General features: G+C 63.0%; 99 protein-coding genes and 1 pseudogene (1 of these 100 only partly in view). 78 read left to right on the top strand and 22 right to left on the bottom strand.

Features of this window, described 5'->3' with window-relative positions; translation table 11 throughout:
• The 37 genes and pseudogenes from tuf to OHD58_RS17285 form a co-directional block, all read left to right on the top strand.
• Positions 1 to 119: pseudogene (tuf, locus tag OHD58_RS17465) on the top strand (elongation factor Tu); the annotation flags it as partial.
• A 66-nt stretch (positions 120 to 185) separates the two neighbouring features.
• The gene (rpsJ, locus tag OHD58_RS17460) at positions 186 to 494 is read left to right on the top strand and encodes a 30S ribosomal protein S10 (RefSeq protein ID WP_007066362.1); all 309 of its coding nucleotides are present in this window, start codon (positions 186 to 188) and stop codon (positions 492 to 494) included.
• 62 nt (positions 495 to 556) lie between these two features.
• Positions 557 to 1,273 (top strand): 50S ribosomal protein L3, encoded by a 717-nt coding sequence (rplC, locus tag OHD58_RS17455; protein WP_263804681.1) that lies wholly within the window; start codon positions 557 to 559, stop codon positions 1,271 to 1,273.
• Positions 1,273 to 1,893, top strand: a complete 621-nt coding sequence (gene rplD / locus OHD58_RS17450) for a 50S ribosomal protein L4 (RefSeq protein WP_263804680.1) — start codon at positions 1,273 to 1,275, stop codon at positions 1,891 to 1,893. The genes rplC and rplD overlap by 1 nt, the downstream gene beginning before the upstream one ends.
• The gene (locus OHD58_RS17445; RefSeq protein ID WP_263804679.1) at positions 1,890 to 2,183 is read left to right on the top strand and encodes a 50S ribosomal protein L23; all 294 of its coding nucleotides are present in this window, start codon (positions 1,890 to 1,892) and stop codon (positions 2,181 to 2,183) included. The genes rplD and OHD58_RS17445 overlap by 4 nt, the downstream gene beginning before the upstream one ends.
• Positions 2,184 to 2,205: 22 nt before the next feature.
• Positions 2,206 to 3,039 (top strand): 50S ribosomal protein L2, encoded by an 834-nt coding sequence (gene rplB / locus OHD58_RS17440; RefSeq protein WP_263804678.1) that lies wholly within the window; start codon positions 2,206 to 2,208, stop codon positions 3,037 to 3,039.
• Between the two features lie 15 nt (positions 3,040 to 3,054).
• A complete protein-coding gene (gene rpsS / locus OHD58_RS17435; protein WP_263804677.1) occupies positions 3,055 to 3,333 on the top strand; it encodes a 30S ribosomal protein S19 in 279 nt (92 codons plus the stop codon).
• Between the two features lie 2 nt (positions 3,334 to 3,335).
• The gene (gene rplV / locus OHD58_RS17430) at positions 3,336 to 3,725 is read left to right on the top strand and encodes a 50S ribosomal protein L22 (protein ID WP_263804676.1); all 390 of its coding nucleotides are present in this window, start codon (positions 3,336 to 3,338) and stop codon (positions 3,723 to 3,725) included.
• Positions 3,725 to 4,447, top strand: a complete 723-nt coding sequence (gene rpsC, locus OHD58_RS17425) for a 30S ribosomal protein S3 (RefSeq protein ID WP_263804675.1) — start codon at positions 3,725 to 3,727, stop codon at positions 4,445 to 4,447. Before rplV ends, rpsC begins: the two co-directional genes overlap by 1 nt.
• A 27-nt stretch (positions 4,448 to 4,474) precedes the next feature.
• Positions 4,475 to 4,888, top strand: coding sequence for a 50S ribosomal protein L16 (gene rplP, locus OHD58_RS17420; protein WP_263804674.1), 414 nt, complete (start codon positions 4,475 to 4,477; stop codon positions 4,886 to 4,888).
• Positions 4,889 to 4,903: 15 nt separating this feature from the next.
• Entirely contained in the window at positions 4,904 to 5,101 is a 198-nt protein-coding gene (gene rpmC, locus OHD58_RS17415) for a 50S ribosomal protein L29 (RefSeq protein WP_263804673.1), read from the top strand.
• A gap of 10 nt (positions 5,102 to 5,111) precedes the next feature.
• The gene (gene rpsQ / locus OHD58_RS17410; protein ID WP_263804672.1) at positions 5,112 to 5,354 is read left to right on the top strand and encodes a 30S ribosomal protein S17; all 243 of its coding nucleotides are present in this window, start codon (positions 5,112 to 5,114) and stop codon (positions 5,352 to 5,354) included.
• A gap of 65 nt (positions 5,355 to 5,419) precedes the next feature.
• Positions 5,420 to 5,788 (top strand): 50S ribosomal protein L14, encoded by a 369-nt coding sequence (gene rplN, locus OHD58_RS17405; RefSeq protein WP_006205457.1) that lies wholly within the window; start codon positions 5,420 to 5,422, stop codon positions 5,786 to 5,788.
• 12 nt (positions 5,789 to 5,800) lie between these two features.
• On the top strand, positions 5,801 to 6,115 hold the full coding sequence (gene rplX, locus OHD58_RS17400) for a 50S ribosomal protein L24 (protein WP_263804671.1): 315 nt from the start codon (positions 5,801 to 5,803) through the stop codon (positions 6,113 to 6,115).
• The gene (rplE, locus tag OHD58_RS17395) at positions 6,108 to 6,665 is read left to right on the top strand and encodes a 50S ribosomal protein L5 (protein ID WP_263804670.1); all 558 of its coding nucleotides are present in this window, start codon (positions 6,108 to 6,110) and stop codon (positions 6,663 to 6,665) included. The genes rplX and rplE overlap by 8 nt, the downstream gene beginning before the upstream one ends.
• A gap of 27 nt (positions 6,666 to 6,692) precedes the next feature.
• The gene (gene rpsN, locus OHD58_RS17390) at positions 6,693 to 6,998 is read left to right on the top strand and encodes a 30S ribosomal protein S14 (RefSeq protein ID WP_263804669.1); all 306 of its coding nucleotides are present in this window, start codon (positions 6,693 to 6,695) and stop codon (positions 6,996 to 6,998) included.
• 12 nt (positions 6,999 to 7,010) lie between these two features.
• A complete protein-coding gene (gene rpsH, locus OHD58_RS17385; protein WP_263804668.1) occupies positions 7,011 to 7,409 on the top strand; it encodes a 30S ribosomal protein S8 in 399 nt (132 codons plus the stop codon).
• A 40-nt stretch (positions 7,410 to 7,449) separates the two neighbouring features.
• A complete protein-coding gene (gene rplF / locus OHD58_RS17380; protein WP_263804667.1) occupies positions 7,450 to 7,983 on the top strand; it encodes a 50S ribosomal protein L6 in 534 nt (177 codons plus the stop codon).
• A gap of 90 nt (positions 7,984 to 8,073) precedes the next feature.
• Positions 8,074 to 8,436 carry a 50S ribosomal protein L18 gene (rplR, locus tag OHD58_RS17375; RefSeq protein WP_263804666.1) on the top strand — a complete coding sequence of 121 codons (363 nt, stop codon included), beginning with the start codon at positions 8,074 to 8,076 and terminating at the stop codon, positions 8,434 to 8,436.
• 76 nt (positions 8,437 to 8,512) lie between these two features.
• Positions 8,513 to 9,079, top strand: a complete 567-nt coding sequence (gene rpsE, locus OHD58_RS17370) for a 30S ribosomal protein S5 (RefSeq protein ID WP_263804665.1) — start codon at positions 8,513 to 8,515, stop codon at positions 9,077 to 9,079.
• A 24-nt stretch (positions 9,080 to 9,103) separates the two neighbouring features.
• The gene (gene rpmD / locus OHD58_RS17365; protein WP_067961904.1) at positions 9,104 to 9,301 is read left to right on the top strand and encodes a 50S ribosomal protein L30; all 198 of its coding nucleotides are present in this window, start codon (positions 9,104 to 9,106) and stop codon (positions 9,299 to 9,301) included.
• A gap of 22 nt (positions 9,302 to 9,323) precedes the next feature.
• Positions 9,324 to 9,797: a 50S ribosomal protein L15 gene (gene rplO, locus OHD58_RS17360; protein WP_263804664.1), complete on the top strand. Its 474-nt coding sequence runs from the start codon at positions 9,324 to 9,326 to the stop codon at positions 9,795 to 9,797.
• Between the two features lie 131 nt (positions 9,798 to 9,928).
• The gene (gene secY, locus OHD58_RS17355; RefSeq protein WP_263804663.1) at positions 9,929 to 11,269 is read left to right on the top strand and encodes a preprotein translocase subunit SecY; all 1,341 of its coding nucleotides are present in this window, start codon (positions 9,929 to 9,931) and stop codon (positions 11,267 to 11,269) included.
• A complete protein-coding gene (locus tag OHD58_RS17350; protein ID WP_263804662.1) occupies positions 11,266 to 11,862 on the top strand; it encodes an adenylate kinase in 597 nt (198 codons plus the stop codon). The genes secY and OHD58_RS17350 overlap by 4 nt, the downstream gene beginning before the upstream one ends.
• Positions 11,863 to 12,045: 183 nt before the next feature.
• Complete coding sequence (gene rpsM / locus OHD58_RS17345; protein WP_149763573.1) at positions 12,046 to 12,414, top strand: 30S ribosomal protein S13; 369 nt, start codon at positions 12,046 to 12,048, stop codon at positions 12,412 to 12,414.
• 144 nt (positions 12,415 to 12,558) lie between these two features.
• Entirely contained in the window at positions 12,559 to 12,948 is a 390-nt protein-coding gene (gene rpsK, locus OHD58_RS17340) for a 30S ribosomal protein S11 (protein ID WP_203278194.1), read from the top strand.
• Between the two features lie 103 nt (positions 12,949 to 13,051).
• Complete coding sequence (locus tag OHD58_RS17335; RefSeq protein WP_263804661.1) at positions 13,052 to 14,062, top strand: DNA-directed RNA polymerase subunit alpha; 1,011 nt, start codon at positions 13,052 to 13,054, stop codon at positions 14,060 to 14,062.
• 104 nt (positions 14,063 to 14,166) lie between these two features.
• On the top strand, positions 14,167 to 14,598 hold the full coding sequence (gene rplQ, locus OHD58_RS17330; protein WP_263804660.1) for a 50S ribosomal protein L17: 432 nt from the start codon (positions 14,167 to 14,169) through the stop codon (positions 14,596 to 14,598).
• Between the two features lie 103 nt (positions 14,599 to 14,701).
• Entirely contained in the window at positions 14,702 to 15,376 is a 675-nt protein-coding gene (locus OHD58_RS17325; protein ID WP_263804659.1) for an ankyrin repeat domain-containing protein, read from the top strand.
• Between the two features lie 81 nt (positions 15,377 to 15,457).
• Positions 15,458 to 16,921, top strand: coding sequence for a DegQ family serine endoprotease (locus tag OHD58_RS17320; RefSeq protein ID WP_263804658.1), 1,464 nt, complete (start codon positions 15,458 to 15,460; stop codon positions 16,919 to 16,921).
• Positions 16,921 to 18,231 carry a replication-associated recombination protein A gene (locus OHD58_RS17315; protein WP_263804657.1) on the top strand — a complete coding sequence of 437 codons (1,311 nt, stop codon included), beginning with the start codon at positions 16,921 to 16,923 and terminating at the stop codon, positions 18,229 to 18,231. The genes OHD58_RS17320 and OHD58_RS17315 overlap by 1 nt, the downstream gene beginning before the upstream one ends.
• Positions 18,232 to 18,247: 16 nt before the next feature.
• Positions 18,248 to 19,183: a DNA/RNA non-specific endonuclease gene (locus tag OHD58_RS17310; RefSeq protein WP_263804656.1), complete on the top strand. Its 936-nt coding sequence runs from the start codon at positions 18,248 to 18,250 to the stop codon at positions 19,181 to 19,183.
• A 233-nt stretch (positions 19,184 to 19,416) separates the two neighbouring features.
• A complete protein-coding gene (locus OHD58_RS17305) occupies positions 19,417 to 20,709 on the top strand; it encodes an NCS2 family permease (RefSeq protein ID WP_263804655.1) in 1,293 nt (430 codons plus the stop codon).
• A gap of 90 nt (positions 20,710 to 20,799) precedes the next feature.
• A complete protein-coding gene (gene crcB, locus OHD58_RS17300) occupies positions 20,800 to 21,177 on the top strand; it encodes a fluoride efflux transporter CrcB (protein ID WP_263804654.1) in 378 nt (125 codons plus the stop codon).
• Between the two features lie 36 nt (positions 21,178 to 21,213).
• Complete coding sequence (locus OHD58_RS17295) at positions 21,214 to 22,200, top strand: RluA family pseudouridine synthase (RefSeq protein WP_263804653.1); 987 nt, start codon at positions 21,214 to 21,216, stop codon at positions 22,198 to 22,200.
• A gap of 122 nt (positions 22,201 to 22,322) precedes the next feature.
• Positions 22,323 to 23,249, top strand: coding sequence for a DMT family transporter (locus OHD58_RS17290; protein WP_263804652.1), 927 nt, complete (start codon positions 22,323 to 22,325; stop codon positions 23,247 to 23,249).
• Between the two features lie 2 nt (positions 23,250 to 23,251).
• Positions 23,252 to 24,061, top strand: coding sequence for an ATP12 family chaperone protein (locus OHD58_RS17285; RefSeq protein WP_263804651.1), 810 nt, complete (start codon positions 23,252 to 23,254; stop codon positions 24,059 to 24,061).
• A 38-nt stretch (positions 24,062 to 24,099) separates the two neighbouring features.
• Here the strand turns inward: OHD58_RS17285 and OHD58_RS17280 are convergent, their stop codons facing one another.
• Both OHD58_RS17280 and OHD58_RS17275 read right to left on the bottom strand, forming a co-directional pair.
• Positions 24,100 to 24,876 carry a YwqG family protein gene (locus OHD58_RS17280; RefSeq protein WP_263804650.1) on the bottom strand — a complete coding sequence of 259 codons (777 nt, stop codon included), beginning with the start codon at positions 24,874 to 24,876 and terminating at the stop codon, positions 24,100 to 24,102.
• A 97-nt stretch (positions 24,877 to 24,973) separates the two neighbouring features.
• Positions 24,974 to 25,168 carry a DUF2735 domain-containing protein gene (locus OHD58_RS17275; RefSeq protein ID WP_263804649.1) on the bottom strand — a complete coding sequence of 65 codons (195 nt, stop codon included), beginning with the start codon at positions 25,166 to 25,168 and terminating at the stop codon, positions 24,974 to 24,976.
• Positions 25,169 to 25,465: 297 nt separating this feature from the next.
• On the opposite strand from OHD58_RS17275, the gene OHD58_RS17270 reads away from it, so the two are divergent.
• A complete protein-coding gene (locus tag OHD58_RS17270) occupies positions 25,466 to 26,506 on the top strand; it encodes a glutamine synthetase beta-grasp domain-containing protein (RefSeq protein ID WP_263804648.1) in 1,041 nt (346 codons plus the stop codon).
• Between the two features lie 60 nt (positions 26,507 to 26,566).
• Here the strand turns inward: OHD58_RS17270 and OHD58_RS17265 are convergent, their stop codons facing one another.
• Complete coding sequence (locus OHD58_RS17265) at positions 26,567 to 27,457, bottom strand: LysR family transcriptional regulator (protein WP_263804647.1); 891 nt, start codon at positions 27,455 to 27,457, stop codon at positions 26,567 to 26,569.
• Between the two features lie 124 nt (positions 27,458 to 27,581).
• Here OHD58_RS17265 and bla point away from each other — a divergent pair, with 124 nt between their 5' ends.
• Positions 27,582 to 28,442 (top strand): subclass B3 metallo-beta-lactamase, encoded by an 861-nt coding sequence (bla, locus tag OHD58_RS17260; RefSeq protein WP_263804646.1) that lies wholly within the window; start codon positions 27,582 to 27,584, stop codon positions 28,440 to 28,442.
• A gap of 103 nt (positions 28,443 to 28,545) precedes the next feature.
• On the opposite strand, the gene glnA is transcribed toward bla, so the two are convergent.
• The gene (gene glnA / locus OHD58_RS17255; protein ID WP_263804645.1) at positions 28,546 to 29,955 is read right to left on the bottom strand and encodes a type I glutamate--ammonia ligase; all 1,410 of its coding nucleotides are present in this window, start codon (positions 29,953 to 29,955) and stop codon (positions 28,546 to 28,548) included.
• Positions 29,956 to 30,005: 50 nt separating this feature from the next.
• Positions 30,006 to 30,344 carry a P-II family nitrogen regulator gene (locus OHD58_RS17250; RefSeq protein ID WP_263804644.1) on the bottom strand — a complete coding sequence of 113 codons (339 nt, stop codon included), beginning with the start codon at positions 30,342 to 30,344 and terminating at the stop codon, positions 30,006 to 30,008.
• Between the two features lie 360 nt (positions 30,345 to 30,704).
• Here OHD58_RS17250 and OHD58_RS17245 point away from each other — a divergent pair, with 360 nt between their 5' ends.
• From OHD58_RS17245 to OHD58_RS17235, 3 genes are all read left to right on the top strand, one after another.
• Positions 30,705 to 32,228 carry an NAD(P)H-hydrate dehydratase gene (locus OHD58_RS17245; RefSeq protein WP_263804707.1) on the top strand — a complete coding sequence of 508 codons (1,524 nt, stop codon included), beginning with the start codon at positions 30,705 to 30,707 and terminating at the stop codon, positions 32,226 to 32,228.
• A gap of 2 nt (positions 32,229 to 32,230) precedes the next feature.
• Positions 32,231 to 34,246, top strand: a complete 2,016-nt coding sequence (locus OHD58_RS17240; RefSeq protein WP_263804643.1) for a hypothetical protein — start codon at positions 32,231 to 32,233, stop codon at positions 34,244 to 34,246.
• A gap of 211 nt (positions 34,247 to 34,457) precedes the next feature.
• Complete coding sequence (locus tag OHD58_RS17235) at positions 34,458 to 36,191, top strand: Na/Pi cotransporter family protein (RefSeq protein WP_263804642.1); 1,734 nt, start codon at positions 34,458 to 34,460, stop codon at positions 36,189 to 36,191.
• Between the two features lie 30 nt (positions 36,192 to 36,221).
• Here OHD58_RS17235 and OHD58_RS17230 read toward each other — a convergent pair whose 3' ends face one another.
• The 4 genes from OHD58_RS17230 to uvrA all read right to left on the bottom strand — a co-directional run bounded on the left by OHD58_RS17230 (position 36,222) and on the right by uvrA (position 41,867).
• Positions 36,222 to 37,025 carry a DUF72 domain-containing protein gene (locus OHD58_RS17230; protein WP_263804641.1) on the bottom strand — a complete coding sequence of 268 codons (804 nt, stop codon included), beginning with the start codon at positions 37,023 to 37,025 and terminating at the stop codon, positions 36,222 to 36,224.
• Positions 37,026 to 37,202: 177 nt separating this feature from the next.
• Positions 37,203 to 37,625, bottom strand: a complete 423-nt coding sequence (locus OHD58_RS17225) for a hypothetical protein (protein WP_263804640.1) — start codon at positions 37,623 to 37,625, stop codon at positions 37,203 to 37,205.
• Positions 37,626 to 38,342: 717 nt separating this feature from the next.
• Complete coding sequence (locus OHD58_RS17220) at positions 38,343 to 38,573, bottom strand: hypothetical protein (RefSeq protein WP_263804639.1); 231 nt, start codon at positions 38,571 to 38,573, stop codon at positions 38,343 to 38,345.
• Positions 38,574 to 38,942: 369 nt separating this feature from the next.
• Positions 38,943 to 41,867: an excinuclease ABC subunit UvrA gene (uvrA, locus tag OHD58_RS17215; RefSeq protein ID WP_263804638.1), complete on the bottom strand. Its 2,925-nt coding sequence runs from the start codon at positions 41,865 to 41,867 to the stop codon at positions 38,943 to 38,945.
• A gap of 785 nt (positions 41,868 to 42,652) precedes the next feature.
• Between uvrA and OHD58_RS17210 the strand changes: the two genes are divergently transcribed.
• From OHD58_RS17210 to OHD58_RS17175, 8 genes are all read left to right on the top strand, one after another.
• Entirely contained in the window at positions 42,653 to 43,945 is a 1,293-nt protein-coding gene (locus OHD58_RS17210; RefSeq protein ID WP_263804637.1) for an ABC transporter substrate-binding protein, read from the top strand.
• A 61-nt stretch (positions 43,946 to 44,006) separates the two neighbouring features.
• A complete protein-coding gene (locus OHD58_RS17205) occupies positions 44,007 to 44,897 on the top strand; it encodes a carbohydrate ABC transporter permease (RefSeq protein WP_263804636.1) in 891 nt (296 codons plus the stop codon).
• The gene (locus OHD58_RS17200; RefSeq protein ID WP_263804635.1) at positions 44,894 to 45,775 is read left to right on the top strand and encodes a carbohydrate ABC transporter permease; all 882 of its coding nucleotides are present in this window, start codon (positions 44,894 to 44,896) and stop codon (positions 45,773 to 45,775) included. The genes OHD58_RS17205 and OHD58_RS17200 overlap by 4 nt, the downstream gene beginning before the upstream one ends.
• Positions 45,772 to 46,647 (top strand): ROK family protein, encoded by an 876-nt coding sequence (locus OHD58_RS17195; protein WP_263804634.1) that lies wholly within the window; start codon positions 45,772 to 45,774, stop codon positions 46,645 to 46,647. Before OHD58_RS17200 ends, OHD58_RS17195 begins: the two co-directional genes overlap by 4 nt.
• Positions 46,644 to 47,390, top strand: a complete 747-nt coding sequence (locus tag OHD58_RS17190) for a GntR family transcriptional regulator (RefSeq protein ID WP_263804633.1) — start codon at positions 46,644 to 46,646, stop codon at positions 47,388 to 47,390. Before OHD58_RS17195 ends, OHD58_RS17190 begins: the two co-directional genes overlap by 4 nt.
• 26 nt (positions 47,391 to 47,416) lie before the next feature.
• Positions 47,417 to 48,211, top strand: coding sequence for a sugar isomerase domain-containing protein (locus OHD58_RS17185; protein ID WP_263804632.1), 795 nt, complete (start codon positions 47,417 to 47,419; stop codon positions 48,209 to 48,211).
• Between the two features lie 231 nt (positions 48,212 to 48,442).
• Positions 48,443 to 48,967 (top strand): single-stranded DNA-binding protein, encoded by a 525-nt coding sequence (gene ssb, locus OHD58_RS17180; RefSeq protein WP_263804631.1) that lies wholly within the window; start codon positions 48,443 to 48,445, stop codon positions 48,965 to 48,967.
• A gap of 62 nt (positions 48,968 to 49,029) precedes the next feature.
• Positions 49,030 to 49,950, top strand: coding sequence for a 5'-methylthioadenosine/S-adenosylhomocysteine nucleosidase (locus tag OHD58_RS17175; RefSeq protein WP_263804630.1), 921 nt, complete (start codon positions 49,030 to 49,032; stop codon positions 49,948 to 49,950).
• 90 nt (positions 49,951 to 50,040) lie between these two features.
• Here the strand turns inward: OHD58_RS17175 and OHD58_RS17170 are convergent, their stop codons facing one another.
• The 4 genes from OHD58_RS17170 to OHD58_RS17155 form a co-directional block, all read right to left on the bottom strand.
• Positions 50,041 to 51,033: a Bug family tripartite tricarboxylate transporter substrate binding protein gene (locus OHD58_RS17170; protein ID WP_263804629.1), complete on the bottom strand. Its 993-nt coding sequence runs from the start codon at positions 51,031 to 51,033 to the stop codon at positions 50,041 to 50,043.
• A gap of 428 nt (positions 51,034 to 51,461) precedes the next feature.
• Positions 51,462 to 51,872 (bottom strand): hypothetical protein, encoded by a 411-nt coding sequence (locus tag OHD58_RS17165; protein ID WP_263804628.1) that lies wholly within the window; start codon positions 51,870 to 51,872, stop codon positions 51,462 to 51,464.
• An 11-nt stretch (positions 51,873 to 51,883) separates the two neighbouring features.
• Entirely contained in the window at positions 51,884 to 52,513 is a 630-nt protein-coding gene (locus tag OHD58_RS17160; protein ID WP_263804627.1) for a MarC family protein, read from the bottom strand.
• 71 nt (positions 52,514 to 52,584) lie between these two features.
• Positions 52,585 to 53,619, bottom strand: a complete 1,035-nt coding sequence (locus OHD58_RS17155) for a CPBP family intramembrane glutamic endopeptidase (RefSeq protein ID WP_263804626.1) — start codon at positions 53,617 to 53,619, stop codon at positions 52,585 to 52,587.
• A 93-nt stretch (positions 53,620 to 53,712) separates the two neighbouring features.
• Here OHD58_RS17155 and gyrA point away from each other — a divergent pair, with 93 nt between their 5' ends.
• Complete coding sequence (gyrA, locus tag OHD58_RS17150; RefSeq protein ID WP_263804625.1) at positions 53,713 to 56,508, top strand: DNA gyrase subunit A; 2,796 nt, start codon at positions 53,713 to 53,715, stop codon at positions 56,506 to 56,508.
• A 56-nt stretch (positions 56,509 to 56,564) separates the two neighbouring features.
• Here the strand turns inward: gyrA and OHD58_RS17145 are convergent, their stop codons facing one another.
• Positions 56,565 to 56,699: a hypothetical protein gene (locus OHD58_RS17145; RefSeq protein WP_263804624.1), complete on the bottom strand. Its 135-nt coding sequence runs from the start codon at positions 56,697 to 56,699 to the stop codon at positions 56,565 to 56,567.
• 198 nt (positions 56,700 to 56,897) lie between these two features.
• On the opposite strand from OHD58_RS17145, the gene coaD reads away from it, so the two are divergent.
• The 8 genes from coaD to OHD58_RS17105 all read left to right on the top strand — a co-directional run bounded on the left by coaD (position 56,898) and on the right by OHD58_RS17105 (position 61,973).
• The gene (gene coaD / locus OHD58_RS17140) at positions 56,898 to 57,395 is read left to right on the top strand and encodes a pantetheine-phosphate adenylyltransferase (RefSeq protein ID WP_263804623.1); all 498 of its coding nucleotides are present in this window, start codon (positions 56,898 to 56,900) and stop codon (positions 57,393 to 57,395) included.
• A gap of 17 nt (positions 57,396 to 57,412) precedes the next feature.
• On the top strand, positions 57,413 to 58,000 hold the full coding sequence (locus OHD58_RS17135) for a peptidylprolyl isomerase (RefSeq protein ID WP_263804622.1): 588 nt from the start codon (positions 57,413 to 57,415) through the stop codon (positions 57,998 to 58,000).
• Between the two features lie 28 nt (positions 58,001 to 58,028).
• Positions 58,029 to 58,547, top strand: coding sequence for a peptidylprolyl isomerase (locus OHD58_RS17130; protein WP_263804621.1), 519 nt, complete (start codon positions 58,029 to 58,031; stop codon positions 58,545 to 58,547).
• Positions 58,548 to 58,559: 12 nt separating this feature from the next.
• A complete protein-coding gene (locus OHD58_RS17125; RefSeq protein ID WP_263804620.1) occupies positions 58,560 to 59,009 on the top strand; it encodes a DMT family transporter in 450 nt (149 codons plus the stop codon).
• On the top strand, positions 59,009 to 60,082 hold the full coding sequence (queA, locus tag OHD58_RS17120) for a tRNA preQ1(34) S-adenosylmethionine ribosyltransferase-isomerase QueA (RefSeq protein ID WP_263804619.1): 1,074 nt from the start codon (positions 59,009 to 59,011) through the stop codon (positions 60,080 to 60,082). The genes OHD58_RS17125 and queA overlap by 1 nt, the downstream gene beginning before the upstream one ends.
• Positions 60,083 to 60,084: 2 nt before the next feature.
• Positions 60,085 to 60,357, top strand: coding sequence for a hypothetical protein (locus tag OHD58_RS17115; protein ID WP_263804618.1), 273 nt, complete (start codon positions 60,085 to 60,087; stop codon positions 60,355 to 60,357).
• Positions 60,347 to 61,477 (top strand): tRNA guanosine(34) transglycosylase Tgt, encoded by a 1,131-nt coding sequence (gene tgt, locus OHD58_RS17110; RefSeq protein ID WP_263804617.1) that lies wholly within the window; start codon positions 60,347 to 60,349, stop codon positions 61,475 to 61,477. Before OHD58_RS17115 ends, tgt begins: the two co-directional genes overlap by 11 nt.
• A 157-nt stretch (positions 61,478 to 61,634) precedes the next feature.
• The gene (locus tag OHD58_RS17105; protein ID WP_263804616.1) at positions 61,635 to 61,973 is read left to right on the top strand and encodes a hypothetical protein; all 339 of its coding nucleotides are present in this window, start codon (positions 61,635 to 61,637) and stop codon (positions 61,971 to 61,973) included.
• A 36-nt stretch (positions 61,974 to 62,009) separates the two neighbouring features.
• Here the strand turns inward: OHD58_RS17105 and OHD58_RS17100 are convergent, their stop codons facing one another.
• On the bottom strand, positions 62,010 to 62,423 hold the full coding sequence (locus tag OHD58_RS17100) for a DUF2177 family protein (RefSeq protein WP_263804615.1): 414 nt from the start codon (positions 62,421 to 62,423) through the stop codon (positions 62,010 to 62,012).
• A 19-nt stretch (positions 62,424 to 62,442) separates the two neighbouring features.
• On the bottom strand, positions 62,443 to 62,856 hold the full coding sequence (locus OHD58_RS17095; protein WP_263804614.1) for a DUF4864 domain-containing protein: 414 nt from the start codon (positions 62,854 to 62,856) through the stop codon (positions 62,443 to 62,445).
• 281 nt (positions 62,857 to 63,137) lie between these two features.
• On the opposite strand from OHD58_RS17095, the gene OHD58_RS17090 reads away from it, so the two are divergent.
• From OHD58_RS17090 to OHD58_RS17055, 8 genes are all read left to right on the top strand, one after another.
• Positions 63,138 to 64,550, top strand: a complete 1,413-nt coding sequence (locus OHD58_RS17090) for a circularly permuted type 2 ATP-grasp protein (protein WP_412177229.1) — start codon at positions 63,138 to 63,140, stop codon at positions 64,548 to 64,550.
• Positions 64,551 to 64,648: 98 nt separating this feature from the next.
• Positions 64,649 to 64,990, top strand: a complete 342-nt coding sequence (locus OHD58_RS17085) for a four helix bundle protein (RefSeq protein WP_412177228.1) — start codon at positions 64,649 to 64,651, stop codon at positions 64,988 to 64,990.
• Positions 64,991 to 65,056: 66 nt separating this feature from the next.
• On the top strand, positions 65,057 to 65,998 hold the full coding sequence (locus tag OHD58_RS17080; RefSeq protein WP_263804612.1) for an alpha-E domain-containing protein: 942 nt from the start codon (positions 65,057 to 65,059) through the stop codon (positions 65,996 to 65,998).
• Positions 65,999 to 66,013: 15 nt separating this feature from the next.
• Positions 66,014 to 66,808, top strand: coding sequence for a transglutaminase family protein (locus tag OHD58_RS17075; protein WP_263804611.1), 795 nt, complete (start codon positions 66,014 to 66,016; stop codon positions 66,806 to 66,808).
• A gap of 33 nt (positions 66,809 to 66,841) precedes the next feature.
• Positions 66,842 to 67,576: a proteasome-type protease gene (locus OHD58_RS17070; protein ID WP_263804610.1), complete on the top strand. Its 735-nt coding sequence runs from the start codon at positions 66,842 to 66,844 to the stop codon at positions 67,574 to 67,576.
• Positions 67,577 to 67,688: 112 nt separating this feature from the next.
• The gene (locus OHD58_RS17065; protein ID WP_263804609.1) at positions 67,689 to 68,720 is read left to right on the top strand and encodes a glycosyltransferase family 2 protein; all 1,032 of its coding nucleotides are present in this window, start codon (positions 67,689 to 67,691) and stop codon (positions 68,718 to 68,720) included.
• Positions 68,713 to 69,411 (top strand): class I SAM-dependent methyltransferase, encoded by a 699-nt coding sequence (locus OHD58_RS17060; RefSeq protein WP_263804608.1) that lies wholly within the window; start codon positions 68,713 to 68,715, stop codon positions 69,409 to 69,411. The genes OHD58_RS17065 and OHD58_RS17060 overlap by 8 nt, the downstream gene beginning before the upstream one ends.
• A complete protein-coding gene (locus OHD58_RS17055; protein WP_263804607.1) occupies positions 69,386 to 71,320 on the top strand; it encodes a GtrA family protein in 1,935 nt (644 codons plus the stop codon). Before OHD58_RS17060 ends, OHD58_RS17055 begins: the two co-directional genes overlap by 26 nt.
• A gap of 86 nt (positions 71,321 to 71,406) precedes the next feature.
• On the opposite strand, the gene rpiB is transcribed toward OHD58_RS17055, so the two are convergent.
• Genes rpiB through OHD58_RS17030 form a run of 5 tightly spaced genes read right to left on the bottom strand, consistent with a single transcriptional unit; the run spans position 71,407 to position 75,476 of the window.
• Complete coding sequence (gene rpiB, locus OHD58_RS17050; RefSeq protein WP_263804606.1) at positions 71,407 to 71,853, bottom strand: ribose 5-phosphate isomerase B; 447 nt, start codon at positions 71,851 to 71,853, stop codon at positions 71,407 to 71,409.
• 31 nt (positions 71,854 to 71,884) lie between these two features.
• Positions 71,885 to 73,159, bottom strand: coding sequence for a TRAP transporter large permease (locus OHD58_RS17045; protein ID WP_263804605.1), 1,275 nt, complete (start codon positions 73,157 to 73,159; stop codon positions 71,885 to 71,887).
• A gap of 10 nt (positions 73,160 to 73,169) precedes the next feature.
• Positions 73,170 to 73,637 (bottom strand): TRAP transporter small permease, encoded by a 468-nt coding sequence (locus OHD58_RS17040; RefSeq protein WP_263804604.1) that lies wholly within the window; start codon positions 73,635 to 73,637, stop codon positions 73,170 to 73,172.
• A gap of 55 nt (positions 73,638 to 73,692) precedes the next feature.
• A complete protein-coding gene (locus OHD58_RS17035) occupies positions 73,693 to 74,688 on the bottom strand; it encodes a TRAP transporter substrate-binding protein (RefSeq protein WP_263804603.1) in 996 nt (331 codons plus the stop codon).
• Positions 74,689 to 74,717: 29 nt separating this feature from the next.
• The gene (locus OHD58_RS17030) at positions 74,718 to 75,476 is read right to left on the bottom strand and encodes a FadR/GntR family transcriptional regulator (RefSeq protein ID WP_412177227.1); all 759 of its coding nucleotides are present in this window, start codon (positions 75,474 to 75,476) and stop codon (positions 74,718 to 74,720) included.
• A gap of 159 nt (positions 75,477 to 75,635) precedes the next feature.
• Here OHD58_RS17030 and OHD58_RS17025 point away from each other — a divergent pair, with 159 nt between their 5' ends.
• The 11 genes from OHD58_RS17025 to glpK all read left to right on the top strand — a co-directional run bounded on the left by OHD58_RS17025 (position 75,636) and on the right by glpK (position 87,942).
• The gene (locus tag OHD58_RS17025) at positions 75,636 to 77,057 is read left to right on the top strand and encodes a pyridoxal phosphate-dependent decarboxylase family protein (RefSeq protein ID WP_263804602.1); all 1,422 of its coding nucleotides are present in this window, start codon (positions 75,636 to 75,638) and stop codon (positions 77,055 to 77,057) included.
• A gap of 225 nt (positions 77,058 to 77,282) precedes the next feature.
• Positions 77,283 to 78,047, top strand: coding sequence for a DeoR/GlpR family DNA-binding transcription regulator (locus tag OHD58_RS17020; protein WP_263804601.1), 765 nt, complete (start codon positions 77,283 to 77,285; stop codon positions 78,045 to 78,047).
• Positions 78,048 to 78,173: 126 nt separating this feature from the next.
• Entirely contained in the window at positions 78,174 to 79,694 is a 1,521-nt protein-coding gene (gene glpD, locus OHD58_RS17015) for a glycerol-3-phosphate dehydrogenase (protein ID WP_263804600.1), read from the top strand.
• A 19-nt stretch (positions 79,695 to 79,713) separates the two neighbouring features.
• Positions 79,714 to 80,796, top strand: coding sequence for an ABC transporter ATP-binding protein (locus tag OHD58_RS17010; RefSeq protein ID WP_263804599.1), 1,083 nt, complete (start codon positions 79,714 to 79,716; stop codon positions 80,794 to 80,796).
• Between the two features lie 11 nt (positions 80,797 to 80,807).
• Positions 80,808 to 81,878: an ABC transporter ATP-binding protein gene (locus OHD58_RS17005; protein ID WP_263804598.1), complete on the top strand. Its 1,071-nt coding sequence runs from the start codon at positions 80,808 to 80,810 to the stop codon at positions 81,876 to 81,878.
• A gap of 2 nt (positions 81,879 to 81,880) precedes the next feature.
• On the top strand, positions 81,881 to 82,747 hold the full coding sequence (locus tag OHD58_RS17000) for a carbohydrate ABC transporter permease (RefSeq protein ID WP_263804597.1): 867 nt from the start codon (positions 81,881 to 81,883) through the stop codon (positions 82,745 to 82,747).
• Position 82,748: 1 nt separating this feature from the next.
• Complete coding sequence (locus OHD58_RS16995) at positions 82,749 to 83,672, top strand: carbohydrate ABC transporter permease (protein WP_263804596.1); 924 nt, start codon at positions 82,749 to 82,751, stop codon at positions 83,670 to 83,672.
• Entirely contained in the window at positions 83,672 to 84,079 is a 408-nt protein-coding gene (locus tag OHD58_RS16990) for a DUF2160 domain-containing protein (RefSeq protein ID WP_263804595.1), read from the top strand. The genes OHD58_RS16995 and OHD58_RS16990 overlap by 1 nt, the downstream gene beginning before the upstream one ends.
• Before the next feature lie 77 nt (positions 84,080 to 84,156).
• Positions 84,157 to 85,881 (top strand): ABC transporter substrate-binding protein, encoded by a 1,725-nt coding sequence (locus tag OHD58_RS16985; RefSeq protein WP_263804594.1) that lies wholly within the window; start codon positions 84,157 to 84,159, stop codon positions 85,879 to 85,881.
• Between the two features lie 76 nt (positions 85,882 to 85,957).
• The gene (locus OHD58_RS16980; protein WP_263804593.1) at positions 85,958 to 86,455 is read left to right on the top strand and encodes a hypothetical protein; all 498 of its coding nucleotides are present in this window, start codon (positions 85,958 to 85,960) and stop codon (positions 86,453 to 86,455) included.
• On the top strand, positions 86,452 to 87,942 hold the full coding sequence (glpK, locus tag OHD58_RS16975) for a glycerol kinase GlpK (RefSeq protein ID WP_263804592.1): 1,491 nt from the start codon (positions 86,452 to 86,454) through the stop codon (positions 87,940 to 87,942). Before OHD58_RS16980 ends, glpK begins: the two co-directional genes overlap by 4 nt.
• A gap of 69 nt (positions 87,943 to 88,011) precedes the next feature.
• On the opposite strand, the gene OHD58_RS16970 is transcribed toward glpK, so the two are convergent.
• Positions 88,012 to 88,491 carry the 3' portion of a BA14K family protein gene (locus OHD58_RS16970; RefSeq protein WP_263804591.1) on the bottom strand. The gene runs 54 nt beyond the window's last position, so only the last 480 of its 534 coding nucleotides appear in the window; the start codon falls outside the window, past its right edge; the stop codon is at positions 88,012 to 88,014.

Raw genomic sequence — 88,491 nt, 5'->3', positions numbered from 1 at the left:
ACATCACGGTCGATGTCGAACTGATCGTGCCGATCGCCATGGAAGAGAAGCTGCGCTTCGCCATCCGTGAAGGCGGCCGTACCGTCGGCGCCGGCATCGTCGCAAGCATCAAAGAGTAATAAGAACCAACCGATCTGTCGCGGGCGCGAAAAAGCCCGCGCCGCGCCAGAACAAGGAAGTGACGCATGAACGGCCAAAATATCCGCATCCGCCTGAAGGCGTTTGACCACCGGGTGCTCGACGCCTCGACGCGCGAAATCGTGTCGACCGCCAAGCGCACCGGCGCCAACGTCCGCGGCCCGATTCCGCTGCCGACCCGGATCGAGAAGTTCACCGTGAACCGCTCGCCGCACATCGACAAGAAGAGCCGCGAGCAGTTCGAAATGCGCACGCACAAGCGTCTGCTCGACATCGTCGATCCGACCCCGCAGACGGTCGATGCTTTGATGAAGCTCGATCTTGCCGCCGGCGTCGACGTCGAAATCAAGCTCTGAGAGCTGGGAACATGAGCCGGGCGGGCCAGTCCCAAACGGCTCCTCTGAAGGAAAACGAACCGATGCGTTCAGGTGTTATCGCAAAGAAGCTGGGGATGACGCGCGTCTACAACGACGCCGGCGAACACGTCCCCGTGACCGTTCTCCAGATGGAGAACTGCCAGGTTGTGGCGCAGCGTACCCAGGAGAAGAATGGCTACACCGCCGTTCAGCTGGGCGTTGGCCTTGCCAAGGTGAAGAATACGTCGAAGGCGCTGCGCGGCCATTTCGCGACTGCCTCCGTCGAGCCGAAAGCCAAGGTCGCGGAGTTCCGCGTGTCGCCCGACAATCTTCTGGATGTCGGCGCCGAGATCACGGTCGAGCACTTCGTTGCCGGCCAGAAGGTGGACGTGACCGGCACGACGATCGGCAAGGGCTTCCAGGGCGTCATCAAGCGTCACCACTTCGGTGGCGGCCGCGCGACCCACGGTAACTCGGTCTCGCACCGCACGCACGGCTCGACCGGCCAGCGCCAGGATCCTGGCAAGGTGTTCAAGGGCAAGAAGATGGCCGGCCACATGGGCGACACCCGCGTCACCACGCAGAACGTCGAAGTGGTCTCGACCGATACCGATCGTGGCCTGATCCTGATCCGCGGTGCGGTTCCAGGTTCGAAGGGCGCCTGGATCCTGGTGCGCGACGCCGCCAAGGTGGCGCTGCCGGACAACGCTCCGAAGCCGGGTGCGATCCGCGCCGCGCAGAAGAATGAAGCCGCTCCGGCAAATGAAGGGGCAGAATAATGGACCTCAAGATTACCACGCTCGCGGGCGAAGACGCCGGCAAGGTGAAGCTCTCCCAGGAGATATTCGGCCTCGACCCGCGCGAAGACATTCTGCAGCGCGTCGTGCGCTGGCAGCTTGCCAAGAAGCAGCAGGGCACGCACAAGGCCAAGGGCCGCGCCGAAATCGCGCGCACCGGCGCCAAGATGTACAAGCAGAAGGGTACGGGCCGCGCCCGTCACCATTCGGCACGCGCTCCGCAGTTCCGCGGCGGCGGCAAGGCCCACGGCCCGGTCGTGCGCAGCCATGAGCACGACCTTCCCAAGAAGGTCCGCGCGCTCGGCCTGAAGCATGCACTGTCAGCCAAGGCCAAGTCGTCCAGCCTGATCATCATCGACGATCTGAAGCTGACGGAAGCCAAGACGAAGGCGCTGATCGCCAATTTCGCGACGCTAGGCCTCTCCAACGCACTGCTGATCGGCGGCGCCGAGCTCGACGTGAATTTCAAGCGGGCCGCCACCAACATCCCGAACATCGACGTGCTGCCGATCCAGGGCATCAACGTCTACGACATTCTGCGCCGCGGCACGCTGGTCCTTTCGAAGGCCGCCGTCGAGGCTCTCGAGGAGCGCTTCAAATGACGGATCTTCGCCACTACGACGTGATCGTCAGCCCGGCCATCACCGAAAAGTCGACCATGGCTTCCGAACAGAACCAGGTCGTGTTCAACGTCGCCAAGAAGGCGACGAAGCCGGAGATCAAGGCTGCCATCGAAGCGCTGTTCGGCGTGAAGGTGACGGCGGTGAACACACTCGTTCGCAAGGGCAAGGTGAAGCGGTTCCGCGGCACCATCGGCCGCCAGGGCGACGTGAAGAAAGCGGTTGTGACGCTGGCCGACGGCCAGTCGATCGACGTCGCTACGGGCCTCTGAGACAGGGCGCGAGGAAAGCACAATGGCACTCAAGAAATACAACCCCGTAACGCCGAGCACGCGCCAACTGGTGCTGGTCGACCGTTCGGCCCTGTACAAGGGCAAGCCGGTCAAGGGCTTGACGGAAGGCCTGACAAAGTCGGGTGGCCGCAACAACTACGGCCGCATCACGGCCCGCTTCATCGGCGGCGGTCACAAGCGCTCCTACCGCATCATCGACTTCAAGCGCCGCAAGTTCGACGTGTCGGCGACCGTGGAGCGCATCGAATACGATCCGAACCGGACCGCCTTCATCGCGTTGCTCAAATATGATGACGGCGAACTGTCCTACATCCTGGCGCCGCAGCGTCTGGCCCCGGGCGACAAGGTGATCGCCGGCGAGAACGTCGACGTGAAGCCGGGCAACGCGATGCCGCTGCAGGCGATGCCGGTCGGCACGATCATCCACAATGTCGAGCTTAAGCCCGGCAAGGGTGGCCAGATCGCCCGTTCGGCTGGCGGATACGCTCAGCTCGTCGGCCGCGACCAGGGCATGGCGATCCTGCGCCTCAATTCGGGTGAGCAGCGCGTCGTCAGCGGTCTCTGCATCGCCACCGTCGGCGCGGTCTCCAACCCGGACCACGGCAACATCAATCTCGGCAAGGCCGGCCGTAAGGTCTGGCTGGGCAAGCGCCCGCACAATCGCGGCGTCACCATGAACCCGGTCGACCACCCGCATGGCGGTGGTGAAGGCCGTACCTCCGGTGGCCGCAATCCGGTTAGCCCCTGGGGCAAGCCGACCAAGGGCAAGAAGACCCGGTCCAACAAGGCGACCGACAAGTTCATCCTGCGCTCGCGCCATCAGCGCAAGAGCTAAGAGAGGTAGTCAGACGTGACCCGTTCAGTTTGGAAAGGCCCGTTCATCGACGGCTTCCTGCTCAAGAAGGCAGACAAGGTTCGTGAAGGTGGGCGTAACGAGGTGATCAAGATGTGGAGCCGCCGCTCCACCATCCTGCCGCAGTTCGTCGGCCTCACCTTCGGTGTGTACAACGGCCAGAAGCATATCCCCGTTTCCGTGAACGAGGACATGGTCGGCCACAAGTTCGGTGAATTCGCTCCGACCCGGACCTATTACGGTCACGGCGCGGACAAGAAGGCGAAGAGGAAGTAACGATGGGCAAGGCCAAAGCTCCGCGCAGGCTTGCTGACAACGAGGCACGGGCGGTTCTCCGCACGATTCGCGTCAGCCCGCAGAAGCTGAACCTGGTTGCCGCGCTCATCCGCGGCAAGAAGGTGGCGACTGCGCTCGCCGACCTGGAATTCTCGCGCAAGCGCATTGCCGGCACCGTCCGCAAGACGCTGGAATCGGCAATCGCCAACGCGGAAAACAATCACGACCTCGACGTCGACGCTCTCGTCGTCGCCGAAGCCTTTGTCGGCAAGTCGATCGTCATGAAGCGCTTCCACGCTCGTGGCCGCGGCCGCGCCAGCCGGATCGAGAAGCCGTTCGCGAACCTGACGATTGTCGTTCGCGAGATCGAAGAGAAAGTGGAGGCTGCATAATGGGCCAGAAAGTCAATCCGATCGGCCTGCGTCTCGGCATCAACCGGACTTGGGATTCGCGTTGGTACGCGAACACCGGCGAGTACGGCAAGCTGCTGCACGAGGACATCAAGATCCGCAAATACCTGCAGAGCGAACTCAAGCAGGCTGCGGTGTCGAAGGTTGTCATCGAGCGTCCGCACAAGAAGTGCCGCGTCACCATCCATGCCGCCCGTCCTGGCCTGATCATCGGCAAGAAGGGCGCCGACATCGAAAAGCTTCGCAAGAAGCTGATGGAGATGACCAAGTCCGAGACGCACCTCAACATCGTCGAAGTGCGCAAGCCGGAAATCGACGCGACCCTGGTTGCCCAGTCGATCGCCCAGCAGCTCGAGCGCCGCGTGGCTTTCCGCCGTGCGATGAAGCGCGCCGTGCAGTCGGCCATGCGTCTCGGCGCCGAGGGCATCCGCATCAATTGCGCGGGCCGTCTCGGCGGCGCCGAAATCGCGCGCATGGAATGGTACCGTGAAGGCCGCGTGCCGCTGCATACGCTGCGTGCCGACGTCGACTACGGCACCGCCGAAGCGCAGACCGCGTACGGCATCTGCGGCGTCAAGGTCTGGGTGTTCAAGGGCGAGATCCTCGAGCACGACCCGATGGCCTCGGAACGCCGCGCCACGGAAGGCGATCACTCGCATGGTGGCGGCGAGCGTGAACGCGGCCGTCGCCGCGAGAACGCCTGAGCGCATTGAAGATTTGGAGTAGACAAGATGCTGCAGCCAAAGCGCACAAAGTTCCGCAAGCAGTTCAAGGGCCGTATCCACGGCGTCGCCAAGGGCGGCACCAACCTGGATTTCGGCGGCTTCGGACTGAAGGCCATGGAACCGAACCGCGTCACCGCGCGTGAGATCGAGGCGGCCCGCCGCGCGATCACCCGCGAGATGAAGCGCGCCGGCCGTGTGTGGATCCGTATTTTCCCGGACGTTCCGGTGACCTCCAAGCCGACCGAAGTCCGCATGGGCAAGGGCAAGGGCGCGGTGGATTTCTGGGCCTGCCGGGTCAAGCCGGGCCGGGTGATGTTCGAGATCGACGGCGTCTCCGAGGAGATAGCGCGTGAAGCGCTGCGCCTGGGCGCCGCCAAGCTCTCGGTCAAGACGCGCTTCATCCAGCGCATCGCAGAATAAGGAAGGTCGAGAGCCATGAAAGCCTCGGACGTACGGACAAAGAGCCCGGACCAGCTGAACGACGAACTGGCCAGCCTGAAGAAGGAGCAGTTCAACCTGCGCTTCCAGAAGGCGACCGGCCAGCTCGAGAAGACCGCTCGCGTGAAGGAGGTCCGCAGGGACATCGCGCGCATCAAGACGATCGCCGCCGAAAAATCGGCCGGCAAGAAGTAAGGACACGAACATGCCAAAGCGCATCCTGCAGGGCACCGTCGTCAGCGACAAGAACGAGAAGACGGTTGTCGTCAAGGTCGAACGGCGCTTCACGCATCCCGTGATGAAGAAGACCGTGCGCATGACGAAGAAGTACAAGGCGCACGACGAGAACAATGCCTGCAAGGTGGGCGATCAGGTGTTTATCCAGGAATCGAAGCCGATCTCCAAGGACAAGCGCTGGATCGTCGTGACCGAAGCGCAGGCACAATAACGAATTTGGATTGACCGGGGAGGGCGCAGCGCCCGTCCCGATAGAAAAGAAGAAGGCGGCCAGTCATGATTCAGATGCAAACAAACCTCGACGTCGCGGATAATTCCGGCGCCCGTCGTGTCATGTGCATCAAGGTGCTGGGCGGTTCGAAGCGGAAATACGCCTCGGTCGGCGACATCATCGTGGTGTCGATCAAGGAAGCCATTCCGCGCGGCCGCGTCAAGAAGGGCGATGTGATGAAGGCGGTCGTGGTTCGCACGGCCAAGGACATCCGCCGCCCGGACGGCAGCGTGATCCGTTTCGACAAGAACGCAGCCGTTCTCGTCGACAACAAGAAAGAGCCTATCGGCACGCGTATCTTTGGACCGGTTCCGCGCGAACTCCGCGCCAAGAACCACATGAAGATCATCTCGCTCGCGCCTGAAGTGCTGTAAGGAGCCGGAAAAATGCAGAAGATCCGTAAAGGCGACAAGGTCGTCGTTCTGGCCGGCAAGGACAAGGGCCGCACGGGCGAAGTGCTCAGCGTCGCGCCGAAGGACGACAAGGCTGTCGTTCGCGGCGTCAACATGATCCGCCGCCACCAGAAGCAATCCCAGTCCCAGGAGGGCGGGATCATTACCAAGGAAGCGCCGATTCACCTGTCGAACATCGCGCTGGCCGACCCCAAGGATGGCAAGCCGACCCGCGTCGGTTTCCAGGTCCAGAAGGACGGCAAGAAAGTGCGCGTTGCGAAGCGCTCGGGAGAAGTCATCAATGGCTAAGGCACAAAACCAGCCTCGCTTGAAGAAGCAGTACAACGAGCAGATCCGCAAGGCGCTACTCGAGCAGTTCAAGTACGAGAACGAGATGCAGGTTCCGCGTCTCGACAAGATCGTCATCAACATGGGTGTCGGCGAAGCCACGGCGGATTCCAAGAAGCCGTCGGTCGCCGCCGAGGACCTGACGATGATCGCCGGCCAGAAGGCTGTCGTGACCAAGGCCCGCAACTCGATCGCCGGCTTCAAGGTTCGCGAGAACATGCCGATCGGCACCAAGGTGACGCTCCGCAAGGAGCGCATGTACGAGTTCCTGGACCGCCTGGTCACGATCGCGCTGCCGCGCGTCCGCGACTTCCGCGGCCTGAACCCGAAGAGCTTCGATGGCCGTGGCAACTTTGCTATGGGCATCAAGGAACACATCGTGTTTCCCGAGATCAACTACGACAAGGTCGACCAGATCTGGGGAATGGACATCATCGTTTGTACGACCGCCAAGACGGACGACGAAGCCCGGGCATTGCTCAAGGCCTTCAACTTCCCCTTCCGGCAGTAACGGCAGCGAGAAAAGGAAAAATCTGAAATGGCCAAGACCAGCTCAGTCGAGAAGAACAACAGGCGCCGCAAGCTCACGGACCAGTACGCTGCCAAGCGTAAGGCCCTGAAGGCGATCGTCATGGACCAGAAGCTGCCGATCGAGGAGCGCTTCCGCGCCCAGCTCAAGCTTGCTGCCCTGCCGCGCAATTCGGCCAAGACCCGCATCCGCAACCGCTGCGAAGTAACCGGCCGTCCGCGCGCCTATTACCGCAAGCTGAAGGTGTCCCGTATCGCGCTTCGCGATCTCGGGAATACGGGTGCGATCCCCGGCCTCGTCAAGTCCAGCTGGTAAGGAGGACGAACAATGTCATTGAGTGATCCTCTCGGCGATATGCTGACCCGCATCCGCAACGCCTATGGCCGCAAGAAGACCAAGGTCTCGACGCCGGCCTCGCGTTTGCGCGCCCGTGTTCTCGACGTGCTGAAGTCGGAAGGCTATATCCGCGACTACAGCCAGACCGACTTCGACAACGGCAAGTCGGAAATCGAGATCGAGCTGAAGTACTACGAAGGCCAGCCGGTGATCCGCGAGATCGCCCGCGTCTCGAAGCCGGGCCGTCGCGTCTATGTTTCGGTCAAGTCGATCCCGTCGGTCGCCAACGGCCTGGGCATCTCGATCCTTTCGACCCCGAAGGGCGTGATGGCCGACCATGAAGCGCGCGAACAGAATGTCGGCGGCGAAATCCTCTGCCAGATCTTCTGATCGGGCCGACTGAAAAAAGAACAGGAACGAGGACAAGAAAATGTCTCGTATTGGCAAGAAACCCGTTCAGCTGCCGCAAGGCGTGACCGCGACCGTCGACGGCCAGACCGTCTCGGCGAAGGGTCCGAAGGGCGAGCTGAAGTTCGTGGTCAACGACGAAGTGCTGGTCAAGATGGAGAATGGCGAGATTGCCGTTCAGCCGAAGGACCAGACAAAGGTGGCGCGCTCCAAGTGGGGCATGTCGCGCACGCAGATCGTCAACATCCTGCAGGGTGTGAAGGACGGCTTCGAGAAGAAGCTCGAGATCACCGGCGTCGGCTATCGCGCCGCCATGCAGGGCAAGAACCTGCAGCTGGCGCTTGGCTTCAGCCACGAGGTCGTCTACCAGACGCCGGAAGGCATCACGATCAGCGTCGGCAAGCCGACCGAGATCACGGTCAGCGGCATCGACAAGCAGCAGGTCGGCCAGGTTGCCGCGGAAATCCGCGAGTACCGTCCGCCGGAGCCTTACAAGGGCAAGGGCGTGCGCTATGCGGGCGAGAAGATCGTCCGCAAGGAAGGCAAGAAGAAGTAAGACCACAACGCCGCGGGGCGCGGTCGCGGGAGGCATTCCAGCCTACCGCATATGGCCGGCCCCGTTTTCTGAAGGCAAGGAACGAATACTATGGCATCCCCGAAAGAGACCACCCAGCGCCGCGCCCAGCGTGTTCGCCGCCAGCTCAAGAAAGTGTCCGGCGATCGTCCGCGCCTGTCGGTGCATCGCTCGTCGAAGCATATCTATGCGCAGATCATCGACGATTCGAACGGCCACACCGTTGCCGCCGCTTCGACCCTCGAGAAGGATCTCAAGGGCTCGCTGAAGACCGGCGCCGATTCCGCCGCCGCCGCCGCCGTCGGCAAGCTGCTTGCCGAGCGCGCCTCGAAGGCCGGCATCAAGAACGTCGTCTTCGATCGCGGCCCGTACATTTACCACGGCCGCGTCAAGGCGCTGGCCGAAGCCGCCCGCGAAGGCGGCCTGAGCTTCTAGCAACCGGTCCGGTGACCCAAAGGGCGCCGGATCATCATCAACCCCGTGCTTCCGGAAAAGAATAAGGAACAGGATAATGGCACAAGAACGTAGGGACGACCGCCGCGGCGGCCGTGACCGTGAAGAGCGCGACAGCGAATTCGTCGACAAGCTCGTCCACATCAACCGCGTCGCCAAGGTCGTCAAGGGCGGCCGGCGGTTCGGTTTTGCCGCACTCGTCGTCGTTGGCGACCAGAAGGGCCGCGTCGGCTTTGGTCACGGCAAGGCGCGCGAAGTGCCGGAGGCGATCCGCAAGGCGACTGAGTCGGCCAAGCGCGATCTGATCTTCGTGCCGCTGCGCTCGGGCCGTACGCTGCATCACGACGTCGAAGGCCGCTGGGGCGCTGGCCGCGTCCTGCTGCGCGCCGCCAAGCCGGGTACCGGCATCATCGCCGGTGGTCCGATGCGCGCTGTCTTCGAGACGCTCGGCATGCACGACGTCGTCGCCAAGTCGATGGGCTCGTCGAACCCGTACAACATGGTTCGCGCCACTTTCGACGCGTTGAAGAGCCAGCTGCATCCGAAGGATGTGGCAGCGCAGCGCGGCATCAAGTACTCGACGCTCCAGGCACGCCGCGGCACCGCCGTCGCTGCCGAAGAATAGTCGCAAGGACCAAGGATTACCGCCATGGCCAAGAAAGCAACCAAGACGATTACCGTCGAGCAGATCGGCAGCCCGATCCGCCGGCCGAAGGAGCAGCGCGCGACGCTGGTCGGTCTCGGCCTCAACAAGATGCATCGCAAGCGCACCCTCGAAGATACGCCTTCGGTGCGCGGCATGATCGCCGCCGTTCAGCACCTCGTCCGCGTCGTGGACGAGGCCTGAGCCAGAGCGCAGGAGAACAGTCATGAAACTCAATGATCTGCGTGACAACGAAGGCGCGACGCATTCCAAGAAGCGCCTCGGCCGCGGCATCGGCTCCGGCTCCGGCAAGACCGCGGGCCGCGGCGTGAAGGGTCAGAAGGCCCGTTCCGGCGTCGCCATCAACGGCTTCGAAGGTGGCCAGATGCCGCTTTACCGGCGTCTGCCGAAGCGCGGCTTCAAGAACATCTTCGCCAAGGACTTCAACACGGTTTCGCTGGCGCGCGTTCAGGCCGCCGTCGATGCCAAGAAGCTCGACGCCAAGGAGACCGTGACGGTCGAATCGCTGATCAAGGCTGGCGTTCTGCGCCGCGCCAAGGACGGCGTGCGCCTGCTCGGCGACGGCGAACTGAAGGCGAAGCTGGCATTCGACATCGCCGGCGCGTCCAAGACCGCGATCGAAAAGGTCGAAAAGGCCGGGGGATCGGTGAAACTGCCGGAACAGGCAGCCGCCGAGTAACGGGTCTTTGATCGGGCGGCGGCGAGGGGATCGCCGCCGCTTGCATCTTTGACGGGCGAAGCCTATCTCGTGGCTTCCTGATACGCGCTTCCCGCCTGGGAGTCCGCAGCGCGATCGAGCGGAGAGTTTGCATGGCATCGGCTGCTGAACAACTTGCTTCCAATCTGAATTTTGCGGCTTTCGCCAAGGCGGAAGACCTCAAGAAACGCATCTGGTTCACGCTCGGCGCCTTGCTCGTCTACCGCCTCGGCACCTACATCCCGCTGCCCGGCATCAATCCGGAGGCGTTTGCGCAGGCATTCACCCAGCAGAGCAGCGGCGTGCTCGGCATGTTCAACATGTTTTCGGGCGGTGCCGTCGAGCGTATGGCGATCTTCGCGCTCGGCATCATGCCTTACATCTCCGCATCCATCATCATGCAGCTGATGACGTCGGTCGTTCCGTCGCTCGAAGCGCTGAAGAAGGAAGGCGAACAGGGCCGCAAGGTCATCAACCAGTATACCCGCTACGGCACCGTGCTCCTGGCGCTGGTGCAGGCCTACGGGATTTCCGCCGGCCTCGAGAGCGGTAATAACATCGTGACCGATCCGGGCTGGTTCTTCCGTACATCGGCGGTGATCACCCTGGTCGGCGGCACCATGTTCCTGATGTGGCTGGGTGAGCAGATCACCGCGCGCGGCATCGGCAACGGTATTTCGCTGATCATCTTCGCCGGCATCGTCGCGGGCCTGCCTTCGGCGCTCAGCGGCACGCTCGAACTCGGCCGCACCGGCGCGCTGTCGACGGGCCTCATTCTGGCGATCATCGTTCTCGCGGTCGTCGTGATCGCGCTGATCGTGTTCTTCGAGCGCGCCCAGCGCCGATTGCTCATCCAGTATCCGAAGCGCCAGGTCGGCAACCGCATGTTCCAGGGCGACACCTCGCACCTGCCGCTGAAGCTCAACACGGCCGGCGTCATTCCGCCGATCTTCGCCTCGTCGCTGCTTCTGCTGCCGGCGACGCTGGCGGGCTTCTCCGACCAGACGACGCTGCCGGGCTGGGCGTCCGGCATCATCGCGGCACTCGGCCACGGCCAGCCGCTCTACATGCTGGCTTATGCCGGCATGATCGTCTTCTTCGCCTTCTTCTACACGGCGATCGTCTTCAACCCGAAAGACACCGCAGACCAGCTGAAGAAGCATTCCGGCTTCATCCCGGGCTACCGTCCCGGCGAGCGCACCGCCGAATACATCGACTACGTGCTGACCCGCATCACGGTGGTCGGCGCGATCTATCTGGTTCTCGTCTGCATGTTGCCCGAATTTCTAATATCGGCGACCGGCGTTCCGTTCTATCTGGGTGGCACATCGCTGCTGATCGTGGTGAGCGTCACGCTCGACACGGTTGCGCAGATCCAGGGTCACCTGATTGCCCACCAGTATGAGGGGCTTATCAAGAAGTCGAAGCTCCGGGGGGGCAAGAGGGGAAGATGAGGCTGATTTTGCTTGGGCCGCCGGGGGCGGGCAAGGGGACGCAAGCACAGAGACTGGTAGAAAAGTACGGCATACCTCAGCTCTCCACTGGCGACATGCTGCGCGCTGCCGTTGCGGCTAAAACCCCGATCGGTCTCAAGGCCAAGGCGGTGATGGATGCCGGCGAGCTCGTCTCGGACGAGATCGTCAATGCGATCGTTGCCGAACGCATCGACCAGAAGGACTGCGCGAAGGGTTTCATCCTGGACGGCTATCCGCGCACGCTGGTGCAGGCCGATTCGGTGGGCAAGATGCTCGATGAGCGTGACCTCGCGCTCGACGTGGTCATCGAACTGGTGGTTGACGACAAGGTGCTGGTCGGCCGCATCGCCAAGCGGGCGGAAGAAACCAGGGCCGCCGGCAAACCGGTGCGCAAGGATGACGATCCCGCGGTGTTTCCGGAGCGCTTGCGCGAGTATTACAAGAAGACGGCGCCGCTGATCGGCTATTATTATGCCAAGGGACTGCTCAAGGGCGTCGACGGCATGGCCGACATGGATACGGTGACTGCCGAAATCGAAGCGCTGCTTGAAAAGAGCAGTCATAGAAAATAGATAAGGCCAGTTGACTGTTTCGGTCCGCTGGACTATAGCGGCCCGTCTCCCATTCAGGCATATGGCTGGCTGGTCCGCGAGGGCATTGCCGCCGCTTTGACAAGAGAACCCCGCAAGGGCCGGCCTCCACCGGACGCGGGTCAACAACAATCACCGGCTAGACCGGTCCACATGGAGAAGAAGATGGCTCGTATAGCCGGCGTCAATATTCCTACCAACAAGCGCGTCATCATCGCGCTGCAGTACATTCACGGCATCGGCGCGAAGTTCGCGTCCGAGATCGTCGAGAAGGTCGGCATCCCGGCAGAGCGCCGCGTCAACCAGCTGACCGACGCCGAAGTCCTGCAGATCCGCGAGACCATCGACCGCGACTATCAGGTCGAAGGCGACCTGCGCCGCGAAGTCTCGATGAACATCAAGCGCCTGATGGACCTCGGCTGCTACCGCGGCCTGCGCCATCGTCGCTCGCTGCCGGTTCGTGGCCAGCGCACGCATACGAATGCGCGCACCCGCAAGGGTCCGGCCAAGGCGATCGCCGGCAAGAAGAAGTAATTTGAGGGAGTAGGGGAGTAAGGGAATAGGCGAGTAGGGACGACGGGTCTGACCCATTCCCATACTCCCTTATTCCCCTACTCCCCTAGTCCTGGTGTAGCCGCTGGCATTACGGCGGTGTAGAGATCAACTGGAAGGACTACCATGGCCAAGGAAGCCGGTCGTGTTCGCCGCCGCGAACGCAAAAACATCTCGTCGGGCGTTGCCCACGTCAACTCGACCTTCAACAACACGATGATCACCATCACCGACGCGCAGGGCAATTCGATCGCCTGGTCGTCGGCCGGTGCACAGGGCTTCAAGGGCTCGCGCAAGTCGACCCCGTTCGCCGCGCAGATGGCCGCCGAAGACGTCGCCAAGAAGGCGCAGGAACACGGCATGCGCATGCTCGAGGTCGAGGTTTGCGGTCCGGGTTCGGGCCGTGAGTCGGCCCTTCGCGCGCTGCAGGCCGCGGGCTTCACCATCACGTCGATCCGCGATGTGACGCCGATCCCGCACAATGGCTGCCGTCCGCGCAAGAAGCGCCGCGTCTAGGACTTAGAAATTCACCACTGCATGGGCGCCACGGCGCTTCTCTGCGGTTTTCCAGATCACCTGTCACGATTGGATAGTGGCAGGGAACCGGAAGGAAGAACGAATGATCCAGAAAAATTGGCAAGAACTGATCAAGCCGAACAAGATCGAGTTTTCTTCGAAGAAGAAGACCCTCACCACGCTCGTCGCTGAGCCGCTGGAGCGGGGTTTCGGCCTGACGCTCGGCAACGCGCTGCGCCGCGTGCTTTTGTCGTCGCTGCGCGGCGCCGCGGTGACCGCGGTGCAGATCGACGGCGTGCTGCATGAATTCTCCTCGATCGCCGGCGTGCGCGAAGACGTCACCGACATCGTGCTCAACATCAAGGAAATCGCCATCAAGATGGAAGGCGACGGCCCCAAGCGCATGGTCGTGCGCAAGCAGGGTCCGGGCGCCGTCACGGCCGGCGACATCCAGACGGTCGGCGACGTCGAGATCCTCAATCCCGACCACGTGATCTGCACGCTCGACGAGGGCGCCGAGATACGTATGGAGTTCACTGTCGACACCGGCAAGGGTTACGTGCCGGCTGACCGCAACCGCGCCGAAGACGCGCCGATCGGCCTGATCCCGGTCGACTCGCTGTATTCGCCGGTCAAGAAGGTCTCCTACAAGGTCGAAAACACCCGCGAGGGCCAGGTTCTCGACTATGACAAGCTGACCATGACGATCGAGACCGACGGTTCGATCTCGGGCGAGGACGCCGTGGCGTTCGCAGCCCGCATCCTGCAGGACCAGCTCGGCCTGTTCGTCAATTTCGACGAGCCGCAGAAGGCCGTGGCCGAAGAGCAGGTCACCGAATTGGCGTTCAACCCGGCGCTGCTCAAGAAGGTCGACGAGCTCGAGCTTTCGGTGCGTTCGGCCAACTGCCTGAAGAACGACAACATCGTCTATATCGGCGACCTGATCCAAAAGACCGAGGCGGAGATGCTGCGCACCCCGAACTTCGGCCGCAAGTCGCTGAACGAGATCAAGGAAGTGCTCGCCGCCATGGGCCTGCATCTCGGCATGGAAGTGCCGGATTGGCCGCCGGAGAACATCGAAGATCTCGCCAAGCGTTACGAAGACCAGTATTGAGCATGTTCTTGACCGAACGCCGGTAAGGAACCGGCGGCCGGCGAGGCAGGCTCCTGAAAGAACCGAGGCGTAAGCCTCAGAACCAGGATTGAAGGAGAAAAGCCATGCGCCATGGATTTACCGGCCGCCGGCTTGGCCGCAGCGTTAGCCACCGCAAGGCTCTTTTTGCGAACCTCTCGGGTTCGCTGATCGAGCACGAGCAGATCGTCACCACCTTGCAGAAGGCGAAGGACCTGCGTCCGATCGTCGAGAAGCTCGTCACGCTGGGCAAGCGCGGCGATCTGCATGCCCGCCGCCAGGCGATCGCGCAGATCCGCAATGAGGCCCTGGTGAAGCGCCTGTTCGACACGATCGCGCCGCGCTATGCCTCGCGCAACGGCGGCTATCTGCGCATCATGAAGGCGGGCTTCCGCCACGGCGACAACGCCGCGATGGCCGTCATCGAGTTCGTCGATCGCGACACCTCGGCCAAGGGTGCCGGTGACCGCGCCCGCCTTGAAGCCGAAGGCGTCAACGAGGAAGCCGAAGCGGCATAAGCGTCGTTTCGTTTTTCTTGAAAGACTTGAAGGGGCCGCAAGGCCCCTTTTGCTTTTCATGCCCGGGCCTTACATCCGCTGGATAAACCGGTTGAAGAGACCCATGAACCGATCGCCGCTGAACTTGTTGCTGTTCCTCGTCCTGGCGATCCTCCTGGTGAGCAGCGCTGGGGCGCAGAACGGAACGGGTGAAACGATGCTTCTTCAAGCCGCCGGTAACGGCGATGCTGCCAAGGTTGGCGAACTTCTGGCTGCCCAGACGCCAATCGACAGCCGTGACGGCGAGGGAAGAACGCCGCTGCTCCTGGCAACTCGCGGAAATCATGTCGAGGTCGCCCGACTGCTGATTGAGGCTGGCGCCGACGTGAATGCCAAGGACAGCATAAGCGATACGCCGTTCCTCTACGCCGGCGCCGAAGGGCGTGACGAGATCCTCAAGCTGATCCTCGCGACCGGCAAGGCCAACCTGAAGGACACCAACCGCTACGGCGGCACCGCGCTGATACCGGCGGCCGACAAGGGGCACCCAAGCACCATCCGCATTCTGCTCGGCACGGACATCGACATCGATCACATCAACAATCTCGGCTGGACGGCCTTGCTCGAAGCTGTGATCCTGGGCAACGGCGGCCCCGTCTATCAGGAAATCGTCGGGCTGCTTGTCGATGCCGGCGCGCAGAACATCGCGGATCGTGACGGGAAGACGCCGCTCGAGCACGCCCGCGAACGCGGCTTTGCCGAAATCGCTGCCCGCATCGAGACAAGTTTGCCGAAGTAGGGATAAGCGGTCCTTTTCCAGCCTTTCATTTTGCACAATCGTCGTGACAATGGTGGCAAGTTGGAAGACAGAGGAATCGCCATGCGCCAGAGGTTCTTTCGCTCGCTTGTGATCGCGGGATTGCTGCTCGCTGCGGCGCCTGTGCAGTCGGCCTCGGCTCAGGACAACGCTGCCAGCGATCTGGGCGCGGCGATCGCTGACCTCATGCGCAGTGGCGAAACCGTCGACCGCCGCGTGCCGTTCGGCCGCGCGGAAATGCAGCTGTCGTTCGCGCCGCTGGTCAAGGAGACGGCGCCGGCGGTCGTCAACGTCTACGCGTCGCAGCAGGTCCGCGCCCGCTCTCCCTTCGCCGGCGATCCGTTCTTCGAGCAGTTCTTCGGCGACCAGATGCCACCCCGGGTGAAGTCGGCGCTCGGCTCCGGCGTGCTTGTCGACCCGAGTGGGCTCGTGGTGACCAACTTCCACGTCATCCGCGACGCCGACGAAGTGAAGGTCGCGACCTCCGACGGCCGCGAATTCGAGAGCAAGCTGCTGCTCAAGGATGAATCGCTCGATCTCGCCGTACTGAAGATCGATGCAAAGGAACCGTTCCCGTCGGTGGCGATCGGCGATTCCGATGCGCTGCAGGTCGGCGACCTCGTGCTGGCGATCGGCAATCCGTTCGGCGTCGGCCAGACAACGACCAGCGGCATCGTCTCTGCACTCGCCCGCTCGCATATCGGCGTCTCCGATTTCGGCTTCTTCATCCAGACGGACGCGGCCATCAATCCCGGCAATTCGGGCGGTGCGCTGGTCACCATGGGCGGCCAGCTGATCGGTATCAATACGGCTATCTACAGCCGTAGCGGCGGTTCGATCGGCATCGGCTTCGCCATTCCGGCAAACATCGTGCGCGCCGTGGTCGAGGCGGCCAAGAACGGCAGCGAATATTTCGAGCGGCCGTTCGTCGGCGCCGGGTTCGAACCGGTGACGGCGCCGATCGCCGAGTCGCTCGGCATGGCGCGTCCCGAGGGCGCGCTGGTTTCTTCCGTCATTCCCGACGGGCCGGCGGCCAAGGCAGGCCTCAAGGCGGGCGACGTGGTGCTTGCCATGAACAAACTGCCGATCGAGCACGTCGATGCGCTTGGTTACCGGCTCGCCACCCAGCAGATCGGCAGTATCGCCGACTTTTCCGTGTTGAGCGGTGGCGCCGAGAAGAGCGTCAAGATCAAGCTGGAGCGGGCGCCGGAGGGCAGCTCCGCCGTTCAGGTTTCGATCGACGGGCGCAGCCCATTCGCCGGCACCAAGGTGGCGGCGCTGTCGCCGCGGCTCGCTCAGCAACTCGGCATGCCGGTCGAGACCACCGGCATTGCGGTCGTCGACATCAAGCCCAACTCGCCGGCGGCGGAATTCGGCTTCCGGCCGCGCGACATCGTGCGTGAGGTGAATGGCGAGGCGATCGATTCGGCGGAGAAGCTGCAGGCAGCGGCAGCGCAACGCACCCGCTGGTGGCGCTTCACCATAGAGCGCGATGGTCGGCTTATGCGCCAGATGCTGCGTTATTGATGGCTGACCTCTTCGCCAAGGACGAGCCGGAAAAGGCACCGCCGGGCAGGCCGCTGGCCGACAGGCTGCGCCCGGCCAGGCTCGACGAGGTCGTCGGCCAGGAGCATCTGACCGGCGATGACGGCGCGCTGACGCGGCTGATCCGCTCCGGTTCGCTCGGCTCGATGATCTTCTGGGGACCGCCGGGCACCGGCAAGACGACGGTGGCACGGCTGCTCGCCGGCGAGACAGCTCTCGCTTTCGAACAGATTTCGGCGGTCTTTTCCGGCGTCGCCGACCTGAAGAAGGTTTTTGAAACGGCCAAGCTGCGCCACGGCAATGGCCGCCAGACCTTGCTCTTCGTCGACGAGATCCACCGCTTCAACCGCGCCCAGCAGGACTCGTTCCTGCCCGTCATGGAGGACGGTACGGTCGTGCTGGTAGGCGCGACGACGGAAAATCCGTCCTTCGAGCTCAACGCGGCGCTTCTGTCGCGCGCGCGTGTGCTGGTGTTCCAATCCCATACCGAAGAGAGCATCGGAAAGCTGCTCGACAAGGCGGAGGCCGAGGAGGGCAGGGCGCTGCCGCTCGACGCCGATGCGCGCGCCATGCTGGTGCGCATGGCCGACGGCGACGGGCGCGCCGCGTTGACGCTCGCCGAAGAGGTGTGGCGCGCAGCCGGCGAGGCCGAAATCTTCGACGAGGCCGGCCTGCAGCGCATCGTGCAGCGCCGCGCGCCGATATACGACAAGGGCCAGGATGGCCACTACAATCTGATCTCGGCGCTGCATAAGGCAGTGCGCGGCTCCGATCCCGACGCGGCGCTCTACTATCTGGCGCGCATGTTCGATGCCGGCGAGGATCCGCTCTATCTTGGCCGGCGGCTGGTGCGCATGGCCGTCGAGGACATCGGCCTGGCCGACCCGCAGGCGCTGGTGATCGCCAATGCGGCCAAGGACGCCTATGACTATCTCGGCTCGCCAGAGGGCGAGCTTGCCTTCGCGCAAGCTTGCGTCTATCTGGCCACCGCGCCGAAATCCAACGCGGTCTACACGGCTTTCAAGGCAGCCATGCAGGCGGCCAAGGAAAACGGTTCGCTGCTGCCTCCCAAACATATCCTCAACGCCCCCACCAAGCTGATGAAGGACGAGGCCTACGGCAAGGGCTATCAATACGACCACGACCAGCCGGACGCCTTTTCCGGCCAGGATTATTTTCCGGAGAAGATGGGTCGCCGGAAATTTTACGATCCGCCGGACCGGGGTTTCGAGCGCGAAATCCGCAAGCGGCTGGACTATTGGGCGAAGCTGCGCGCCGAGCGTGGCGGCTAGGTTCACCGGGGACGAGATGCAATTTCGCAAGGCATTTGGCCCGCTCGTCGACGCAGGGGCGTTCAGGGTCACCGAGGCCCAGTTGCCGGTCGATTCTTATGAAAATCGCGACGGTTACGACCCAGCCTTCATCGACGCCGACAAGCCGTTGCCGCTGCCTGGGGCGGGCAAATGGGCCGACGATCTTGTGCCGCTCCGTGACGATGCGCTTACCACCGGCGCCGACCCGTACGAGCTCAAATACACCCATTTCTCTGTCAAGATGAGCAGGTCGCGAGGCCTGCCGATTTTCAGCGCCTGCAATATCGACGGCAAGCTCGTGAACCGCGATATCAAGCGGACCGACGTTTGGCGCCGCGACCCACGCATCGAAAGTCAGCTCCAAAACCTCCACGAGGGCTACGGCGACGAACGCCAGGGGCTTTTCAGCCGTGGCCATATGACCCGGCGCGAGGATCCCGACTGGGGCGACAAGGCTACGGCTACGCAGGCGGACGCTGATACTTTTCACATCACCAACGTCGCGCCGCAACGGCAAGGTTTTAATGCCGGCATCTGGCTCGACCTCGAAAACTATGTGCTAGAAACCACCGACAGGAACGACTACCGCGTTACAGTCATCACTGGTCCGGTCATTTCCGATGACGATCCGGTTTATTACAACCGCGGGATCCCGATCGCGTTCTGGAAGGTCCTTGCCTTCGTCAACGGCGAGACCGGCGAACTCACCACCCTCGGTTACAAGCGCTCGCAACTGACGTTTCTGCCGAGGCCGACAGGTCGGGCCTTCGTTTTCGGCGATTTTGACGACACACAAATATCGATCGCGTCGCTTGGGACCGAAACGGGGCTCGATCTCGCCGCATATGCGGATTTCGACGTGATGGCCGGAGCCGGCCCCGGTCTCGAGATACGGCTCAACAGCGTTTCCGACCTCTATCTCGTCCGCTAGCAGACAAGTCCGGCGCCTTAAAAACTTGAAACTCCTTCAAGCCAAGCGTGCTTGCGCTCGCCGCGCCAACGCGCGAAGTGGACTCCCAGGGAGGAACGATACGTGGAAGCGTGATTGTCTGGCCACAAGCCCGGCATCTCGCGCACTGTCTTGAGGTGATGCGCTGTTGATAGCGACACCCGGACATCACGCATCGGCAACGCCGCGCGAGAGCGCGGCCACCGGGAGGTATCATGCTCGAGAATTTTTTCCGGCTGACGGAACACAAGACCAGCGTGCGCACCGAGCTGATTGCCGGTGTCACCACGTTCCTGACGATGTCCTACATCATCTTCGTCAACCCCGATATCCTGTCGACCACCGGCATGGATCGCAACGCGGTGTTCGTCGCGACCTGTCTGGCCGCCGCGATCGGCTCGCTGGTCATGGGCCTGGTCGCCAACTGGCCGATCGGCATGGCGCCGGGCATGGGCCTCAACGCCTTCTTCGCCTTCACCGTGGTTGCCGCCATGGGCTTCACCTGGCAACAGGCATTGGGCGCGGTGTTCATCTCGGGCGTCATCTTCTTCATCCTCACGATAACCGGCGTGCGCTCCTGGCTGATCGCTGGCATTCCGCGCTCGCTGAGGGCGGCGATCGCGGCGGGCATCGGCCTCTTTCTCGGCATCATCGCGCTCAAGAATTCCGGTATCGTGGTCGACAATCCGGCCACCCTCATCGGTCTTGGCGACCTCAGACAGCCGGGCGCGCTGCTTGCCATTCTCGGCTTCTTCATCATTGCCGGGCTGGACGCGCTGAAGGTGCGCGGTGCGATCCTGATCGGCATACTGGTCGTCACGCTGCTTTCCATCTTCCTCGGGTTGACCCAGTTCCAGGGCATCGTATCGACGCCGCCAAGCCTGGCGCCGACCTTCCTGCAACTCGACCTGATGGGCGCGCTCAGCGTCGGCATCTTTCACGTCGTCCTGGTCTTCGTCCTGGTCGAGGTGTTCGACGCCACCGGCACGCTGATCGGCGTCGCCAAGCGGGCCGGGCTGATCGAGGAAGGCAAACCGAACAATCTCGGCAAGGCGCTGTTTGCCGACTCCACGGCGATTGCCGCCGGTTCGCTGCTCGGCACGTCGAGCACGACCGCCTATGTCGAGAGCGCGTCGGGCGTACAGGCCGGCGGCCGCACCGGCCTCACCGCGGTGGTGGTCGCCGTGCTTTTCCTGGCGTCGCTGTTCATTTCGCCGCTGGCCGCGTCGGTGCCGCCCTATGCGACGGCACCGGCGCTGCTCTACGTCGCCGGCCTGATGCTGCACGAGCTTGTCGACATCGACTGGACGGACGTGACTGAATCGACGCCGGCGGCACTCACTGCGCTTGCGATGCCGTTCACCTATTCCATCGCCAACGGCCTAGCCTTCGGCTTCATCAGCTACGTCGTGCTGAAGACCGTGACCGGCAAGGCGACGTCGGTTCACTCGGCGACCTGGCTGGTAGCGGCGCTTTTCGTCATCCGTTTCGCCTTTTTCGCGGAATAGCACTCCGAGACGGTTGCACCACGGCGGGCGCTGATGGCGCCCGTTTGTGTCGATTGACGCGGTTGACGAACGGGCCGTAGAACTGCGGCGATGTTCAATCTTATCCTTGTCGCTATTGGCGGCGCCGTCGGCGCTTCGCTTCGCCACCTCGTTAATCTTGCAGCACTGCGCGTGGTCGGCGCCGGCTTTCCCTGGGGCACGTTTGCCATCAACGTCGCCGGCTCGCTCGCGATGGGCGTGTTCATCGAACTTCTGGCGCGCCGCTTCAACGCCTCGAACGAGTTGCGCCTGTTCGTCGCCACCGGCATCCTCGGCGGCTTCACCACATTTTCCGCCTTTTCGCTGGATTTCGCCGTGCTGTGGCAGCGCGGTGAAATCGTGCCGGCCTTCGGTTATGCGCTGGGCAGCGTAATCGTCTCGATCCTCGCGCTGTTTCTGGGATTGTGGCTCGCAAGAAGTTTTTCTTGATGCTATCCCCACCGCTTCGGACTGAAAGGCGCTGAAATGGCAGCAGTGGAACAGATCGCGGTGGAAGCCGGCGAAGCGGGCATGCGGCTCGATCGCTGGTTCAAGACCCATTATCCCGGCCTCGGCTTCGTTCAGCTGCAGAAACTGCTGCGTTCGGGGCAGGTTCGGGTCGATGGCGGGCGCGCCAAGACCGATACGCGTATCGAGCCCGGCCAGCTGATCCGAATTCCGCCGCTCGGCGTCGACAAGAAGGGCGCCGACCAGCTTACAGGCCATTCGATCCGCAACCAGGACGATGCCGACGTGCTGGCCAAGATGCTGCTGCACGAGGACGACAAGGTTTTCGTCTTCAACAAGCCGGCGGGTCTGGCGGTGCAGGGCGGTTCCGGCGTGACACGGCATGTCGACGACATGCTGGAGGCTTGGCGCAACAAGAAGGGCGAGAAGCCGCGGCTGGTGCACCGGCTCGACCGCGATACGTCGGGCGTGCTTGTCGTCGCCCGCACGCGGCTTGCCGCGATGAAGCTCGCCGAGGCGTTCCGTGCCCGTGAGACGAAAAAAACCTACTGGGCGCTGGTGAAGGGCGTGCCGCCGAAACGCGAGGACAAGATCTCGACCTGGTTGGTCAAGGAACCGACCCCGGACGGCGACCGCGTGCGCATCGCCCGGCACGGCGAAAAGGGCGCCGACCACGCGGTTTCCTATTACCGCATCATCGAACAGGCGGCGCAGACCATGACCTGGCTGGAGATGGAACCCTACACCGGCCGCACCCACCAACTGCGCGTACATGCCGCGCATATCGGCTGCCCGATCATCGGCGATCCCAAATATTTCGAGGCGGACACCAACTGGGATTTTCCCGGCGGCATCCAGAACCGGCTGCATCTGCACGCCCGCCGCATTGTAATCCCGCATCCGGACAAGGGCGTCATCGACGTCACCGCGCCGATGCCGCCGCATATGCGGCAGAGCTGGAACCTGATCGGCTTCGACGAGCAGAGCGCCAGCGACGAGAGCTGAGCGAGCCGGGCGTTTCGCTCCATCTCAATCTTTGCGCCCACGACAACCGGGCGTTGGATCATGCTTCCAGCCGGTCGCTGGTGTAACTGGAACACGCTCGACGTGAGCGTGGAGGAATTTGGATGAGCGGCGCCACCCAGACTTTCGACCGCCGCGACGCCGTCGACACGGCAGCGGTCGGCTTCATGATCCTGCTGACCTTTTCCTGGGGCCTGAACGGCGTCGCGGCGAAGCTTGCCAATGAAGGCTACAATCCGATCTTCCTCAACGTGGCGCGCTCGGCGATCGCCGGCGTGCTGGTGTTCCTGTGGTGCCGCTACCGCGGCATCCCGCTGTTCCGGAATGACGGCACGCTGTGGGCTGGCATTGCCGCCGGCATCCTGTTCGGGTCGGAATTCACGCTGATCTTCGTCGGCCTTGAATACACCACGGTGGCGCGCAGCTCGCTACTGGTCAACACCATGCCGTTCTGGATACTGATCGGCGCGCACTTCCTGCTCGGCGAACGTATGTCGGTGCAGAAATTCCTCGGCCTGCTGCTGGCTTTCGGCGGCGTGGTGCTCATCTTTTCCGACAAGCTCAGCATTCCAGGCCCCGATGCGTTGACCGGAGATCTGCTCAGTCTTGGCGCCGGGCTGTTGTGGGCATTGACCACGCTGGTGATCAAAGGGACGAAGCTGCAAACCGCCAGCGCGGAGAAAGTTCTGCTCTATCAGCTCGCCGTCTCGGCGCTGATGGCGATCCCGCTGGTGCCCCTGGCCGGACCGATGCTGCGGGAGGTGGCGCCGCTCGCGACCGGCGCCTTGCTGTTCCAGGCGATCTACGTTGTTGCCTTCACCTACATCCTTTGGTTCTGGCTGATGCGGCGCTACCCGGCGGCGGGATTGTCGAGCTTCACCTTTCTGACGCCCGCTTTCAGCGTTATATGCGGCTGGCTGCTGCTCGATGAGCCCCTGACCTGGAAGATCTTCCTGGCGCTCGGGCTGATCGGGGCGGGGCTGATCATCGTCAACCGGCCGGTACGCAAGCAGGTGCCGGCAGCGGAGTAGCCATGCGCGATATCCTCAACGACCTCGAAGCGGGGAAATACCTTTCCGATCCCGACCCGGTGCGCCGCGCGCAGATCCAGATGAAGACGCCGCTGCCGAAGCGTTTCTACAAGGACGTTTCGGTCGCCGCGCTGATCGATGGCGAGGGTTTCGCCGTGCATCTCGACGGCAAGCCGGTACGCACGCCGGCAATGGTCATCCTCACGTTGCCGACTGAAAATGCAGCACAGCTGGTCGCCGGCGAATTCGCCGGGCAGGGCGAAAACATCGACCCGGTGTCGATGCCGGTGACGCGTCTCGTCAACACGGCGATCGACGGTGTCGCGCAGGATCCGCAGGCCGTTCTGGAAGACATCCTGCGCTTCTCATCGACGGACCTGCTCTGCTATCGCGCCGATGCGCCCGAAAATCTCGTCGCGAGGCAGGTGGAGGCCTGGGACCCGGTGATCGACTGGGCGCGCGCGACACTCGGCGCGCGTTTCGTGCTCGCCGAGGGCGTGATGCACGTCGAACAGCCGCGCGAGGCGATTGGCGCCATCGGCATCCATCTGAAGATGCGCGACGAGCCGCTGCGGCTGGCGGCACTGCACCTGATGACGTCGCTGACGGGATCGGCACTGCTGGCGCTGGCGGTCGACGCGGGCGAACTGGATGTCGAGCAGGCTTGGACCGCGGCGCATGTCGATGAGGACTGGAACATCGAGCATTGGGGCGAGGATTCCGAGGCCGTCCACCGCCGCAGGATGCGCAAGGCGGATATGCTGGCGGCGGCACGGTTGATCGAGGCGCTGAACAGAACTCTACTTGAGTGAGCGTACTCAACTCAGAGTTCAATCACCGGGACGGCATGTCAATGGCACTGGAGCACGAGCCAGCATTGCGAGAAATCGCGGCGCTGCAGCGCATCCTCTTTGATCCAGAAATAGATCATGCCGCTGTCGCCCCACATAAGGTCGAGTTCTTCAATGCTGGGCACCTGGGCCAAAAGCCGCCATTTGTGCGCATTGGCTGTGGCTTGTATTCCTTCGGGTGATTGGTAAGCCTCCGGTGTGCCGGCCTGTAGTCCCGACGAAGCCATTTCGCATTCGGCCTCCATGCTGTTTTGGATCACACTGGGATGACCGCCAACCTGGCCGTCGATGTTCCGCGAATCTTCGTGGATTTCATTCAGTTCGAAACGATCTTCCGCCGTTAGCGACAACTGGTCCAGCCGAGGCGACCATGCGTCCGGAAGTGTCACGATCTGTTCGAACGTTAATCCCAAACGTCTGAATGTATGGCTGCCAGAGGGAGCCACCATGGGCAAGGTCGCATCGATATCCTCAATGTATACGACGGCCGAGCAACCATGATCCTCGGGCTGAAACCCCCAAGGTTGTGTTTCGGTGTCGTAGAAAAACAACAGACATCCTGCTTTTGGCAGATCGAGCCCAGGGTCCAGTTTGGCAAATGTCGCAAGATCCAGCTTTAGCAGGAAATCCAGCGGCCGGCCGCCGTAGGTTGGCCACGTGAAGCCGTTGGGGGCCAAGGGCTGGCCTCCCACATGGGACGCAGCAGAAAAAGGTTCGTCCTGAGTGACGAACCTTATCGCGGGCCATCTTAAACTGTCGGGCAAGCTAACGGACATGTTACCAGACTAGGCGGAGCGAACTCTCCAGACAATATCGACGTCCTTCAGCAGGCCGCATGACCGCTTCGAACGCGAACGGCCTTAGCCGATCCACCTACTGCTTGATGCTGGTTTCTTCCTCGATCGCCGCCTGGTGATACCATGCATCGCCGCTGACGATCTTCTGCGAACGCAACGCCGCCACCTCTGCCGCGAATTTGGCCTGCCTGCTCAAATTATTGGCAGCGGCGCGCTTTGCTGTGGGGAACGTCAGGATCTGGGCCGACTGGCGATGCTGGGTCGTATCCATCGTCGGTTTCCTTCCAAACCGGAGCCTTTCCGATTCATGTATAACGCAAGATAGTTGCTGCAAGTGATTTGAGCAATATGCTTATTTTAGCATCATGATTTGACTATTTATTGTGCAGAGGCGTCGCCTGATTGGTGGAATGGCAGAACTTTGCATCGGCCGCGCGAATCCTTGTTCCGAAGTGTCAAACTGCCGGCCGACTGGCACGCTGATTGCTTGTCATCGTTCGGCAGATCGGCCGCTTGTGGTCGAACGCATCGGAACCCATTGCGTTCCACTCATCGATGAGAGGTTAGAATGACGAAATACAAACTCGAGTATATCTGGCTGGACGGATACACTCCTGTTCCCAATTTGCGCGGCAAGACGCAGGTCAAGGAGTTCGCCGAATTCCCGACGCTGGAGCAACTGCCGCTGTGGGGCTTCGATGGATCCTCGACGATGCAGGCCGAGGGCCGTTCGTCGGACTGCGTGCTGAAGCCCGTCGCGCTCTATCCCGATCCGGCCCGCACCAACGGCGTGCTTGTCATGTGCGAAGTGATGATGCCGGACGGCGTCACGCCGCATGAATCCAACAGCCGCGCCACCATTCTCGACGACGAGGGCGCTTGGTTCGGTTTCGAGCAGGAATATTTCTTCTACAAGGATGGCCGCCCGCTCGGCTTTCCCGAATCCGGCTATCCGGCGCCGCAGGGCCCTTACTACACCGGCGTCGGCTACAAGAACGTCGGCGACGTTGCCCGCAAGATCGTCGAGGAGCATCTCGACCTTTGCCTGGCAGCCGGCATCAACCATGAGGGCATCAACGCCGAGGTTGCCAAGGGCCAGTGGGAGTTCCAGATCTTCGGCAAGGGCTCGAAGCGGGCCGCCGACCAGATCTGGATGGCGCGCTACCTGCTGCTGCGGCTGACCGAAAAGTACGGCATCGACATCGAGTTCCACTGCAAGCCGCTCGGCGACACCGACTGGAACGGCTCGGGCATGCACGCCAATTTCTCGACCGCCTATATGCGCGAAGTCGGCGGCAAGGAATACTTCGAGGCGCTGATGGCGGCGTTCGAGAAGAACCGCGCCGACCACATCGCCGTCTACGGCCCGGACAACCACATGCGCTTGACCGGCAAGCACGAGACGCAGTCGATCCACACCTTCTCCTACGGCGTGGCCGACCGCGGCGCGTCGATCCGCGTGCCGCACTCCTTCGTCAACAACGGCTACAGGGGATACCTGGAAGACCGCCGCCCGAACTCGCAGGGCGACCCTTACCAGATCGCCTCGCAGATCCTGAAGTCGATCTCGGAAGTGCCGCTCGGCGCCGAGAACAAGGCAGCCGCGTAAGCGCGCACGGCACCGATCGTGAACTGAAAACCCCGGCTCGACGCCGGGGTTTTCTTTTGGCTAGCCGGAGGGATTTGCCGCCGCCACCTGTTGCAGGAGCCAGGACCTGAACGCGTCCATGGCGCCTGTGGTGCTCTTGGTCTGCAGCTTTGTCAGCCAGTAACTCCCCGTTGAGATCGAGGTGGCGAAAGGCTGGACGATCGCGCCTGTCGCAAGCAGCCGCGCAAACATGAGGGGCGGTGCGAGTGCGATGCCGACGCCCTGGACGGCGGCTTCCATCATCGTGAGCGAGGAATCGAAGACCATTCCACGCAATGGCGACGGCGGGCTCTTCAGGCCGGCGGCGGCAAACCAGCCGGACCATTCGTCGCTTCGATAGGACCGAAGCAGCGTTTGCCGGGCAACGTCCTCGGGCAAAGAAATCCCCGCCGCGATTTCGGGCGTGCAAAGCACCGAGAGCGGCGCTCCGAACAGTTCCATTGCATCCAGCCCGTGCCAGGCGCCGGACCCAAAGCGGATTGCATAATCGAGCCCCTCGGCGGCGATGTCGACGCGATTGTTGTTGGTCGAGAGCCTGAGGTCGACGAACGGCGCCTCGTTCTTGAAGGTTTCGAGGCGCGGCAGAAGCCAGCCCACGGCAAAGGTCCCGACGGCGCCGAGCGTCAGCACTTCGCGGACGTGGCCGTCCTCGAAACGGTCGAGCACGTCACCGATACGGTCGAAGGAATCACGCACCACCGGCAGCAGCGCCTGGCCTTCCTCCGTGACCATCAGGCCGCGAGGCAGGCGTCGGAACAGCGAAACGTTCAGCATTTCCTCGAGATGTTTCACCTGGTGGCTTACTGCCGCCTGTGTCACGCAGAGTTCGATCGCCGCGCGGGTGAAGCTGAGATGCCGGGCAGATGCCTCGAAAGCCCGCAGCGCATTGAGCGGAAGTCGAGGCCTGTCCATGATGCACCCTAAATTTTCTAATGTCCCGCTTGAGATATCATCGTTTGTAGCTGTGGGGCAGGGCGATTACCAGTCGTCGCCGCCCCCAAGGCAAAATTGACGACTATCGAGGAGACTGAAAGACATGAGAAAAATCTTGGCATTCGCTGCCCGCCTGTGCGCTACGGCCATCGCGATGTCGGCGTCCGCCGCCAGGGCGCAACAGCCCGCCGCGTGGGCTGAGCCGACTGAACCGTTCGAGATCGTGGACGGCATCTACTATGTCGGGACCAAGGGGCTGGCGTCGTACCTGATCGTGTCGGGCGACAAGGGGATCCTCCTCGACGGCACGCTGAAGGAAAATGTCGAACCCATCGAGCAGAACATCCAGTCGCTGGGGTTCAGGCTCGAGGATGTGGAGATCATCATCAATAGCCACGCCCATTTCGACCACGCGGCGGGAATTGCACAACTGAAAGCCGATACGGGCGCGCAGGTGATGGCCATGGCAGAGGAGCGCTCCGCGCTGGAGAAAGGCAGGCACGAGGGTGACAACAAGTACGGCGCGACCAGGTTTCCGGCGGTCAAGGTGGATCGGGCGCTGAAGGACGGCGACATCGTCTCGGTTGGCAATGTCGAGCTTACGGCGATGCATACGCCGGGCCATACCAAGGGCTGCACCACCTGGGCCACGAGCGTCAGGCATGGAGAAGCCACGCTGAAGGTGGTGTTTCCCTGCAGCCTTACCGTTGCCGGAAACAGACTGGTCGGCAACAAGGGCCATCCCGCGATCGTCGAGGACTACAGGAAGAGCTTCGACCGGCTCCAGTCCACGAAAGCGGACATCGTGCTGCCGGCCCATCCCGAGTTTGTCGATCTTTTCGGCCGGAAGGCAAAACGCGACGCGGGCGCCGACGATGCCTTCGTCGACCCGGCAATGCTGCGGAAGCTGGTCGAGACGTCGCGCGCGGCGTTTGAAAAGGAACTCAAGGCTGCAAAGAAGTGACCCTTTGGCGCGCGCAAGGATTGCGCGAGCAGATGAAAATGAAAGGCCCCGGCGTCTTGCGCCGGGGTCTTTATTTTGCGGGTTCGGTGCGCGTGATGCGCGCTTAGACCGAATAGTACATGTCGTATTCGACGGGGTGCGGGGTCATTTCGAAACGCATGACCTCGGCCATCTTCAGCTCGATGTAGCTGTCGATCTGGTCGTCGTCGAAGACACCGCCGGCCTTCAGGAAGCCGCGGTCCTTGTCGAGGCTTTGCAGGGCTTCGCGCAAGCTGCCGCAGACAGTCGGGATCTTCTTCAGCTCCTTCGGCGGCAGGTCATAGAGATCCTTGTCCATCGGCTGGCCGGGGTGGATCTTGTTCTTGATCCCGTCGAGGCCGGCCATCAGCATGGCCGCGAAAGCGAGATAGGGATTGGCGCCCGGATCGGGGAAGCGCACCTCGACGCGCTTCGATTTCGGCGACGAGCCGAACGGAATGCGGCAGGAGGCCGAACGGTTGCGCGCCGAATAGGCGAGCAGCACCGGCGCCTCATAGCCTGGCACCAGCCGCTTGTAGGAGTTGGTCAGCGGGTTGGTGAAGGCGTTGATCGCCTTGGCGTGCTTGATGATGCCGCCGATGTAGAACAGGCAGCTTTCCGACAGGCCGGCATATTCATTGCCGGCAAAGGTCGGCTTGCCGCCCTTCCAGATCGACTGGTGCACATGCATGCCCGAGCCGTTGTCGCCGAACACCGGCTTCGGCATGAAGGTCGCCGTCTTGCCGTAGGCGTTGGCGACCTGGTGCACGACGTACTTGTAGATCAGCATCTTGTCGGCGTTGCGGACCAGCGTGTCGAACTTGATGCCGAGCTCGTGCTGGGCGGCCGCCACCTCATGGTGATGCTTCTCGACGCGCACGCCCATCTCGGTGAGCACGGTCAGCATCTCGGAACGCATGTCCTGCGCCGAATCGATCGGCGGCACCGGGAAGTAGCCGCCCTTGATACGCGGGCGGTGACCCATGTTGCCGGTCTCGTAATCGGTGTCGTCGTTGGACGGCAGCTCGGTCGAGTCCAGCTTGAACCCGGTGTTGTAGGGGTCGGCCTTGTACTTGACGTCGTCGAAGACGAAGAACTCGGCTTCTGGGCCGACATAGATGGTGTCGCCGATGCCTTCGGCCTTCATGTAGGCTTCGGCCTTCTTGGCGGTGCCGCGCGGATCGCGGTTGTAGGCTTCGCCGGAGACCGGATCGAGGATGTCGCACAGGATGACCATGGTCGACTGGGCGAAGAACGGGTCCATGTGGGCCGTCTCGGTGTCGGGCATCAGCACCATGTCGCTTTCGTTGATGGCCTTCCAGCCGGCGATCGAGGAGCCGTCGAACATGACGCCGTCGGCGAACATGTCTTCCTCGACCTCGACGACGTCCATCGTCACGTGCTGCAGCTTGCCCTTCGGATCGGTGAAGCGCAGGTCGACGAATTTCACGTCGTTGTCCTTGATCTGCTTCATGATGTCTTTGGCTGTCGTCATTGTGCGTTTCCCTGTGTGATGACGTTTGGAAAGAACCCGGTTGTCGCGGGTCAGATGGCGTCGATGCCGGTTTCGCCCGTGCGGATGCGCACGACTTCCTCGATGTTGGAGACAAAAATCTTGCCGTCGCCGATGCGGCCCGTCTGCGCCGCCTTGCGGATGGCATCGATGGCGCCTTCGACGGATTCATCGCCGAGCACCAGTTCGATCTTCACCTTGGGCAGGAAGTCGACCACATATTCGGCGCCGCGATAAAGCTCGGTGTGACCCTTCTGGCGGCCGAACCCCTTGGCTTCGGTGACGGTGATGCCTTGCAGCCCGGCTTCCTGGAGGGCTTCCTTCACCTCATCGAGCTTGAACGGTTTGATGATCGCTTCGATCTTTTTCATTCAAAAATGGCCTCCTCTGGACAAAAACGAGGTGCGAAGACCCCGTTTCGCTCTTCATCTAGCACGAAGTGTGCCAATCACATGCATTCGCAGCAATTTTGCACGGAAACGGTTTGGCCGGCGGAAGTTTGTTTTCCGGTCGCGTTTTGGCGTCGTTGGCGGCCTTTCCTTGTGTTTTCTCAATTCATATGCATGAGCATGGGTTCCGGCGCTTTGGCTAATTTTTGTGCATGCTGACCGAAATATGGGCAAATGACGACGGCTGCGCCCACGCGTGGGGCAAGATGTATTTCTCCGGCCGGCTGCCGATTCCGACATTCGCGCGAATGTGCTACCGCAAGATGAAAGCAGGCGGCTGTCATCATGCATCGACTTCTGACACCGAACGAAATGGCCGAGGCTGACGGGCTGACCATCGAGAGCGGCCGCTTCAGCGGCTATGCTTTGATGCAACGGGCCGGCGGGGCCGTGGCCGCCGTGATCCTGGAACGCTTTCCCACCGCCAGCCATGTCGACGTGCTGTGCGGTCCCGGCAACAATGGCGGCGACGGCTATGTGATCGCATCCCTACTCGGGCAATCGGGTGTCGACGTGCGGTTGTGGAGGTCGCAAGCGCCGAAGGCTGGCACCGACGCCGCGCTGGCCGCCGACGCCTGCACCTTGCCTGCGCGACAGCTTGGCGAATTTCATGCCGAACCGGGCACGCTGGTCGTCGATGCACTATTCGGAGCCGGCCTGTCGAAACCGCTGGAGGGCGACTATGCCCGCGTCGTCGAAGATGTTGCCGACGCCGGGGTGCCGGTGGTTGCGGTCGATCTGCCGTCGGGCGTTTCGGGCGAGAGCGGTACGGTACTGGGGGCCGCGATAAAGGCCGATGTCACGGTCACCTTCTTCCGCAAGAAGCCGGGGCACCTGCTTTATCCCGGACGCGCCTTCTGCGGCGAAACGATCGTCGCCGATATCGGCATCGCCGCGGACGTGCTCGAAACGATCGGCCCTTCCTGCTTCGAAGACGCTCCGGATCTTTGGATCGGAGAATTTCCGGTGCCGGATTTGGACTCGCACAAATATTTACGCGGCCATGTCGGCGTCTTTTCGGGTGGTCCGGCCTCGACCGGTGCGGCGCGGCTTTCCGCGATGGCTGCGGCGCGGGCGGGGGCAGGGGCGGTTACGGTGCTTTCGCCGGCCAATGCGCTGGCGGTGAACGCCATGCATCTCACCTCGACCATCCTGCGCAAGACCGACAGTCTCGAAGACGTCCAGGAATTCCTTGCCGAACGCAAACCGCGCTCGCTGGTGTTCGGTCCCGGCCTCGGCACGCACAACAAGGTCGGCGACTTCGGCCTGCAGATGATCGCCGGCGCGGCCGGCATCGTGAAGGGCATTGTCTGCGACGCCGACGCGATCACGGTCTTTTCGCGCATCGCGGAGGAATTTTTCGCCGCGGCACGGATCGACTGCGCGCCGGCAATCGTCATCACTCCGCATGAGGGCGAGTTCGCCCGGCTGTTTCCGGATCTCACGGCCGGCGAAATCCCGTCGAAAGTGGAGAGGGCACGTGCGGCGGCGAAACGGGCCAATGCGACGATCGTCTACAAGGGACCCGACACGGTGATCGCCGCGCCGGACGGGCGTGCGGCGATCAACGGCAACGGCACGCCCCTGCTGGCGACTGCCGGCTCCGGCGATATCCTGTCGGGAATCATCGCCGCGCTGCTTGCCCAGAAGATGCCGGCGTTCGAGGCAGCGAGTGCCGCGGTCTGGCTGCATGCCGAAGCGGCACGCCGCTTCGGACCCGGACTGATCGCCGAAGACCTGCCGCTTGCGTTGTTGCCCGTGCTGCGCGATCTTTTCGGAAGAAAGAACCGGGCAGGGGTTTTTTAGGCATGGCTCGCCGGTTTGGCGCTGTTTTCGGCATCCTGATCTGTCTGCTGACAGGGATCGCTGCGGCGCGCGTGGAAGGCGGAAGCCCCGTTATTCATGTCGACGATCCCGCCGTCCTCGCCGTGCTGGAAAAGCGCGGCTACGGATTCCAGGGCCTGTTCGGCGATGGCGGCGACGGCAACCTGAAGAGCCTCTACGAGAAAGCCCCGGCCTATCGCGCGATCGTCGATACGATCGACGCGGACATTGCAGCGCTGCGCGCCGAGATGAAGGCGGGAGGACGGCCGCTGCACGAGGTGACCGCCGACAATGTCGGCCGCGTCATGGACATGCGCTGGCTGAAGACCGAAGCCGCCCGGCTGCGGTTGGTCGGCGTCGTCAACCGGCTCGACCGCCGTGATTTCGCGGCGTTGCGCGGCGAAACCGGCTGCGGCGAGGTGCGCTTCATCTACCGGCTCGCCTACGACTTCAAGCGCGGCAAGCGGCGGCTCGCTTCGCGCATGCCGTTCAATTTCAACGCCGTCTATTCGGCGGCGACGGACGCCGACGGCGGCTGCACCGGTGTCGCCGGGCTGTGGTCGCCGCAGGTCGATGAAAGCGTCGACGCCGGCTGGCTCGCCGGCGGGCCTGCCGACCCGTCCGATCTGACCTTCAAGCAGCTAGAACTCAATGCCCAGGTGGTGCGCTTTCCGTCCGGCCAGGAAACGCAGTTCGGCGGCCAGGCGGCCTATCTGATGCGCATCTTCGGCATCGATGGCGGCACCGTCACCGAAAGGCCGCTCGAAAACACGCCCGATGCGGCCAAGCTTGTCGCAAATGCCGGACTGAAGAAACAACTGGCGGACTATGTCGCCGGCAACCTCGCAGCGATCGATCGCGGCGTCTACGAGATCCCGGATGCGTTCCTGGCGCGCAAGGTGATCTCCTTCTCCACCTTCGGCAGCGTCAGGCAAGCCAATCATCCGTTCACGCCGCTGTTCAAGCCCGAGGATTTCGCCGGGCTGGATTTTTCCGCGGCGCAACTTGTCCGCTCGCCGGAAGCGTTGATCGAACGGCTGGACAACGGCGCCTGCCAGGGCTGCCACCAGTCCGGTTCGACCGCCGGTTTCCATTTCATCGGCCTCGACGACACGTCGACCTCGCCGCTCAACCGCATCGAGGTCGGCATCTCTCCGCATCTGGCCGCCGAGATCTCGCGTCGCCAGGCCTATGTGCGCGCGGTGGCGTCGGACAGCGAGCCGAACCGTTTCCGGCCGCTGTCGTCGGCGCCGCCGGCAAGCTGGGAGGGCGAGGTCGCCTATCGGCCGGCCGGCGCCGGCATGCCGTGTTTCATGCCGGACGACGCTAAGCACTTCGGCGAAAACTGGCAATGCGGCGGCGGCACTGTCTGCACGCCGCTGGCGACGGCCACCGGCGTGCGCATGAAGCTCGCGCAATGCTTGCTGCCCAAGGATTCGGACGCGATGTTTTCCGGCCATCCCTGCCTCAGCGGCGAGATCGCCTCCAACGCGGCTGAACCGTACAACGATCGTTACAAAATCACCGGCCAGTTCGCGGCGTTTTCGCCGGCCATCAGCCGCACCGGCTACACCTGCCGCCCGCCCAAGATCGGCGTGCCCGCCGGCCTTGCCTACCGCGGCTGCGACGAGAAGGACCGCAGCTTCGCCAACTTCAAGGCCGGCAAGCCGATGCCGCGCGAAATCTGCGGCCTTGTCGGTGGCAAGAAGTTCGACATCTGCGTCGCCACCAACAATTTCGACCAGTGCCTCGGCGGCGCCGTCAACCGCGGCAACCGCCCCGCCTGCTCGGCCGAGCATTTCTGCCGCGAGGATTTTATGTGCCAGTCGCTACCGCCGGATACGCCGGGCATCGCCAAGGTCAAGGGCATCGGTTTCTGTTCTCCGACCTATTTCATCTTCCAGATGCGCATCGACAACCACACGACTCCATGGCCGGCTCCGGTACGCGCCACGATGGGCGCCGGATTGGACGCGGCGATGGACGCCACCTCGGAGTAGCCCGTCCGTCTTGGAAGACACGTCCCGACATCGTCATTAACCCGTTACACGACCGCCATACGGTTCGGCGTGCAGGCCACTGCCGCGCGGCCGGGGATCGCGCGTGGGACGTTCAGGGACAGATGCCACTCTGACCGGCTTTCCGCCGGACGGCGAAGCATTGCCCGGATCACCTGCATCTTCGTTGCCGATCCTCGTGGAGCGCATCGTTATGGACATCGATATTTTCAAGGACATCATCGTGCCGGTGATCGGCGGGCTGGGCATCTTCATGCTCGGCCTGGAATTCATGGCCAACGGCATTCAGGCGCTGTCGGTCAATTCGATGCGCAATTTCCTTGCCCGTGCGGCAGGCACGCCGATCAAGGGTGTCCTGGCCGGTACGCTGATCACCGGCGTCATCCAGTCGAGCACGGCGATGACGGTGATGGTCGTCGGCCTTGTCAACGCAGGCGTCGTCGGCTTGCGGCCCGCCATCAGCGTCATCATGGGCGCCAACATCGGCACCACGCTGGGTAACGGCCTGATCGCATTGCCGCTCGGGCCGCTCGGACTGATCTTCGCCGGCATCTTCGCGCTGGTCTACTGCTTCGCCAAGAACGAGAAGCTGCGCAACATCGCGCTGGCTTGCATGGGGTTTGCGCTGATCTTCTACGGCCTCAACCTGATGACCGGCGGCCTCAAGCCGCTGCGCAACATGCCCGAGGTGATGGACCTGCTGCAGACCTTGCAGGCCGACTCCTACGGCAACCTGTTGAAGTGCGTGCTGATCGCCGCCGGCGTTACCGCAATGATCCACTCGTCGTCGGCCACCATCGGCATTGTCATGGGCCTAGGTGCTGCCGGCGTCGTCGACTGGACCACGGCTGTGGCCTTCTCCCTGGGCGCCGATCTCGGCACCACCATCACCTCGTGGATGGCGTCCCTCAACCTGTCGAAGAATGCCAAGCGCGCCGCCTATGCGCACATCTCCTTCAACATCATCGGCGTCTGCATCACCGTGCCGCTGTTCTTCGTTTCGATCACGGTCCTGCAGTGGGCGATGCAGGCCTTCGGCCTGGGCGATCCAAGCGTCCCGGTTATCGTCGACGGCAAGGAAACCTTCCCGCTGGTGCCGGTCGCGGTGGGCCTCTACTCCACGGTGTTCAATATCTTCAACACCGCGCTGCTGTTCCCCTTCGTCGGCGTGTTCGAGCGGGTGCTGTCGCGCATCGGCCACACCCAGGCCGAAGACATCGAGGATTATTCGACGCCGAAGTTCCTCGACCGCGGGCTCGCCAATGACTTCGCCAAGGCGGTTCCGGTGGTGCAGCAGGAGACCGCCCGCCATCTGGAAGCCGGCGCCAAGTTTCTCGACATTGCGCGCGGGGCCAAGTCGGCGCCCTCCGACCCCGGCGAACATTATCTCGCCACCGATATTCTCAGCCGCGACATCCGCTCCTATACCGCATCGCTGATGAAGGAGGACCTGCCCTACGAGCAGCTCGACCTTATCGCCAGCCTGATCGAGGAGGCGGACTTCACCGCAGCACTGACGGAATCGATGCATCAGGTCGCGCGCCGCGTGAAGCGGGAGAAGTTCGGCAGCCAGGCGCAGGTCATCGTCGATGCCGCGCTCAACAGGCTCGACGCCTCGCTGCGCGACATCCTGCCGGACTATGGCGTCGCCGATCCGAAGATGCCGGCCGGCCATGTCAGCCGCCCGGAGGTCGAGGAGCTTCGCGCCCGCACGCTGGCTCTCGGGCCGAACGCCGGTGCGGCCGAACGCGGCACCATCCTGGCGCTGCTCGGCTCGGTCGAGCGCGCCGAGATCCTGATCCGCCGCATCGATGCCGAGCGCGGCTCGGTCAACCGGCAGTCGGTCGTGGCGCGCGTGGCGGCACGCCGGGAAAGCCGCGAGCAGCCGGTGGAGACCGGCGGCTTGAACCCGGTTCCGGCCGAGTGAGGCGTCGTCACCGTCGCCTGGGCAGGGCTTCTACACCCGCTCCATGAAGGCCATGGCGCCGTGCGGGGCGTGCACCTTGCCGGAGGTGATGAAGTAGACGAAGACGTCACGCGGCGTCACCGGCGCATCGGTTGCCGGATCGGCGCGCGGCAGGTCGACCGGCACCTTGCCTTCCGCCCAGGTTTTTGCCCGCACCGCCCAGGCGTCGAGGGCGCTGGGCTTGTAGCAGGTGGGGATCTCGTCCGAGCCGGTCTGCAGACGGGCATAGACGAAATCGCCGGTGACGTCGGCGATCGCCGGGTATTTCTCGTGGTCGGCATAGACGATCGCCACATTGTGCTTGCGCGCCAGCGCCACGAATTCCGGCACGACGAAACTCTCGTTGCGCACCTCGACCGCGTGGGAGAGTTTCACGCCGTCCTGCTTTTCCGGCAAAAGCTTCAGGAATGCCCCGAAATCGTCGGCGTCGAATTTTTTTGTGGGCATGAACTGCCACAGGATCGGCCCGAGCTTTTCGCCCAGCGCCGCCACGCCCGACTCCAGGAAGCGCATCATGGACTCGCCGGCCTCGCCGAGCACGCGGCGGTTGGTGACGAAGCGGTTGCCCTTCAGCGCATAGACAAAACCCTCCGGAGCCTCGCTCGCCCATTTGACGAAGGTCGGCTCCTTGAAGCTCGAATAATAGGTTCCGTTGACCTCGATGGTCGGCACCTGGCGCGAGGCAAAGTTGAGCTGCTTCGCCTTGGCGAGCTTTTCCGGGTAGAAAGACGTATCCCACGGCTCGAAAGTCCAGCCGCCCATGCCGGCGCGGATTGTTCCGGATTTTTTGGTCATGCCAATGCTCCCGATACAGGACGCGCAAAGTGCGCGGCCCGGCGGGATTTGTCCACCCGGAACAAGATGGCTGCTGACATGCGGCAAGCAGGGGACGGACGATTTTCAGACGCAGAGTTTCGTTGCCGCTCAACGGGTCGAGCAAGCCGAACCGGACGGAAATGCCGAAAAATGGCGTCAGGACGTGTCGCGGACCATGCCCACCCAGCCGAGGAAGCGGCGTCGGGAAGGGCCGGAGGGACATGTTCGCGAAAGCGCGGTCGCGTGGCGCGGCGTGTGCGGTGTCGGCACGCCGCCGTTAAGCCAAGCATGCAGCAGCAGCGCCGCGGTGGCGCGAAAGCTGATGGCGAGGTGGAAAAGGGCGCCGGTGCCATCGCCGATCTCCGGGGGCGCGGGCGTCTGCTTCGATGGGTGCGGGTCGGCTGCGTCCGCCGGGATGTCCAACAGTCTGAGCGCGACACAGTGTGCCGGCAGCAAAATCCACAGGAGGGTGAGACGCACGGCCAGAGGGCGCAACGCGGCCCGCTCGGCGAGCGAGGCGAGGCCGAGGAGAAGCGCGACGATGCGGGCCAGTATGTCGTGGTCGGGGCTTCGGGTCATCGCACACTCCTTTCTGAGGTGTATTGTGATGCAGGAAAGAGGGGTGGGGATAAATTTGGGCGAAAATTTTTGCGGGGGGTGCGAAGCGCGTCTCTTCGCCTGTGGAAGAGAAAGCGATTTCAATGGCTTGGACCGGAGTGTAGGCCGGTGCGCCCCTTCTCCCCTTGTGGGAGAAGGTGTCGCCGTCTCGCAAACGCAGTGAGCGAGAGATAAGGCGACGGATGAGGGGTGTTGGCAGGATCGCCAGCGCTGCCGCGTTCCAATGCCGCGCGCTGAACTTGGCTATATCTCGCTCCGTCCAACACCCCTCATCCGACCTCGTTCCGCTCGGCCACCTTCTCCCACAAGGGGAGAAGGGTAACGTCGACGGGCGTCTTCGTTTGGCGGGACGATCTGCCTCGGTTCATTTCGGTGAGAAGGAGCAATGACGATGAAGAAAGAGCCTATCGCGCTCGCGGCTGATCCCGCCGACGCCGAGGATTTCGACGTACCGCCGAAGGGCTGGAGCACGGCCAGCGCTCGCGGCTGATCCGCACCACCCGCACCGCGCTCGGCCTGTCGCAGAGCGAGTTTGCCGGGCGGTTTCGTGTTCCGGTCGGCACGCTGCGCGACTGGGAACAGGCGCGCGTCAGCCCGCCCGACTTCGCTGTCGCCTATGTGAAGGTGATCGGAAATATCCGGAGATGGTGGCGAAGGCGGTGGCGTGAAGGCGCCTCCTCAAGCGGAGAAGGCCACCGTCACGCCGCGTTGGCGGAAATACGACTGCATCATCTTTCTGCCTGCTCGGTTATTTTGGGCGAGTCGGGCCGGGTCGACCACGGCCTCCGTCAGGCCCTCGCGCTTCAGCGCTGCCTTCAGCGTCGCGATATGAGCGTCGAGATCGGCATTGTCTGCATTAAGCGATTGATAGATGGCCTCTGTCGCCTCTGCCACGGTCGGTTCGCTCATGCGCAGTCCTTTCACAGTTATGTGCCCGCCGTTAGCACGGTTCTGGGCATCAGCGAAGTGGGGAAAGCAGCGTCGCGCGGCGGGTGGGCTATCGTCTCATGCACGGCAAGGGGAGGGCGGCTGTTCCGCACGCGCGCGCCATAACTCGGACTGTCGCAGATCGAGTTTGCTGGCGCTTTCAGGTGCCGGTCGGCACGCTGCGTGATTGGGAGCAGGCGCGTGTCAGCCCGCCAGACTTCGACGAACCAGCTGCCGGGCGCGTACAACGCTGGAAGGCAAACGGCGATGATACCCCTCACCAAGCGCGGCCAACGCCTCCGCTGCGCGGCGGCGGGCCTTGCTATCCTCTCCCACAAGGGGCGAGGAAGGCTACTCCGCCGCCTCGCGCTTCTTCGCGCCCGGCCTCCGCTCCAGCAGTTCCTTCAGGAACTGCCCCGTATAGCTGCGCTTTTCCGCGACAATGTCCTCCGGCGTGCCGCTGGCCACCAGTTCGCCGCCGCCGTCGCCGCCTTCGGGGCCGAGGTCGAGCACCCAGTCGGCGGTTTTTATCACTTCGAGATTGTGCTCGATGACGACCACCGTGTTGCCCTGGTCGACCAGTTCGTGCAGCACTTCGAGAAGCTTGGCCACGTCGTGGAAATGCAGGCCGGTGGTCGGCTCGTCGAGGATGTAGAGCGTCTTGCCGGTCGCCTTGCGCGACAGTTCCTTGGCGAGCTTGATGCGCTGCGCCTCGCCGCCGGAGAGCGTCGTGGCCTGCTGGCCGATATGGATGTAGCCGAGGCCGACCTGCTTCAACGTGTCGAGCTTGTCGCGCACGCCGGGTACCGCGGCGAAGAAGTCGACGCCTTCCTCCACCGTCATGTCGAGCACGTCGGCGATCGACTTGCCCTTGAAGGTGACGTCGAGCGTCTCGCGGTTGTAGCGCTTGCCGTGGCAGACGTCGCAGGTGACGTAGACGTCGGGCAGGAAGTGCATCTCGATCTTGATGACGCCGTCGCCCTGGCAGGCCTCGCAGCGGCCGCCCTTGACGTTGAAGGAGAAGCGACCCGGCTGGTAGCCGCGCGCCTTGGCCTCGGGCAGGCCGGCGAACCAGTCGCGGATCGGCGTGAAGGCGCCGGTGTAGGTGGCGGGATTCGAGCGCGGCGTGCGGCCGATCGGGCTCTGGTCGATGTCGATGACCTTGTCGAGGAATTCGAGGCCCTCGATGCGGTCGTGGTCGGCCGGGTGCTCTCTTGAGCCCATGATGCGGCGCGACGCTGCCTTGAACAGCGTCTCGATCAGGAAGGTCGACTTGCCGCCGCCGGAAACGCCGGTCACCGCGGTGAAGGTGCCGAGCGGGATTTCCGCGGTGACGTTGCGCAGATTGTTGCCGCGCGCGCCGACGACTTTTAAGCGGCGGCCTTTTTTGCCCTGGCGGCGGGCGGGCGGCGTCGCGATCTCCAGCTCGCCCGACAGGTATTTGCCGGTGATCGAGTTCGGATTGGCCATGATGTCGCGCGGCGTGCCTTCGGCGATGACGTTGCCGCCATGGATGCCGGCGGCGGGGCCGATGTCGACGACATAGTCGGCATGCAGGATGGCGTCCTCGTCATGCTCGACGACGATCACCGTGTTGCCGATGTCGCGCAGGTGCTTCAGCGTGTCGAGGAGGCGCGCATTGTCGCGCTGGTGCAGGCCGATGGAAGGCTCGTCGAGCACGTAGAGCACGCCGGTGAGGCCGGAGCCGATCTGGCTGGCGAGCCGGATGCGCTGGCTCTCGCCGCCCGACAGCGAGCCGGAATTGCGCGACAGGGTGAGGTAGTCGAGGCCGACATCGTTGAGGAAGCGCAGCCGCTCGCGGATTTCCTTGAGCACCCGCACCGCGATCTCGTTCTGCTTGGCGTTCAGCGCGGCCGGCAGGTCCTCGAACCACTGGTTGGCCTTGCGGATCGACAGTTCGGTCACTTCGCCGATATGCTTGCCGCCGATCTTGACCGCCAGCGCTTCGGGCTTCAGCCGGTAGCCGGCGCAGGCCGGGCAGGGGGTGGCCGACATGAAGCGCTCGATCTCCTCGCGCATCCAGGCGGATTCGGTCTCCTTCCACCGACGCTCCAGATTGGGGATGACTCCCTCGAAGGTTTTTGTGGTCTTGTAGGAGCGCAGCCCGTCGTCGTAGTTGAAGGTGATCTCGCGCTCGCCCGTGCCGTGCAGCACAGCCTGCTTGGCTTCGTCGGTGAGTTCCCTGAAGCGGTCGCCGAGCTTGAAGCCGTAGACCTTGCCGAGCGCCTCCAGCGTCTGCGAATAATAGGGCGATGTCGATTTCGCCCACGGCGAGACGGCGCCGTCGCGCAGCGACAGGTTCTCGTCCGGCACGATCAGGCTCGCGTCGATGGCGCGCTGGCTGCCGAGCCCGTCGCAGGCCGGGCAGGCGCCGAACGGGTTGTTGAAGGAGAACAGCCGCGGCTCGATCTCGGGAATGGTGAAGCCCGATACCGGACAGGCGAATTTCTCAGAGAAAAGAATGCGTTCGTGGGTTTCGTTCTTGGACTTGTTGACCGAATCCTCGCCGGTCTGGCTGGCATCCAGCGGCTTGTCGGCGAACTCGGCGACGGCCAGGCCTTCGGCAAGCTTCAGCGCCGTCTCGATGGAATCCGCCAGCCGCGTCGCCAGGTCGCCGCGCACCACGATGCGGTCGACCACCACGTCGATGTCGTGCTTGTACTTCTTGTCGAGCGCCGGAACGTCGGCGATCTCGTAGAAGACGCCGTCGACCTTGACGCGCTGAAACCCCTTTTTCTGCAGCTCGGCAAGCTCTTTCCTGTACTCGCCCTTGCGGCCGCGCACGATCGGCGCCAGCAGGAACAGCCTGGTGCCTTCCTCGACCGCCAGCACGCGGTCGACCATCTGCGAAACGGTCTGGCTCTCGATCGGCAGGCCGGTCGCCGGCGAATAGGGCACGCCGACGCGCGCGTAGAGCAGGCGCATGTAGTCGTAGATCTCGGTGACGGTGCCGACGGTCGAGCGCGGGTTCTTCGAGGTCGTCTTCTGCTCGATCGAGATTGCCGGCGACAGGCCGTCGATCTGGTCGACATCCGGCTTCTGCATCATTTCGAGGAACTGCCGCGCATAGGCCGACAGGCTTTCGACATAGCGCCGCTGGCCTTCCGCATAGATGGTGTCGAAGGCGAGCGACGATTTGCCGGATCCGGAAAGGCCGGTCATCACGATCAGGCTGTCGCGCGGCAGGTCGAGATCGACATTCTTCAAATTGTGTTCGCGGGCGCCGCGAATGGAAAGATACTTATGGTCGGCCATGCCGGTCCGCCGCCTCAACTCTGGAATTTCTCGGATTGGCGGGTCTGCCCGGCCATCCCCTATGTAGGTAATTTTGCGGCGCCGTCGAGAGACGCCGCAACTCCTGCCGCATGAGCCTTTAACCGTCTTTCGCGCGAGGGGGCAAGTGAAAAGAACAAAGGCCGAACATGCTCCTGACAACCCGGTGTGGAAAACCGGACGTGCCACAATCTGTTACACGGGATCACGTTTTCCCTCGAAGCCGGCAAAAAGGTTGACGCGGCGGAACGCCGGGAGCAGGATCAATGGCGTCTTCGGACCCATTTTCGCGACGCTCTCTTGTGGTTTGCGAGACGCCGCAAGCACGCGGATCGGGAGCCGAGAGGCATTTGGAGCAACAGACCAGGAGCGAGGCATGACCCCACCGGACTGTTCGACATGGCTCCGCACGAATGCGGAGCCGCAGCAGGCGTAGTGCTTGCCGAGGCAGCAAACCGATCCTGCTGATTCACATCACAATCAGAGACCAATTGTCGGGTCATGCGGCTGCGTGCCGATGAGCACCCGAGATAGTAAAGCCGGTAAAATCCTCCCGGCATCAAGGGCTATGCCCGAACAGGCCCCGACCGCTTGAAACCATAGCGGCGGGGCCATTTTTTGGCCCGAATATCTGGCGCGACAGTGTCGCCTCCAGCCCTGCCGGCATTTTCCACACGGCGTTCTTCCATTGTGGCTTGCGAAAGTCAGTATGACGTTATAACCCTTTTTTCGCACGACAACGCTGGGGAACAGCTGGAGGATCCTTCATGACGCTCGCATGGACATTCAAATACGCGCTGGCTGCCGGCATCGCCCTGTTGCCGCATACCGCGCTGGCGCAATCCGTCAACATTTCCTACCTCACCCACTGGGCGCCCGAAACGGTGGCGCTGCTGGAGCAGGCCGCCAAGGATTACGCCAAGGACCATCCGGACGTGGCGGTGACGGTGCGCGCGGTGCCGTTCGGCGATCTGCTCACCACGCTGCGTTCGCAGGGCGGCGGCGCCGACGGCGCCACGATTGCCGGCATCTACGATCTCTGGTTGCCCGAACTGGCGCGCGACAAGCTCGTGGCGCCGGCGCCCGAACCTGTCGCGGGCGGGGTGAAGGAGGCATGGCCGGCCGGCGTGGCTACGGCCGCGAGCGTCGGCGGTACGGTTTACGGCATCCCCAACGAAATCGACGTCTACGCGCTGAACTACAACAAGGCGCTGTTCGCCGAAGCCGGCATCGCCACGCCGCCGAAGACCTGGGACGAATTGAAGGACGCGGCGACAAAACTGACCAAGAAGGATGCCGGCCAGCAGGGTTTCGGCATGATCAATTCCTGGGCGGCCGGCGTCGTTCACCCGTTCTCGTCGCTGCTGGTGTCGAATGGCGGCGAACTCGTCGTCGATGGCAAGCCGGCGCTCGATTCCAAGCAGGCCGGCGAAACCTTCCAGCTCTACGAAGACCTGATCAAGGCAGGCGTCACCGATCCGGCGATGGCCACGGCGGACGCCAACACCACCGGGCCGTTCCTCGACAATTTCGTCTCCGGCAAGACCGGCATGCTCATCATGGCCAATTGGTGGGAGAGCGCACTCAAGGCTGGCATGGGCGACAAGTTCTCCGATATCGCGACGGCGCCTATCCCGGTCGGCCCAAGCGGCGACAAGCCGCGCTCCATTTCCTATTCGTGGATGACAGTGGTCAACGCCGGCGCGGGTGAAGCCGAGCAGAAGGCGGCCTGGGACTTCCTCGCCTGGCTGAACAGCCCGGAGTCCGGCCCGAACGGCGCCTCGGCCATGGCCAACATCCTGATGTCGATGGGCATCCTGCCGTCGCGCACCTCCGACGTCGAAGCCTTCAAGGACAAGCTGGGCTCCGAATTCCTGGCGGGCTATGTCAGCGTGCTGGCCGACGCCAAGCCATTCCCGGTCGTGCTCGGCGGCCAGGAATTCTCGGAATCGCTGCAGCAGACCATCGAGGCGCTGCAATACGGCCAGGTCACGGCGAAGGATGCGCAGGCCAGCGCCCAGGCCGATGCCGTCTCAATCCTCGCACGCGCCGCGAAATAGCGGGCGGCAGAGGGGCGGGCCGTTGGTCTGAACGGCTCCGCCGCATTTCCGGAAACATGGCATGAGCAATTCTTACCGCGGCTCGGTGCTGACAATGCTGACGCCGGCCGTTGGGCTGATCGGCGTCTTCATCTTCGTGCCGATGCTGCTGACGGTCTGGTTGTCGCTGCAGGACTGGTCGACGCAGACCGGTTTCCAGACTGCGCGCTTCATCGGGCTCGACAATTTTTCCGAGATCTTCGGCCCGACGTCGATCGGCCGCGACTTCAAGCGCGCCTTCGTCAACACGGCGCTCTACACGGTGCTTTCCATCGCCCTGATCCTGCCGTTGTCGGTCGCCTTCGGCCTGCTGGTGCATCAGCGCAATGTCGCTGGCGGCACTATTTTGAGGACCGTGCTCTTCTCGACTTACATGGTGCCGATGATCGCCGTGGCGCTGGTGTGGTCGAAGCTCTATTCGCCGACCGAGGGGCCGATCAACCAGATGCTCGGCTGGGTCGGCCTCGGGCCGCAGCCCTGGCTGTCGTCGCCGAGCACGGCGCTGGTTTCGATCGTGCTGCTCAATGTCTGGCAGCAGGTCGGTTATTTCACCGTGCTGATCATTGCCGGGCTGACGCAGATCCCGAACAGCCTCTATGAGGCCGCGACGCTGGACGGCGCCAGGCCGCGTCAGCAATTCACCGCGATCACGCTGCCGCTGCTGCGCCGCACGCTGCTGTTCAGCGCGGTGATCGCCATCATCAACGCGGTGCAGGTGTTCGAACCGGTGGCGCTGATCACCCAGGGCGGGCCGGTCGGCTCGACCAACGTGCTGACCTTCCACATCCGCCGCGTCGGCATCGAGCGCGCACAGGGCGGCCTGGGCTCGGCGATGGCGGTGACGCTCATGTTGTCGCTGATCGTGGTGATTTTCGCGCTGTTCGCCTTCGCCAGAAGGAACGACAACGAATGAGCGGGGCGGGCGACGAGAGCGTGAGGCAGGGTGTCATCTTCCTGCGCAAGCGGCCGACCGGCGCTGATGCATTGGTTGCGACGCTGATGCTTGTCGTGCTGGTGGCCTCGGCCTTTCCGCTGCTGTGGATGGTGCTGTCCAGCTTCAAGACCGCGGCCGAGACCATGCAGGTGCCACCGGCCTGGCTGCCGCGTTCGCCCAGTCTCGAGGCCTACGGCAAGGTTGCCGGGGTGATTTCGGTCGGCCGCTCGATGCTCAACTCGGCGATCATCGCCTCGGTGACCACCGCCGGCATCCTGGTGACCAGCCTGATGGCCGGCTACGCCTTTGCGAAATACCACTTCCGCGGCAAAAACATGCTGTTCGCCGCGCTGATCGCCACCATGTTCCTGCCGCCCATCGTCACCCTGATCCCGCTCTACCGGATCGTCGGCTACCTCGACCTGAATGCAAGCTTAGCCGGGGTGATTTTGCCAAATCTTGCCAATGCTTTCGGGATTTTCCTCATGCGTCAGTTCATCGCCGGTGTGCCCGACGACCTGATCGACGCGGCGCGCGTCGACGGCGCCTCGGAACTGCGCATCCTGTTTGCCATCGTCGCGCCGAACGTGGCGCCGGCCATCGCCGCACTCGCGCTGTTTGCCTTCGTCTACCACTGGAACAGCTATTTGTGGCCGCTGACGGTGCTGCAGGGCAACAGCGACCAGTACCCGATCGTCATCAGCCTCAGCCGGCTGTTGAGCTACAACCGCGGCGCCATGAACACCAACCTGGTGATGGCGGGCGCCACGCTGGCGGTGCTGCCGCCGCTGGTGCTTTTCGCGTTCCTGCAGCGCTTCTTCGTCGACAGCATCGTCAGCTCCGGAGTGAAGGGATGAGCAGGATCCTCGCCATCGACCTCGGCGGAACGCAATTGCGGGCAGCGCTCTGCGAGCCCGGCAATCCCGTCGGGTTCGATCCGGTCGGGACATGGCCGGCGCCGAAGGACCTGAAAGGGTTTCGCCAGCATGTCACGGCGCTGGTTGCCGATCATGGCGTGCGGCTGCTGGGCATCGCGGTGCCGGGCACAGTTTCCGGCACTGCATGCCTGTGGATCCCCAATCTGCCCTATCTCGATGGCGTCGATCTTGCAGCGCTGTTTCCCGCTGTCGAGATAGGGCTCGGCCATGACGCGCAACTGGCGCTGCTTGCTGAGGCGACGGCCGGCGCGGCGGAAGGCCTGAGCGATGTGCTTCTCGTCGCGATCGGCACCGGGATCGGCTCGGCGGTGCTTGCCGGTTCGCGCATCGTGCGCGGTTCGAGCGGCAGTGCCTGTTCGTTCGGCTGGGCCTGCGCCGATCTCGATGACGCGGGCCACGACCGCGACGGCTGGCTCGAGCGCCATGTTTCCGGCCGCGCCCTCGACCGGATCGGCGGAAAGGTGGGTTTCCGCGACGGTTTCGGGCTGGTCGAGGCAGCCCGCAAAGGCAATGCCGCGGCGATATCGGCGCTGGTGGCGCCGACGCGCGCGCTGGGCGTCAGCCTGGCGGGAGCCGTGGCGCTGCTCGACCCGCAGGCGGTCGTGCTGTCGGGCGGCGTTGCCGCCGCGGCGGACGTCCTGGTCGCGCCGGTGATGGACGCCATGCGCCGGCAGCTGCCGCCGCATCTGCGCGGCGTGCGCATCACCGCCGGATCGTTCGGACCGAACGCCAGCCTGACGGGTGCCGCAATCGCCGGGGCGAGGGGGCTCGAATGGGACAGGATACGATGAGCGAGCGGCCGCGTTTCACCAAGCCCAACCGCCACCGGCCGGAGCCGCTGTGGCACCAGGCCGAGCAGGCGATACGCACGCTGATCACCAGCGGGGAATGGGCGAGCGGCGCGCAGATCCCCAACGAGGAGCGGCTTTGCGACCTGCTCGGGGTCAGCCGCATCACCATCCGCCATGCGCTGCGCAACCTCGAGGATTCCGGCCTGCTCAGCCGCGAGCACGGGCGCGGCACCTTCGTGCGGCGGGCGACCGTCGTTGCCGGCGCGCGCGGGCTTACCAGTTTCACCGAGGAGATGGCCAATCTCGGCCTGAACGTCGGTTCGCGGCTGCTGGACATCCAGATCGTGCCCGCCGATGCCGAAGCGGCCGCGGCGCTGGAAATCGAGCCCGGCGCGCCCGTGGTGAGCCTGCGGCGGCTCAGGCTTGGCAACAACCAGCCGATCGGCATCCAGACAGCGCACCTGCCGGAGAGCCGGGTGCCCGGCATCCTGGAAGAGGCCAGGAATATCCACTCGCTCTACGAGTTCCTGAAAATCCGCTACGGCATCGCTCCCGTCGAGGCGCGCGAAATCTACAGGCTGGGCACCGTCACGCAGGAAGACGCCGAGCTGATCCAACTGCCGGCCGGCAGCCCGGCCTTCGTGGTGGCGCGCACCGCCTTCGACCGCGCCGGCCCGTTCGAATTCACGGTCTCGACCATGCGCGGCGACCGCTACGAGATCCGTTCCATCCTCTACATCTGATCCAACGCGAAAGGTAATTTCAGATCATGTCGACATCCTACATCAGCCGCCTCGCCAAGCTCATCGATGGCGCGGCAACGGCCAACGAAGCGGCATTCGAGACCGTGTCGGCCAAACTTGCCGAGACGCTGGCGAACCAGGGCCTGGTGCATCTCTACGGTTCCGGGCATTCCGTGCTGCCGGTGCAGGAAGCGTTCCCGCGCTACGGCAGCTATGTCGGTTTCAATCCGCTCACCGATCCGCGCGTGATGTGGCACAACGTGCTCGGCGCCGGCGGCGTGCGCGAACTGCTATGGCTGGAGCGCACGGAAAAATACGCGGAAAAATTCCTCGACCACCAGCCGCTCAACCCGGGCGATTCCATCATTATCTTCGGCCACAGCGGCCGCAACGCCTCGGGCATCGATGCCGCACTCTATGCAAAGAAGCGCGGGCTGTTCGTCACCGCCATCACCAGCAAGAACAACCTCGACAAGCCGGCCAGCCACTCTTCCGGCAAGCGGCTGGCCGACGCGGCCGATGTCGTCATCGACACGACGTCGCCGATCGAGGACGCCATTGTTCCGGTGAAGGGGTGGAGCCGCCCGGTGGCCGGCTCGTCGACCGTGCTTGCCATGATCATGGCGCACGAGCTGATCGCGCGCACGGCGCAGAAACTCGCCGACCGCGGCATCGAACTGCCGACCTTCGCCTCGCCGACCATCGAAGGCGTGACGCTGCACGACACCGACGTCATCTACGGCATCTACCGCGAGCGCATGCTGGACGCGCAGAAGAAGCATCTCGGTTTCTTCCAGCAGCGCATGCAGGGCGACGCCTGAGTTTCGCTTGTTGTTACCTTAATTCTTTTGCGGGTCGCCCATGGCGGCCCGTTCGTTGTTTCAGGGTCTTGCGTCCGGGCGGTTTCTCTACTAGAACAAAAGAGGAACGAAAACAATGTGTGGACAGAGCGCCGTTTTCTGACGGCGGCGGCGCATGTCCGAGGCCGATCGGATAGAGTGCGCCGTCGGAATTTTTTTGCGACTGTTTAGGATGAGCGCGGAGAAAGTGTCATGGCGGGTAGCGTCAACAAAGTCATTCTGGTGGGCAATCTGGGCGCGGACCCGGAAATCCGCCGGCTGAATTCCGGGGAACCGGTCGTCAATCTGCGCATCGCGACGTCGGAAAGCTGGCGCGACAAGAACTCCGGCGACCGCAAGGAAAAGACCGAGTGGCATCAGGTCGTGATCTTCAACGACAATCTCGCCAAGGTGGCCGAGCAGTACCTGAAAAAGGGCATGAAGGTTTACATCGAAGGCCAGTTGCAGACCCGCAAATGGGAAAAGGACGGCGTCGAGCGTTATTCGACGGAGATCGTCCTGCAGAAATTCCGCGGCGAGTTGCAGATGCTGGATTCGCGCGGGCAGGGCGGCGACAGCGGCCAGGTTGCCTATGGCGGTGGTGGCGGGCGCGGCTCGGATTTCGGCCAGTCCGGCCCGAATGACAGCTATGGCGGCGGCAATCGCGGCGGCGGCGGTGGTAGCCGTGGCGGCGGCGGTGGAGGTTCGCGCGACCTCGACGACGAGATTCCGTTCTGAGATCCAACCGTAAAGTCATCGCTGGTCCTGGGTATGCTGGATCGGCGTGGAGGTTTTCCGGCATGAGCTTGATGGCCCGCCTTGCGGCGTTCTGCCTGTTTGCGGTCGCAATCGCGGTGCCGCCTGCGATCGGCGCGGAACTGCTCGACGCAAAGCCGCGCATCGCAGTGGTTTCGGCGTTTCCGCCGGAATGGGTGGCGCTGCAGGCGGACCTGACCGAAAGCGCCGAGCACACGATCAACGGCCGCAAGTTCATCACCGGAAAACTCGGCGGCAAGGATGTCGTGCTGTTCCTGAGCGGCGTCAGCATGGTCAACGCCGCGATGACCACGCAGTCGGCGCTTGACCGGTTCACCGTCACCTCAGTGATCTTTTCGGGCATTGCCGGCGGCGTCGATCCGGCGCTCGGCATCGGCGACGTTGTGGTCGCCGACCAGTGGGGCCAGTATCTCGAGGCGATCTTTGCGCGCGAGACGGCGGACGGCTACCAGATACCGCCGTTCCTGCCCAAGGACCAGTTCGAAGGCCACGGCATGATCGTTCCGCGCTCCGTCAGCGTCGCCAGGAAGGGCGGCGAGGCGGAGGAGACGCGCTTCTGGTTTCCGAGCGATCCGGCGCTGCTCGATGCGGCGCGCAAGGTCGCCGCGAAGCTCGATCTCGAGGATTGCGCGCCGGAGAACAAGTGCCTGTCGCGGCCGCCGAAAATCGTCGTCGGCGGCAACGGCGTCTCGGGACAGGCCTTTGTCGACAATGCCGAGTTCCGCGAATATGTGCTGAAAACCTTCGGCGCAAAGGTGCTGGACATGGAGAGCGCAGCGGTCGCGCATGTCACCTACGCCAACGGCGTTCCCTTCCTGGCGGTGCGCAGCCTTTCGGATCTTGCCGGCGGCGGCGAGGGCGCCAACGAGATGGCGACGTTCATGGCGCTGGCGTCGAAAAATTCGGCGAGCGTCGTCAAGGCGCTGCTGGCGGAGATGCCCTGACTTTCCTTGGCGATGCGGTACGTTCGGCCGATCCCGAAACGAACGGCCGGCTTGCGCCGGCCGTTGCGTTCCATCGATGCCCCGACTTTGTCAGCCGCCCATTTTGAAGGCGCCGGCGTCGATCAGGGCCTTCATGTTGGTGCGCTCCACCTCGAGGCGCTTGGCGAGATCTTCCGGCGTGCCGGGTGTCGCGGAAAAACCCGCTCCGGCAAGCTTCTCCTTGCCCTCGGGGCTGGAAATGTACTCGTTGATCGCGGCGTTCAGCGTGTCGATGATCGGCCGCGGCGTGCCCTTCGGCGCGAACAAAGCGAGCCAGCTGCTGTTGTACAGGTTCTTGCCCTTGAAACTGCTCTCGTCCACCGACGGAATGTCCGGATAGAGCGGGTCGCGCTCCGGCTGCATCACCATGATCCACTTCAGCTTGCCGGATTCTACGCCCGGCTCGAAGCCCGACGGGAAACCCGACCCGATATGGGTGACGCCACCCATCATGTCGGCGACCATCGCGCCCTGGCCGCCATAGGGCACGATCAGGATCTCGGCGCCGGTCTTGTAGGCGATCTGGGAAATCGCCGCATGCGCATTGCCGCCGACGCCCGAAACGGCCGCGTTCAGCTTGCCCGGATTGGCCTTCGACCAGGCCACCATCTCGTCCAGCGTGTTGAACGGCGCGCTGGCGCTGGCCGCGATCGATGTCGATGTTGTCGTGGCGAGAGCGACCGGCAGAAGATCGGTCGTCGGATCGTAGGGCACGCCCTGCGGCATGAACAGGGCATTCACCAGGGGAGCGCCGGAGGTGAAGTCCAACATGTAGCCGTCGGCGGGGGCACGCACCACGGTCGCGCTGCCCACGGTTCCGGATGCGCCGGGCCGGAAGTCGAGCACGAAGGCCTTGCCGAACTTCTTGCTGAGGGCATCGAAGATGATGCGCGCGCCGACATCGGCGCCGCCCCCTGCCGCCCACGGCACAACGACGATAACCTCGCGCTCCGGGTAGTTGTCCTGGGCCGCGGCCGGCACGATCGCGGTGGCCGTCAGTCCGGCAGCCATCAGCGCCGCGGAAAGGAATGTCCGTCTTTTCATCTTGTCGCTCCTCCAGATCTTGTTTCGTTTCGTTCCGCCGTTGTCTCCCGGCCTTCCTTGGAGGGCTCGGGGCCGGCGCTTGGCTCACAGGCGACCTTGTTGAAGGCGCCTGGATCGGCGTATTCCCGGAATTCAAACGCGCAGCCGTCGTCCGGCGCCACATGCGTGGTTTGCCGGCCTGTGTGGCCAACCAATCGAAGATATCCACCGCGCCCATGACTTCGTTGCGCGCTATGGCGAAGGCGCCCGGATCGCACTCGCCGCCGGAGCCCGTCCATAAGCACTCCGTAAAGACATAACATTATGTAAAACCAGGATGCCGTCAAGTCCTGGACCGGAGCTCGCGGCCGATTCAGCGCGGGAATCCGGCACATGCGGGACCGTGTCCAGGCAGGCATGCGTCTTTCGACCGCCAAGGAGGCTTGATTTTACCGGCGTTGCAGTTCTGCCAATGCCTGCTCGTAGACCGGCGATTGCTGGTTGAACCAGGCCGCCGCTTGCGGCCAGTTCGCCCTGTCCAGCATGTCGGTGCGCAGGCTTGAGCCGAGAAGGAAGTTCTCGCGCAGCCGCAGGTTTGGGCGGGCGAGGGCCGCAGCGAGGAATTCCCGGTGCGGGAACAGATATTCCCTGATCAACCCGCTTCTCGTGCGGCGCGCGCCGCGCACGAACAGGCCGACGCCGCCATTGGCGACGTAATGAACGGCGATCAACGGCATTGGTCCGACTGCCAGCCAGCGCGAATGCTCGTTGCCGCGCTCCATCCTGGTGCTGAGCGCCGGCAATTCCTCGGCAAGGAAGGCAAAGAAGGCGCGGCGGTGCGCGGTGATCTCGGAAACCATGTGTCGCCGGTCTATGCCGCCATCAGCGCCTTGATGCCGTCGGCGACGAACTGCACGGCCAGTGCTGCGAGGATCACCCCGAGCAGCCGGGTCAGGATCGAGCGGCCGGTCTGGCCGAGAATCCTGTCGACCCGCTCGGCGAGCAGGAACACCAGATAGGTGAGCGCCAGGCAGACGAAGATGATGGCGACGAGTGCTGCCTGACCGGCGAATGTCGGAAGCCCGCCCGACAGCAGCACCGTCGCGGAAATCGCGCCTGGCCCGGCAATCAGCGGGATCGCCAGCGGAAACGCCGCGACGTTGTGGATATGGTCCCTGGTGATGGCGACGTCGGAGATCTTCTCCTTCCGGTCCTGGCGCTTCTCGAAGACCATCTCGAAGGCGATGAAGAATAGCAGGAAGCCGCCGGCGACGCGGAAGGCGGGCAGGGTGATGCCGAAGACCGAGAGGATCGACGCACCGGCGACGGCAAAGAGGGCGAGCACACCAAAACCGATGATCGAAGCGCGGATCGAGACTTGTTTTCGCTCCTCGCGGTTCATGCCGCGCGTCACCGCCAGGAACAGCGGCGCCAGCCCCGGCGGGTCGATCGTCACGAGAATGGTGACGAAGGCATTGAAAAGGCTGTCATAGCTCGGCATTAGACACCCCGTTGCAGGCAGACTAATCGGAGGGTGACGCAATCGCCAGCGGATAAGTTTGGCCCGCACCGTCAAAAAACTGGCGTGGCAATATTTTTCTTGCTTGCCAGCCTGAATGGCGAACGCGGGTGAAGCGACAAAGCGAGTGGGATTATCGTGAGCACAATCCCGGCGATTGCCATCAATACCGCGTCAGCCGGCGTCCATGACTGGTCTTGCAGCGGGAGGCCTACATACAACGCAGCCCATTGGAAGTCTGCGTCGCCGCCGAAAAACAAAATAGCCACGACATTGTTGGCGCAATGCGCGCCGAATGCCGCGCCAAGGTTTCCCGTGGCGCAGACGAGCAGCGTCATGGCCACCGAAAAGACTGCGATGCTGATGAGAACGGCAGCGTTCATCCAGGGCACGGCGTCGCCATCCCAGTGCAGCAGCGTAAAAACCAGAGTCGGCAAGACTGCCCAAACCAGCCAGTTGGGGAACCGTTGCGCAAGCGACTGTTGGAGATAGCCGCGAAAAACCAGCTCCTCCGCTGAACTCTGCACCAGGATCAACAGGGAGAATGGCAGGAGGGCCACGATCCAGTTGAGCAGTTCTACCTCGCCCCTTCGGCCTGTTGGGTCCGTGGCGAAAAAGAGTGCTGACGACAACACGCCGACTATGAACCAAACCGCAAAGCTGCTGGCGAAATCATGCCATGAAAGCCGGCCGGTCACCCCCATCAAGCTGGACAACCGCCTGCGGTGAACAAGGCGAAGAGCAACCCATGTGCCAGCCCACGCGACGCCGATCGTGGATAAAGCTAGGGCGAAGCCGAGCCATGAATCGAGGAATGATTCATACAGCAATTCGGAGGCTTCCCAATACGAAAGCGTCGGCTGCGCGCAGCCTGCGAGCGAACAAAATCCCTGATAAACCAATGGGCCGGCGGCGATGGCAGCGATGGTGATGAAAAGGACCATTAGCGTGATGACGGAAAAGCCGATGGCAATCCGCCATGCACTGTTGCGGCCTTCGCCGGCTTTCGCGACAATAAACCGAGGCGCTATTCGGACATGCTGTCGCACGTCGTCACAAACTTGGATATCCGCTTGAATTTCCGTCAAAAATCAGAACCGGAAAAATCCCGTCGCCATTGGAGAATTGCAAGGCTTTCCTATATAAGACGAGTGTGATTCCCATAGTGATTGTGACCCAATTTGACTGACCAGAAGACACCGCGCGGCGGCGATGGCGGCCCGACCGGCATCGAGCCGATTTCCATCATCGAGGAGATGCAGCGCTCCTATCTCGATTACGCGATGAGCGTGATCGTCAGCCGCGCGCTGCCCGACGTGCGCGACGGGCTGAAGCCGGTGCATCGTCGCATCCTCTACGCGGCGCATGAGAGCGGCTATCACTGGAACCGCAAATACGTGAAATCAGCGCGGCCGGTCGCCGACGTGATGGGTAAATACCATCCGCATGGCGACGCCTCGATCTACGACGCCCTCGTGCGCATGGCGCAGGACTGGTCGATGCGGGTAACGCTGATCGATGGGCAGGGCAATTTCGGCTCGATCGACGGCGATCCGCCGGCGGCCATGCGCTACACCGAATCCCGCCTGACCAAGGTTGCGCATGAACTGCTGGAGGATATCGACAAGGAAACCGTCGATTTCCAGGACAATTACGATGCGTCTGCCGAAGAGCCGCGCGTGCTGCCGGCGCGGTTTCCGAACCTGCTGGTCAACGGGTCGGGCGGCATCGCCGTCGGCATGGCGACCAATATCCCGCCGCACAATCTCGGCGAAATCGTCAACGGCACCATCGCGCTGATCGACAATCCGGCGATGGAACTTGCTGACCTGATGGAGATCATCCCAGGCCCGGATTTTCCGACCGGCGGCATCGTGCTTGGACGCTCCGGCATCTACAACGCCTATTCGACCGGGCGCGGCTCGATCCTGATGCGCGGCCGCGTCAACATCGAACAGCGGGCCAACGATCGCGAGGCGATCATCATCACCGAGGTGCCGTTCCAGGTGAACAAGGCCACGATGATCGAAAAAATGGCCGATCTGGTGCGCGAGAAGCGCGTCGAGGGCATTTCCGACATCCGCGACGAGAGCGACCGGCAGGGCTATCGCGTCGTCATCGAACTGAAGCGCGACGCGGTTGCCGATGTCGTCTTGAACCAGCTCTATCGCTACACGCCGCTGCAGACCTCGTTCGGCGCCAATGTGGTGGCGCTCAACGGCGGCAAGCCGGAGGTGATGACGCTGATCGACATGCTGAAGGCCTTCATCGCCTTTCGCGAGGACGTCATCAGCCGCCGCACCAAGTTCCTGCTCAGGAAAGTGCGCGAGCGGGCGCACGTATTGGTCGGCCTGGCGATCGCGGTCGCCAATATCGACGAAGTCATCAAGCTTATCCGCCAGGCGCCCGATCCGCAGACCGCCCGCGAGCAGTTGATGGAGCGCCGCTGGCCGGCCGCCGATGTCGAGTCGCTGATCCTTTTGATCGACGATCCGCGCCACCGCATCAATGAGGACGGCACCTACAATCTTTCCGAGGAACAGGCGCGCGCCATCCTCGAATTGCGGCTGCAGCGCCTGACCGCGCTTGGCCGCGACGAGATCGCCGACGAATTGAATACGATCGGCGCCGAGATCACCGATTTCCTCGACATCCTCTCGTCACGCGCCCGCATCCAGCAGATCGTCAAGGACGAACTGGCCGCGGTGCGCGACGAGTTCGGCACGCCGCGCCGCACCGAACTCGCCGAGGGCGGCGCCGACATGGAAGACGAGGACCTGATCCAGCGCGAGGACATGGTCGTCACCGTCAGCCATTCCGGCTACATCAAGCGGGTGCCGCTGTCGCAGTACCGGGCGCAGCGCCGCGGCGGCAAGGGCCGTTCCGGCATGTCGACCAAGGACGAGGATTTCGTCACCCGGCTGTTTGTCGCCAACACCCACACGCCGGTGCTGTTCTTCTCGTCGCGCGGCATCGTCTACAAGGAAAAGGTCTGGCGGCTGCCGATCGGCAATCCGCAGTCGCGCGGCAAGGCGCTGATCAACCTTTTGCAATTGCAGCAAGGCGAGCGCATCACCACGATCATGCCGCTGCCGGAAGACGAGGCGAGCTGGAGCGAACTCGACGTGATGTTCGCGACCACGCGCGGCACGGTGCGCCGGAACAAGCTCTCAGACTTCATACAGGTCAACCGCAACGGCAAGATCGCCATGAAGCTCGAGGAAGAGGGCGACGAGATTCTCGGTGTCGAAACCTGCACCGACAATGACGACGTGCTCCTGACCGCCAATTCGGGCCAGTGCATCCGGTTCCGGGTCAGCGACGTGCGCGTGTTCCAGAGCCGCAATTCGGTCGGCGTGCGCGGCATCTCGATGGCCGACAGCGACCGGGTCATTTCGATGGCCGTTATCGAGCACGTCGATGCCGAACCGTCCGAACGCGCCGCCTACCTGAAGCGCTCGGCCAATGAACGGCGCCTGGCGGCCGGTGCGTCCGGCGAGGAAGAGGAAATCGCGCTGACCAACGAGGAGGTCGGCGAGGAAACCGATCTTTCCGACGAGCGCTACGAGTTCCTGAAGCAGCACGAACAGTTCGTCCTGACGGTCACCGAATACGGTTACGGCAAGCGTTCATCGTCCTACGATTTCAGGCTCACCGGCCGTGGCGGCAAGGGCATCCGGGCGACCGATGTGTCCAAGGTCGCCGAGATCGGCCAGTTGGTGGCGGCTTTCCCGATCGGCAATGACGACCAGATCATGCTTGTCTCGGATGGCGGCACCGTCATCCGCGTGCCTGTCAACGGTATCCGCTTCGCCAGCCGCGCCACCAAGGGCGTGACCATCTTCAACACCGCCGAAGGCGAAAAGGTGGTTTCGGTCGAGCCCATCTCGGAGCCGCAAGGCGACGAAGAGAATGGCGAAGAGGTTTCCGAAAATGGCGGGGAGGAAACTTCCGGCGAAACGGACGGTGATATTTAAACCCGTCCCAAGACGCGCACAGCAAAGGCCGGATCGTGTCCGGCCTTTTTCTTGACCTAGCGGTGACCGTAGGGGGTAAAACGGTCGTTGCGGTCGTCCATGCGCACGCGTTGAGCTTCATGATGGATGCCGAAAGCGGTGGCGATCAGCATGGCAACTGTCATTGCGGCGGCGAGCATGAAAATCATCATTGTTCTGTTCTCCTGCGCCTTACAACGTTTACATGGGTGTTTGGTTTCATCTTCTGAAGGGTCACTTTGGTATTGCGCCGTTGAACCTTTCGTGATCCGTCCGTTCGTTGGCCGTTCACCGGGCTACGTCTGGGCCGCGAGATTTGTCCGTGACTGGCGAATTGCCTTTGCCGAAAGAGGTCGCTAGAACCGCCAACCATGACTGAGCGCATCGCTATCTATGCCGGTTCCTTCGACCCGCTGACCAACGGACATCTCGATGTCCTCAAGGCGTCGCTCGCAGTTGCCGATCTTGTGTTCGCGGCGATCGGCATCCAGGTGTCGAAGACGGCCGTTTTCACGTTCGAGGAGCGCGCGGCTTTGATCGACAATGCCGCCGCCGAGTTCGGCAAGGACGGCAAGCGCATCCGCGTCGTTTCCTTCCAGGGGCTGGTCATCGACGCGGCGCGCAAGCATGGCGCCTCGATCATGATCCGCGGCCTGCGCGACGGCACCGATCTCGACTACGAGATGCAGATGGCGGGCATGAACGAGACGATGGCGCCGGATCTGCAGACCGTGTTTCTTCCGGCGAGCCCCTCGGTCCGCACCATTACCGCCACACTTGTCCGCCAGATAGCCTCGATGGGCGGCGACATCCGCCCCTTCGTGCCGGAAGCGGTCGCGGTCGCATTGAAGAAGAAATTCGCAAAATAAAGGTCGAGGAGACATTCATGCAGCTGAAAAGGCTTGCTTCCCTGTTTGTTGTCGTTGCCGGCCTCATCGCCGGAAGCGTGTCGGCATTCGCCGCCGATCCGGAAAACACCATGGTCATCACGCTGAAGGACGGCGACGTGACCATCGCGCTGCGTCCCGACCTGGCGCCGAAGCATGTCGAGCAGATCAAGGCGCTGGTGCGCGAAGGCGCCTACGACAACGTCGCCTTCCACCGCGTCATCGACGGTTTCATGGCGCAGACCGGCGACGTCCAGTACGGCGACATGAATGACGGCTTCGATCCCAACTCAGCCGGTACCGGCGGTTCCGACAAACCCGACCTGCCGGCCGAATTCAGCCAGGAGCACTATGTCCGCGGCACCGTCGGCATGGCGCGCGCCCAGAGCCCGGATTCGGCCAACTCGCAGTTCTTTATCATGTTCGCGCCGGCGCCGCCGCTCGAGGGCCAGTACACGGTCGTCGGCACCGTCGAAAGCGGCATGGACCTGGTCGACAAGATCAAGAAGGGCGATTCGGCGCAGAACGGGGTCGTCAGCGATCCCGACCGCATGATCAAGGTCCGCATCGCGGCAGACCCAAAATAATCACAGTAAAACAGGAAGGAATTGGCTGATGGCCGATATCAAGGATCCGGAAAACACGCTTCTCATGGAAACCACCAAGGGGAAGGTCGTCATCGAACTGCTTCCGGATTTGGCGCCCGGCCATGTCGGACGCATCAAGGAGCTGACCCGCGAGGGCGCCTATGACGGCGTCGTCTTCCACCGCGTCATCGATGGCTTCATGGCGCAGACCGGCGACGTCAAGTTCGGCAAGTCCGACGGTGCGTCGTTCAATCCGTCGCGCGCCGGCATGGGCGGTTCGGACAAGCCGGACCTCAAGGCCGAGTTCTCCAACATGAACCATGCCCGCGGCACCTGCTCGATGGCGCGCGCGCAGAACCCGAATTCGGCGAACTCGCAGTTCTTCATCTGCTTCGAGGACGCCGGGTTCCTGAACCGCCAGTACACGGTGTGGGGCCAGGTCATCGAAGGCATGGACAATGTCGACAAGATCAAGCGCGGCGAGCCGGTGCAGGATCCCGACAAGATCGTCTCGATGAAGGTTGCCGCCGACGTCAAGGCGGCCTGACCGGGGCAGGAAATGGCGGGCGTCCTCTGGTCGTTGCTCGGCGTTCTGGCGGGCGCCTTCATTGCCGTGCAGGCGCCGATCAACGCGCAACTGGCGCGCGGGCTCGGCCTGCCGGTGGCGGCGGCCGCCTTTTCGTTCCTTTCCGGCGCCGTCATCCTCGGCGTCATTTCGCTGCTGATGACGCGGGCGCAGCAGGTTTCGATCGACTGGCAGGCGCCGGCGCTCTGGCTGTTTGCCGCCGGCGGCTTCCTCGGCGCGGCCTATGTGACCAGCGCTGTCATCCTGACGCCGAAGCTCGGCGCGGCGGCGTTGATGGCCTTTCTCGTCACCGGCCAGCTCATCGCCGGCATGCTCATCGACCGCGTCGGTTTCCTCGGCGTCGCGGTGCGTGAAATCTCCATGGGCAGGATCGTCGGCGCTCTGCTTTTGCTCGCCGGAGCGCTGATGATCCGCGTTTACTGATGCGCGTCGATCTTTTCGATTTCGAGCTTCCCGAAGACCGTATCGCGTTGCGGCCGGCCGTGCCGCGCGATTCCGCAAAGCTGCTCGTCGTGCAGCCGGGAAAACCGCTGGTGGACGATGTCGTCGGCGCACTGCCGGCCCTACTGCAGCCCGGCGACGTGCTGGTCTTCAACGACACAAAAGTCATTCCGGCGCAGCTGAACGGCACCAGGCAGCGCGGCGAGGCGCTCGCCAATGTCGATGCCACCTTGCACATGCGCACCGCGCCCGACCGCTGGCTTGCGTTCATGCGGCCGGCCAAACGCGTGGCGGAAGGCGACCGCATTCGCTTCGGCCATGACGGCAATGCCTGTTTCCTCGGGAATCTCGACGCCACCGTGCTGGAAAAACGCGATGCTGGCGAGGTACTGCTCGGTTTCGACCTGTCCGGCGCCTTCCTCGACGAGGCGCTGCACGCAGTCGGCCATATCCCGCTGCCGCCCTACATCGCCTCGAAGCGTCCTGACGACGCCCGCGACCTGACCGACTACCAGACGGTTTATGCCCGGGACGAGGGCGCCGTGGCCGCCCCCACAGCCGGACTGCATTTCACGCCGGACCTGTTCGCAGCGCTCGACGCGCGCGGCATCGAGCGGCTTTTCGTGACGCTGCATGTCGGGGCTGGAACGTTCCTGCCGGTCAAGGCCGACGACACGGCCGGCCACAAGATGCATGCCGAGACCGGGCATATTTCGAAACAGACCGCCGACGCGATCAACGCGGCCAAGGCGCGCGGCGGCCGGGTCGTCTGCGTCGGGACCACTTCGCTCAGGTTGATCGAGAGTGCGGCGCGCGACGGCACGGTGGAACCGTGGTCCGGCCCGACCGACATCTTCATCACTCCCGGCTATCGTTTCAAGGCGGTCGACGTGCTGATGACCAATTTCCACCTGCCGCGCTCGACGCTGTTCATGCTGGTTTCAGCCTTTGCCGGACTGGAGACCATGCGCGAGGCCTATCGCCACGCCATCGAAAACCGCTACAGATTCTACTCCTACGGAGACGCAAGCCTTCTGTTCAAAGCGGAGGAATAGCGATGGACGACGATCTGCAGACGATGGACCGCCCGGCACTGATCGCCGAGGCAAAGAAACTGAGGGCCGGCATTCGCAAGCATCGCGACTCCACCGGTCACGATCTGTGTTGGCACCACCCCGACCTGTGGGCGCTGTTGCCGGAGAAGACGGCACCTGCGATCGCGGTGCCGCCATGGCCGAGATTCATGCGCGGCTGCATCCACTACCGGCAGTCGCTGGAAGAGCAGGCGGCCGGTGCGCCCGTTCACGACAAGGAATATGATGGCGGATAATTTTGGATTCCGGCTCAAGGCAACCGACGGCAAGGCACGGCGCGGCGAAATCTCGATGCCGCGCGGCACCGTGCGCACACCGGCCTTCATGCCGGTCGGCACCGGCGGCACCGTCAAGGCCATGTATATGGACCAGGTTCGCGGTGTCGGCGCCGACATCATCCTGGGCAACACCTACCATCTGATGCTGCGGCCTGGCGCCGAGCGCGTGGCTCGTCTCGGCGGATTGCACGATTTTGCCCGCTGGCCGTATCCGATCCTCACCGACAGCGGCGGCTTCCAGGTGATGTCGCTGGCGCAGCTCAGGAAACTCGACGAGAAGGGCGTCACCTTCCGCTCGCATATCGACGGCGCCGCCTACGAGATGTCGCCGGAGCGTTCGATCCAAATCCAGGGTCTGCTCGATTCCGACATCCAGATGCAGCTCGACGAGTGCGTTGCCCTGCCGGCCAAGGAAAACGAGATCGAGCGCGCCATGGAGCTTTCGCTGCGCTGGGCCGAGCGCTGCAAGACAGCCTTCGGCGTGCAGCCGGGCAAGGCGATGTTCGGCATCGTCCAGGGCGGTGACAATGCGCGGCTGAGGGTGCGTTCCGCGTCCGCGCTGAGCGGCATGGACCTGAAAGGTTATGCAGTCGGCGGACTGGCAGTCGGCGAGCCGCAGGCCGTCATGCTCGACATGCTCGACGTCACCTGTCCCGAACTGCCCGCGGAAAAGCCGCGCTACCTGATGGGCGTCGGCACGCCCGACGACATCCTGAAATCGGTGGCCCGCGGCATCGACATGTTCGATTGCGTGATGCCGACCAGGGCAGGGCGCCACGGCCTTGCCTATACCCGTCGCGGCAAGGTCAATCTGCGCAATGCCCGCCATGCCGACGATCCGCGCCCGCTGGACGAGGAAAGCGATTGCCCCGCGGCGCGCGACTATTCCCGCGCCTACCTGCACCATCTGGTGAAGTCGCAGGAGGCACTGGGCGCCATGCTTCTGACCTGGAACAATCTTTCCTATTACCAGCGGCTCATGCAGGACATCCGCGACGCGATCGAGGCGGGCCAGTTCACCGAGAGGGCCGCGGCCATCAGCGAAGGCTGGGCGAGGGGTGATCTGGCGGCGATCTAGGGGTCATCAACCGCCGAGGTCGAATGCGCCCTTCCGAATCGATGCCATTCGGGCATTGTGCGCAACATACCGTGAAGGTGCAGACCGGAACCCCGGCTGTCCTGGTACGTTTTTCGATCAGATTAGGGACGACAACCTCGACTGTCAGGAGGAAGCAATGAACAGGCTTCAATCTGGTTTTTTGGCCACCACGCTGGCGGCGTCGTTCTTGATTGCGCCGGCGATGCCGCTGAATGCGGCCCCCGTCTTCGTACCGAAGTCCGTTGAGACGCGAACCGATGTCCAACAAGTCAGGCACCGGAAGTGGCACCGCGGGCATCGTCACTGGCGCGCCGAACGTCGTCATTGGCGCGCTGAACGCCGTCACTGGAGAAGGCACGCCTGGCGGGATCGTTACTACGACGACGATTATTACTACAGGCGGCACGGCTCCCGCTATCATCACCGTTACTGGCGGCCCCAACGCTCAGGCGTAACGCTTGAGTTTTCATTCTAGCCGCCTGACTGAATGAACGTCATCGCGCGACATGCCCTAGCTGTGCGTGTCGCGCCAGAATGGAACGAGGATCGCCACTGTGACGCCAGAGGCCACCGCACCCATCAGGGTGCCCCAGGCCGTGTCGACGACGGCGACGACCGGATCGTATCCCCTGAAAACCGACAGGTTGGTGGCGTTGTAGGTGAGGTAGGTGAAGAAGCCGAACAGCGCGCCGTTGACAGCGGCAATCCGCCAGTTGCCGGCTTCCAGGCCGGCGCTGATGGCAAAATAGACGAGGCCGATCACATAGAGGGCATAAAAGACACCGGCAACGCCCCATTTCGGCCGGTCGAGCATCATCTCGCCGATGCGGCTGACGTACAAGCCGCGCGCGACGAAACCGAGCCAGAGAAAATCGAGCAGCAGGAAGATGAGCAGCGCCAGGCCATAGGTAGTTGCGTGTTTCATGGTGTCTTCGTCGCCCGGTTCAGGTGCTCAGCGAGGTCGAGGCGCGCAGGCTGACACCGGTGATGCGGAATTTGCCGTCCGGCTGCAATTCGAGCGTGTAGACGGCTTCATAGTCCTTGCCGTCCTCGCCCACGATCATGACCTGCTGGATGATCGATGTCGGGCTCAGTTCCTGGACCTTGCCGAACGCATAGTTGCGCGGCTTGTGAACCGGCTTGTAGGCGCCGGTGACCATGTTCATGAAGATGTCGAGCGTCGGGAAAATGCGCTTCACATTGGGCGCGGCGTAACTGTAGGCGCCTTCGTCGTCGCCGGCGCGAAAGGCCCTGAGTTGGCCGTCAATGGCGCCTTGCGCCGCCTTGACCTCGGCATCGCCGGCGGACGCCGGCAACGCCAGCGCAAGCATGAACAGACCAACAAAGGCGATGCGCATGGGCTATCTCCCGTCCTGGCGCCAGCCGCTTGCCGGCGGATTCGCCCGGACCTCCATAATATCATACGGCGGGCGGGCGTGTGGGGTTTCACTGGCGGCCCTGATTTCCTCCGGGTTCACTCGGCTCCGCGCCGGTTGCCCAAGGCCGCCGCAAAGCGGCATGCAAGGTGCCGCGAAATTGGGCAAACGCGCGTCAGCGGCTCGTGCCCGGCGACAACTATGCGATTACGCTTGCTTTTCCGCCCTGACGCCGCTGAAATGGCGTCACAGGGGAGATGTGCGTGACAGCATTCGATGAGATGCACCCCGAAGAGACCGGGTTGCGCAAACCATATTCAGCCTATGATCGCTGGTTTCAGGCCCAGGACCCCGCAAGACTTACCGAAAAAATGCGTGACGCCGAGCGCGTGTTCCGCAAGACGGGCATCACCTTTGCCGTCTACGGCGAGGAAGAAGCCGCCGAGCGGCTGATCCCGTTCGACATCGTGCCGCGCATCATCTCGGGTTCCGAATGGCGGCGGCTTACCCAGGGCATCGAACAGCGGGTGCAGGCGCTCAACGCCTTTCTCGACGACATCTATCATCGCCAGGAAATCCTGCGCTCCGGCCGCGTGCCGAAGGAATTGATCGCCGCCAACGAAGCGTTCCTGCCGGAGATGATCGGCATAAGGCCGCCGAAAGGCGTCTACACCCACATCATCGGCGTCGACATCGTGCGCATCGACGAGAACGAGTTCTACGTGCTCGAGGACAATGCGCGCACGCCGTCAGGCGTTTCCTACATGCTGGAGAACCGCGAGACGATGATGCAGCTCTTCCCCGAGCTGTTCCAGCGGGTGAAGGTGCGGCCGGTCGAGAACTATCCGCAGTTGCTGCGGCAGTCGCTGGGCGCGGTGAGGCCCGATAATGTGCGCGATGCACCGCGCATCGCCGTGCTAACCCCGGGCAGCTTCAATTCCGCCTATTTCGAGCATGCGTTCCTTGCCGACCAGATGGGCGTCGAACTGGTCGAGGGGCAGGATCTGCGCGTCGTCGACGGCCATGTCGCGATGCGCACGACCGAAGGCTACAAGCAGATCGACGTGCTCTACCGAAGGGTCGACGACGCCTATCTCGACCCGCTCACCTTCAAGCCGGATTCGACGCTCGGCGTGCCGGGCATCATGGATGTCTACCGGTCCGGCAACATCACCATCGCCAACGCGCCCGGCACCGGCATCGCCGACGACAAGGCGATCTATTCCTATATGCCCGAGATCATCGAATTCTACACCGGCCGCAAGGCGATCCTCGGCAACATCCCGACCTGGCGCTGCTCGGAACCGGACAGCCTGAAATACGTGCTGGAGCACCTTGCCGACCTGGTGGTCAAGGAAGTGCACGGGTCCGGCGGCTACGGCATGCTGGTCGGCCCGGCGGCCAGCCGCAAGGAGCGCGAGGATTTCGCCAAGAAACTCGCGGCGCGCCCGTCGAACTACATCGCGCAGCCGACGCTTTCGCTGTCGACCTGCCCGATCCTCACCGAAAAGGGACTGGCGCCGCGCCATGTCGACCTGCGGCCGTTCGTGCTGGTGTCGGATCGCATCCAGATCGTGCCCGGCGGCCTGACCCGCGTGGCGCTGAAGCAGGGATCGCTGGTGGTCAACTCATCGCAAGGCGGCGGGACGAAGGATACGTGGGTGTTGGATGATTGAAGGGTGGGGAGGTGAGTAGGCAGTAGTGAGTAGTGAGTAGTGAGTAGTGAGTAGTGAAATGAAAGGGCTCGGCGACGACTGTAAATTCCTACAGAGATTTGCTTGTTTGGAAGGCGGCGATCGAACTCGCTGTGGACTGCTATGCAGCAACCAAAGCGTTTCCGAATAGTGAGATTTACGGAATGATGTCGCAGGTTCGACGGTCGGCAGCCTCCATCGCGGCGAACATCGCCGAAGGTTACGGAAGGGAGCATAGAGGGTCGTTTATTCAGTTTCTGAGGATCGCGCAGGGTTCTCTCAAAGAGTTGGAGACGCATCTGATTTTGTGTGGAAGGGTGAATTTGATGGTCGAAAGCGACGTCCTTCGGTTGCTGACCCAGTCTGATGACCTGGGCAAAATGCTGCGCGCAATGATCCGTAGCCTGCAGCGGAAGCCTTGAGATGGCGGTTTGTCACTACTCACTACTCACTATTCACCATTCACTATCGAGAGGAGCGTCGCGCTAATGCTTCTCGGCCGCACCGCCAATGGCCTCTACTGGATGAGCCGCTATATCGAGCGGACGGAGAACATGGCCCGCCTGCTCGATGCCGGCCTGCGGATGGCGCTGACGCGGACGGCGAGTTCGTCGGAGGAATGGAACTCCGTGCTCCTGAGCGCCGGCGCCGACGTCGCCTTCCGCCAGCGGCACCAGGACGTGAACGCCGAAACCGTGTCGGATTTCCTGCTGCGCGAGCCGACCAATGCGTCGAGCGTCATGGGGGCGATCGAGACGGCACGCAGCAACGCCCGCATGGTGCGCACCGCGCTGACGCGCGAGACCTGGGAATCGATCAACGAAGCCTGGATGGCGCTGAAGCGTATGCTGGCGAGGCCGGTCGAGCAGACCGAACTGCCGAGCGTGCTCGACGCCATCAAGCGCGAGACGGCGCTGATCCGCGGTTCATTTCACGGCACGGCGCTGCGCAACGAAAATTTCGACTTCGCCCAACTCGGCACTTTCATCGAGAGGGCCGACAACACGGCGCGCATCCTCGACGTCAAATATTACGTGCTGCTGCCGTCGATAGCCTGGGTCGGATCGACGCTCGACAATTATCAGTGGGAATCGATCCTGCGCTCGGTCGCCGCGCATCGTTCGTACCGTTGGGTCTACGAAGCCGACTACCGGCCGACCAACATCGCCGACTACCTCATCCTCAACGGCCGCATGCCGCGGTCGCTCGCCTATTGCTACCAGAACATCTCGGAGAGCCTTTCCTACCTGGAGAAGGACTACAACACGCGCCACTGCTGCCACGACACGCTCGACCAGACCCTGGCCAAGCTGAAGGTCAATTCGATCAAGGACATCTTCGATGCCGGCCTGCACGAATTCCTGGTCGAATTCATCCGCGACAACAACAGGTTGGGTGACGAGGTTGCGCAGAACTTCCGCTTCTACTGACGGCGAAAAGACACCATGCTCCTGAAAATCACCCACCGCACCGAATACCGGTACGATGTACCGGTGCATTACGCGCTGCAGCGGTTGCGGCTGGTGCCTTATGGCGGTTCGACGCAAACGATCAGATCATGGTCGCTGGCTATCGACGGCGCGCGAGAGGAGGTGCGGTTCACCGATCATTTCGGCAACGATACGCGGCTCCTGAGCGTCGAGGGCGATCCGCATGTCATCAGCGTCGAAGCGACCGGCGAGGTCGAGACCCACAACACCGCCGGCGTGATGGGCGCGCATCGCGGTTTCGCGCCGCTCTGGCTGTTCGGAAGCGAAACGCCGCTGACTGCGACTGGAGAAGGCATCCGCGGGCTGGCCAAGGAGATCAACGGTGGCGCCGATCTCGACCGGCTGCACCGGCTGATGGCGGCGATCCACGGGCGCGTCGCCTATACGATCGGCGCCACCGATTCCACCACGGTCGCCGAAGACGCGCTGCTTCAGGGCACCGGCGTCTGCCAGGACCACAGCCACATCTTCATCGCCGCCGCGCGGCTGCTGGGCTTTCCAGCGCGCTACGTCAGCGGCTATCTGATGATGAACGACAGGCTGGACCAGGTCGCCACCCATGCCTGGGCGGAAGCCCATGTCGCCAATCTCGGCTGGGTGGCATTCGACGTCGCCAACGGCATTTCGGCCGACGAGCGTTACGTCCGTGTCGCCACCGGCCGCGACTATCGCGACGCCATGCCGGTCTCCGGCATTCGTTTGGGACAGGCGGAAGAACAGCTTGCAGTCCACATCACGGTAGAGCAGTAATCCCCCGATATCGTATGCAGTCAGCGAGATTCGATGACTTATTGTGTCGGCCTCAGGATCGATAGCGGCCTCGTGTTCATGTCGGACACGCGCACCAATGCCGGCATCGATTCCATATCCACCTTCCGCAAGATGCATATCTGGGAGGAGCCGGGCGAGCGCGTCATCGTGCTTTTGACCGCCGGCAACCTGGCGACGACGCAATCGGTGGTGAGCCTGCTCGACGAGCGCACCAAGGCCGTCGCCGACCGCATGCCGACGCTGCTCGAGACGCCTTCGATGTACCAGACCGCAAGGCTGGTCGGGAACACCGTCAAGGAAGTCATCGCCAGCCATGCCGACGAGGGGCAGAAGGCGGATTCCTACTTCAACGCCTCGTTCATCCTCGGCGGCCAGATCAAAGGCAGCCCGCCGCGGCTGTTCCAGATCTATCCGGAAGGCAATTTCATCGAGTGCAGCGAGGACACGCCGTTCTTCCAGATCGGCGAGACCAAATACGGCAAGCCGATCATCGTGCGGGCCTATGACAAGGCGATGAGTTTCGCCGAAACGGCCAAGCTCTTGATGGTCTCGTTCGACTCGACACTGAAATCGAACCTTTCCGTCGGCCTGCCGCTCGACCTGATGTTCTATCCCAAGGACACCATGAAGGTCGGCTTCAGGAAGCGCATCGGCATCGACGATCCGTATTACCGCACCATCTCCGACGGCTGGTCCAACGCTCTGAAGGAAGCCTTCAAGCAGTTGCCGGATTTTCCGGAAACCTGAACAGAAACCGGCTTGGCGGAAGGCCCCTCCCGAAGGCGGCGGGAAGGGGCAATTATCTGTTTTCTAACCTCTCGACTTTATGATCCGTCCGCATCGGGCGGAGAATTGAGCGGTGGGCGGTCTCAAAAAAGTTTCGACGTTGCACGATGTTGCGCTGTCGGTGGTGGTTCCCTGCTACAACGAGCGGGACGGAATAGATGAACTTTACCGGCGCGTAACCGAAGCCTGCCGCAAGCAAACCGGCCATTCCTACGAGATCGTCCTGGTGAACGATGGGTCCACTGACGGTACGCGCGACGCAATCTTTGCGCTGGCCGCCACCGACAGCCGGATTGTCGGCATCGATCTCGCCCGGAATTATGGTCATCAGATTGCGCTCAGCGCGGGCCTGGAGTTTTGCCGCGGCGAGCGGATTCTCATCCTCGACGCCGATCTGCAGGATCCGCCGGAGTTGCTCGGCGACCTCATGGGCAAGATGGACGAGGGTTTCGACGTGGTCTACGGCCAGCGGCTGGAGCGCGAGGGGGAAAGCTGGTTCAAGCTGGCTACCGCGTCGGCGTTCTATCGCGTGTTGCGCCGGATGGTCGACGTCGACATCGCGCCCAATACCGGCGATTTCCGTTTGATGAGCCGCCGCGCGCTCGATCATTTGAACGCGATGCCCGAGCGCTATCGTTTCATTCGCGGAATGGTCAGCTGGATCGGGCTCAGGCAGGTGGCATTCCCGTATCGCCGGCATCGCCGCTTTGCCGGCACCACGCATTATCCCTTGAGGAAGATGATCCTTCTGGCGATGGACGCGATGACGAGTTTCTCCATCGCGCCGCTGCGCTTTGCGTCCCATCTGGGCCTTGCGTTTGGGCTGATGGGTTTCCTTACCCTGGGATACACGCTGATTTCCTGGGCCGTGGGCAGCGTGCTGCCGGGATGGACCAGCCTTGCCGCGATCATATTGATCCTTGGCAGCGTCCAACTGATGGTGCTCGGTATTTTCGGCGAATATCTCGGACGCATGTACATGGAAGCCAAGCGGCGGCCGCTGTACATCGTGAACGAGATAGCCGCTCATGGGACTGCCGGCACGGAAGCGGCGTTGCCGGTTCATCGCCTCCAGAAACTCGTCAAGGAAGCGGTTCGTGCTTGAGGCGGAGTTCGATCGGTTCGCGGCCGAATACCAGGCGCAGCACGAGGCCAGCATCCGGCTGAGCGGCGAAAAGCCTGAATTCTTTGCCAAATACAAGATAGACGACGTCGCCAGGGTGCTCGCCGCTCGGAGCGTCAAGCCGCGCCGCATCCTCGATTTCGGCGCCGGCGTTGGAAATTCGCTCAAGCATATGCGCAATGCCTTTCCCGACAGCGAGATCGTAATGCTCGACCCGTCGTCGCAATCGCTCGACATCGCCCGCCAGCGATTTCCGGGGGAGGCCCGTTTCCAGCCGTTCGACGGCGAGACCATTCCATTCGGCGACCGGCATTTCGACCTGGTCTTCACCGCCTGCGTCTTTCACCACATTCCTGAAACGCTTCATGTCGGCCTGCTCAGGGAGATCGGCCGCGTGCTCGCCAGCGGCGGGAGTTTCTTTCTGTTCGAGCACAATCCCTGGAATCCGCTGACCCTGCATGCGGTTCGAAACTGCGCCTTCGACGAGAATGCCGTGCTGATAAAGCCCGGTGCGATGCGCGCGCGGCTGGCCGCCGCCGGTTTCCCGCACATGCAGACCGTTTTCCGGATATTTTTCCCGCGCGCCCTTGCAGGACTGCGGCCGTTCGAGCGTTTTCTCACCTCCATTCCTCTCGGAGCCCAGTATTTTGTCCATACGGTCAAACACGGCTGAGCAGTCCCGCTTTGTCCGCTTCGGCGTTGTCGGGCTGCTGAATACCGTGGTCGGCTACGGGGTGATCCTTGCCGCGCTCCAACTGGGTTTCGGCGACATCATCGCGAACGTCAGCGGCTACGCCGCGGGGCTTGCCCTGGGCTTTATCCTCAACAGCCGCTGGACCTTCCGCTGGACACCGGGTTTCGGGAGCGGCGTCCTTACGCGATACGCGATGGCGTTCGTTCTGGCCTATGGCGTCAATCTGGCGATCCTGCTGTCGTTTCGCGCCCTCGGCCTTGTCGACAACCCGCTTACCCATCTCGTCGGGATCTGCGCCTATTCGGTGATTTTCTACCTTTGCTCGGCGCGCTTCGTTTTCGTCGCAGCCAACCCGGAGCAGGTCGGTCGCGGCGGTCTTTCCATTGGTTTTTTTGCGAAGCGCTGGCCGGAAGCCGGCGTGTTGACCGGCATCGTTGGCGCCTATCTCCTGCTCCGCAACATCCCGGTCTCGCATGACGTGGTCTGGCAGATGTGGATCGCGCGCCAACTGCTTGGTGGTGCTGCCCTCTACGTCGATATCCTGGAGCTCAATCCGCCACTCTGGTTCTGGATGGCGGTACCGGTCGAGTGGATCGCGCAGGCGTTCGGCATCTCGCCGACGCAGGCAATCGTCGCAGCCGTATTCTCGATGATCGGCGCGGCGCTTTTCCTGCTGGCCGTTCTGATTGCCGACAAACCGCCGCTGACCCGGGCGATGCTGCTTGCCTCGGCCTTGCTCGCGCTGGTGCTCCTGCCGCTGGCGCATTTCGCCCAGCGCGAACACCTCTCATTGATCGGCGCCGTCGCGTATCTCGCGCTGATCGCCCGACGTTTCGACGGAAGGGAAATCGACTGGCGGGCCGCCGCCGCGATCGGCCTGATTGGCGGGATGGGTTTTGCGCTCAAGCACTATTTTGTCCTTGTTCCCATCCTGCTCGAGCTTTGGCTGCTCCATGCGCAACGGCGCAAATGGATGCCGTTGCGTCCCGAAACCCTCGTCCTCTCTGTCGGAGCAATCTGCTACGCGGCGGCTGTTCTGCTTTTCGCTCCAGCCTTCTTCACGACCATGGTGCCGATGGTCAACGCCGCATACGATGGTTACGAGGTGCCGCTCCTGACGCAGATAGCAAAGCCGTTCGTCAGCATATGGGTGTTCACTCTTGTCGTTTTGTGGCTGCAGCGGGGTCAGGCCTCTTCACTGACCGTCGCATCGACCATCGCGGCGGCGGCCTTCTGCGCGGCCTATTTCATGCAAGGGAAGGGCTGGCCCTATCATGCGCTTCCGGTCAGTGCCCTGCTGTTTTTCGCCACGGCGACAGTGTTGCCGAACTACCGCTGGACCGATATGCGGGTCGCCGCGAGCGCCTTGCTGATTGTTTGCCTGCTGGCTCCCGTCTGCGTCGGCGTTGCCAGCGGTCTGTACAAGAATCCAGCCGAGGCGCGCGTCTCCGAATTGCTGCGGGACAGCAAGCCGGGCACGGTCGCTGTCGCCCTTACAGGTAGTCCTTCCAGGATGTGGCCGATGGTCGAGAATGCCGGATTGGTCTGGCCGTCGCGCCATTATGCCTTCTGGATGACATACGTGCTGTTCGCGGAAGAGAAGCAGAATGGAATGCTGTCGCCGGAACTTGCGGCAATGGCCGATACGGTCCGTCGTCAAACCGTGGAGGATCTCGCCTGCAATCCTCCCGAAATTATTCTGGTCGACGATTTCAGCCCTTCGCGGTATCCGGATTTCGATTTGCTGCGCTTCTTTAGGGAAAATGAGGATTTCAAGTCCCTGTTCAGCCACTATACGCTCGACAGGAGAAGCGGGAGGTATACTTCCTACACGAAATCCAGCGAATGGCCACGACCTCCTGCATCGCGTTGCCGGACGATCCACTGAGTCGAGCATGCCGAGGACAGCTGTGGCGGCCCTTGCGTGATCGGCCGGCGCGATCAGAGCCGGAGAGATTTGCTCAAATCGCCCGCCTACCGCTCGGCGTCCATGTCGGCGAGTTTCGCCACCCGCCGCCGGAAATCCTCGTCGGTGGAAAATTCGGCACCGAGGTAGGCGCTGACCAGGTCCTTCGCCAGCCATGCCCCGACGATCTGCGCGCCGATGCACATCACGTTGACGTCGTCGTGCTCGACCGACTGGTGCGCCGAATGGACATCGTGGCAGACCGCCGCGCGGATGCCCTTGACCTTGTTGGCCGCGATCGAGGCGCCGACGCCGGTGCCACAGACCATCAGCCCGCGGTCGGCCTTGCCCGCGACGATCGCTGACGTGACCGCCTTGGCGATGTCGGGAAAATCGACCGGATTGGGATCGTAGGAACCGGCGTCCTGCAATTCATGGCCGAGCGCGCGGATGTGGTCGGCGATCGTCGCCTTGAGCGGAAAGCCGGCATGGTCTGAACCGATAACGATGCGCATCAGGAAGATGTCTCCTCGGAAAGCCTGAAAATCACTGGATCATCCGCGGCAGCCACAACGTCAGATCCTTCATGAAGGTGAGGATCGCCAGCGTGGCCAGCAGCGGAACGTAGAAGGGCAGCAGCGCGCGCAGCAACTGCTTGATCGAAATTTGCGCTATGTTGGCGACAAGGAACAGCGACAGTCCCATCGGTGGCGTCAACAGGCCGATCATCAGGTTGAAGATCGCCACGATGCCGAGCTGCACCGGGTCGACGCCCGCCAGCACCAGCGGCGGCGCGATGATCGGCACCAGGAGCAGCGTCGCCGTCGTCGAATCCAGGAACATGCCGGCCACGAAGAAGATGAGATTGGCGATGATCAGCAGCATCAGCGGGTCCTTCGACCAGCCGAGCAGCGTCGCGGCAAACATCTGCGGCACCTGCTCGACCGCCAGCACCCAGCCGAACAGGGCAGCCGCCGCGACGATGATCAGGATGGCGCTCGAACTGCGTGCGGTAAGCACCGCGGAATTCCACAGGTGCTCCAGCGTCAGCTCCCGGTAGAACACGGCGCTGATGAAGATGACATAGGCGGCGGTGACGGCGGCCGCCTCGGTCGGGGTGAAGGCGCCGGCCATCATGCCGCCTACCATCAGCACCGGCGCGATGATTGCCGGCAGCGCCGGCAGGAAGTCGCGCACGATCTCGCGCAAGGTCGGCCAGCGCTCGGCGCGGGGATGGCCGTGCCGCATCGCGATGATCAGCACCGTGAGCATCAGGAAGAGGGTGCACAGGATCGCCGGCAGGATGCCCGCTATCAGCAGCTGGACGATCGAGACGCTGGTGACCGAGCCATAGACGATCAGCGGGATGGACGGCGGGAAGATCGGGCCGAGCGTCGCCGAGGCCCCCGTCACCGCGCCGGCAAAGGCCGGGTCGAAGCCGCGCTTCTTCATGGCGTCGATCTCGATGCGGCCGAGGCCGCCGATGTCGGCGAGGGCGGCTCCCGACATGCCGGAAAACACCAGGCTGCCGAACACGTTGACCTGCGCCAGCCCGCCGGGAACGCGTCCGACCAGCGTATAGGCGAAACGGAAGATGCGGTCGGTGATGCCGGACAGGTTCATCAGGTTGCCGACGAAGATGAACAAAGGCACCGCGACCAGCGGAAAGCTGTCGAGCGCATAGGTGATGCGCTGGGCAAGCAGGCCGAACGGCAGCCCTTCGATCAGCACGTAGCCGACCGACGGCAAAAGGATGGCGTAGACCACCGGGAAGCCCAGCATGAACAGGGCAAGGAAGACCGCGACGAACAGGAACCCCATGACGGCGGCCTCAGATCGACACGTTGGTGTCGGCTTGCGGCGGCTTGCGCAAATGCACGAGGTGGACGATCGCAGCACCAGCGAAACCGAACAGCGTCGCGCCGAGGAAGATGACGAAGGGAATGCCGAGCGTTGGCGTCGCGTTGTCGAGGTTCTTGGTGATGTTCGCTGCGGTGACATAGGCGAAGAACCCCGTCACGGCGACCGCCGAAACCGAGATCGTCACGTTGACGATGCCGCGCAAAGTGCGCGGCATCGCTGCCTTGAACTCACCCATGACGATGTTCTCGCCGGCTTCGACGACGAGCGGATAGGCGCAGAAGATCAGGCAGATCAGCAGAAAGCGGGTCAGTTCTTCCGCCCCGATGAAAGGCAGGCCGAAGACCCCGCGCATCACCACCTGTGCCATCGGCACCAGGATGATGCCGGCCATGAGCACGACAACGACAGCCGTCAGTATCCGCATCGCGGTCTCCATGTTTTCTTCCTCCCGGGGAGTTGGGAAGCGGGGCCCTTTGCAGGCCCCGCCCGCCTTACTTGACGGCCTGGATCTGTTCGATCAGCGGCCCGAAGGACGGGAAGTCCTGGGCGATCTGGGCGTTGACCTTGGTGCGGAAGGCCGCGAGGTCGAGACCGTCGGCTTCGGTCACCACGGTCATGCCGCGCCCCTTCAGTTCGTCGACCAGCTTCGCCTCGGCTTCATCTGCCCACTGCAGCGATTCCTTCGCCTTGTCGTCCAGCACCTTGGAGATCGCGGCGCGGTGTTCTTCGCTGAGCCCCTGCCAGACCTCCTCGTTGATGAAGACCGCGAGCACGGCCCGCATGTGCCCGGTCATCGACAGGTGCGACTGCACCTCGTTGAGGTTGTTGGAGGCGATCATGGTCAGCGGGTTTTCCTGGCCGACGACGACGCCGGTCATCAGCGCGGTCGGCAGTTCCGACACCTCGACAGGCGTCGGGATAGCGCCAAAACCCTTCACCATCGATACCCACAATTCGAGCGGAACGGCGCGGAACGGCTTGCCCGCGAGGTCGTCGGGCGTTTTCACCGCGAAGTTCGAGGAGATGTGGCGGTCGCCGCGATAGATGCGGCCGATGATGCGCATGCCGCCGGACGCGATCAGCTTTTCGTTGATCGCCTGCAGCGCCGGCGAGGTCGCCGGGTCGGTAGCGGCCAGAGCATGGGCGCCGTCGCGGTAGATGAAGGGCGCATTGAACACGGCGACCTCGGGCACGATGCGGGCGAGCGACGCAAAGTCGTGGTGACCCAGTGAGATCGAGCCCATCTTGACGCCGTCGACCATTTCGGCGACGCCGCCGAGCTGGCTCGCCGGATAGACCTGCACCGTGATTTCGTTGTTGGTCGCCGCGGCGATCGCCTTGGCGGCTTCCTCGGCATAACGCGTCTGGATGTCGCCCTCGGCGCCGACATGGGCGTAACGCAGCTCCTGCGCCACGGCGGCCGAGGCCGCAAGACCGGCGGCGACCAGCGCCCCGGCAATTGCCCTTGAAATCCTGAACTGGAACATTTGTCTTCCTCCCTGTTGATTTTCTGGTTCTAGCTGTCCGGCCGGCCGATCTTGGCGTAGGCCGCCAGCATGCTCTTGCGGCGCAATTCGTCGCCGATGGCAAAATGCTCGCGCAGCCGGGCTTCGGCGGCGTCCGGATCGCGCGCGACGATCGACAGAAACACCTCGCGGTGCGCGTCGACGAGATAGTCGCGGATGCCCTGAACGCCGACGGTCAGCTGCCGTCGCGCCGTATGGCTGCGCTTCAAAAGTTCGGAAATGGCCTGATAGAGCGTGACGAGCGCGGCACTGCGTCCCGCCTCGACGATTGCCAGGTGGAACGCGTAGTCGGCCTCGCCGCCGGCTTCCGGGTCGTCGAGCGTATCCATCAGCCGTGTCAGCCGCCCGCCGATCGCGGCGAGGTCGGCATCGCCGGCGCGTTCGCACGCCAGCCTTATCGCCTGGCATTCGATGGCGATGCGCGCCTGCATGACGTCGTCGAGAATGTCCGGCTGCTGCGCCAACGAAAAGGTCAGGAAATCGGTCAGCACCGAAATGTCGGGGCCTTTCACATAGGCGCCCTTGCCATGGCGGATGTCGAGGAAACCCAGCATCGCCAAGGCGCGGAACGCTTCGCGGAGGACCGGCCGCGAGACGCTGAGCGACAGCGACAGTTCGCGTTCGCTGAGCAGCCGGTCGCCCGGTTTCAGCCGCCCGTCGAGCAGCGCCTTGCGGAAAAAGGAGAACACTTTCTCCGCGCCGAGCAATGCGTCGTTGTCTGCCTGAAGCTCCTCCATGTCAGTGGCCATACAGTGGTCATACCACTTATGTCAAGCGGAAGGACATTGCGCCTCGGCGGTCTGGTTTTCGTCTGTGGGAACTGGTTTCATTGGCCAGCCGGCGCGCCCTACGGGCGAAATGTCTGCTAAGGATGGAAGACGCTTCGAAACCTTGCCGGTGAAAATCCCATGAATCCTGACGAATTCCGCGACTGGTCCCGCAAGGCCGCCGAATGGGGTGCGGATTACCGCGAGACCTTGCGTGAACGGCCGGTGCGCGCGCAGACGCAACCGGGCGACATCTTGGCCCAAATTGCCGCATCGCCGCCGGAAGCCGCCGAGCCGATGGAAACGATCCTCGCGGATTTCGAGGAAAAGATCGTGCCCGGCATGACGCACTGGCAGCATCCGCGCTTCTTCGCCTATTTTCCCGCCAATGCGGCGCCGGTTTCGGTGGTCGCCGAATACCTCGTCTCAGCGATGGCCGCGCAATGCATGCTGTGGCAGACCTCGCCGGCCGCGACAGAACTCGAAACGCGCATCGTCGACTGGATGCGCCAGGCGCTCGGCCTGCCGGAAGGATTTTCCGGCGTCATCCAAGATTCCGCCTCGTCGGCGACGCTTGCCGCCGTGCTGGTGATGCGCGAACGGGCGCTCGGCTGGCAAGGCAACAAGCAGGGGCTCAGCGGCCAGCCTGCCATTCGCATCTACTGTTCCGACCAGGTCCACACCTCGATCGACCGCGCCATCTGGGTATCGGGCATCGGCGAGGAAAACCTTGTCCGTATCCCGACCGCCGGCGCCTTGCGCGGCATGGATATCGCCGCACTGGAGGCAGGAATCGCCGCCGACAAGGCGGCCGGGTTTCTGCCCGCAGGCATCATTGCCTGCGTCGGCGGCACCAGCATTGGCGGCACCGACGACATCGCAGGCGTTTGCGCGGTCGCCGCCAGGCACGGCCTCTACGTGCATGTCGACGCCGCCTGGGCGGGCTCTGCCATGATCTGCGAAGAATTCCGGCACTATTGGGCTGGCGTCGACGGCGCCGATTCCATCGTCTTCAACCCGCACAAATGGTTGGGCGCGCAGTTCGACTGTTCGATCCAGTTCATCCGAGAGCCTGATAGCCTGGTGAAGACGCTGGCGATCCAGCCGGAATATCTGAAGACCCATGGCAAGGACGGCATCATCAACTACTCGGAATGGTCGGTGCCGCTCGGCCGGCGTTTCCGCGCACTGAAACTGTGGTTCCTGCTAAGGGCGCACGGGCTGGAAGGGTTGCGAAAAATGATCCGCAACCATGTCCGCTGGAGCGAAAAGCTCGCAGCGCGCCTCGCCGCCGAGCCGGGTTTCGAGATCGTCTCCGAGCCGATGCTGTCGCTGTTTTCGTTCCGCCACCAGCCACCCGCGGGGAGCGATGCCGACAGGCATAATCTCGCCCTCGTCAACGCGATCAATGACGACGGCCGCATCTACCTGACGCAGACGCGGGTAGACGGCCAGGTGGCGATCCGTTTTCAGGCAGGGCAGTTCGAGACAACCGAGGCCGATATCGACTCGGCTTTCAAGACGATCACCGAAATAGCATGCAGGCGGCACGAAAACGGCTGATCCAGCCGATTGCCAGGCTGAATTGACATGCACGATGCATGGAACGCGCGGGTTGCGGCTGCAAAACCTGGTCGGAACTGCGGCATTTTCGAGTTCGCCTGGAAATTTCGTGAAAAATTCGGGCATTTTGGCGGATTTGGCGTTTCGTTTGGCCAAAGCATTGACTCTTTCTCGCTTTCGTTTTCGAATATGATCATAAAAAACGAAAACGGGAGCACCCGAGCCATGTACCTGACCCCGCGCCATTCCGAGATAATCCAGATGGCGAAGGACAACGGAAGGGTGCTGGTCGACGACCTCGCCGTGCATTTTGCGGTGACGCCGCAGACGATCCGCAAGGATCTCAATGATTTGTGCGATCAGCGGCTTCTGACCCGCGTCCATGGCGGGGCGCTTTTCCCGTCCGGCATCGAGAACATGGAATACGAGGCGCGCCGGAAAATCGCCGCCGACGAGAAGGAGGCGATCGGCAAGGCAGCCGCGCGGCTGATCCCCGACAACGCATCGCTTTTCATCAACATCGGCACCACCACCGAGGCCGTCTCGAAGGCGCTTCTCGACCATACCGGACTCATGGTCATCACCAATAACATCAATGTTGCCAACCGGATGCGGGTATATCCTGAGATAGAGGTCGTGATCGCCGGCGGCGTCGTGCGCGGGTCCGATGGCGGCATCGTCGGCGAGGCGGCGGTCGATTTCATCAAGCAGTTCAAGGTCGACTACGCAGTGATCGGCGCCTCGGCCATCGATCTCGACGGCGCGCTGCTCGACTTCGATTTTCGCGAAGTGAAGGTGGCGCAGGCCATCATCGCCAATGCGCGCCAGGTAATCCTGGTCTCCGACGCGACCAAGTTCGAACGCACCGCCCCCGTGCGCATCGGCCATCTCAGCCAGGTCGACACCTTCATCACCGACCGCTGCGACATCGAAGAGGTGCGCAAGATCTGCCAGGACAACGAAGTCGAGCTCGTCGAGACGCTGCCCTGAGGCCGTGCAAAGCGAATGTGCTGCGTGAGCTGAGATTTCGTTTGACATTCGTTCTTCGTTCGAAATAATTCCCAAACGCTTTCGGAAAGCCGCAAGAATGCTGCACTGCGAAAGCCGGGAGGTTTTGTGGACGAAATCCATGACATCTTTGTCATCGGCGGCGGCATTAATGGCTGCGGCATAGCGCGTGACGCAGCGGGTCGTGGCTATTCCGTTTTCCTATGCGAAATGAATGACTTGGCCAGCGGAACTTCATCCGGTTCGACCAAGCTGATCCACGGCGGGCTGCGTTATCTCGAACATTACGAGTTTCGTTTGGTGCGCGAATCCCTGATGGAGCGCGAAGTGCTGTGGCGCAATGCGCCGCACATCATATGGCCGATGCGTTTCGTTCTGCCTTACGCCGAAGGGCTGCGCCCGGCCTGGCTAATCCGGCTCGGGCTTTTCCTCTACGATCACATTGGCGGACGCAAGGAACTGCCGGCGACGAAGACGCTCGACATGGCCGTCGACGCTTCGGGCAAGCCGTTGAAAAACCTGTTTAAAAAGGCCTTCGAATATTCCGACTGCTGGGTCAACGACGCCCGCATGGTGGTGCTGAACGCGCGCGATGCGGCCGACCGTGGCGCGACGGTCCGCACCCGCGCCAAGGTCACCGGCGCGCGCCGCGACAATGGTCACTGGGTGATCGGCGTCGAGAATTCGCGCACCCGCCGGACCGAGGAGGTGAGGGCGCGGCTGATCGTCAACGCCGCCGGCCCGTGGGTCGATCACGTGCTCTCAGCGGCGGTCGGACAGAACGATGTCCATAATGTGCGCCTGGTCCAGGGCAGCCATATCGTGGTGCCGAAAAAGTTCGAGGATCCAAGGGCCTACTTTTTCCAGAACCGCGATGGCCGCATCATCTTCGCCATTCCCTACGAGGAAGACTACACTCTGATCGGCACCACGGACCGCGACTATGAAGGCGATCCGAATGCTGTGGTCATCTCCGATTCCGAGATCGACTATCTATGCGACGCGGCAAGTGAGTATTTCAGCCAGCCGGTGAAACGCGAGGACATCGTCTGGACCTACTCGGCGGTGCGCCCGCTCTATGACGACGGCGCCGCGAAGGCGCAGGAGGCGACGCGCGACTATGTGCTGAAGGCGGAGAACCCCGAGGGTGCGGCGCCGATCGTCAACATCTTCGGCGGCAAGATCACCACCTACCGCCGCCTGTCGGAGGCGATGCTGGAGAAGGTCGAGGCCTTGCTTGGCAGGAAGGGCAAGCCGTGGACGGCAAGTGCCGCATTGCCGGGCGGCGACTTTCCCGCCAAGGGTTTTGATGCCCAGGTGAAAAAGCTCAAGGATGCCTATCCGTTTCTCGATTTCGTTCATGCGCGCCGGTTGACCCGGCTTTACGGCACGCGGGCAAAAACTGTTCTCGGCCTCGCCAAATCGAACGCGGACCTCGGCAGGAATTTCGGTGCCGATCTCTACGAGGCGGAAGTACGCTACCTCGCTGAAAACGAGTGGGCAGTGACCGCCGAAGATGTACTGTGGCGGCGTACCAAGCGCGGCCTGCGGCTGACGCGGGAACAGGCGTCGGTGCTGGAGGAATTCATGCGCGGGCTTGCCAATACGCACACGGCAGCGGCGGAATAGGGCGGGGCGGGAGGAACCGATGCTCGAGCTCAGGAATGTTTCGAAGGTGGCAGGCGGCCAGTCGCACATCAGCGACGTGTCGCTGGTGCTTCAGCACGGCTCGCTCAACGTGCTACTCGGCCCTACGCTGTCGGGCAAGACCAGCCTGATGCGGCTGATGGCCGGGCTCGACGTGCCGACGTCGGGCTCCGTCTGGTTCGATGGTGTCAATGTCACCGGCGTGCCGGTGCAGAAGCGCAAGATCGCCATGGTCTACCAGCAGTTCATCAATTATCCGGCGATGACCGTCTACGAGAACATTGCGTCGCCGCTGCGGGTCGCCGGCGCCGAGCAATCCAAGATCGACGCTGAAGTCCGCCGCGCTGCCGAGTTGCTGCGGCTGACGCCCTATCTCGACCGCACGCCGCTCAACCTTTCCGGCGGCCAGCAGCAGCGCACGGCGCTGGCGCGCGCCATCGTCAAGAACGCTGGGCTGGTGCTGCTCGACGAGCCGCTCGCCAACCTCGACTACAAGCTGCGCGAGGAGTTGCGCGCCGAATTGCCAAAAATCTTCGCCGCAGCCGGCACCATCTTCGTCTATGCGACGACGGAGCCGCACGAAGCGCTGCTGCTCGGCGGCAACACCGCAACCCTGTCGGAGGGCCGGGTGACGCAGTTCGGGCCGACGATCGAGGTGTTCCGCAAGCCGAACGACCTGGTCACCGCAAAAACGTTCGCCGACCCGCCGCTGAACACGATCGTGTTGCGCAAGACGGGATCCGGTTTCCAGCTTGATGGTGGGGTGGGCCTGCCTGTTCCCCGCGAACTCTCCGGCATAGCCGACGGTCCCTATACGATCGGCTTCCAGCCCCACCATCTTTCTCTCAGCCGCCCGAATGCCGAGGCGGTGCCGGTGCGCGCCAAGGTGACGGCAACGGAGATCACCGGCTCGGAAAGCTTCGTGCATCTCGATTTCGCCGATGCGCGATGGGTCATGCTGGCGCCTGGCATCCATCATTTCGAGGCGGACGAGACTGTCGATGTGTTCATCGACCCGCGCCACCTGATGGTGTTCGATAGCGACGGCCGCGCGGCCGGCGTTTCCCCGAAACTGGCGGCCTAGAGGAGGGCAGGATGGCTCGGATCGACCTCAACCACATCCGCCACTCCTATGTGGCGAACCCGAAAGCCGAATCCGACTATGCGCTGAAGGAAGTGCATACGAGTTTTGCCGACGGCGGCGCCTATGCGCTGCTCGGACCGTCGGGCTGCGGCAAGACCACGCTCTTGAACATCATTTCCGGCCTGCTGCGCGCCTCGCACGGCCAGTTGCTGTTCGACAGCACCGACGTCAACAATCTGTCGACGCAGGAGCGCAACATCGCGCAGGTGTTCCAGTTTCCGGTCATCTACGACACCATGACCGTCTACGACAATCTGGCGTTCCCGCTGCGCAATCGCGGCGTCGCCGAGGCCGATGTGGACCGCAAGGTACGCGAAATCCTCGAGATGATCGACCTCGCGGACTGGGCAAAGAAGAAGGCGCGCGGTCTGACCGCCGACCAGAAGCAGAAGATCTCGCTCGGCCGCGGGCTGGTGCGCTCCGACGTCAACGCCATCCTGTTCGACGAGCCGCTGACCGTCATCGACCCGCACATGAAATGGGTGCTGCGCTCGCAATTAAAGCAGCTCCACCGGCGCTTCGGCTATACGATGGTCTACGTCACCCACGACCAGACCGAGGCGCTGACCTTCGCCGAGAAGGTGGTGGTGATGTACGAGGGCGAGATCGTGCAGATCGGCACGCCCGACGAGCTGTTCGAGCGGCCGAGCCACACGTTTGTCGGCTATTTCATTGGCTCGCCCGGCATGAACGTCATGCCGGTGGCCATCGACGGCAGCAAGGCGCGCGTCGGCAGCCAGACGATTCAGCTGCCGGGTGGGCTGAAAAGTCCAGGCGAGGGGGCGACGGAACTCGGCATCCGCCCCGAATTCGTCAGGCTCGGCAAGACCGGCATGCCGGTGTCGATCCGCAAGGTCGAGGACATCGGCCGCCAGAAGATCGTCCGCGCCAACCTCGAAGGCCGCGAGATCGCGGCGATCGTCGGCGAGGACGCCTACATTCCAGCTGACCCGCATGTCACCTTCGACCCCAAGGGGATCAACATCTACGCCGGCTCCTGGCGTGTCGAGATGGGAGCCTGACCATGGAAAAGACCTGGAACAACAAAGCCTGGTTCATGGTGCTGCCGGTGCTGATATTGGTGGCCTTCTCGGCGCTGATCCCGCTGATGACGGTGGTCAACTACTCGGTTCAGGACACCTTCGGAAACAACGTCTTCTTCTGGGTCGGCAGCGAGTGGTTCGAGGAGATGCTGACGTCGGACCGCTTCTGGGAGGCGATGGGCCGCAATCTCATCTTTTCCGCCATCATTCTGGCGATCGAGATACCGCTGGGCATCTTCATTGCGCTCAACATGCCGAAGTCCGGCTGGGGGGTACCGGTCTGCCTGGTGCTGATGGCGCTGCCGCTGCTCATTCCGTGGAATGTCGTCGGCACGATCTGGCAGGTCTTCGGACGCGTCGACATCGGGCTTCTGGGCTATACGCTGAGGCAGCTCGGCATCGATTACAATTACGTCAACGATCCGTTCGATGCCTGGGTGACGGTTATCGTCATGGATGTCTGGCACTGGACGAGCCTTGTCGTGCTCTTGTGCTACGCCGGTCTGGTGTCGATCCCCGACGCCTATTACCAGGCTGCCAAGATCGATGGGGCGTCGCGCTGGGCGATCTTCCGCTATATCCAGCTGCCGAAGATGAACCGGGTGCTCCTGATCGCCGTGCTCTTGCGCTTCATGGATAGCTTCATGATCTACACCGAGCCCTTCGTGGTGACCGGCGGTGGCCCCGGCAACTCCACGACGTTCCTGTCGATCGACCTGGTGAAGATGGCGATCGGCCAGTTCGACCTCGGACCGGCGGCCGCGATGTCGATCATCTACTTCCTGATCGTGCTTCTGTTTTCATGGGTGTTCTACACCGTGATGACAAACTACGACGCGGAGAAATAGGATGGCGGCGCCCGATCAGAACACCGCCAATAACGAAATGCTGGCCCGGCAGGCCGAAGCACGGGCAACGGCCGGCAATCTGTCGCAAGCCGAGATCGGTCGCCGCATGCGCCGCCGCGGCGATGAATCGCGCTTCTGGTGGCTGGTGCCGACGCTCTACATCATTTTCCTGATGCTGCCGATCTATTGGCTCATCAACATGAGCTTCAAGACCAATCAGGAAATCCTTGGTCAGTTTTCGCTGTGGCCGCAGGACCCGACCCTGCGCAACTACGCCGTCATCTTCACAGACCCGTCCTGGTACAAGGGCTACATCAACTCGATCATCTATGTGGTCATGAACACGGTGATTTCCGTGCTCGCGGCGCTGCCGGCGGCCTACGCCTTCTCGCGCTACCGCTTCCTCGGCGACAAGCATTTGTTCTTCTGGCTGCTCACCAACCGCATGGCGCCGCCGGCGGTGTTCGCGCTGCCGTTCTTCCAGCTCTATTCCGCCTTCGGGCTGATCGACACCCATATCGCGGTGGCGCTGGCGCACTGCCTGTTCAACGTGCCGCTGGCGGTGTGGATTCTTGAAGGTTTCATGTCCGGCGTGCCGAAGGAGATCGACGAGACCGCCTATATCGACGGCTATTCCTTCCCGCGCTTCTTCGTGAAGATCTTCACCCCGCTGATTGCCAGCGGCATCGGCGTCGCGGCTTTCTTCTGCTTCATGTTCTCGTGGGTGGAATTGTTGATCGCACGCACGCTGACAACCACCGACGCCAAGCCGATCGCCGCGATCATGACCCGCACCGTGTCGGCCTCCGGGCTAGACTGGGGCGTGCTGGCGGCGGCCGGTGTGCTCACCATCATTCCCGGTGCGCTGGTGATCTGGTTCGTGCGCAACTACATCGCCAAGGGCTTTGCCCTGGGGAGGGTATGATGACCGCCACCCGTCGCTGGCAGATACCGCTTGTCGTCGTGCTTGTGCTCTACGGTGTCGTGGCGTGGCTGCTTGCCATGCAACTGCCGCTCAAGGACGGCGAGATCGACTGGTTCGCTTCGCTTTTCCCCGGCGGCTGGATGGCGTGGTCGTTTCCGAGCGCGCTGTTCTTCCTGACCATTCTTCTGCTGCTTTTGCTGATGGCGGTGTGGGAGTTTGCCTCGCCGGGCGGCAATCCGCGTGTCGGCGTGCTGCGCTTCGAGACGACGCGCGGCGACCGTCTCTTCGTTTCGCTGCTCGGCAGCGCCTTCATCCATCTCGCTTGGCTGGGTCTTGTCGGACCTAGCCTGTGGTGGGCTCTCGCTCTCTCCGTGGTCTACGCCATCGGCGTGTTCCGCTACGTATAGAGGGGGAAACTGTTGGAGCGGCCGCGTGCCGGCGACCGCCCCAAATCGCACTTTGAAACCTTTAAGGGAGGAAACTCATGCGACGGCAAATATTAGCATCAACGAGCATTCTTGCACTTGTCCTTTGCTCCAGTCAGGCCTGGGCCGGCATGGACGAAGCCAAGGCGTTCCTCGACGCCGAAATCCAGGACATGTCGACCCTGGACCGCGCCGCCCAGGAAGCCGAAATGCAGTGGTTCATCGATGCGGCGAAGCCATTCGCCGGCATGGAGATCAAGGTCGTCTCGGAAACGATCACCACCCACGAATATGAATCGAAGACGCTGGCCAAGGCGTTTTCGGACATCACCGGCATCAAGATCACCCATGACCTGATCGGCGAGGGCGACGTCGTCGAAAAGCTGCAGACCCAGATGCAGTCGGGTGAAAACGTCTATGACGCCTACGTCAACGACAGCGATCTGATCGGAACGCACTGGCGCTACCAGCAGGCGCGCAGCCTGACCGACTGGATGGCGAACGAGGGCAAGGATGTCACCAACCCGAACCTCGACCTCGCCGACTTCATCGGCACCAAGTTCACGACGGCTCCGGACGGCGACCTCTACCAGCTGCCCGACCAGCAGTTCGCGAACCTCTACTGGTTCCGCTACGACTGGTTCAACGATGAGAAGAACAAGGCCGACTTCAAGGCGAAGTACGGCTACGATCTCGGCGTGCCGGTCAACTGGTCGGCCTATGAGGACATCGCCGAGTTCTTCACCGGTCGCGAGATCGACGGCAAGAAGGTCTACGGCCACATGGACTATGGCAAGAAGGACCCGTCGCTTGGTTGGCGGTTCACCGACGCCTGGCTCTCCATGGCCGGCAACGGCGACAAGGGCCTGCCGAACGGCTTGCCAGTCGACGAATGGGGTATCAAGGTCAACGACAAGTCGCAGCCGGTCGGCTCGTGCGTGGCGCGTGGCGGCGACACCAACGGCCCGGCCTCGGTTTATGCCATCCAGAAATATCTCGACTGGTTGAAGGCCTACGCACCGGCCGCCGCCCAGGGCATGACTTTTGGCGAATCCGGGCCGGTTCCCTCGCAGGGCGAGGTCGCGCAGCAGATGTTCACCTATACGGCTTTCACGGCTGACTTCGTCAAGCCGGGCCTGCCGGTGGTGAACGAGGACGGCACGCCGAAATGGCGTTTCGCTCCGTCGCCGCACGGCGTCTACTGGAAGGACGGCATGAAGCTCGGCTACCAGGACGTGGGTTCCTGGACGCTGCTGAAGTCGACGCCGGACGACCGCGCCAAGGCTGCCTGGCTCTATGCGCAGTTCGTCACCTCCAAGACCGTGGATGTGAAGAAGAGCCATGTCGGCCTGACGCTCATCCGCGAATCGACCATCCAGCACAAGTCGTTCACCGATCGCGCGCCGAAGCTCGGCGGGTTGATCGAGTTCTACCGGTCGCCGGCCCGCGTGCAGTGGTCGCCGACGGGAACGAACGTGCCGGATTATCCGAAGCTGGCCCAGCTGTGGTGGCAGGCGATCGGCGACGCGTCGTCGGGCGCCAAGACAGCGCAGGAAGCGATGGACTCGCTCTGCGCGGAACAGGAGCAGGTGCTGGAGCGTCTCGAGCGCGCCGGTGTGCAGGGCGATATCGGCCCGAAGCTCGCCGAGGAGCACGACCTGGCCTACTGGAACGCGGAAGCGGTGAAGGCAGGCAATCTCGCGCCGCAGCTGAAGATCGAGAACGAGAAGGAACAAGGCCAGACCGTAAGCTATGACGAGCTGGTGAAGAGCTGGCAGAAGTAAGAGCGATTGGCGGTTTGCCGCCGAGATCGCTGCTTTTGGAGGGCGGGCGTCGAGCCCGCCCTTTTCAGGAAGATGAATGGCGACCTATTCGGAGCGCGACAGATTCTTCAAAAGTTCATGGGCGGTGGTTGCAACAGTGCTCACCGCCGCTTTCCTGTTTTTCTACTGGCTCCTGGGATGGGGATTTCCCGCGCGTTCCGACCTCGATACGTTCCTTGAATACGGCTTCATCCGCAACGGGACGCTCACCGCATTCAGGGGGGATGGCAGCGCCGAGGAGATCAACAGGTCGAGCTTCGTGAGCATCGACGATGTCTTCTGCCAGAAGGTGAGCCGCAGGCGTCAGCCAAGTATCGACTACTACTGTTTCTACACGCTGTCCGGACCGCCCAGCGTGCAATATCGTCTGGTGATAATGGCGGTACACAATCGCGGCTGGAAACGCGTCAGGCTGGCTGATGTCGGCGACTATCGGCTCTCTTTCCACGACGCGGACTGGCAACGGGATATCTTTGCGCGCTACGACGTGCACCTGCCGGGTGACGCCAAGGACAATCCAACGGGAGACACATGACAAACCACATACTCGCCATCGACCAGGGCACCACGTCATCCCGCGCCATTGTCTTCGACGGCGCGATGCGGCCGGTCGGCAGCGCGCAGAAGGAATTCACGCAGCTTTACCCCGCCTCCGGCTGGGTCGAACACGATCCGGAGGAGATTTGGGCCAGCGTTGTCGCCACCTGCAAGGGCGCAATGAAAAAGGCGAAAATCGCCGCCGCCGAAATTGCCGCCATCGGCATCACCAACCAGCGCGAGACCATCGTCATCTGGGACAAGGCGACGGGAAAGCCGATCCACAACGCCATCGTCTGGCAGGACCGCCGCACGGCGCCGCTCTGCGCAAAGCTCAAGAAGCAGGGGCTGGAGCCGAAATTCACCCGAAAGACCGGGCTGCTGCTCGATCCCTATTTTTCCGGCACCAAGATCGCCTGGCTGCTCGACAATGTGAAGGGTGCGCGGAAAAGGGCGGAGAAGGGCGAGCTTCTGGCCGGCACCATCGACAGCTTTCTGATCTGGCGCATGACCGGCGGAAAAGTTCACGCCACCGACGCCACCAACGCCTCGCGAACGCTGGTCTACAACATCGAAAAGAACGCGTGGGACGCCGACCTCTTGAAGATACTGCGCATCCCGGCGGCCTTGATGCCCGAGGTGAAAGATTGCGCCGACGATTATGGAATCACTGAAAAATCTCTGTTTGGAGCGGGAATTAAAATTCTTGGGGTCGCCGGCGACCAGCATGCCGCCACCATCGGCCAGGCCTGTTTCGAGCCGGGCATGATGAAATCAACCTACGGCACCGGGTGCTTCGCCGTCCTGAACACCGGCAGCGATCTGGTGCGTTCGAAGAACCGGCTTTTGACGACCATCGCCTACCGGCTGAATGGCAAGACCACCTATGCGCTCGAAGGCTCGATCTTCATTGCGGGTGCTGCCGTGCAATGGCTGCGCGACGGCATCAAGGTGATCGGCAAGGCCGAACATAGCGGCGAACTCGCCGCCCAGGCCGACGAGACGCAGGAGGTCTATCTGGTGCCGGCGTTCGTCGGGCTTGGCGCGCCGCACTGGGACGCGGAATCCCGGGGCGCGATGTTCGGGCTGACCCGCAACTCCGGACCGGCAGAATTCGCGCGCGCCGCCCTTGAGGCCGTTGCCTTCCAGACCCGGGATCTTCTCGATGCAATGAAGAAGGACTGGAAGGGCACCTCCACCAAAACCGTGCTCCGGGTCGATGGCGGCATGGTGGCATCGAATTGGACCATGCAGCGACTGGCCGACATCCTCGACGCGCCGGTCGACCGGCCGACCATTCTGGAAACCACCGCGCTGGGCGCGGCTTGGCTTGCCGGCTCGAAGGCAGGCGTCTGGCCGAACGCCAGGGAGTTCTCGAAGGCCTGGGCGCTCGAGCGGCGTTTCGAGTCTGAGATGGAGACTGCGGTCCGGACACGCAAACTGAAAGGCTGGAAGGACGCCGTGCGCAGGACGCTCAGCGCCTGACGCGGAAATAGTACAAAAAAGAACCCGCGCCGAAACGCGGGTTCTCGCTTGTTTATCCGATCACGCGAATCAGTAGGGCGAATAGCACTGCTGGCGCGGGCCGTTGTACGGCTGGAACGTGTTGTCGTAGGCACGATACGACCGGTAGCGGTTGTAGCACCACTGTTCATGGGCGCTGCCGCCGCTGACGCGCGGCTGGTTGGCGATCGCGCCGCTAATGATCGCGCCGGTTATGAAAGCCGCAGCCGGGAACCAGAAGCCATTATATTCGCGGTAGCCGGGGCGATAGTCGCGGTAGCCACGATGGCCCCGATACCAGCCATAATCCCGGTCACGCCGGAATTCGCGCCGATCCCGGCGGACTTCGCGGCGATACTGACGGCGGTCCTGGCGGAAATCCCGACGGAACTGACGACGGTCCTGGCGCATGCCGCGGCGCTGCAGCCGGCGCCACTCCGGGCCTGACTGCACCAACTTCACGTCGGTCATGGATTCGGCCTTCGGCGCCACCACGACCGGCGCCGCGTTGACCGGAACCACCGCCGTAAC

The sequence above is a fragment of the Mesorhizobium sp. ZC-5 genome, assembly GCF_025753855.1.
GTDB lineage: Bacteria > Pseudomonadota > Alphaproteobacteria > Rhizobiales > Rhizobiaceae > Neomesorhizobium.
The sequence above is the reverse complement of the archived record's forward strand: the minus strand, read 5'-3'. Positions and strand labels throughout refer to the sequence as shown.

Excerpts from the sequence above, each read along its gene's own strand:
- rpsJ (WP_007066362.1), top strand. The coding sequence starts at position 186 with ATGAACGGCCAAAATATCCGCATCCGCCTGAAGGCGTTTGACCACCGG.
- rplC (WP_263804681.1), top strand. The coding sequence starts at position 557 with ATGCGTTCAGGTGTTATCGCAAAGAAGCTGGGGATGACGCGCGTCTAC.
- rplD (WP_263804680.1), top strand. The coding sequence starts at position 1,273 with ATGGACCTCAAGATTACCACGCTCGCGGGCGAAGACGCCGGCAAGGTG.
- OHD58_RS17445 (WP_263804679.1), top strand. The coding sequence starts at position 1,890 with ATGACGGATCTTCGCCACTACGACGTGATCGTCAGCCCGGCCATCACC.
- rplB (WP_263804678.1), top strand. The coding sequence starts at position 2,206 with ATGGCACTCAAGAAATACAACCCCGTAACGCCGAGCACGCGCCAACTG.
- rplV (WP_263804676.1), top strand. The coding sequence starts at position 3,336 with ATGGGCAAGGCCAAAGCTCCGCGCAGGCTTGCTGACAACGAGGCACGG.
- rpsC (WP_263804675.1), top strand. The coding sequence starts at position 3,725 with ATGGGCCAGAAAGTCAATCCGATCGGCCTGCGTCTCGGCATCAACCGG.
- rplP (WP_263804674.1), top strand. The coding sequence starts at position 4,475 with ATGCTGCAGCCAAAGCGCACAAAGTTCCGCAAGCAGTTCAAGGGCCGT.
- rpmC (WP_263804673.1), top strand. The coding sequence starts at position 4,904 with ATGAAAGCCTCGGACGTACGGACAAAGAGCCCGGACCAGCTGAACGAC.
- rpsQ (WP_263804672.1), top strand. The coding sequence starts at position 5,112 with ATGCCAAAGCGCATCCTGCAGGGCACCGTCGTCAGCGACAAGAACGAG.
- rplN (WP_006205457.1), top strand. The coding sequence starts at position 5,420 with ATGATTCAGATGCAAACAAACCTCGACGTCGCGGATAATTCCGGCGCC.
- rplX (WP_263804671.1), top strand. The coding sequence starts at position 5,801 with ATGCAGAAGATCCGTAAAGGCGACAAGGTCGTCGTTCTGGCCGGCAAG.
- rplE (WP_263804670.1), top strand. The coding sequence starts at position 6,108 with ATGGCTAAGGCACAAAACCAGCCTCGCTTGAAGAAGCAGTACAACGAG.
- rpsN (WP_263804669.1), top strand. The coding sequence starts at position 6,693 with ATGGCCAAGACCAGCTCAGTCGAGAAGAACAACAGGCGCCGCAAGCTC.
- rpsH (WP_263804668.1), top strand. The coding sequence starts at position 7,011 with ATGTCATTGAGTGATCCTCTCGGCGATATGCTGACCCGCATCCGCAAC.
- rplF (WP_263804667.1), top strand. The coding sequence starts at position 7,450 with ATGTCTCGTATTGGCAAGAAACCCGTTCAGCTGCCGCAAGGCGTGACC.
- rplR (WP_263804666.1), top strand. The coding sequence starts at position 8,074 with ATGGCATCCCCGAAAGAGACCACCCAGCGCCGCGCCCAGCGTGTTCGC.
- rpsE (WP_263804665.1), top strand. The coding sequence starts at position 8,513 with ATGGCACAAGAACGTAGGGACGACCGCCGCGGCGGCCGTGACCGTGAA.
- rpmD (WP_067961904.1), top strand. The coding sequence starts at position 9,104 with ATGGCCAAGAAAGCAACCAAGACGATTACCGTCGAGCAGATCGGCAGC.
- rplO (WP_263804664.1), top strand. The coding sequence starts at position 9,324 with ATGAAACTCAATGATCTGCGTGACAACGAAGGCGCGACGCATTCCAAG.
- secY (WP_263804663.1), top strand. The coding sequence starts at position 9,929 with ATGGCATCGGCTGCTGAACAACTTGCTTCCAATCTGAATTTTGCGGCT.
- OHD58_RS17350 (WP_263804662.1), top strand. The coding sequence starts at position 11,266 with ATGAGGCTGATTTTGCTTGGGCCGCCGGGGGCGGGCAAGGGGACGCAA.
- rpsM (WP_149763573.1), top strand. The coding sequence starts at position 12,046 with ATGGCTCGTATAGCCGGCGTCAATATTCCTACCAACAAGCGCGTCATC.
- rpsK (WP_203278194.1), top strand. The coding sequence starts at position 12,559 with ATGGCCAAGGAAGCCGGTCGTGTTCGCCGCCGCGAACGCAAAAACATC.
- OHD58_RS17335 (WP_263804661.1), top strand. The coding sequence starts at position 13,052 with ATGATCCAGAAAAATTGGCAAGAACTGATCAAGCCGAACAAGATCGAG.
- rplQ (WP_263804660.1), top strand. The coding sequence starts at position 14,167 with ATGCGCCATGGATTTACCGGCCGCCGGCTTGGCCGCAGCGTTAGCCAC.
- OHD58_RS17325 (WP_263804659.1), top strand. The coding sequence starts at position 14,702 with ATGAACCGATCGCCGCTGAACTTGTTGCTGTTCCTCGTCCTGGCGATC.
- OHD58_RS17320 (WP_263804658.1), top strand. The coding sequence starts at position 15,458 with ATGCGCCAGAGGTTCTTTCGCTCGCTTGTGATCGCGGGATTGCTGCTC.
- OHD58_RS17315 (WP_263804657.1), top strand. The coding sequence starts at position 16,921 with ATGGCTGACCTCTTCGCCAAGGACGAGCCGGAAAAGGCACCGCCGGGC.
- OHD58_RS17310 (WP_263804656.1), top strand. The coding sequence starts at position 18,248 with ATGCAATTTCGCAAGGCATTTGGCCCGCTCGTCGACGCAGGGGCGTTC.
- OHD58_RS17305 (WP_263804655.1), top strand. The coding sequence starts at position 19,417 with ATGCTCGAGAATTTTTTCCGGCTGACGGAACACAAGACCAGCGTGCGC.
- crcB (WP_263804654.1), top strand. The coding sequence starts at position 20,800 with ATGTTCAATCTTATCCTTGTCGCTATTGGCGGCGCCGTCGGCGCTTCG.
- OHD58_RS17295 (WP_263804653.1), top strand. The coding sequence starts at position 21,214 with ATGGCAGCAGTGGAACAGATCGCGGTGGAAGCCGGCGAAGCGGGCATG.
- OHD58_RS17290 (WP_263804652.1), top strand. The coding sequence starts at position 22,323 with ATGAGCGGCGCCACCCAGACTTTCGACCGCCGCGACGCCGTCGACACG.
- OHD58_RS17285 (WP_263804651.1), top strand. The coding sequence starts at position 23,252 with ATGCGCGATATCCTCAACGACCTCGAAGCGGGGAAATACCTTTCCGAT.
- OHD58_RS17280 (WP_263804650.1), bottom strand. The coding sequence starts at position 24,876 with ATGTCCGTTAGCTTGCCCGACAGTTTAAGATGGCCCGCGATAAGGTTC.
- OHD58_RS17275 (WP_263804649.1), bottom strand. The coding sequence starts at position 25,168 with ATGGATACGACCCAGCATCGCCAGTCGGCCCAGATCCTGACGTTCCCC.
- OHD58_RS17270 (WP_263804648.1), top strand. The coding sequence starts at position 25,466 with ATGACGAAATACAAACTCGAGTATATCTGGCTGGACGGATACACTCCT.
- OHD58_RS17265 (WP_263804647.1), bottom strand. The coding sequence starts at position 27,457 with ATGGACAGGCCTCGACTTCCGCTCAATGCGCTGCGGGCTTTCGAGGCA.
- bla (WP_263804646.1), top strand. The coding sequence starts at position 27,582 with ATGAGAAAAATCTTGGCATTCGCTGCCCGCCTGTGCGCTACGGCCATC.
- glnA (WP_263804645.1), bottom strand. The coding sequence starts at position 29,955 with ATGACGACAGCCAAAGACATCATGAAGCAGATCAAGGACAACGACGTG.
- OHD58_RS17250 (WP_263804644.1), bottom strand. The coding sequence starts at position 30,344 with ATGAAAAAGATCGAAGCGATCATCAAACCGTTCAAGCTCGATGAGGTG.
- OHD58_RS17240 (WP_263804643.1), top strand. The coding sequence starts at position 32,231 with ATGGCTCGCCGGTTTGGCGCTGTTTTCGGCATCCTGATCTGTCTGCTG.
- OHD58_RS17235 (WP_263804642.1), top strand. The coding sequence starts at position 34,458 with ATGGACATCGATATTTTCAAGGACATCATCGTGCCGGTGATCGGCGGG.
- OHD58_RS17230 (WP_263804641.1), bottom strand. The coding sequence starts at position 37,025 with ATGACCAAAAAATCCGGAACAATCCGCGCCGGCATGGGCGGCTGGACT.
- OHD58_RS17225 (WP_263804640.1), bottom strand. The coding sequence starts at position 37,625 with ATGACCCGAAGCCCCGACCACGACATACTGGCCCGCATCGTCGCGCTT.
- OHD58_RS17220 (WP_263804639.1), bottom strand. The coding sequence starts at position 38,573 with ATGAGCGAACCGACCGTGGCAGAGGCGACAGAGGCCATCTATCAATCG.
- uvrA (WP_263804638.1), bottom strand. The coding sequence starts at position 41,867 with ATGGCCGACCATAAGTATCTTTCCATTCGCGGCGCCCGCGAACACAAT.
- OHD58_RS17210 (WP_263804637.1), top strand. The coding sequence starts at position 42,653 with ATGACGCTCGCATGGACATTCAAATACGCGCTGGCTGCCGGCATCGCC.
- OHD58_RS17205 (WP_263804636.1), top strand. The coding sequence starts at position 44,007 with ATGAGCAATTCTTACCGCGGCTCGGTGCTGACAATGCTGACGCCGGCC.
- OHD58_RS17200 (WP_263804635.1), top strand. The coding sequence starts at position 44,894 with ATGAGCGGGGCGGGCGACGAGAGCGTGAGGCAGGGTGTCATCTTCCTG.
- OHD58_RS17195 (WP_263804634.1), top strand. The coding sequence starts at position 45,772 with ATGAGCAGGATCCTCGCCATCGACCTCGGCGGAACGCAATTGCGGGCA.
- OHD58_RS17190 (WP_263804633.1), top strand. The coding sequence starts at position 46,644 with ATGAGCGAGCGGCCGCGTTTCACCAAGCCCAACCGCCACCGGCCGGAG.
- OHD58_RS17185 (WP_263804632.1), top strand. The coding sequence starts at position 47,417 with ATGTCGACATCCTACATCAGCCGCCTCGCCAAGCTCATCGATGGCGCG.
- ssb (WP_263804631.1), top strand. The coding sequence starts at position 48,443 with ATGGCGGGTAGCGTCAACAAAGTCATTCTGGTGGGCAATCTGGGCGCG.
- OHD58_RS17175 (WP_263804630.1), top strand. The coding sequence starts at position 49,030 with ATGAGCTTGATGGCCCGCCTTGCGGCGTTCTGCCTGTTTGCGGTCGCA.
- OHD58_RS17170 (WP_263804629.1), bottom strand. The coding sequence starts at position 51,033 with ATGAAAAGACGGACATTCCTTTCCGCGGCGCTGATGGCTGCCGGACTG.
- OHD58_RS17165 (WP_263804628.1), bottom strand. The coding sequence starts at position 51,872 with ATGGTTTCCGAGATCACCGCGCACCGCCGCGCCTTCTTTGCCTTCCTT.
- OHD58_RS17160 (WP_263804627.1), bottom strand. The coding sequence starts at position 52,513 with ATGCCGAGCTATGACAGCCTTTTCAATGCCTTCGTCACCATTCTCGTG.
- OHD58_RS17145 (WP_263804624.1), bottom strand. The coding sequence starts at position 56,699 with ATGATGATTTTCATGCTCGCCGCCGCAATGACAGTTGCCATGCTGATC.
- coaD (WP_263804623.1), top strand. The coding sequence starts at position 56,898 with ATGACTGAGCGCATCGCTATCTATGCCGGTTCCTTCGACCCGCTGACC.
- OHD58_RS17135 (WP_263804622.1), top strand. The coding sequence starts at position 57,413 with ATGCAGCTGAAAAGGCTTGCTTCCCTGTTTGTTGTCGTTGCCGGCCTC.
- OHD58_RS17130 (WP_263804621.1), top strand. The coding sequence starts at position 58,029 with ATGGCCGATATCAAGGATCCGGAAAACACGCTTCTCATGGAAACCACC.
- OHD58_RS17125 (WP_263804620.1), top strand. The coding sequence starts at position 58,560 with ATGGCGGGCGTCCTCTGGTCGTTGCTCGGCGTTCTGGCGGGCGCCTTC.
- queA (WP_263804619.1), top strand. The coding sequence starts at position 59,009 with ATGCGCGTCGATCTTTTCGATTTCGAGCTTCCCGAAGACCGTATCGCG.
- OHD58_RS17115 (WP_263804618.1), top strand. The coding sequence starts at position 60,085 with ATGGACGACGATCTGCAGACGATGGACCGCCCGGCACTGATCGCCGAG.
- tgt (WP_263804617.1), top strand. The coding sequence starts at position 60,347 with ATGGCGGATAATTTTGGATTCCGGCTCAAGGCAACCGACGGCAAGGCA.
- OHD58_RS17105 (WP_263804616.1), top strand. The coding sequence starts at position 61,635 with ATGAACAGGCTTCAATCTGGTTTTTTGGCCACCACGCTGGCGGCGTCG.
- OHD58_RS17100 (WP_263804615.1), bottom strand. The coding sequence starts at position 62,423 with ATGAAACACGCAACTACCTATGGCCTGGCGCTGCTCATCTTCCTGCTG.
- OHD58_RS17095 (WP_263804614.1), bottom strand. The coding sequence starts at position 62,856 with ATGCGCATCGCCTTTGTTGGTCTGTTCATGCTTGCGCTGGCGTTGCCG.
- OHD58_RS17080 (WP_263804612.1), top strand. The coding sequence starts at position 65,057 with ATGCTTCTCGGCCGCACCGCCAATGGCCTCTACTGGATGAGCCGCTAT.
- OHD58_RS17075 (WP_263804611.1), top strand. The coding sequence starts at position 66,014 with ATGCTCCTGAAAATCACCCACCGCACCGAATACCGGTACGATGTACCG.
- OHD58_RS17070 (WP_263804610.1), top strand. The coding sequence starts at position 66,842 with ATGACTTATTGTGTCGGCCTCAGGATCGATAGCGGCCTCGTGTTCATG.
- rpiB (WP_263804606.1), bottom strand. The coding sequence starts at position 71,853 with ATGCGCATCGTTATCGGTTCAGACCATGCCGGCTTTCCGCTCAAGGCG.
- OHD58_RS17045 (WP_263804605.1), bottom strand. The coding sequence starts at position 73,159 with ATGGGGTTCCTGTTCGTCGCGGTCTTCCTTGCCCTGTTCATGCTGGGC.
- OHD58_RS17040 (WP_263804604.1), bottom strand. The coding sequence starts at position 73,637 with ATGGAGACCGCGATGCGGATACTGACGGCTGTCGTTGTCGTGCTCATG.
- OHD58_RS17035 (WP_263804603.1), bottom strand. The coding sequence starts at position 74,688 with ATGTTCCAGTTCAGGATTTCAAGGGCAATTGCCGGGGCGCTGGTCGCC.
- OHD58_RS17030 (WP_412177227.1), bottom strand. The coding sequence starts at position 75,476 with ATGGCCACTGACATGGAGGAGCTTCAGGCAGACAACGACGCATTGCTC.
- OHD58_RS17025 (WP_263804602.1), top strand. The coding sequence starts at position 75,636 with ATGAATCCTGACGAATTCCGCGACTGGTCCCGCAAGGCCGCCGAATGG.
- OHD58_RS17020 (WP_263804601.1), top strand. The coding sequence starts at position 77,283 with ATGTACCTGACCCCGCGCCATTCCGAGATAATCCAGATGGCGAAGGAC.
- OHD58_RS17010 (WP_263804599.1), top strand. The coding sequence starts at position 79,714 with ATGCTCGAGCTCAGGAATGTTTCGAAGGTGGCAGGCGGCCAGTCGCAC.
- OHD58_RS17005 (WP_263804598.1), top strand. The coding sequence starts at position 80,808 with ATGGCTCGGATCGACCTCAACCACATCCGCCACTCCTATGTGGCGAAC.
- OHD58_RS17000 (WP_263804597.1), top strand. The coding sequence starts at position 81,881 with ATGGAAAAGACCTGGAACAACAAAGCCTGGTTCATGGTGCTGCCGGTG.
- OHD58_RS16995 (WP_263804596.1), top strand. The coding sequence starts at position 82,749 with ATGGCGGCGCCCGATCAGAACACCGCCAATAACGAAATGCTGGCCCGG.
- OHD58_RS16990 (WP_263804595.1), top strand. The coding sequence starts at position 83,672 with ATGACCGCCACCCGTCGCTGGCAGATACCGCTTGTCGTCGTGCTTGTG.
- OHD58_RS16985 (WP_263804594.1), top strand. The coding sequence starts at position 84,157 with ATGCGACGGCAAATATTAGCATCAACGAGCATTCTTGCACTTGTCCTT.
- OHD58_RS16980 (WP_263804593.1), top strand. The coding sequence starts at position 85,958 with ATGGCGACCTATTCGGAGCGCGACAGATTCTTCAAAAGTTCATGGGCG.
- glpK (WP_263804592.1), top strand. The coding sequence starts at position 86,452 with ATGACAAACCACATACTCGCCATCGACCAGGGCACCACGTCATCCCGC.